Source organism: Paenibacillus sabuli (genome assembly GCF_014705605.1).
Classification (GTDB): Bacteria; Bacillota; Bacilli; order Paenibacillales; family Paenibacillaceae; genus Paenibacillus_D; species Paenibacillus_D sabuli.
Window position 1 is genome coordinate 57,672 of the sequence record NZ_JACXIZ010000020.1, and the last position, 112,144, is coordinate 169,815.

A 112,144-nucleotide genomic window follows, 5' to 3' on the forward strand; every position below is an offset into this window, starting at 1 on the left:
CGGATCATGGCGCTGCTGCCGGTGGCTTCGCATGCCGGCTGAAGCGCCGGCCCCGGGCATTCTCCACGGCGGCCGGCGCGAGCGGACCATCATGCTGATCGACGGACAGTCCTTCTACGCATCGGTGGAAAAAGCCGCCCATCCGGCCTACCGCGACAGGCCGGTGGCGGTCGGAGACCCGGAGCGGCGGGCGGGCATCATTCTCGCCGCGTGCCCCCTGGCCAAGAAGCGCGGGGTGACGACGGCGGAGCGCCTGTTCGAGGCGCTGGCCAAGTGCCCCGAGCTGGTGGTCATTCGGCCCCGGATGCAGACGTACATTACGATTTCCTTGCTCATTACGGAGATTTACGAATCGTTCACCGAGCTGGTGGAGCCGTATTCCATCGACGAGCAATTCCTCGATGTCACAGGCTCGCTCGGGACGAGCGGCGATGCCGACGCTCTGGCGCGGGAGATCCAGGCGAAGGTGCTGCTCTCTACGGGCGTATGGTCGCGGGTCGGCATCGGACCGAGCAAAATATTGGCCAAGATGGCCACGGACAACTTCGCCAAAAAGCGCGCCGGCGGCGTCTTTCGCTTCACCGGGGACAACGTCGAGACCGACCTGTGGCCGCTGCCGGTGGAGCAGATGTTCATGGTCGGCTCCAGGATGACGTACCACTTCTGGCGCATGGGCGTGCGCACGATCGGCGATATCGCGCGGATGGAGCTGGGCGACTTCCAGCGCAAGCTGCGGCGGGCGATGGGGCGCCAATCGGATATTCAGGCGGGCTATTACTGGCAGACGGCGCGGGGCATCGATCCGAGCCCGGTCGTCGCCTCGGTGCGCGAGGCGCTGCAGTCGGTGAGCCACGGCAAGGCGCTGCGCGCCGGCCACTATCGCGAGCTCGCAGATATCGAGGTGGTGCTGCTCGAGCTCGTCATCGAGGTGTGCAGGCGGGCGCGGCGGCTCGGCCGGCAGGGCCGGGTCGTCTCGGTCGGCGCAGTGGAGAGCGACGGGGAGCGGTCGTATTCCTTCAGCCGGCAGACGACTCTGCCGCAGGCGACCTCGCTCACGCACGAGGTGGCCGCGGCGGCCCGGCGCTTGCTTGTCGCCCATTGGCGCGGCAGGCCGGTGAGCCGGCTATTTATTTCGTTGACGCAGCTGTCGGGCGACGACACGTATCAGCTGACGCTGTTCGAGGACCGTACGGCGGCGTACGAGCTGGAGCGGGCCTCGGACACGATCAAGGCGCGCTTCGGCGACGATGCGCTGATGCGGGCGTCTTCCTTGCTGGAGGCGGGCGTGGCGCGGGAGCGGGCAGAGCAGATCGGAGGGCATTATCGGTGACCAAACTCGACGGCAACGTGCGTTGGCAGTCCAAAATGCTGCTGACCGAGCATCAAGAGCAATACGAGTCTCGCCATGATTCAAAGGCGGCGGGGCGGGCAACGCCGGAGGAGCTGACCATGATCCGGGATCATGTGCTGCTGCCCCATCTGCTGACGATCCTGCAGAGCAGCATGAACAAGCTGGAGCATGCTCCGAACGTGCTGAACAAGCTGTTCGCAGCCATGGGACGGCAGCTGATGAATCGCGTCTCCAAGGACATGTACGCCCTGAGGCGCGAGCTGCGGCGACGCAACATCAAGATCTTGAACGACGAGCAAGCTGATCTGGTCGTCTATTATCGGTATGTCTGCCGCGGCTACGAGGACCGCTTCGGCATCGTGCGCGAGGTGATGCGGGCCGAGATCAGCCTGCGGCTGACGCGCTACGTGCGCGAGCTGACGGAGCTGACGAAGGAGTACGGCAAGTGAGCGCCCTGCCGCTAATGCAGGGCCAGTTCCCGCACCATCAGCGCCGCGCCGGTCGCGACGGCGTCCTCCCGCAGCTCGCCCTTGGAAAAGCTCGGCCGATAGTCGGGGTAATGGTACGTGTTGTGAATGGCGGTCTCGATGGAGGAGGTATAGAAGGGCTCCCAGGCGTTGACCAGCGTGCCTCCGAGAATGACCTGCTCCGGATGAAAAATGTTGATCAGGTTGGCAAGTCCGATACCAAAACAGGCGGCGGCCTGCAAAAAAAGCTCGCGGACCGCAGCATCCTCCTGGGCCAGCGCCCGCATCAGCAGATCGAACGTAATCTCGTCGGGTCCGACGAGGTAGGCGGAGGTCAGATGACTGCGGCCCATGCGAGCCTGCAGACGGGCCTGCTTCTCCAGCGCCTGAATGGAGGCGAAGGCCTCGAGCGCGCCGTAATTGCCGCTCTCCTGCAGGCGCGGGCCGCCGAGCTGAATGATCATCTGCCCGATCGCGCCCTCGCGGTCGATCGAGCCGTGCACGAGCTGACCGTGCGACATCATTGCCGAGCGCAGGCCGACGCCTGCATGGACGTACAGCATATGCTGCGGCTGCGCGCGCCGCATCGCCCAGCGCTCGCCGAGCAGCGCCGTGTTGGCGCCGTTGTCGAGATAGGCGGGCAGGCCGCAATGCTCTCCGATCAGCGTGCAGATCGGCAGATCGTGCCAGCCGGGCGCCGGATAATGCAGCGGCTTCAGGATGCGCCCGGCCTCGCGGTCGAGCGGGCCGACCGCCCCGATGCCGATGCCGAGCACCTGGGACGCCTCGAGCTGATGGTCCTTGAGCAGTGTGCGAATCGTCGCCGCGACATGCGCGGCGAAGACAGGGGGTGTCATCGCCTCGTCCATCCGCCAGCGTGTGAAGGACATCGGGTTCATCTGCATGTCGAACAGCCCGAGCGCCGAGTAAAAGCGGGAAATCTCCAGCCCGAACATGTAGCCGTAGGAGGCGTTGAGGCTATACAGAATCGGCTTGCGCCCCCCGCTGGACTGTCCGCGTCCGGAGACCGTCAGCAGCCGCTGCTCCAGCATTTCGTCCAGCAGACGGCTCAGGGTGCTGCTCGTAAGGCCGGAGCTGTCCAACAGCTCGGCCTTGGAGGCGATGCCGCCGATCTCGATCCGGTGATAAATTTGGTTTTTTGGCGTGGTCCGATAGTTCGTCATCATATGCCGATTATACTTCATCGCTTCTCCAAAAAGAAGCACCTTGCACGGAACGAAGATTCTAGAGCGGAGGGGCAATTTGTGCTAAGCTAAGAATAGCGCAGTGACAGGACAAGGAGTTGAAGCAACGTTATGGAAGAGCAAGCGCCCAAAAGCTGTTGTGCCGCTGGCCGCGAGCAGGTGGAGTCGGCGCCGGCTGACGCCAAGCCGCCGGCCGCCGAAATGACATTTGCGAAACGGATGAAACGTCGCGCTCTTGCCCAGGAGGGCGAGGGTCCGGGCAGCATGATCCGTCTTCCGGGAGGCACGTTCGAGATGGGGACGGACACGAAGGATGGCTTCCCGGCCGACGGCGAAGGCCCGATCCGGCGGGTCGAGGTGGACAGCTTTGAAATTTCGGCTCATGCGGTCACAAATGCGGAATTCGCGCGGTTCGTGGAGGCGACCGGCTATGTGACGGAGGCGGAGCGGTTCGGCTGGTCGTTCGTCTTCCACCTCCTCGTCTCCGAGGAGGTCGGCCGCCAGGTCAGCAACGTGCCGCAAGGCGTGCCGTGGTGGCTGGTGGTGCAAGGCGCCTACTGGCGCTGCCCGGAAGGTCCCGATTCGAATGTCGAGGCGCGCGGCGATCATCCGGTCGTGCATATCTCGTGGAACGATGCCGGCGCCTATTGCCGGTGGAGCGGGACGCAGCTGCCGACCGAAGCGCAATGGGAATATGCGGCGCGCGGCGGCCTGCAGCGCAAGACGTATCCGTGGGGCGACCTGCTCAAGGAGGGCGGCCGCCATCGCTGCAACATCTGGCAGGGCAAGTTCCCGGTCAAAAACAACGCCAGCGACGGCTACGTCGGCACCGCGCCGGTGGACGCCTACGAGCCCAACGGCTACGGCTTGTACAACATGTCGGGCAATGTCTGGGAGTGGTGCCGCGATCATTTCACGCCGGAGTATCACCGGATCACCTCGGACCACAATCCGCTGCACGAGGACAAGGGAGACAAGCGCTCCATGCGCGGCGGTTCGTATCTCTGCCATCGTTCGTATTGCAATCGGTATCGGCTGGCGGCGCGCAGCTCCAACACCGCCGACAGCTCGACCGGCAATTGCGGCTTTCGCGTTGTGCGGGAAGCGAATGCGAATGGCCAGTGATGTGCAGTGGGCAGGGAGCAAACGAAAAACAACTCGGCTACGCTCCCTGAGGCGCGCCCGGGTATGCTTCCGGGCAATGCGCCCCAGGACGCGCTCCACGACGCGCCCGGAGAGCATTGCCTAAGGATGCGTCCAGGCTAATAAGACCATTCGCGCTTCCCGAGCCCGTGTGACCTCAAAATATGAGCCTAAATTCGCCTCCGCAGCAAATTCGACTGAGTAACCTCACATTACGAGCTTAAATCGGCCTCCGCAGCAAATTCACCCAGCTTGTTTCGAATTCGCACCCGTTTACCAAGCACAATACGCAATTTTGATTAATATAAATATAAATCCTTGTGGGAGATATAATTTACGTCCGCAGAAATTTGGGGGTTGCGTTATCGCATGAGAACCATTACAGTATAACTGAATCAAGTCATAAGCTCGCTGAACTCAGCGTTCATTGCGCGATCTGCTGTTTTTGCTGTTGCGTCGAGCTTGCTTGTTCATCAGTGTCAACATTGGATTATTAATTATATTAATTCAAAGGGGAGATTTATGTGACCGCGAACATAACACTGAACGCCGATCGGGTCGCCGGTACAATCGATCGCAATCTGTACGGGCATTTTGCCGAGCACCTCGGCCGTTGTATCTACGAAGGGATCTGGGTAGGAGAGGATTCGCCGATATCCAACACGAACGGCATTCGCAACGATGTGCTGGAAGCGCTTCGACGCCTGCAAGTGCCGGTGCTGCGTTGGCCGGGCGGCTGCTTCGCGGACGAGTACCACTGGAAGGACGGCATCGGGCCGCGCGGAGATCGCAAGCGGATGGTCAATACGCACTGGGGCGGGGTGGTGGAGAACAATCACTTCGGCACGCATGAATTTCTGATGCTGTGCGAGCTGCTCGATTGCGCGCCGTACATCAACGGCAACGTCGGCAGCGGCACGGTGCAGGAGATGGCAGAATGGGTGGAATACATGACCTTCGACGGCGTCTCGCCGATGGCCGAGCTGCGTCAGGCCAATGGCCGCAAGGCGCCGTGGAAGGTGCCTTATTTCGGCGTAGGCAACGAGAACTGGGGCTGCGGCGGCAATATGCGTCCGGAGTATTATGCGGATCTGTACCGCCAGTTCCAGACGTATGTGCGTCAGTACGGCGACAATAAGATCACGAAGATTGCCTGCGGCCCCGGCGGCGCGGATTATCGCTGGACCGAGACGGTCATGCGGGAGGCGCACGCCAAAATGGATGCGTTCACGCTGCATCATTACACCGTTCCCGGTCCGTCCTGGCAGGACAAGGGCGAGGCGATCGGCTTCACCGAGCAAGAATGGTTCACGACGATGGAACGAGCGCTGCAGATGGACGAGCTGATCACCCGGCACAGCGCCATTATGGACCAATACGATCCGGAGCGGCGCATCGGCTTGATCGTGGACGAATGGGGCACCTGGTTCAACGTCGAGCCGGGGACGAATCCGGGCTTCCTCTACCAGCAGAATACCGTGCGCGACGCGCTGGTGGCGGCGGCGACGCTCCATATTTTTCAGAAGCATTGCAAGCGTGTGCGGATGGCCAACCTGGCGCAGACGGTCAATGTGCTGCAGGCGGTCATCTTGACGGAAGGCGAGCGGATGCTGCTGACGCCGACCTATCACGTCTTCGAGATGCTCAAGGTCCATCAGGACGCGGAGCTGTTGGATGTCCATCTGCAGAGTGAATCCTACGAGCTGGAAGGGCGCGAATTGCCGCAATTGTCGGTCTCGGCCTCGCGCAGCAGCGATGGTCGCATTCACCTCAGCCTGGCGAATCTGCACCCGACGAGGTCGGCCCCGCTGAAGCTGGCGGTGCGCGGTGCGGCAACGGAAGGGCTGCGTCTGAGCGCCGTAGAGCTGACAGGCGACGCCATGGATGCGCACAATACGTTCGATCAGCCTGAGCGGGTCAAGCCGCGCGCTGCAGATGCGCTCGTCCTGGAGAGCGGAGCCGTGCATGGCAGCGTGGCGCCGATGTCGGTCACGCTGGTGACGCTGCAGTCGTGAGCGGGCCGAAGGGCAGACGCCCCTGCCGAGGCTGCCGGGGCGAGGCGGAGATCACGTCGGAGCAGATCGAGCGCGGCGTAGGCGCGCTGCTCCGCAGCGGCAGGCCGCTCGTACCGGAGCCGCTGTATGCGCAGCGATTGGCGGCCTGTGCCGCCTGTCCGAGCCTGCTGGGCGGACATACCTGCGCGCGCTGCGGCTGCATCGTCCAGATCTCGGCCCGGCTCCGGGAGCGGCGCTGTCCGAATCCGGGCGGAGGCCGCTGGCCGGCGTAGCGACAGGCTCGGTCAGCCATGCGGAGCGCGCCCGGTCTGTATGGCTTGCAGAGCCTCGGCCGGTATAGGCTGAGGACCCGTGATGCCAGCACGAAGCGCGCGCGATCGCTGCCATGCGGGCAGGATGCGCATCCTGACACTGCCTGCGCTGATGCGACAGCAGCGTGTCGATTCCGTGTGGCGGGAGCTGCGCGCTTGTCGATCACGGCCGATAGCCCCGTGGCCGTGATCCGGTCACGCCGTTCCGGGGTTGCGCCTGGCCTCAAGCCGGACGACGAGCGCCTGCAAGCCCCATCCGGCCAGCAAACCGCCGAAGCAAAACAGCATGGGGCACCACACCGGGCCGAGCAGTACATGCCAAATGCGCAGGTCGCTGGAGTAAATAAGCCCGACCGTCGAAACAAATGCAGCTGTGGCAAAAGGCAAGTACGCGTACCTCGCCCTCGCACCGCCGCCATCCTTGAAGGCGTCGTAAATCGCAAACATGTACAAGCACGGGTAAAACATCAGCCACTCGTAATTGGCTTGGCTGACTGCCTGCTGCGTAAGGCCGCGAAAGCTGGAAATGATAATCTGGTTCAAGTTGGCGCGCGCGTTGACGATGACCTCCAGGACAATCAGCACGATGCCTTTCAGATACTTTCCGTTCAGCAGCTGACCGAAGCCCGGCAGAGCGATGCACCACAGCAGCTTTTCCACAGGGCCCATAATTGGCGCTCCTTTCCGGTTGATGCATCAGGTCAAGGTTTCGGTCAGCGCCTTGCGGTCGTCGGCCAGTGGAGGCGCTTCGAACCAGTGATGCTGGACGAGCAGCTTGGCCCCGTCCTTGGCATAATTTGCAATTTGCAGGGTCAGCTTGCCGTAACCGATCGCGAGGTCCGAGCGGGGGCTCACGGCGAGCGCGACGCCGTAATTGGCTGTGCCGGTTGCGACCAGCAAGGTGACGTGATAGAGCATCAGCTTGTCGGAGAACGGCGCTTTTGTGGAAGCGGTCACCTCGTTGTCCCAGGACGAAGGGAACGGGATGTGATCCTCCTGCAGCTTGCTTTCGAAAAACTCGGCATGGGCCTTGGAAATTTCAATTCCCCGCACCATATGGTCCCGCAGCTCTTTTTCTTTGGCGACCTGAGCGAAGCCAAGCAACAGCGCGTTGCCGAGCCAATTGGACTTGGCGTTTTTGTAGAGCTGGCCGATCTCGACCGAGGTCAGCACCCGCTTGTCTCCCCAGCCGAACAAATGTCCCGAAAAGAAGTCTTCGTGCACGGAGGTTTGAATCCGTTCCGGAATGGATATTGAGGGTGGATGCACATGTTGTCCGGTCTCGTCAAGCAGTGTAACAATCTTATCCTGCAGCACCTTGGATTTGTCGAGATTGGCCAAAAAAAATGCGCGAATATCCGGCCGCGAAGCGGAAGCGTAGGCATTGGCGTACGTAATCAGTCCTACATCGCTCATGTTTTTAATATACTGCATGATAAGGCAATCCGTGTATAGTCGCGGCGCTCGCGTGTCGACGTCCGATTCGGAGAAGCCCTGGGGGATCGGGAAGCGCTCGCGCCGGAACAGCTCATTCAGCTCCGCCAGGTTGCCGGTGGAAAAATTCAACGCAAATTCGAGCACGGAGCGAAGCGAATCTTCTTCGACGTGGCCCAAAAAATATTGCAGCATGCACTTCACCATGCTGTCGTTCATAAAGGTCGACCAGAGTCCGCCGATCTCGGTTGCAGTCAAGCGTATATTGGATGGCGTCATTGTGACGTTCCCCCCCTTGAGTTTTAAACATCTTGGTGTATCTTTAGCCTGCGACGGGGCGACGATAATTATACGCCTTCGGGATGGCGGCCTATTGCATCGGCGGATCGAATTCGGTAAGGTGAAGGTAGGACAGGTCAGGGAGGGGTGAACAGCATGCGGATTCGATTGGACGAGACGAATTTGGCGACTTTTTTCGTCGTGCACGATTGCTGCGGCATTCGGCAGTTGGTCAAGGAAGAGCTGCTGCTGGAGCTGCGCGAGATACGGTGTATGGCATGCCGTCGCCCGGCCCTCAGGCGCCAGATCAACGGTGATTGGCACACGACCGACGGGGCGACGCTTTTTTAAAACGGACTGTGAGGGCTGCCACACGTGATGAAGACGATCCATCTCTACGAGAGCAAGCATCAGGAAAGCTACCGCAAGCAGGACCATCATCACCACAACTATCAGATTTTGTATGCCATCGAAGGCGAAGGCACCATTCGTCTTGAAGATGCAGAGCGGCCTTTTGCGCAAAATTGCGCGGCCGTTATTTTTCCCTATTCGAATCACGCCGTCGCCTCGTCCAGCAAGCTGACACTGCTCGTACTGGAATTCGACGCCGCTTGGATGGAAGGCGAGCCTCTGAGCCGGTGGCGCGAAGCGGGAATCGACGGATCGCTCCTGCTGCAATTGCCGGTCGTCAGCGCCAGCGAGATGAAGCAGCTGCTGCGCAAGCTGCTGTTCGAGCAGCAGCAGCAGGACGGCCTCGGCGGCTGGGCAATGAAAATTTACTGGCTGGAGCTGCTGCTGCTGCTCGCCCGCGCCAGGACGAGCGCAGCGGTTACCGGCGCCAACGATTTGCGCGCCGAGCGCATTCGGGATTATATCGACTCGCATTATTACCAGCCGCTGACGGCGAGTACGCTGGCGTACGCGCTTGGCATCAGCAGCCGGCACGCCACGGCTATTTTTAAGGACAAATACCAAATCACCCCGATGCAATACCTGGCCGAAGTCCGGGTTGACACGGCCAAAAAACTGTTGCTCGAGTCGGATAAGGACACGATTTCGATCGGCTTCGAGGTCGGCTACGAATCGCTCCCCACCTTTTACCGCGTCTTCAAAAACAGCGTGCAAATGTCGCCCAGCAAATTCCGGCAGGAATATCGGGAGGACGTCATTCGTCAAGGCGTGAATGCAAACTCCGAAAGGAGCAGATAATGCCGAAATTTTTGTTTCAATTCATTTCCTAATTCGAGAATGTTCTCGAAATATGATAAGACGGCGCAGCCGTCTGCCTTTATGCTAATAGGGAAGCGGTAACAATATGACGCAATCCGAAAAAGCTAAAGGAGCGGGATACAATGGCATTGCAAAAAATCGGCATCATTATGAACGGCGTAACGGGACGGATGGGCACGAACCAGCATCTGATTCGCTCGATCCTGGCGATTCGCGACCAGGGCGGCGTCCAGCTCGCGAACGGCGATGTGGTCATGCCCGATCCGATCCTGATCGGACGCCAGGAGAACAAAGTGAAGGCGCTGGCGGAGAAGCATAACGTCGAGCGCTGGAGCACGGATCTGGACGCAGCCTTGGCCGATCCGTACAATGTCATCTACTTCGACTCGCAGACGACGGTGCGTCGCGCCGAGGCGATCAAGCAGGCGATTGCCGCCGGCAAGCACATCTACTGCGAGAAGCCGACCGCCACGAGCGTGGAGGGGTCGCTGGAGCTGGCCCGTCTGGCGCGGGAAGCCGGCGTGAAAAACGGCGTCGTGCAGGACAAGCTGTTCCTGCCGGGTCTGCTCAAGCTGAAGCGCCTGGTCGATTCGGGCTTTTTCGGCAAAATCCTGTCCGTGCGGATGGAATTCGGCTACTGGGTGTTCGAAGGCGACTGGCAGCCGGGGCAGCGTCCGTCCTGGAACTACCGCAAGGAAGACGGCGGGGGCATCATTGTCGACATGTTCGCGCATTGGCGCTATGTGCTCGACAATCTGTTCGGCGAGGTCAAGTCGCTCTCCTGCCTCGGCGTGACGCACATCCCGGAGCGGATCGACGAGCAGGGCAACAAGTATGCGTGCACGGCTGACGACGCGGCCTATGCGACGTTCATGCTGGAAGGCGACATCGTCGTACAAGCCAACTCCTCGTGGGCGGTGCGCGTCGACCGCGACGATCTGCTGACGATCCAGGTGGACGGCACCGAGGGCAGCGCCGTCGCCGGACTGCGCGACTGCAAGACCCAGCATCGCGTCAATACGCCCAAGCCGGTCTGGAATCCGGATATTGAGAATCCGTTCAACTTCACCGAGCAGTGGGAAGACGTGCCGGATAATCAATTGTTCGACAACGGCTTCAAGGTGCAGTGGGAGCTGTTCCTCAAGCATATCGTCGAGGACGCCGCCTTCCCGTGGGACCTGCTCGAAGGCGCCAAAGGCACGCAGACGTCCGACCTCGGCCTGCAGTCCTGGGAAGAGAAGCGCTGGGTCGACGTGCCGAAGCTGTCGCTGTAAGCGGCGGCCGCGCAATCCGATATTCGAGGAGGAACCAGCATGACTGAATCGATCAAGCTGCCGCGCGCAGGCGGCACGCTGTATACGTATGACCTGCAGGGCGTCGCCCCTGCGCCTCCGGGGGCCGACAAGTTCGGCAGCCGGATCGCTTATTCGGCGGCGCATGTCGTGGCCGACCCGTTCTCCGGCGCCGACCCGCTGCTGGAGGCGGGGATCGACTGGGACGCGACGCTGGCCTATCGCCGTCATCTGTGGTCGCTCGGGCTGGGCGTCGCCGAGGCGATGGACACGGCGCAGCGCGGCATGGGGCTGAACTGGGGGCACGCGCAGGAGCTGATCAAGCGCTCGACGGCGGAAGCGCAGAGCGTCGGCGGCCTGATCGCCAGCGGCGCGGGCACCGACCATCTGGCCCCGGGGCCGCATGTAACCGTAGACGATGTCATCGCCGCCTACGAGGAGCAATGCGCCTATGTCGAGAGCTGCGGCAGCCGCATCATCCTGATGGCGAGCCGGGCGCTGGCGGCCTGCGCGCAGAGCGCGGAGGATTACGAGCGCGTCTACGGCCGCATCCTGAGCCAGGTCAAGCAGCCGGTCATCCTGCACTGGCTGGGCGACATGTTCGACCCGGCGCTCGCGGGGTATTGGGGCTCGGCGGATGTCGAGACGGCGATGGCGACCTGCCTGCGGGTCATTCGCACTCACGCGGACAAGGTCGACGGCATCAAGATCTCGCTGCTCGATGCGGACAAGGAGATCGCCATGCGCCGGCAGCTGCCGGAGGGCGTGAAGATGTATACCGGCGACGACTTCAACTATCCGACGCTGATTCAGGGCGACGAGCAGGGCTACAGCCATGCCTTGCTCGGCATCTTCGACGCGATCGCGCCGGTGGCGGCGGCCGCGCTGCAGGCGCTCGATCAAGGCGATACGGCTCGTTACAATGCGTTGTTCGATCCGACAGTGCCGCTGTCGCGCCATATTTTCCAGCGTCCGACCTATGCCTACAAGACCGGTATCGTCTTCATGGCGTATCTGAACGGCCATCAGTCGCACTTCCGCATGATCGGCGGCGCCGAGGGCGCGCGCTCGCTCGTGCATCTGTCCGACCTGTTCGTGATGGCGGATCAGGCGGGCCTGCTGGCCAAGCCGGAGCTGGCCGTGCAGCGCATGCGCCGCATCCTGGCGCTGGGCGGCGTGGAATAGGCCGCGCGGCGGCGATATACGAAAGGGGAGCGGAAGTGGCCATGAATAGCTTGACGAATATTGATCGGCTCAGTCTCAACCAGATTACGACGAACAACTGGAGCCTGCCCGAAGCGGTGGAAGGCTGCGTCAAGGCCGAGGTGCCATGGATCGCGCTGTGGCGCAACAAGGTCGAAGAAACGGGGCTTGCCCAAAGCGCCAGGCTGGTGCGCGAGGCCGGGCTCAAGGTGTCGAGCCTGTGCCGCGGCGGCATGTTCCCGGCGGCGGACGCCGCCGGTCGCGCCGCGCGCATCGAGGACAACAAGCGGGCGGTCGAAGAAGCGGCCGAGCTCGGCGCCAAGACGCTCGTGCTCGTCTGCGGACCGTCCGCGGACAAGGATATCGCCGAAGCGCGCAAGATGGTCGAGGACGGCATCGAGCAGCTCGTCCCCTTCGCCGAGTCGCACGGCGTGACGCTCGGCATCGAGCCGCTGCATCCGATGTATGCGGCGGAGCGCTCGGTCATCGTGACGCTCGCGCATGCCAATGACATCGCCGCCCGCTTCAAGCCGGAGCAAGTCGGCGTCGTCGTCGACGTGTTCCACGTGTGGTGGGATCCGGATCTGTACCCTCAGATTGCCCGCGCCCAAGGTCGCATCCTCGGCTACCACGTCTCCGACTGGATCGTGCCGACGCCGGATATGCTGCTCGGCCGCGGCATGATGGGCGACGGAGTCATCGAGCTGCGCCGCATCCGCGAGGCGGTGGAGCAGGCCGGCTACGACGGGCCGATCGAGGTCGAGATCTTCAATCAGGCGATCTGGGACCGTCCCGGTTACGAAGTGCTCGCCGAGATGAAGGACCGCTACTTGAAGCACGTATAATTGCAGGATTGCCAGGGGGCGGCGCCTCCTGGCTTTTGCATACAAAAAGAGAGACGCTAAGGGGAGATTGAATATGACGACGCAAGCCAAGCCGAAAGCGGCCGTGCTGCTGTCGCAGCCCAAGCTGCGCCGGCTGTGCAGTCCGGCGTGCAGGCAGTACCTCGAGACGCATTTCGAGGTCCACTGGAACGAGCGGGAGCGCGAGCTGAGCGCCGAGGAGTTAGTGCCGTTCGCCGAGGATGCCGCCTATCTTTTTACAAGCTGGGGCTCGCCGCGCCTGAGCGAATCTTTTTTTAAGCACGCCGCTGAATTGAGAGCGGTTGCACACGCTGCGGGGAGCGTGAAGTTCTTTTTGCCGGCAAGCGTGTTCGAAGCCGGCGTGCGGGTGTTCTCGGCCAATCCGCGCCTGTCGCTGCCGGTGTCGGAATATTGCATGGCCGTGATTTTTGCATGGCTGCGTCACATCCCGACTTATAATGCCGCCCTGCATGCGGGCGGCTACCGGGTGCCGGGGCTGAAGGGGCGCGAATTGACGGGCAGCCGCGTCGGCTTGATCTCGGCAGGCGCTACGGCGCGCGGATTGATCCGGATGCTGCAGCCGTATGAGGTCGAGATCCGCGTGTATGATCCCTTCCTGAGCGAGGCGCAGGCGCGTCAGCTCGGCGTAATCCCGAGCACGCTCGAGGAGGCAATGGGCTGCACGATCGTCTCCAACCACGCCCCCAATCTGCCTGAGACGGCAGGGTTGATCGGAGCCGAGCAGCTGGCGCGCATCCCCGACGAGGGCATCTTCATCAATTCGGGCCGTGCGGCACAGGTCGATACGGCTGCGCTGGTAGCGGAGTTGAAGAGCGGGCGCATCTACGCCGCCTGCGATGTATTCGACGAAGAGCCGCTGCCTGTCGACAGCCCCTTGCGCGGCCTTGCCAACGTGATCCTGACGCCGCATGTCGGAGCGGCCACGCAGCAGGCCGATCTTGCGCTGCTGCCGGCGGTGGCGGAGGACGTCGTCCGCATGATGCGCGGGGAGCCGACCCGCTTCGAGATCGCCGCCGCCGATTTTTCGCGGCTCGCTTAGGACTTGGGCGGTCAGTTGGCTTGTTCGCCGCCGCAGCCCGCGTTATGATAAGAGACAGGTATACTGCGAATTTTTTGAGAGAAAGGAAGAATGCATATGATCCAGAGCGGCATGCTCTCCGTCACTTTTCGCAAGCTGACGCCCGAGGAGATCGTCGATCTCGCCGTCCAGGCGAAGCTGGAAGCCATCGAATGGGGAGGAGACATTCATGTCCCGCACGGCAATATTGCTGCTGCGATTGAGGTGCACGAGCTGACCGAGCAAGCCGGTCTCGTCACGGCCTCCTACGGCTCCTATTATCGTGCGGGCGCAGCGGACAACCCGGCGTTCGAGGATGTGCTGGAGACGGCTGTCTGTCTGGATGCGCCGGCCATTCGCGTCTGGGCGGGCAATCGCGGCAGCGCCGAAGCGGATGACGCGTGGTGGTCGCGCGTCGCCGAGGATACGATCCGGATCGCAGGACTGGCCGAGCAGGCAGGCATCGAGATTCATTATGAGTATCACCGTAATACGCTGACCGACACGGCAGACGCGACAGACAAGCTGCTGGGACTAGTCAATCATCCGAATGTGCGCAGCAATTGGCAGCCGCCGACCGAGCTTGACGCTGCGGGACGGCTGGACAGCCTGCGGCGCGTGCTGCCGCAGCTCGCGAATCTGCATGTCTTCCATTGGGAGCCGGGCGTGCGCCTGCCGCTGGAAGCGGGCGAGGAGCAATGGGATGACTATATAAGGCTGGCCCGGATGAGCGGCGCCCCGCGTTATGCCATGCTGGAATTCGTCAAGGACGATAGCCCGCAGCAATTCCTCAAGGATGCCGCTGTGCTGCGCCGCTTGCTGAGCGGCGGAGGACGATGAGGGGCGCGGCGCCGGACGCAGCGAAGGCGATGACGGGCCGGCCGCACCCGGGCGGCACGGATCGCTGGCGAGCGAGCTGGATCACGGACCCTGCCTTCGCGGGACTGGCGCCGATCGAGCGCCGCATGAAGGAGCTGGAGATGACCAAGGAGCAGCCCGGCGGTCCGGAGGAGCGCTACAGCGCGCGTCACATGCTCGTGCGGCGCGAGTTCGAGCTGGAGACGCTGCCGGGCGAAGCCTGGCTGGATATAACGGCCGACGATTATTACAAGCTCTACGTCAACGGCGCTTACGTCGGCCAGGGACCGGCCCAGAGCGGCTTCGACCGTTATTGGTTCAACAGCTACGAGATCGCGGATCTGCTCGTCGCCGGCGCCAATTGCATCGCCGTGCACGTCTACTATCACGGGCCGGTGAGCCGCTCTTACAACAGCGCCGATCTGCGGCAGGGGCTGATCGCGCAGCTCACGACGGACCGGACGCCCCTGCTGGGAACCGACCGGCGCTGGCGCTGGAAGACGGCGGACGAGTTCACGCGCGGCGAGCGCATCGGCTACAATACGCAGTTCGCAGAGCCGATCGACTTTCGGCGCAAGGCCGTCGGCTGGAAGACGGCCGGCTATGACGATTCGGCCTGGTCGGAGCCGGCCGAGCACCCCGGACCGGACTACAGCCTGCACCCGCAGCCGACGCCGGTCGTGCAGACCTACGAGGTCGCGCCGCGACAGGTGTCCAGGCTGGGCCCAGGGCATTACCTGCTCGATTTCGGCCACGAGCTGACGGGACAGCTCAAGCTGGCGATGCAAGGCAGCCCCGGCAGCCAGGTGGAGCTGCGCTGTGGCGAGGAGCTGGAGCCAGGCGGCAGGGTGCGATGGGAGATGCGCTGCAATTGCGCCTACCGCGAGGTGTGCACGCTGTCGGGCGGACGAGATGAGCTGGAGCAATACGATTACAAGGCGTTCCGGTATGCGGAAATCATCGCCGGACCCGGAGCGAGTGTCGATGAATCGAGTTTCGCGGCGGTCGTCCGGCATTATCCGTACGACCCGGACGCGCATCGCTTCGTCGCTTCGGATGGGCGCCTGCAGGCGATTTGGGACATCTGCGCCAATGCGGTGCGCTATGGCACGCAGGAGCATTACACGGACTGTCCGAGCCGGGAGAAGGGGCAATACCTCGGGGATAATACGGTGATTATGCATACGCATCTCTACTTGACCGGGGATACCCGCATGACGGCCAAGGCGCTGCGCGATACGGCGTCGACGGCGAGCATCTGTCCGGGCTTGATTGCCGTGACGCCGGGACATTTCATGCAGGAGATTGCCGACTATTCGCTGCAATGGCCGATGCAGATCTGGACGCATTACATGCACAGCGGCGATCTTGCGCTGCTGCGCGAGCTGCTGCCCGCGGTGCGGGGCATGCTGGCGCATTTCGAGCGCTATGCCCGAGCAGACGGCCTGCTGGAGCAGGTGGCGGACAAGTGGAATCTTGTCGATTGGCCGGACAACTTGCGCGACGGCTACGATTTTTCGCTCACCAAGCCGGTCGGGCCCGGCTGCCACAATTTGATCAACGCTTTTTATTACGGGGCGCTGCGCCACACCCGTATGATCGAGGCCGAGCTCGGCGCGGACACCAGCGGGCTCGACGCGCAGCTCGCGAAGGTGCGGTCGTCCTTCCGATCGGCGTTTTTGCTGGAGCGCGAGCAGTTGTTCGCCGATGCCGAGGGCTCGTCGCATGCGTCGCTGCACGCCAATATGCTGCCGCTGCTATTCGGCATGGAGGAGGAGGCGGAGCGCCCGGCCATCGTGGCCCTGCTGAGGCGCAAGCGGCTGGCATGCGGCGTCTACATGGCCTACTTGCTGCTGCAGGCACTTGCTGCTGCAGGCGAGCGCGAGGCGGTGCACGAGCTGATCGTCTGCGAGGACGCGCATTCGTGGCAGACCATGCTGCGGGAGGGGGCGACCGCCTGCTTCGAAGCCTGGTCCAAAGACAGCAAGTGGAACACCAGTCTGTGCCACCCGTGGGCAAGTGCGCCGATTCCGCTCATCGTGGAGGCGGTGATCGGGCTTGAGATTGTGGAGCCGGGATGGAAAAAGGCGCATCTGAATCCCAGGCTTCCCGCCGAACTGGAGGCGTTCGAGCTCGAGCTGACCATTGCCACGGGACGGCTGCGCCTGCGTTACGAGAACGGAAGGATGGATGTGACGGCTCCTCCGGGAACGGCAATCGAATCGAGCTCGCCGATTGTGCGCGTCCTGGCGGACGAGTAAGGCGGGGTCAAGAAAAGAAAGCGGCGCCGCTGATCCCCGAGAATACGAGCAGATAGATCGGAGGCACGCGATAGCGCAGCAGCATGACAAATACGGCGGCGACGATGAATAGGCCGCCGATCAGCTGCTGCGTAATCGCGCCGGGCTCGAGTCGAGCCATGACGAGACGAATCGCGGCAAAGGCGATCAAGGCGACCACAACCGGCTGGACACCGTAAAAAATACGGTTAACGAGCTTGGTCTGGCCGAGTTTGAACAACACCACGATCAAAAGCAGCATCGCCAGCACGGAGGGCAAGACCAGTCCGATCAAGGCCAGGGCGGCGCCTTGCCAGCCGAAGCTCTCGTACCCGATAATGAGGCCGGCATTGACGGCGATCGGGCCGGGCGACATGCCGGCGATGGAGACCGCGTCGAGGAACTGGGCCTGCGTCATCCAGCCGCTGCGCAGCGCTTCGTCTTCAATCAGCGGGAGCAGGGCGTATCCGCCGCCGAACGAGATAAAGCCAAGCTTCAGAAAAAAAAAGAATAAATGCAGCAATTCCCCACACTCCCTTCATCTGAGAAAAACACAAGTTAAATAAAATACATATAGCCGTCCGGCGTCTTGGAGGGAGGCTGCTGCGGCGTGGCCTGGGCCTGCGTCCGGCGGCGTTGGGAACGCTCGGCCCCGAGCGTATAGCCGGCCACCGCCCCCAGGACAAGCACCAACGCCGGATGAATTCCGACCAGCAGAAGCAGGAGTCCGATTGCAGCGAGTGCGATGGTAATGCCGTCTCGCAATGCGTTGCGGCTCATCCGAAAGGCAGAGAATAGAATCAGTCCGATCACACCCCATGAAATGCCGTTCAGAATCGCCGCCACTTGCTCGTAGGGGGCAATCAGGCGATAAAGCAGCAACAGGCTGAGAACGATCGCCGCAGCGGGTAGAATCATCCCGAGCAGCGCGGCGATCGATCCGGAGGTCCGTCCCAGGCGATTGCCGATAATAAAGGCGGCATTGACCGCCACGCCTCCAGGCGCGGAGGAGGCAACGGACAACAGCCGCTGAAATTCAGATGGCGTCATCCAATTCCGGCGCGCAATGAATTCGGCCTCCATTGCCGGGAAGATCGCATAACCGCCGCCGAACGATTGGGGAGAGAGCTTCAGAAAAGATAAAAATATGGAACCGAAGGTTGGGCCGGGCAGAATGGTCTTGTTGCGCATCTTTGGCCTCTCCTTTCTCGCTTATCTTAATAACCTTAGTATAGCATCGTTTTAACCATATTGAAATAAATAAAATCAAATGACAGGCATAAGCTGTGCTTATAACCGGGGTATCCGCCCGGATTTTCGTGATTTTACGAAAAATACGAAAAAATAAAAGATGACTTTATTCTGATTTGAAATAAAGGTGAGGCGGTTTGCGCTTTCTTGCTGCATTTGCCATAATGCGAGAAAAGCAACCGGAACGGGAGAGATGAAGATGGCCAATGGCAGCTTATTTCAGCCAGATCTGCTGCAAGGCAGCTATCACCCGAGCTTCGTGGCATACTATTACAAGCAATGGGGCGTATACGCAATGCCGTATCACCGGCACGAAGCGACCGAAATCATGTACATCCTTTCGGGCACATGCCTGGTGGAGGTGCAGGAGACGGAGGGCGTATCCGCCAAGGTCACGATGAAAAAAGGCGATTTTATTTTGCTGGATTCCAACGTGCCTCATCGATTGGTCGTCGACGGAAATCCGCCCTGCCGGATGCTCAATGTCGAATTTCGATTTGAGGAACGGTCGGCAGACGGCTCCTTGCCCGACATACGCGAGCTGGCGGAGGCGGACACAGCGATCAAGTCGCTCGTGGAGACGGCGGTCTCCTATCTGGTGCTGCGCGATCCCGACGAGGTAAGCCACGTGCTGCGAAGTCTGGTGCTCGAGCTGGATGCGGGCGGCGGAGACGATCGTCTGATGGTCCGGCTTCTTTTTGCGCAGCTGCTGCTGCGCATCGCCCGTCTGCGCGAGCTTTCCGGAGCGCAAGCAATCGAAGACGGCGATTATTATGCGGCGCGGGCCATTGCATACATGCATGCCAATTACGACCAAGAGATCAGGGTCAAGGATGTCGCGGCAGCGGTCAATCTTCATCCCGGCTATTTGCAACGCATATTTAAGCGTTACGAGGGGAGCTCGGTCAACGCGTATTTGACGCAGCTGCGCATGGAAAAAGCCGGCATGCTGCTTTCGCGCACAGATGTGCCGGTGGCGGACGTGGCCGATTACGTCGGCGTAAATTCCAGGCAGTATTTTCATACTCTTTTCAAAAAAACATACGGGCAAACGCCGGTTGCCTATCGCAAGTCTTACGGCGCGCAGCGCTGGAATGCATCGAAGTCTTGAAGCGCGGTGAAAAACGAACGCCGCCATGCCCGAAATGCGTTTCCGTATGCTCCCGTAGCGATGTTTCTTCGAAACATTGTACCTCCTCGATTCCTTGAATTTAACCGTCTCAGAGGAAGGAATCGAGGAGCAAAATGGCGGGCGCCAAACGTTCTGCAAGAACGTACTTCGGAAGCATGTGTTTTTCTCCAACGCATTTTCGGCCACTCTGGCACTTTTCCACCACACTTTTAGATGTCTTGTCCCCAACACCCGGACAACCTTGGCTGACCCTGCATATGATGAAGCAAGACGCCAAAGCGAAGCGGCGTCAAAGCAGGGGCTGGCAGGGGGAATGCGGCATGCATTATGCAATTTGCGGGTTGTGGGGGCTGATCGGCATCATTGTGGCTTTTGCGTTCGGGGGATGGACCGAGGCGCTGACGCTGCTGCTGGCGGCTATGGCGGTCGATTACGTGACGGGCGTCATCGCCGCGGTCAAGGAAGGCAAAGGTCTGAACAGTATGATCGGATTTTGGGGCTTGATTCGCAAAGGGGCCACAATGCTCATTATTCTGATTGCCCACCGCGTCGATCTGCTGCTCGGCTCCGGCAATGTGACGATGACCGGGGCGATTTTTTTCTACTTGGCCAACGAATTGATTTCCATTACGGAAAATTGCGGGCGGATCGGCTTGCCTGTTCCGCATAGGCTGCGGCGAATGATCGAGGTGCTCAAGGACAAGGGCGACGACCGTTAAAAAGTCTAGCGAAAGAAGCCGCCGTGCCCGAATGCGTTTCCGACCGCCGTTTCGCTCTTGCGAAGTTGAGCCGTTTTGTCTATAATGAGAACAAATGTTCTTATTGTGGAGGGATGTTCGATGGAAGCTATGCAGAAAAATGCCCAATTGCCCGCGCAGTTTGCAAAGGCTCGTAATCTGGTGCGGCGGTATGCGCTGCTCCGCATTCTTGCGCGAATATTGGAGCATGACATCGCTGTCGTCGCGCGCGCTTCGCGCCCCGCGCCGCACGGCAGGCTGCTGCGGGGCGCCCAGGATCGGATACTGCTCGAGCTGACAGCGATACGCGTCGCTTTTGGAGCGTCCGGCATTCGCTTGATTCATCAGCAGGACGCGCCGCATATGCGAGTGACCTATCGGTGGGGCGGCGGCGAGCATGTCTTCGAGAGCCGCTCAAACTTGCGCCAGGAGGCGCTGGAGTTGCTGCATGGCTGCCTGCATGCGCGCGGCAGCGGTACGGCTGCAGGGTGAGCCGATCATTCAACCGGCGTCGGTACGACGCCTTGCACGCGGAACTGCCGTGAACCAGTCGACAGCTAGTCCGATGAGCGCCCAGCTCACGATCGTCAATCCGTACATCAGCAGGACGCTGACCTCGTGCACATCCCTAAAAAATTCAACGACCCAGGCGGGTACGCTAAGCATAAAGAACACTATATTATGCGGATCATAACCGGTATAATTGAATAAGCAAACAGCCAGTCCGATCAGCCCGGCAATTACCGAGGCGCGATATCGCTTCAAATTGGACGCCTCCCCTTTCCGAAAATTCACGTTTCGGTTATTATGTGACACAGGGGAGCGATTCATGCGCGAATCGGACGAGCCTGGTGTGGAAAGGAGAATGCGGAAAATGATTACTCATATCGTGCTGTTCAAGCTCAAGGACAACAGCCCGGCTGCAGTGGAAGAGGCGGCCGGCGTGCTGCGCGCAATGGAGGGACAGATTGCTGAATTAAAGTCGATCGAAGTCGGCCTGGACGTGCTGCATTCGGAACGGTCGTACGATCTTGCGCTGATCACGAAATTCGACTCGATGGAAGCGATGGAGGCTTACCAGGTGCACCCCGTGCATCAGAAGGTCATCGCCTACATGGGCCAAGTCCGTGAGTCCTCGGTTAGCGTGGATTTCGAAAGCAACTAAGCGGCGCTTGCGTTTACTTTATTAAAAAAGAAGGGTTACGAATGAAAGACGAGTATATGCTGATGACCTACTTGCTGGTGGTCATTATCAGCATGGTGATTATGACGGTGTGGCTCAAACGCAGAGGTAAAAAGAAAAAGTAGAGGCGGAATGCTCGATGTACTATGTCAACCGCAGCCAAATCGACGAGCGACTGGCGGGCGTGCCGGAGCTTGCCGATTGTTTGCGGCAGCTTGCGGCCAGTTGGTCAAAGGACGCGCTTCAAGGGCTTGCACAGGAACGGGCGCTGCATTTGGCGATCGAGACGGTCACCGATGTCGGCAGCTGCCTGATTGACGGATTCATGATGCGCGACGCCAGCAGCTACGAGGATATCATCGAGGTCATTTCGGGCGAACGGGTATTTCCGGAAGAGCTCGAAGCACCGCTGCGCGAGCTCGTGCGCTTGCGCAAGCCGCTCGTGCAGGAGTATTACGTCTGGCAGCGCTCCGAGCTTCACCCGCTAACCCCGCGCCTGCCTGAAGTACTCACGGTATTTTCGCAGTCCGTGCGACAGTATCTGAATGAACAGCAGCTGTAGGACGCTAGCCCTTTCATTTACGAAACGTCCAAAGTAAGGTACAATGGCCGTACCTGCATATTGGCTTGGCTTGTACGACAGGCCAAGCCTGCACAACGGACGGGACGGTGATGGAATGCATCCACATGACGACGGCAGCAGGTCGGCAGTTCGGACTCAGCAGCTTGGCTCGACGCGCCAAACGATTCTCGGCCTGCTCAAAACCTCCGGTCCCCAGACCGCGAACCAGCTTGCCGCGGCACTCGGCATGACCGAGATGGGCGTCCGACGCCATCTCAATGCGCTTGCCAAGGAGCAATGCGTCGAGGTCGAGCTGGTGCGGCAAGGTCCGGGACGACCGATGCACCGTTACCGTCTGACAGAGGCTGCGCAAGCGCTATTTCCGAAAAATTACAGTGTCCTGGCGCTCGACCTGCTCGGCGAGCTGGAGGAGCAGACCGCTTCAACCGAGTTGATCGAGGCGCTGTTCCGCGGACGCAAGCGCAAGCTGCTGGAACGATATGCTCCACATATGGAGGGCAAGAGTTTGCGTCAGCGCGTGGACGCGCTGGCTGCGATTCAGAATGCGGGAGGCTACATGGTCAGCGTCTCCGAGGAGAAGGACGAGCTCGTGCTCGACGAACACAATTGCCCGATTGCTCAGGTGGCCGGCCGCTACCAGCAAGCCTGTGCCTGCGAGCTCGAGCTATTTGAAGCGCTGCTGGATGCGCCGCTTGAACGGACCGAATGTTTGTCCAAGGGCGGAGACAAATGCAGATATCGAATTCGTGTCAAGTCAAGCCCAATTTGACTATACTATGGTATGCTCTGGGCATACGTCCAGATTATCCTCGAGCTGCAGCAGACCGTGCGGTGTGCCAATCAAGTGGTTTCGAGCTTGTAGGGGAGCCAGATCCCACCTTGCGGTTACACTAGCGGTCTTGCTGCATGAACCCGATGGAATCCAGGGAACGCTACGGTTGAAAGGAGAGATTGGCAATGACGAAAAAAGGCAGTAGTTTTCTCATTGGTGTCGTTGCCGGAGCAATTGCCGGCACGGTCAGTGCGCTGCTTCTCGCACCCAAATCCGGCAAGGAGCTTCGAAAAGATGTGGCGACGGGCGCCCGTCAAGTCGGCGAAACGACCGGCAAATTTGCAGAGCGCGCGAAGGATACGACGACGCGCATTGCATCCCGGGTCGGCGAGCAGTCGACGCGTATAGCCGACAAAACGAAGGAAACGACCAAACAGCTTGTCGATGACGTGAAGGGCTGGCGCGAGCGCCGTCAAGGCATGGTCACGTTATCGGGCGACTCGACCGTGTCTGAGGCAGAGGAGACTCCGATTTTGCCTGGGGCTCAGGCAGAGGTGCCGGTCATTCCCGAATCCGGGGATGATGAATCCAAGTAAGGCAAGCCGCAAGGGGCGGTCCGCTTTGTGAAGCCAGACTTCGCGAAGCGGGCCGCCTTTTTGCTTGCCCTTTTTAGGCTTGCTCCCGAAAAGCGGATGGCGAGAGGCCCTTCCATTTTCGAAATTGCTTGGAGAAATAGAGCGCATCGGCATAGCCGACTGACGCCGCTACCTGCGCTACAGTTAGCTTTTGGCGAAGCAGCGTCTCCGCGCGCTCCATTCGAATTTTGAACAGGTACTGCATCGGCGACAAGCCGGTCGCCTGCTTAAACATCTTGGAAAGATGCGTGCGGTGATAGCCGAGTGTCCGGGCAATGCGTGCAATGGATATGGACTGTTCGTATTGCAAGGAAAGCCACAGAATGGCTTGATCGATCTGCCGATCAATGTCAGCGGTCGGCGCTTCGAGCGGCGTCTGCGGGGCTTGATCCGCAGCCAGCGCACTTAACAATAGCCGCAGCCAGCCGCCTGCCTCCAGATCGGTCAATGCGCCTGCCTGGGAGGATTGCAGCGATTGCCGCAGGCTGCGGTATAAGCCCAGGATTCGCCGCGGCTCGGCGGCGTGCAGCACCGGCGCTTCGCCGGAGACACCAAGCCCGCTCAGCAGCGTGCCCGCCGCATGGCCGCGAAAGGCGACCCATTGATAGGTCCATGGCTCATGCGCGTCCGCTTCATAGCTGAACAATTCCCCCGGCACAATCACAAAGCTATCGCCCGCACTACATGTATACCGCTTCCCCCGGCATTCGATGACGCCGCGTCCTGTACTCACGGTGTGAATCAAGTAATAATCATAAACGGCAGGCCCCATTTTGTGAAGTGGATAAGGCTTGCCCTTTCCGCTAAAAAGAACGGTTAACTCGCCTCTTCCGGGCGTGGCGTTCAAAGCAATGGTAAATGAATAGTGAGATTTCATGCTTTTCGCTCCTTTTCTGCAGGCTGTGAAGCCGAATGCATGTCTTGTTAGTATACTACAAATCTCCATATAATGATGGATTCCTTCCATAGTCCGGCGCGGCCAACTTCGCTATAGTTAGAGCAGTACTTTATACATGATAAGGAGAGGATTTCCGATGGAAAAGATCACATTTATTGGCGCTGGCAGCACGGTATTTGCCAAAAACGTACTGGGCGACTGCATGCTTACGCCGGCGCTTCAAGGCTTCGAGCTGGCCTTGTACGATATCAACGGCGAACGTCTGCGCGATTCGGAACGCATGCTCAACAATCTAAAGTCGACCAGCGGCAGCACCAATCGCATCAAAGCTTATACGGATCGCAAGGAAGCGCTGCGCGGCGCCAAATATGTCGTCAATGCGATTCAGGTCGGCGGGTACGATCCATGCACCATTACGGATTTTGAGATTCCGAAAAAGTACGGCCTGCGCCAAACGATTGCCGATACGATCGGCATCGGCGGCATTTTCCGCAATCTGCGTACGATCCCGGTCATGCTCGGCTTCGCGGAAGACATGAAGGAGGTGTGTCCGGACGCGTTGTTCTTTAATTACACCAATCCCATGGCGGTGCTGACCAACGTCATGAATACGTACGGCGGGGTCAAAACGGTCGGACTATGCCACAGCGTGCAGGTCTGCGTGCCGCGTCTGTTCAAGGACCTGGGCATCGACGAGACGGGCGTCAAGGCCAGCATTGCCGGTATCAATCACATGGCCTGGCTGCTCGACGTGTCCAGAGACGGCGAGGATCTGTATCCCGAGATCAAGCGCCGTGCGGCAGAGAAGCAAAAGGAAACGCATGATGATATGGTGCGCTACGAGCTGATGCTGAAATTCGGCTACTATGTCACGGAGTCGTCCGAGCATAACGCCGAATATCATCCCTACTTCATCAAGCGCAGCTACCCGGAGCTCATCGAGCGTTTTAACATTCCATTGGATGAATATCCGCGCCGTTGTGTCAATCAGATTGAAAAATGGACGAAAATGCGCAACGAGCTCGTCGAAGACGCCAATCTGAAGCATGAGCGTTCCCACGAGTATGCCTCGTACATTTTTGAGGCCATCGAGACGAACAAGCCGTTCAAAATCGGCGGGAATGTCATGAATACGGGACTGATTCCGAACCTTCCGAAGGAAGCCTGCGTCGAAGTGCCGTGTCTGGTCGACCGCAACGGCGTCACTCCGACCTATGTCGGCGATCTGCCGCCGCAGCTGGCCGCGCTGAACCGGACCAACATCAACACGCAGCTGCTGACGATCGAGGCGGCCATGACCGGCAAAAAAGAGCATATCTATCACGCCGCTCTGCTGGATCCGCATACGTCGGCCGAGCTGTCGATGGACGATATCGTGGCGATGTGCGACGAATTGATCGAAGCGCATGGCGATTGGCTGCCGGCGTACAAATAAAAGCGGAAAAAGGGCCGAAAGGCCTTTTTTTCATGGCAAGTCTTCTATCCGATTCGCGGTCGGCGTATAATATGGTCAAAGCTTCCAAGCCAAAATGATGCAAAGGGGCGTCGCTGTGGACAAGCCAGCCTGTTTTGTCGGTTCGGCTCGCGAATCGATCGAATATGTCAATGCGATTCATAGTCAGCTGCGCTTCGATGCCGAAGTCACGCCTTGGCATGCGGGCGTTTTTCAAGTCAACGATTATCCGATGGAATCGCTGGAGCGCGTACTGGGCGCAAGCGATTTTGCGGTGTTTGTGTTTTCGCCCGACGATGTCGTGCAGATGCGTGGGAGCGTTTATGTCGCGCCGCGCGACAACAGCTTGTTCGAGATGGGGCTCTTCTGGGGAAGGCTGCGGCGCGATCGCGTGTTTTTTCTGATCCCTTCCGCTGTGCCCGAGGAGCAATCGGGGATGCGGGTGGAGGGCTTTCACCTGGCATCCGATTTGCAGGGCATGAACGTGCTGCATTACGACGTGCGCTCCGACGGCAACGTCGCCGCTGCCGTCAACGTGCCCTGCGCGCAGATCATCGAGCGCATCCGCCGGCTAGGCAGCTACGCCGATCCGCACAAGGGACTCGCGGAAGCGCGCGCAGAGCTGCGCTGCAAGCAGAATCTACTGCATTTTTTTCTTGAATTCAACAAGCGCCTGTTAGCCGGCGAAGCGGATGACGCCAGTCTGTACGAAGCGGTGCGCAACGCGTTCGATCCGGCCGTGCAGGGCTTTCGCGTGACGGGGGTGGCGATCTGGAAGGCCGAGGCGACGGGCATTCGCCAAATGGCGGGCAATGTCGGCCGAGATCGCTTCTATTCGTACGAAGCGAATCGGGAGGGCGCGGACGAGGCCCCGATCCTCGTGCTGGAGGCGTACCAGCATCGGGAGGTTCGGGTCTGTCTGTACAATCGCCACATTGCGAAGGTGTATCTGATATGCTATCCTGTAGGTAAGGAATATGTCATTACGACCCATCTGAGCGGACCGGTGGAGCTGAGCGAGCGTCAACTGCTGCAGATTGACAGCGACAACCGGGAACTGATGAATACGATTCATTACTTACTGGGAGGGGATGCGTCATGAAGCGGCATCATAGTCGTAAGTATGGGCGGGCCGGCAAGCTTTCCTTCATTCGAGAGGCGTTCCCGCCAGATCCCGCGACCGTGGTCGGCGATGGCTTGGCCCGCGTGACGGCGCCCTCTGTGGATGGCGGCGACAAGGAATATGTCGTTGTATTCGCCAAAAAAGCCGTCTACGAAAAACCGTCTTTCCTGTAACGCTATGTAACTGCATGCGATGAGCAGGCCCCGCCGTATGGCGGGGTCTTTTGCGTAACAATCGGGTCACGGGCGGTTCAACAGGACGAGCCAGCCTCGGGGGGACGCCCTGTCTTGAACCTCGTCCCGATATAGGCTAGTATGAAGGTACGTTTTCATTCGCAGCTACATATTCTATTGATGTTCAAGTCATCATGATCAAGAAAGCGGTGTGTATGTGCAACGGCCAATTGCAATATTGGACTCCGGCGTCGGCGGCTTGACCGTAGTCAAGGAAGTGATGCGGCAACTGCCGTTGGAGCGAATCATCTACTTCGGCGACACGGCCCGCACGCCATACGGGCCGCGACCGGCCGCCGAGGTTCAACAATTTACGCGCGAAATTGTCGATTATCTCATTCAATTCAATCCCAAAATGATTGTCATTGCCTGCAATACGGCGACTGCGGTCGCACTCGATCTCATTCGCGATTGCTGCGAGGTGCCGGTCATCGGCGTCATCTATCCCGGCGCTCGGGCGGCGATCGGCTTGACGCAGAGCGGACAGGTCGGGGTCATCGGCACAGAGGGCACGATTCAGAGCGGCGCCTACGAACAAGCGCTCAAGCGGCTGAATCCGCACATTCACGTCCTTAGTCAGGCCTGTCCGGCCTTCGTCCCGCTCGTCGAGCAGGGCAACTTCCGCTCGTCCGAAACGCTGGCAGCGGTCGAGCAATCGCTGCGCACCTTGAAGCAAGGCCAGATTGACAGTCTGATCCTGGGCTGCACCCACTATCCGTTCCTCACGGAAACGATCGCCGAGGTGATGGGGCCCGACGTCAGGCTGATCAGCTCGGCAGACGAGACGGCGCGCGAGATCAGCACGATCCTGCAGACGCAGGGTATGCTGGCCAGCCAAAATATCGTGCCGATCCATCAGTTCTGCTGCAGCGGCGAAGCGCAAATGTTCAAGACCATTGCGCAGCAATGGCTGAACGAAGAAATTGTGCAAACGCCTGTCGTCTGGCATGTGCCCAAAATCGGCACGCTGCCGAAAATCGGATGAACGGCTCCAGGCGCGATTGACATGACCTCTTGCCTCCCGGCATAGGATGTAGCAAGCATCCAGCCGGGAGGTTTTTATCATGTCATCCGAAGATACGCACAATAAGCAAGCGCCCCGGGAACGCATCGCCATCGGACCGGAGGCGCTGGACGACCGTATCCTGACGCTGCAACGCCGCAGCGCCGGCATCGTGACGCGCGAAACGATCGGAACGAGCGTATGCGGGCGCTCGATTGCGGCGCTCTGTATCGGCCGCGGCAGGCGTCAGCTGCACGTGAACGCCGCCTTTCACGCCAATGAATGGATCACCTCGCTGCTGCTGATGCGCTTCCTCGAGACGCTGACATGGGCGCTGCAGGATAAAGAAACGCTGCGCGGGGTCGATGTCGCGAAACTGTGCGAGGCGGTGCGGCTGTGGGCCGTGCCGATGGTCAATCCGGACGGCGTAGCGCTGGTCGTGGACGGATTGCCGCAGCAAGCGGAGCACGCCGCTCACGTGCTGCGCTGCAACGGCGGCAGCCGCCGGTTCGAGGACTGGAAGGCCAACATTCGAGGCGTCGATCTCAACGATCAATTTCCTGCGCATTGGGAGGCGGAATGCGCGCGACGCGAACGGGAGGGACCGGGGCCGCGCGATTATCCGGGACCGCATCCGCTCAGCGAGCCCGAGGCGGCGGCGCTCGCCCGGCTCACCGAGCGCGAGCGCTTCGAGCTCGTCGTGGCGCTGCATACCCAAGGCGAGGAGATCTACTGGAATTACCGGGGTTATGAGCCGCCGGAAGCGGAAGGGCTGGCCAGGCGGCTCGCGGCCGCAAGCGGCTATGAGGCCGTCAGACTGACCGACAGCGACGCCGGATACAAGGATTGGTTCATTCAGCGGTTCGGCAGGCCCGGCTTTACGGTCGAGGCCGGACTGGGCGTCAATCCGCTGCCGCTGGCCGATTTTGACGTCATATACGACAAGGTGGAAGCCTTGCTGCTGGAGGCGATGAGCGCGACTGCCCAGCAGACGTGAACAGCGCGAGCAACATGGTTCGGGCGCTCCCCGGTTATGCTATACTGGAGACAGGAGACAAAGGAGGGGCGCCCTATGCGCAAATTGCTCTCGCTGCGCCATTGGCGCAACGTCTTTATACGAATTTATCGGCTGCTGCGCGCACGCGATGTGGCGCTGATGGATAAGCTGCTGTTCCTCGTGCCGGTCGTGCTGTACTGGGTCTTGCCCGATGCGCTGCCGATGATGCCGCTCGACGATATCGGCGTGACGATGCTGGTCGCGCAGTGGTTCGCCTCCCGCATGGAACGCAAATATGGAGATGTGCGCTGAACTTGTAGGCCGAACATGTGCGCGAACTCGCAAATGTCGTCTCTCGCCCGGATCGGCGCTTGAAGTCGGGGCTCGGATTCATTACAATGGGGACAGCGCACACGCGCATTCCGCAGTGGACAACTCAAGGCAGGACAGGGGAGAGGGATAGTCGATGAAATGCAAAATCTCGCGCAATGCGGCGAAAATATTGCGGGCGGAGCTGGACAAGCCCGAAAACGAAGGCAAGCTGCTGCGTGTCGTCGTCACGCACAAGCATGGCGACCATGCCCATTACGGCATGGAGGTGGACGAGCCCAAGGAAGGCGACGCCATCGTCGAGACGGACAAGGATATTCGCGTGCTGCTGGCGGAGAACGAGCCGCTGCTCGACGGCGTGCGGATCGATTACTTTTACGTGCCGGAGGAAGGCTTTGCGATCAGCAATCCGTCCAAGGGCAATCACGGCGATCATTGATCACAATGGCCAACGACATTCGAATTTGCGACAAGTGTAAGCATATGCGAGTCAAAACGATGCTGCCAAAAATCATTCATTTGGCGCCGGACGCCGAGGTCAAGGTGGGCTGCAAATCGTATTGCGGCCCCTGCGCGCGGCGTGCGTTTATATTTATCAACGGCCGCTACGTCACCGCGCCGACCGAGGACGAGGCGCTCGAAAAGGCGGCCAAGTACATCAAGTGAGCCCGGGCCTAGCATCGGCTGGACCGCGGCAATGCCCAACAAGGACCGTCCCCCTCTTCTGTAGTGAACGGAAGAGGGGACGGTCCTTGTCTATGCCCGGAAGGACGGTCTAGGAAGGTTCGCCTGCCGCAGATTGCTTGGGCGGTCGCGGCGGGAGCGGGCCGAAAAATTGATAGAACTGGCACTCGATCCGTCCGTTGTACAGCTTGCGCCGCTTGTCGGCGGGACGGCCGTAGACGCGCTCGAACGACTTGTCCGGGCTGATCGCAAAGACCGACCAGTCGCCGAGCCGGCCGGCTGACGCGCTCAGCTGACGGATGGCCGCCTCGGCCTCGCGATCGTTGCCCAGGCGCTCGCCGTAAGGCGGATTGGTGACGATGCAGCCAAAGCGGCCTGCGGGCGCGATCTTGGCTGCGGGGAGCACCTCCCAGCGCAGCTCGCGGCCGAGGCCGGCCTTGCGCGCTGCCGCTTCGGCGATCGCGATCGCCTCGCTGTCGATGTCCGAGCCTGCGATGTCGAGCGGCGTGTCGTCCCGGACGGCATCGTAGGCTTCCTCGCGCGCTTGCTCCCACAGCGCCTCGCCAATGATTGGCCAGGCTTCGCTGCTGAAAGTGCGGCGCAGCCCGGGCGCGAGATTCCAGGCGATCATGGCCGCTTCGATCGGAAGCGTGCCGGACCCGCAGAACGGATCGTACAGCGGCCGCTCGGCACGCCAGCGGCTCAACAGCACGAGCGCGGCGGCCATCGTCTCCTTGAGCGGGGCCTCGGTCGATTGCAGGCGGTAGCCGCGCTTGTGCAGGCTCGGACCGGTCGTGTCGAGGGTCAGATGGGCGATGTCGCCCAGCAGCGAGACCTCGGCTGCGTAGCGCGCGCCGTCCTCGGGGAACCACTCGTGCCCGTATTGCGCCTTCATGCGCTCCACGATCGCCTTTTTGACGATGCTCTGACAAGCCGGGACGCTGCTGAGTTGCGACTTGTGCGAGCGCCCGTCGACGGGAAAGACGCCGTCTTCGGGAATCCAGGCCGGCCAGTCCAGCGCCTTGGTGCCCTCGAAGAGCTCCTCGAAGGTATGCGCCGGGAACGAGCCCATATGAATCAGGATGCGGTCTGCGGTGCGGAGCCACAGATTGGTGCGGCAGATGTCGAGCAGGCCGCCGCGGAACGAGACGCGTCCATTGTCGGTGCGGGTGTCGGCATAGCCGAGCGCAGCCAGCTCGCGGGCGACGATCGCTTCGAGCCCCATCGGGCAGGTCGCGATCAGGGTAAGATCAGTTGCCATGAATCGGTTCACTCCGTTACGATAAGGATGCTATCATTATAGGCGATAAGAGAGAGGGGTTCAAACGATGCAGACGAATGAACAGTATGCAGCCGGTCTCTACGCGGCCGATCCGGATCTGGATAGGGTGCGGCGGGGGCTGGAGGAGGCCGGCATGCCGGATATCTCGATCGCGGACGGCTACGGGCGGCTGCTGACGATGCTGGTCCAGCTGGCGGGCGCGCGGGATGCGCTGGAGATCGGCGCGCTCGGCGGCTATAGCGGCATCTGTCTGGCGCGCGGGCTGGCGGAGGGCGGCACCTTGACCTCGCTCGAGCTGGAAGCGAGCTACGCCGAGGTCGCACGGCGCCATCTGGAGGCGGCCGGACTGGGCGCGCGCGTCGCGTACCGGATCGGCGATGCGCGCCGGTCGCTGGCCGAGCTCGCCGGCGAAGGGCGGCGCTTCGACTTCGTGCTGATCGACGCGGACAAGGAGAGCTACCCGGTCTATCTCGACTGGGCGATCAAGCTGGCGCGCCCGGGAGCGATCATCGCCGGCGACAACACGCTGCTCAGAGGCCGCGTCGCCGATCCCGAGCGCCAGGGCCCGTCCGTCCTGGCGATGCGCGAATTCAATCAGCGAATGGCGACCGATCCGCGGCTGCTCAGCACGCTACTTCCCGCCTACGACGGACTGGCGCTTGCGGTCGTAGAGTGAGCGTCTGACCCAAAGCGCATTGAGCAGCAGCAAGAAGGCCGAGAGGTAAAAAACGCCCTCGATGCCGGTCCAGCCCGAGAGCAGCCCGCCGATAATCGGTCCGCTCATGTTGCCGAGCGCCAGCATGCTCGTATTGAAGCTGTAGGCCCGCGCTTCCATCCCGTCCGGCGTATGGAGCCGGATCAGCGCATTGACCGTCGGGATGAGCCCGCCGAGGAAGATGCCGAGCAAAAACCGCGAAATGAGAAGCTGCCAGACCGAGCCGACGAGCGCCTGCGGGATGAACATCAGCCCCGCGCCGACCAGCGCGACGCCCAGAATACGATGCGGCCCGATGCGGTCGCTGAGCCGCCCCAGCAGGGGCGAGGCGATCATATTCGAGAGGCCGGTGACCGAGCCGACGAAGCCGGCCAGGAAGGCCAGATTCTCGGTCGAGCCGTGCAGCTCCTGCACATACAGCGGGATGAGCGGCATCGGCGCCAGCATCGCGAATTGAATCAAGAAGGTGACCGCGAGCAGCGCGTTGATCTGCGGCACATGATTGAGCTCGCGCAGGCCCTGCAGGACGGACACCTGCGGAGCGCGGGCGGCCTCCTTGCGATCGAAAGGCTCCTTGACAGTCAAGAGCGCCAGCAGCGATGCCGAGAAGAGCAAGGCGCCGGTGATGTAAAAAATCGGCCGAAAGCCGAACGCATCGGCCATCAGTCCGCCGATGAACGGTCCGAGGATCGTGCCGGCGATGCTGCCCGATTGCAACGTCCCCATGGCGAAGCCGACGCGATCCTTCGGCGTGGTCGCCGAGATGAGCGAGATCGAGGCCGGACTGAAGCCCGAGATCGTGCCGTTGAGCATGCGCAGCAGCAGCAAGTGCAAGGGCGAGGTCGCGAAGCCCATGAGCGTAATGACGATGGCCATGCCAAAGCCGGATCGAAGCAGCATGACCTTGCGCCCGTAACGGTCGGCCAGCTTGCCCCAGAGCGGCTGAAACAAAAAGGAAGTCACAAAATTGCCGGCGAAGATGACGCCGGCCCACGTCGCAATCTCATGCTCGTCCGTCAGGCCGAGATCCTGCTGCAAATAGAGCGACAAAAAAGGGATGATCATCGTCATCCCGGCCAAAACGAGAAATTGTCCGCACCATAACACCGCCAGATTCACTTTCCACTGTTCCATCGATGCTGCGCCTGCCTTCCCGTGTGCGCGCCGCGCTGTCCGCTGCGCGCTCTTCTCTGACTAGCATACTTCAATTCCATCGATTGTCAAACTATTGTCATACTCGCGAAAGGCCCGGCAGTTGTTAGCGATTCTCAAAAAGGGCATAATGGTAGCATAGGGAAAACGAGAGAAATGAGGGACCAGCATGACCTACAACGACCGTTTTATCCGGGCATGCCGGCGCGAGCAGGTTGATCGCGTGCCGGTATGGTACATGCGCCAGGCCGGCCGCTACGATCCCGAGTATCGCAAGATCAAAGAACGCTATTCCTTGCTTGAGATCTGCAAGCAGCCGGAGCTGGCGGCGGAGGTGACGCTCATGCCGGTCCGCAAGCTGGGCGTCGACGCGGCGATTTTGTACTCCGACATTATGAACCCGGTCGCCTCGATCGGCATCAATTTTGATATTGTGCCGAACGTCGGTCCGGTCATTGACAATCCGATCCGCAGCCGCGCCGATATCGAGCGGCTCCGTCCGATCGACGTCGAGGGCGACCTGGGCCACGTGCTGGAGACGATCCGCATCCTGGACAAGGCGCTGGAGGTGCCGCTGATCACCTTTGCCGGGGCGCCGTTTACGATTGCGAGCTATCTGATCGAGGGGCGTCCTTCGCGCAATTACCGGCTCACCAAGCAAATGATGTACAGCGAGCCGGCCTTGTGGCATGCCCTCATGGACAAGCTGGGCGACATGATTATCGTTTATTTGCGCAAGCATATGGAAGCCGGGGGCAAGGCGTTCCAATTGTTCGACAGCTGGGTCGGCGCGCTGGCGCCGCACGACTTCCGGACGTACGTGCTGCCGACGATCGAGCGGATCTTCGACGAGCTGGCGGATCTGCCGCAGCCCAAGATCTATTTTCCGGGCGTCAGCTCCGGCGAGCTGCTGCCGACGCTGGAGCGCGTCCGGGCCGATGTCATCGGGCTCGATTGGCGGGTATCGATTGCGGAGGGACGCCGCAGGCTCGGCGGCCGGACGGCGGTCCAGGGCAACCTCGATCCGCTCGTGCTGACCGCGCCGCAGGCGACCCTGGAGGAGCACGCGCGCCGCATCCTGGACGAAGGGATGCAGGAGCCGGGCTTCATCTTCAATCTCGGGCACGGCCTGTTCCCCGAGGCGTCGCTCGACAAGCTGCGCGAGCTCACGGGCTACGTGCATCGCTACTCGTCCGATGCCCTGGCTCGGCGCAGCGAGGAGGTGGGACAGCGTGGCTGACAACCGGATCGGCGTGCTCGTGATGTCCTACGGCACGCCCGAGAGCATGGACGACATCGAGACGTATTATACGCACATCCGGCGCGGCCACCCGCCGACGCCGGAGCAACTGCAGGACCTCAGCAGTCGGTACGAGGCGATCGTCGGGGGCGTCTTCCCGCTGCGCGCCAATACCGATCGTCAGGTGGCCGGTCTGCAAGCGGCGCTTGACGAAGTGGACCCGGGACGCTATGTCTGCTATCAGGGACTCAAGCATGCGCGGCCCTATATCGAGGACGGCGTACAGCGGATGGCGGACGATGGCATCCGGGAGGCGGTCGGTATCGTGCTCGCACCGCATTATTCGGTCATGAGCGTCGGCAGCTACATCAAGCGAGCGGAGGAGCAGGCGCAGGCGCTCGGGCTGCAGATACGCTTCGTCGAGTCGTATCATCTGCACCCCAAGCTGCTGCTGGCCTTGTCCGATCGCGTGAAGCGCGGGCTCGCCCGCTTCGGAGCGGACACCGCGCCGGCGGAGGTGCACGTGCTCTTCAGCGCGCACAGTCTGCCGGCCCGCATCACCGAGATGAACGACCCGTATCCGCGCCAGCTGCTCGAGACCGCTGCGGCTGTTGCCGATCGCGCCGGGGTGACGAACTGGTCGTTCACATGGCAGAGTGCCGGACGGACCCGCGAGCCTTGGCTCGGCCCGGATATTCTCGATTCGCTGCGGGAGCTCCAGGGCAAAGGCGCGGCGCGAGTGCTGTCGGCGCCGATCGGCTTCGTCTCCGATCATCTCGAGGTGCTGTACGATATCGATCTCGAGGCCAGGCAGGTCGCCGAGCGCCTCGGCCTGCAGCTCGAGCGGATCGAGATGCTCAATACCGACCCGCTCTATCTCGAGACGCTGGCCGAATCGGTAGCCGCCGAGGCCCGCACAGCGGCGGAAGCGCAGGGGCAGGGATGACCGGCGCGGCAAGACGCCCGTGGCGTCTGGCGGTCGTCGGCGGCGGTCTGACCGGCCTGAGCGCGGCCTATTACGCTCAGCGGATGGCGCAGGAGCAGGGGCGCGGCGTGGAGATTACGCTCATAGAGGCATCGGAGCGGCTGGGCGGCAGGATCGAGACGCTGCGGCGGGACGGCTTTGTGATCGAGAAGGGCCCGGATTCGTTCCTGGCGCGCAAGCAGCCGATGCTCGACCTGGCGGAGGAGCTGGGCCTCACGAGCGAGCTCGTACGCACCAATCCCGAAGCGCGCAAGACGTACATCTACAATCGCGGCCGCCTCCATGCGATGCCGGCCGGGCTCGTATTGGGCGTGCCGACCGACCTGGAGGCCTTCGGACGCTCGGAGCTGCTGACCGAGGCAGGCAAGGCGCGCGTCCTGCAGGACCTGGAGCTGCCGCCGCAGCCCGGAGATACGGACGAGTCGGTGGGCGATTTTCTCGAGCGCCGTATCGGGGCGGAAGCGATGGAGCGGATTGCCGAGCCGCTGCTGGCCGGCATCTATGCCGGCGATCTGCGCGGTCTTGGACTGCGTGCGACCTTCCCGCAATTCCGCGACGCCGAGCTGCGGCACGGCAGCCTGATTCGCGGCATGCAGGCGAGCCGCAAGGTCTCGCCGCCGCAGCCCACCCTGCCGGATGCGTTGAAGGGGAGCCTGTTCCTGACCTACCGGCGCGGCTTGAGCTCGCTGGTCGAAGCGCTGGAGGCGGCCATGCCTCGGCTCAGCCGCAGGCTGGCGTGCCGGGTCGAAGCGATTCGGCGCAGCACCGCGTCCGCATACGAGCTGGAGCTGCAGGGCGGCGAACGCCTGGAAGCGGATGCCGTCGTGCTGACGGCCCCGGCGCCGGCCGCAGCAGCGCTGCTGCGGCCGCTGACGGACACCGCTGCATTGGACGCGGTGCGCTACGTCTCGGTCGCCAATGTCGTGCTCGCCTTCGACCGGACGCGCGCCTTGCGCGACGCCTTCGACGGCTCGGGCTTCCTCGTGCCGCGCACCGAGGGGCGTACGATTACAGCGTGCACGTGGACCTCGGCCAAGTGGCTGCATTCGAGCCCGCCGGACAAGGCGCTGCTGCGCTGCTATGTCGGACGGGCAGGAGACGAGGCGCCGGTGGAGCTGGACGACGACGAGCTGGTGGCCAGGGTGCGGAGCGATATGCGCGAGATCATGGGCATTGACGCCGATCCGCTTTTTGCCGAGATCACGCGGCTGCGCCGCTCGATGCCGCAGTATCCCGTCGGTCACGTCGAGCAGACGGCGGCTATGCGTGCCCGGCTGGCGCAGGAGCTGCCCGGGCTGTGGGTGACCGGCGCCGCGTTTGACGGCGTCGGTCTCGCCGACTGTATACGCCAGGGCAAGGAAGCGGCCGCCGCTTTGCTTGCCCGGCTGAATGGCTTGTAGCTTTGCACTCGCCCCTAGCTTGCGCGAGCGCGGCCGCCTCGCATTTTAATCCCGAATCAGGCAGGCTCTCATGTTGAGAACCTGCCTGATTCGTGTCCCTTTGGATCGACACGGCCCGGCACCGGTGTTCCAGGTGCGTGGCAGCAGCGGTTGCAACCTTTTGCCGGCTGTCACGTCCTATAAGGTGGAGTAATCATCGGAATGCAAAAGGAGTCACGCCTTCATGACGTTATCCAGATCGGATCAGCACCAGCAGCAAAAAGCGCGACGCAAACGGCGCTTGAAGCGGCGGGTGACGCTTAATTTGCTCTTGCTCTTGCTGATTGTTGCCATTGGCGGTATGCTGTGGGCAAGTGAATCATTCGTATGGCCCTGGGAGAAAGCACCGCCGATTGCGTACGCGCCGGATCAAAACGAACTGCAAAATACGGAGTCGGGGTCATCTGCGCCGGAGAACGAAGGTGAAGAGAGCCAGGGCCCCGATTCGCAGGAGAGCGGCGAGCAGCCGCCGTCTTCGCGTCCGGACGAGGCAGCGCGCGACGTTCACTTGGCCTTCGTGGGCGATCTGCTGCTGGCGGGTTCGGTGGACAAGACGATGCGGAGCAAGGGCTATGCTTATCCGTACGAGGGCGCGCTCGCTTTTTTGCAAGGAGCGGACCTGACCGCCGGCAATCTCGAGAATCCGATCACGCTGCGCGGCGTAGCCGCGGAGAACAAGTCGTTTGTGTTCAAGGGCTCGCCGGAGTCGCTTCCGGCGCTGCGAGAGGCCGGCTTCGACGTCGTCAGTCTGGCCAACAATCATACGCTGGATCAGGGCGTAGAAGGTCTGCTGGATACGATGAAGCACCTGGACGACGCGGATATACCGCATGTCGGAGCGGGCCGCGACGATACGGAGGCGTTCACTCCCGTGCTGCTCGACGCGCACGGACTGCGGGTGGCGTATCTCGGACTGAGCCGCGTCGTCCCGGAGGTCAGCTGGAAGGCCGGACCGGACACAATCGGCGTAGCCGAGACGTATGATACGACGCGGGCTCTGGCGGCGATTGAGCGGGTGCGCCAAGAGGCCGACTTGGTCGTGGTCATGGTCCATTGGGGCAAGGAAAAAGCGGATTGGCCCGAAACGTATCAGCGCGACTTCGCCCGCCAGTACATCGATGCGGGCGCCGATCTCGTGATTGGTTCTCATCCGCACGTGCTGCAAGGCTTCGAACGCTACAAGGGCAAATGGATCGCCTATAGCCTCGGCAACTTTATCTTCAATATGACCCGGTACGAACGGTCGGCGGAGACCGGCGTGCTGGATGCCCATTGTACGGCTGCGGGCGACTGCGAGCTGCGCTTCCATCCGATGCTCGCCGAGCAGTCCCGGCCCGCGCCCATGGACAATGAAGAGGGCGAGCTGCTCCTGAAGCGGCTCGAGCAAATCTCGTTCGGCGTCGCAGTCGAGGCGGACGGCACGCTGCGCGATACCGGCGGAGCGCCGCTGGCCGCGAGCGGGGCGACGGGATAGTTTAGGAGGGATTCGGATGATGCAATGCTGCGCGCATCGCGGCGCTTCGGGAGAAGCGCCGGAAAACACGATGGCCGCGATTCAGCGCGCGCTGGCGCATCCGTTCGTCCAATGGATCGAGCTGGATGTCCAGCTCACTGCGGACGGCGAGGTGGTCGTCATGCACGACGAGACGGTCAATCGTACGACGAACGGACGCGGCAAGGTGCGGGAGATGACGCTGGAACGTCTGCGCCGGCTCGATGCCGGCAGCTGGTACGGCCGGGTGTTCAAAGGCGAGCGCATCCCGACCTTGGAGGAGGTGCTGCAAGCGACGGTGGGGCGTTGCCGGCTCAACATCGAGTTGAAAACGTACGCCGATTCCACCGCGGCGCTGGCGGCCAAGGTCGTGCCGATGCTGGCGAAGCATGGGCTGGAGCACGATACCATCGTGACATCGTTTGACGCACGGGCCTTGCGTCTGGTTCGCGAGCATAGCGAATCTGTGCGGACCGGTTGGATCGTCAGCGAGCCGCCCCCGGATTTGACGGCACGTCTGCGCGACCTGGACTCGACCTTTCTCTCGCTCAGCTACAAGCACGTGGCTTCGGCGCGTCTAGACGAGCTGCGTGCGGCGGGCGTGGAGGTCATGATCTGGACGGTGAACAGTGCCGCGCATTTGCAGCGTTTGGCGCAGCTGGAGCGCGACTTGATGCTCTGCACCAATTACCCGGCGCGTTATGGCCTGGCGGTGTTGCATGGAGCGGATTCGACGGCGCGGCGGTCCGCCATCTGGCGGCCCTTTTTTACGCGCAGACGGCAATAGCGTCATTTAGCGGCAATAAGGGAAGCAATAGACGCAATCGGAGATGGAAGGGGGGCGGCATAACGCGTGAATCTGACAGACTCCTGGGTGCTTCGCCTTGTGCTTGGCTTGGCAGCCGGTGCGGCGGTAGCCGGACTGGCTTATCGCCGACAATCGCTTTCGGGCTCCGGCGCTCTGGCCGCTGCGGCGATGGGCGCCGCTTACTTTACACTGGGCGGACCGGTGTGGTTCGGCGTGCTGCTGGCCTTCTTCGGTTCGTCGACAGCATGGTCGCGCTACAAGCGCAAGCATCGCGCCAAGCGAACCGCCGAGAAGAATTATGCCAAAAGCGGGCGGCGCGATGCCCTGCAGGTACTGGCTAACGGCGGGCTCGGCTTGCTTTTGTGCGGCGCGCACGCGCTTTGGCCGCATGGCGGCTGGCTGGCGGCGTTCGCGGGCGTCATGGCGGCGGTCAATGCCGACACCTGGGCGACTGAGCTCGGCGCGCTCAGCCGCATGACGCCTCGCGCATTGATTGGCGGCAAGCGCGTGCCGGCCGGCACGAGCGGCGGCGTCACGCTGCTCGGCAGCGCGGCTGCCTTGGCCGGCGCGTTGTTCATCGGCATCGTTGCCGCTATATTGGCCGGCTGCTGGCCGGTTTCGGCGTCGTTCGGGCAGGACAGCGGCACTGGAGCGCTTGGCGCTCAGGCAGTCTGGCTCGTGCCGATTGCGGCGGCGGCCGGTTTTTTCGGGTGCTTTGCAGACTCGCTGCTCGGCGCTACCGTGCAAGCGATGTATCGCTGCCGCGTCTGCGAGGCGCAGACCGAGCGAGTCGTGCACTGCGCGCGGCCGACTGCCAAGACGCGAGGTTGGCGCTGGGTCACCAACGATGCCGTCAATTTTATAGCGGCGGCTGCGGCTGGGCTATTGGCGTTGGGCTTGGGTTACGGACTACGCTAAAGGGAACCTTCGGTATAAGGACGCGCTGTGCGCGCGTCCTTGACTGTGCACGGCAAACTCGCTATACTCCAAAATGACTTACTGGTCAGTCATTTTTTAATTTATTCGACGAGAGGGCGAACGCGCATGCAATTCTTGACGAAGTTCAGCTTGAAGAACGTAGCTGCAGTGATGATCATCGCCGTCCTGTTAATGGGAGGAGGCGTCTACAGCTTCCTGGCGCTCAAGTCCGATCTGCTGCCGGATATTGAATTCCCGCAGCTTTCCGTCACCGCGGTCTATCCCGGCGCGTCCGCCGAGGATGTCGACCGCCGCGTCACCTCGCCGCTGGAAGAGCAGCTCAAGGGCGTCGAGGGGTTGAGCAGCATGACCAGTCAATCGCTCTCCAGCGTCTCGCGCATTCAGTTGTCTTTCCCGATCGGTACGGATATGGATAAGACGACGCGCGACGTCGAAGGGCTGCTGCAAAATGCGGGCTTGCCGGAGGAGGTCGAAACCCCCACCGCCAGCCGCTTTTCCTTCAGCTCGGTGCCGGTGCTGAACCTCGCCTTGTTCACGAATGGGGAACAAGCGGATGCCTTGGCCGAACAATGGGTGCAGGAGGTGCTCAAGCCGGAGCTGGAGCGCATCGAGGGCATCAATTCGGTCGCGCTCTCCGCCGTGCCGCAGCAATATCTGGAGATCGTCGTCGATCAATCCGGGGCGGCGCGTGCGGGCATTACGTTGCAGACGATCAAGGACAATATCGACAACGCCTTTTTCTCTTATCCCGCCGGCGCGCTGCAAAGCGACGAAGTTGTCGTGCCCGTCCATGTGGAGCAAGAGCTGCAGACGCTGGAGGCGCTGGAGGCGCTCGTCATTCCGTCCAATACCGGCGGCGCCGGCGTGCGGCTTTCCGAGCTGGCGACGGTTCGCCCGCTAGAGGAAAAAAGCGAGCTGGCGCGTTACAATACGAAGGACAGCATGGCGCTGCTGATCAACAAAAAGCAAAATGCCAACACGGTCGATGTGGCGGACCGCGTCATCGAGACGCTGGACAGCTACGAGGACCACATCCAGTACGTGATGATTTTCGACCAGGCCGAAGCGATCGAAAGCTCGATCAACGAGCTCGTGTCCAAAGGGTTGTTCGGCGCGCTGTTCGCGGCGCTCACTGTCCTGATCTTCTTGCGGAGCTTCCGGGCGACCTTCATTGCCGTGCTCTCGATTCCGTTGTCCCTCTTGATCGCTGCAATCTTCATCAAGTGGTGGGGCTTCACGCTGAACGTGATGAGCCTGGCGGGCATGACGGTGGCGGTTGGACGGGTCGTGGACGACAGCATTATCGTCATCGAGAATATTTATCGCAAGCGCAAGCTTGAGCCGCAAGCCGACCGCACGGAAATGACCAGAGAAGGTACGCGCGAGATGATGAGCGCCATTCTCTCGTCAACGCTGACGACGGTCGTCGTCTTTCTGCCGCTGGGTCTGGTAGGCGGCATTACCGGCGCGTTTTTCCTGCCGTTCGCGCTGACGGTGGTCGTGGCGCTGCTGGCGTCGCTGCTCGTCTCGATCACCGTTGTGCCGGTGCTTGCTCGCAGTTCCTTCGTCAAGCTGCACGAGCAATCGCGCGAGCCGTTCTATATACGCGTGTACGAGCGAATTATTCGTTTTGCATTGCGGCGCAAAGCGCTGGTGCTGCTGACGGCGCTGGTCTTGCTGATCGGATCGGGCGTGCTGTACCAGTTCAGCAACGTCGGGTTTGTCTTCTTGCCCAATGAGAAGCAAAAAATCATCTCGGCGACGGTGGAGCTGCCGCCTTCCGCGACCTTGGAACGCACGGGCGAAGTGTCGCAGGCGATCGAGCAGCAGCTGGAGCAAGAGAAAGAAACGTACCCCAAACGTTTCGCTTCGATCGGCAGCTTCGATATCGCCACCGGCTCCGCGCAGCCGAATCGCGCGGTCTATTACATCGAGCTGGCCGAGGATGCGGACATGGAGGTCCAGCTGGCAGCGGTGGATCGCGATATCGCAGCCATCTTGGAGGAGCAGGCACCCGGTTCGACCTGGAGGGTCGAAGAGCAGGCGAGCGGCGGACCGCCGACCAACAACAACGTCGATATTGATTTGTTCTCCGACGATCCGGCCCAACTGGAGGCAGCTTCCGCGCAGGTGGAGGAGCTGATGCTCGGACGCGACGATCTCAAGAGCGTCACGAACAACATGCAGGCGAAGCAGCAGCAGTGGTCCGTCAAGCTAAGTGATGATAAAATGAAAGCAGCCGGTCTGAGCTCGTTCATGGTACTCGGCACGATCACGGATCGGACGCAGCCGGTCGAGGGCGGCGAGCTGCTATTCGATGGAGACAATCGCGAAGTCCGCTTGACCTACGACGAGGCGCTCGCCGGCAAGTCGGCGCTTGAGCAATTGACGCTCTTCGGTCCGCAGGGGCCGGTGCAGCTCAGCGAAGTGGCCGACATCGAGCAAGTCGACGTATACACCTCGGTCCAAAAGCTGAACGAGCGCGTCTATGCCCGCGTGTCCGGACAGGTCCAAGGCAATGACGTTCGCGCTGTTACTGCGGAGGTCACCGAAGCGGTGCAGCAGCTCGATCTACCGGATGGCGTGAGCCTTGAATCGGGCGGCGGCAGCGACGAGACGGTGCAGACCTTTGTAGATATCGGCATTGCCATGATTGTGGCAATCGGACTTGTTTATCTGACCATGCTGATTTTCTTTGGCCAGGCCCGCGTGCCGTTCATCATTATGTCGTCGCTGCTTTTTGTCCCGATCGGCGCTTTGGTCGGTCTGGTACTGGCGCGCGAACCGCTGTCGATGAGCGCAATGATCGGCTTGCTCATGCTGATTGGCATCGTTGTCACCAACGCCATCGTGCTGGTGGATCGGATCAATCAGAATCGTCGCCTCGGACTGACCATTCACGAAGCATTGATCGAATCCGGCAAAACGCGCCTGCGGCCGATTCTGATGACGGCGCTGGCGACGATCGCAGCCTTGCTTCCGCTCGTGTTTTCGACGCCGGAGGGCGGGCTGATCTCCCGCGGCCTTGCCGTGGTGGTCGTAGGCGGCCTGACGACTTCGACCCTGCTGACGGTCATTTTCCTGCCGGTCGTCTATGAGCTGGCGTTCAGGAAACAGCACCGTCAGGAGCAACAGCGCGAGCATTCGGCCTAATGGACGATGGCAGGGCCGTCGATCCTGGATTCTAGATACACACCGGCTCTATGAATGGCTGGAAAGGAGGTCTCGCTGATGGCGGCGACGCATGGAGACAAGCTGGAATTAATTCTTGATGCGGCGTATCGGGTCTTCGGCACGGCAGGCTTCTATGAGACCAAAATGTCCGAGATTGCAGATGCAGCCGGCATTGCCAAAGGCACCCTTTATCTTTATTTTTCCAGTAAAGAAGCCTTGTTCATGGCGGTCACCAAACGGGATTTCGAACATTTCTTGGAACGCCTGCACGAGGTGCTGCATCAAGAAGGCGCGCTGGAGGAGAAATTGCACGGCGCTGCTTCGCATCATCTCTGGTACTATTATCAGGTCAAGCATTATCCGCGGCTCTTTTTCCACGCGCCCAACAGCGACGCGGGGTTGATGGAGATGATGCATGGCTTTATACGAAAGTACAACGCGATGCTTGCGCAGATGCTGGAAGCGCATGAAGTGAAGCAGGCCGAGCTTCATGCGCGATCCTTTATCGGCATTTTGGACGTGTTCAAAATGGATATTTTGATGGACCCTACGTTCAGTGAGGACGATTTGCGCGAGCGTGCCCGATTTGCCGTCCAATTGTTCTCCCGGGGCTGCGAGGCCGGCAGCGCTTAGCATCGGTCCGGGTCAAAACGATCAAGGACGAAACAGCGCAAGCGGTCCTCTGGCGATGCTTTAAACCCCCGCCCTCCTCGTGAAGAGGAGAGCGGGGGTTTTTGGTACAGCCTAAACCGATTGCTCAAAACGCGTTTAGTTTGCGCCGGTTAATTGTTCCATTTGCTCAAGCAGACCCTCGAAGACGCTCATCGCCTGGCTAATCGGCTCCGGCGAGGACATGTCGACGCCCGCTTTTTTCAGAATGTCGATGGAATAGTCGCTGCCGCCGCTTTTCAAGAAGCCCAGGTAACGGTCTACCGCCGGCTGTCCTTCGTCAATAATCTGCTTGGCAAAGCTCGTCGCGGCCGAAAAGCCGGTGGCATACTTGTAGACGTAAAAGCTGGTATAGAAGTGGGGAATCCGGGCCCATTCCATCTCGATATCTCGGTCCACGACCATATCCTCGCCGTAGTACAGCTTGTTGAGGTCGTAGTAAATTTTGCTCAGCTCCTGCGGCGTGAGCGAGTCGCCTTGCTCCACCTTTTCGTGAATGATTTTCTCGAACTCGGCGAACATCGTCTGACGGAATACCGTCGTCCGGAACTGATCCGCGTAATAGGTGAGCAAATACATCTTCTCGCGCGCTTCGGTCGAGTTGCCGAGCATATCGTGCATGAGCAAGGCCTCGTTGAGCGTCGAGGCGACCTCCGCGAGAAAAATCGTGTACTGGGCATCGCGATAAGGAAGCGCCTCATCGGAGAAGTACGAATGGAGCGCGTGGCCCATTTCGTGCGTTAAGGTAAACATGCTGTTCAAGTTGTCGTTATGGTTCAGCAATACATACGGGTGCGTGCCGTATGCGCCCCAGCTATAGGCGCCGCTGCGCTTGCCCTCGTTCTCGTAGACGTCGATCCAGCCATCGCCGAACCCCTTTTGCAGCACGTCCAGGTACGTATCGCCTAGCGGCTTCAGGCTTTGGGCAACGCGGGTTTTGGCATCCTCGTACGAAATATCCATCTTGTATTCGTCGACAAGCGGCGCGAACAGGTCGTACATATGGAGCTCATCGACGCCAAGCAGCTTTTTACGCAGCTTCATGTAGCGGTGCATGAGCGGGAGATGCTTGTGAATGGTATCGATCAGGTTGGTGTACACGGTAGTCGGAATGTTGTCGCCGAACAACGACATTTCAAGCGCCGACGGGTAGTTGCGGGCGCGGGCATAAAAAATATTTTTGGTGACGTTCGCATTCAGGGTCGAGGCGAGCGTATTTTTCAATTTACCGTAAGAGGCATACATGGCCTGGAACGCCTCGCGCCGGACCTCGCGATTTTTGCTTTCGAGGAACTGGATATAGCGTCCGTGCGTCAGCTCGACTTCTTCACCTTGCTCGTTTTTTACTTTAGGGAATTTTAGGTCGGCATTGTTGAGCATGCCGAAAATCGTGCCGGGCGCCTGGCTGATATTGCCGACCTGGGCGAGCAGCATTTCCTCTCGCTGCGACAGGACATGCGGCTTCTCGCGGCGCATTTCCTCCAGCGTGCGACGGAATGGCGCCAGCTGCGGATTTTCAATCAAGGCGTTCAACGTCTCGTCCGGCAGGCTGAGCACTTCCGGAGTGATGAACGATTGCGCTTCGCCCGCCTCGACGCTCAGTTTTTTTGCTTTGTCCGAGAGCGCCTGATAGACGGGCTCGGCCATATCCTCGTGGTGACGCATATTGGCGTACACATACAGGCGCTCCACGTGCTGGGACAGCTCGTCCTCGAGCTCAAAGCAGGCCTTGAGCTGTGACGGATCGGACAGTTTGCCCTGGAACGCCGCGATTTTGCCGATTTGCTTTTTGGCTTCGGCAAATTCCCGCTCCCAGGCAGACTGATCGGCAAACATGTCTTCGAGCTTCCAGCGGTGCTCCGGCTTCGTTTCCGAGCGTTTGACAACTGCGTTCATCGTATTCCTCCTCCAATTATGTACAGCATCGTTTTTGTTCGGATTCATTTGCACAGCGACGACCGAGACCGGTTGTTGCAGCAGCAAGAGAGTCAATGCCACGGGCAGCCATTTCACGTTTGGCGGGGCCTCCTTCAGACAGTTTGCCCCTAGTATGGACCGCATCGCGCCATTTCATGACAGGCCGCCCGGGCGGCGTCGCTTTTTTAGGTCTTGCCGAGATTAAGAAAGCTGAAAACGAGCGCAAAAAAGGCAAAGGCAATCAGCACGATTGCAACCAAAGCCATGCCGCGCCGCATGGTCTGGGGAATCTGCTCGCGCCGCATCAAAATAACGGCACCGAGCGAAAAAGCGGCAATGATAAAAATAAGCGTCGATGTTGTGTCCATCGGTTCCTCCCGTTAAGCGGCGCTTCGCGTCATACAGCTTTGAACGCGTCGATGATGGCCTGGCGCTCTTCCTCGCGTCCTGCGTAATCTTGTTCCCGGAAGCGGTTTTCCGCCCAGTGCATCATTTGCGGACGGCTGACGAAGGTGTGGCAATCCTCGCCCCACTGATCCGAGATTTCGCGGACGATCAATTTTTTTCCTTGCACCTCGACCGTCAGCATGTTGTATTTATCGGTTTTGTAGATTTGATGCTTCTTGAACATGACGGCATACGACCTCGCTTCCTTTTTTTATCATCATAGCGAATATCACCGGTAGAACGCAACCGCTAACGATGGTACAATGACAACAATGCCGCGCACGGATACAACATCCGAACAAACGACGTGCGAAAAGAGCTTGCAGACCCAAAAAGCAGAGCAGTCAAGCAGAGCGGTCAAGCAGAGAGTTCAAGGTAATCCAGTCAACAGCAGCAGTCGAGGCATTCCTGTCAAGCAGAGCAGAAATGAGCGGAGCAGAGTAGAGCCGAGTAGAGCGGAGGAGAGATGAGACGATGCTTGAAGCATATGACCAACAAGGCGTAGCCATGACTTGCAGAGGATGGGACGAATACGCACGAATGTTTGATTTGAGGCGCGCGGATGTTTCAGGGCTTGAAGTTTTGGACGTAGCCGCCGGCGCCTCGTCCTTTGTGGCGGACGCCGCTGCGATGGGCGCCCAATCCGTTGCCGTTGATCCGCGATATCGAATGGAGCAGGACCGGATTTATACCGAAGCGAAGCAAGAAATTGAGACCAGCACGGCGAAGCTAGCCCGTTTAACGGACCGCTTCAATTGGAGCTTTTATGGCAACTTGGCACGACACCGCCAAATGCGTCTAGCCAACCTCAAACGTTTTGATGCGCATCGGCGCTGTGCGCCCGAACATTATGTGGACGGACAATTGCCCGAGCTGCCGTTTCCGGACCAGGCGTTTTCGCTGGTGCTTTGCAGTCATTTTTTATTTTTATATGGCGAACAGTTGGACTTCCAGTTTCACGAGCGTGCGATAGGCGAGTTGATGCGCGTGTGCCGTACTGGCGGACGTGTGTTGATTTACCCGTTGGTGACGCTGCATTTCAGACAATATGACCGATTGCAGGCATTGTGCACACGCTTGCAGTCGCACAGAGCGTACGTCTGTTTAAAGCCCGCTCGACTTCCTTTTATACCTGGATCCACGCACTATTTGTCGATTCAACTCGAATAAACGGAGAAAAAGAAATTTTTCTCATTTTTGGGGCAATGAAATTGCATTTCCGCAATGAAGCCGCTATAATAAGGCTACACGTCGTTTGAAACGGCGGTCATTTTAGGAGGTTGTTCATTTGAAAGGAACAGTAAAATGGTTCAACGCAGAGAAAGGCTACGGCTTCATTCAAGTTGAGGACGGCGAGGACGTATTCGTTCATTACTCCGCAATTACAGGCGAAGGCTTCAAATCGCTGGATGAAGGCCAGGCAGTCGAATTTGATATTACGGAAGGCAACCGCGGACCGCAAGCGGCCAACGTCGTCAAATTGTAGGATTGCCGTTTCGCGTATGCGAAGCGACTTATATAAGTGTGATACTTATAAGCGAGATCTCGCCGATGGTGGCGAGGTCTTTTTTTGTAATTCGCTATGGTCTGGCAACAGCCTGGTTATAGAACTGCGGGAGAAACCGGCCGAAACGTTCTGCAAAAACATTTGTGCTAAAAATGCTTCGCATGAATGCGTATTTCGAAGGCATATGCTCCAATGCGATTTCGGTCAATCCGGCACTTTTTCAATGGTTTTTCGCGCTATTGGAGCGGGCGGGATCACGATGCGACCGCATGCCGGTTTGCCGGCTGTAACGGACAAGAGAGGCGCTTAGCGTCTCTCTTGTCCGTTAGAACTGCCACACCCGGGACCGCGCTGCTTCGCTCTTTGCGCTGCTCGCGCTCTTCGCACTGCCGACGCCTGCCTGGCGTATTATCTCGCCTTGCCTGCCAGGACGGTATCCATCGGTCTGATGCGCCGCAGTGCCAAAGCCACAAATCCAAGCTCCGCCGCCATGCCGATCGATTGCGCCCAAGCGCCGATGCTTCCATTGAGATGGGGAAACAGCCAAAGCAGCGTCAGCAGGGTCAATACAGTGAATGTGAGATTGACAGCTTGCGAGCTGAAAATGAGCCGCGTCTGGCCGCGTACCATGATCAGGCCGTTGAGCGCATCGAGCCAAGGCATCACCAATGTCAGCAGCACAAAGGCGCGAAGCGTCTGCAGGCTCTGACTGCGCAACTCGCCTTCCACGCCAATCACGCTGCCGAGTAAAAAATCACCGATCGGCGTGTAGGCGATCGTCATGAGCAGCAGGCAAGGCAAAAAGCCGATCATCAAGGTAAACCGGCGCACGGCTTGGGGGTCGATCCGGTAGAAATTCAGCACAATCTGGTGAAAATAACTAAAAAAACTCGTCAGCAACCCGACTACGCTAGCCGCTACTGCAAAGGAAGCAATGGCCAGCTCCGCATTCCACGTCTTGCCGAGCATGGCGTTGATGACGGGTATAATCCATACGGTAATGAGCGTCGACATCAGCAACGGACGATAAAAGCCGAAGATGTGACGCTTGCCCTTCACTTCGTGCTCGTCCGACCTCTCCGGCATGCGCTTCACGAGCTGACGACCCTCGGCGTAGCTCACCGCGGCTTCGATCATCATGCCCAGCAGAAAGATCATCGCGCCCACCGTGCCGCTCGTGACGCCGGTATGAATAAAATATTGCGATAGCGCGTACATCCCCAGAAGGCGGAGCCCCATGCCGATCGTCAGCCATTTGGTGCGCAAATGATAGATGATGACGCCATGATACACGCAGCGCAGTCCGGAAAACAAACTGACAAACATCAACACTTGATACACGCGGATAACGGCATCAAGCGCATCGCCTTGCACGCCGAAGACGCCGCCGAAAATCCATGCCCCGAGCGGCGTGTAGCAGATGAGCATGCCCAGCGCCAAAATGCTGGCGAAAACGAGCAACGCGACGGCGAGCATCGACTGAAAGGAGCGCCTGTCCCGTACCAGCGCCGAACAAGTCTGACGCAACAGCACGGCGGGCCGCTCTGTAATGGTAAGTAAACTCATCGCGATGGCGTAGCTGGCGATGACGCGCTCCGGGTCGACGGCTCGCGTGAGCGTACTGTTTATGATAACATGCGAGATTGTAACGAGACTGGCCGATAATCCTAGTGGAAGAAAAAACGACCATATCCGTCTCATCGGCACTGCTTGCTGGGCTGCTTCCATTGCTGCTGAACTCCTTTGGATGAGAGATTACGCAGGGTCAAACGCCGGCCTTGACGCATGCTTACCAGTATAGCACGGTTTGGAAGAATACGGGCGTGACAGTGCCCGAAAGTTTACTCCGACTGGATTTATCGGCGATGAAATGGTACATTAATGGTTGGAGGTTTAGCATGCCAAAACACGAATTCAAATGGAATGCAAGACTGCAAATCGAACTGCCGGCTTTGCGGCTGGACTGGGAAGCCTACGATGCCTACGAACGCGCGGGCATTCTGGCCTATTGGGAGGACGTACGCGGCCGGATTCCGGACCTAGTCGCGGAACTGGAGCGGCGAATTGACGCCAAGCAGACGGCGCTGTCGGAAGAAGACAGCTTTGAGGCAGCTTGCAGGCTGAATGCCGAAATCGCCGAGCTGGCCAGCCGCATCAACGATTTGCATATCTGGTACCGCATCAATCAAGAGATTGAACCGCGTCGCCATTCCGGATGAATTGTACGGGGAGGACGCATCGTTGCACGAATATACGCATGCGGAGCGCCGCATGCCGGCGGGACCGATTCGGCTGATGTACCGCGTGTACAAGTACATATTGCCCGGCGTCGACGATGAACTGGCGCGCTGGCGGGTCAAGGCCGAGAATATTCCGGACACGGAGCTGCGCACGCAAGCCCTAGCCAGCATCGAGACCAAGCGTTTCCATTGTCAGGGAGGGGGCGTCTACGCGGCCGCCAATCCGCCGGCCAGGCATGTGCTGATCCCGCTAATTGTTGCCTTGCAGACGATTAGCGATTATTTGGACAACCTGTGCGACCGCAGCACGTCGATGGATGGCCGAGACTTTCGCTTGTTGCATCAGTCGATGCTGGATGCGGTCGATCCTGCAGCCGAGCTGCAAGACTATTATGCGCGCCGCGAAGAGAGCGACGACGACGGATATCTGCATGCGCTGGTGCGCGAGTGTCAGACCCGCGTCTCCGAGCTCCCCTCTTATGCGCAGGTTCAGGACGAGGTGCGGGATCTGGTCGGGCTTTATTGTGATCTCCAAGTGCACAAGCACATTCGTCATGAACAGCGCGAGCCGGCTTTGTTGGGCTGGTGGGAGGAGAACCGTCCACGCTATCGGCATTTGCTTTGGAATGAATTCGCCGCCGCCACGGGTTCTACATTGGGGATGTTTATGCTTTTTTTGGCTGCCTCGCATCCCGGTGTGAACCGGACCGAGGCGACGCGTATTCGCGATGCTTATTTTCCCCATGTATGCGGCCTTCATATCATGCTGGACTATTTGATAGATCAGCAGGAGGATCGCGAGGGCGGCGACCTGAACTTTTGCAATTATTATACGAGCGAGACCGAACTGGTCGATCGGATCAGTCTGATCGTCACAAGCGCGCGCAACGATATCCGCAGGCTTCCCGGGGACAAGTTCCATCGTATGATTATCGAGGGTTTACTTGCGCTTTATTTATCCGATCCCAAAGCGCGCAGCCAGCGCGACGTCGTCGCAATCACGAGACGACTGATGAAACGCAGTCCGATGACCCGACTTTTCTTTTGGGCGAATAGCATGTATATTCGTTCCAGACAATCGAAGTAGCCCGTCCATTTTTTCACGATATAGATGATCTTGGGGAGGAAGAAACATGTCGAATGTAAAATCGATTGCTGTCCTGACGAGCGGGGGGGACTCGCAGGGAATGAATGCGGCGGTTCGCGCCGTTGTGCGGAGCGCGTTATTTAACGGCTTGGACGTCTATGGCGTGCAGCGGGGCTACCAAGGCCTGATCAATGACGACTTGCGGCCGATGGATCTGCGCAGCGTGGGCGACATTATTCAGCGTGGCGGTACAATTTTGCAGACCGCGCGCTGCAAGGAATTTTTGACGCCGGAGGGCCAGCAGCGCGGGGCGGAGGTTCTGCGCTCGCGGGGCATCGACGGTCTGGTCGTCATCGGGGGAGACGGCTCCTACCAGGGCGCCAACAAGCTGAGCAAGCTGGGGATCAAGACAATGGGACTGCCCGGCACGATTGACAACGACATTCCGTTCACCGATCTGACGATCGGCTTTGACACAGCGGTCAGCATCGTCGTCGACGCGATCAACAAGCTGCGCGATACGATGACCTCGCACGAGCGCTCCTCGATTGTCGAAGTGATGGGACGGCACTGCGGGGATATCGCGTTGTTTGCCGGATTGGCCAGCGGTGCGGAGACAATTCTGGTGCCGGAGGTGCCTTACGATCTGGAGCAGGTAGCGAATCGGATGCGCGAGAACTTCCAGCATGGCAAGCGGCACAGCATCATCATCGTTGCTGAGGGAGCCGGCAATGGGGAGGATGTCGCGCGTGAAATTACGGCGCTTAATGGGATTGAGCCGCGCGTGACCGTACTCGGGCACATTCAGCGCGGCGGTGCGCCGACGCATAATGATCGCATTCTGGCCAGCCGATTGGGCGATTTTGCCGTCCGCAAGCTGATGGATGGCGATTCGGGCAAGGGCTGCGGAATCGTCAAGGGGGAATTTGTGGCGACCGACATCGAGAAGGTCGTGACGACCAAAAAAGCCTTTAACATGGAGTTGTACGAGCTGGCGTCGCGCTTGTCGCAATAATTGCCAACAGACAGGAGTCGGAGCGGCATGTATTTGTACAAAATAGAACTTGAACAAACAAACGGCCTAAGCTGGCTGATCGTACTGGCGGAAACGGACGAGCAGGCCTTTGAAGCGGTAGACGCCAATCTGGAGAAGCATTACATCAAAAAGCCCGCTGTTCGGTCTGCGGCCATTATCGAGAAGAAACGCGTTGTGAGCGGCAACGGATACATTCTTGATCCGCAGCAAGAACAATGAGGACTGAGCAAGGAGCGTAGCCATGAAGATTGCCATTGTAGCCGGCGGCAACCGCCGTCAATCGACGAGCACACTGCTGGCCCGCTATATTCAAACTTGTATTGAGCAAGCTGGGCACGAGGTCTCATTCATCGATCTTTACACCGTTCCGCTGCCATTTTTTTCGCCGGATCAAGGGGCATCGGACAATGCCGAAGTGCTGGAGCTACAGCAAAAGGTCGGCGTCGCGCAGGCGATCGTACTGGCTACTCCCGACTATCATGGGGGGCCTTCGGGCGTGCTGAAGAATGCTTTGGATCATCTCGGATTCGATCATTTTGACGGCAAAGCGGTGCTTTCCGCGAGCTCGTCGGGAGGCGCGGTGGGGGTCAGTCCGCTCCAGCAATTGCAGACAATTGTGCGCAATGTGCATGGCATCAATTGTCCGGAGTGGATTTCGATCGGTGGTCAATTCAGGCAGTTCGACGAGCTAGGGCAACCCGAGGAAGAGACGGTTCGGACGCGGGTACAGCGAACTGTCGGTTATTTTTTGCAGATGGCGGAGAAGCTTCGGCCACTGTCGTCCTGAGGTCACGCGATGTTACGCAAAAACACCGGCTGCTGATGCAGCCGGTGTTTTTGCGTGCAAGCCCGCGTTGGAGCTTCAAAATTAAAATTCAGCGTCCTCGGTGTACTTGTTGCTCGCGTTCCACAGCAGGTATTCGTCAATACCCGTGTCTTCAAGCGCTTGAATTTGAGCTTCAACCTCGGCCTTGCCATATTTCGTGTAATTGCCGCTGCCGAGCCAGCTGGCGGTGAAATCTTGAATCCATGGCCGAATGATCGGCTTGAAAATTCCGAGCTCCTCCAGCTTGTCGTGCGTGTCCTCCATTGCGCCCTTGATCGTTTCATACGGAGCTTTATCAGGTGCTTTCTGGTCGAACCAGCCGGTGCTGTAATGGCTCGGGTAGACCATGGGGCTTATGACGTCCACGTATTTGGAGATTTTGACGAAATCCTGGCCGATGCCTTCGGCGGCCGGCACGGAAGCGGCATACCCGAAAATATCTACCGAGACGCGCACATCCAAGCCTTCCAGCTGTTCGCGCGCATATTTGACAAAATCACCGATAATTTCAATGCGGCTCTCGTCGTTCGATTCGTACGTAAGCGTATCGGCGCGATTTTCGAAGCCTTCCGGAAAGCGAACATAGTCGAATTGAATTTCTTTGAAGCCGTGCTTGACCGCTTCTTTTGCGACGGCGATATTGTAGTCCCATACTTCCTTCAAATAAGGATTAACAAAGCTTTCGCCGCGTCCATTCTTCCAGACGCTGCCGTCTTGATTGCGGAACGACATGTCCGGATGGTTCTTGGCCAGCACGCTGTCCTTGAACACGACAATGCGGGCAATCGGATATACGTCATGCTCTTCCAACTTGGTCATCAATGCGTCGATGTCGGAGATATTTTTCTGGGTAGTGCCAAGCTCCAACAGTTCTTCATTTTCAGTCGGGTAGGTTATGTATCCGTGATCGTCCTTGATATCGATGACCATGCTGTTCAGCGCGGTGTTGTCCAGCAGCGTGAGCAAATGATTCATTCGCTCGACACCGGTCGTGTGCGACGTCACATAGATGCCCTTGACCTTGGGCGCATCGGGCTGAGGATCTTGCTTTTGAAAAAGATTGGGTTCGTTCTGCGTGCCGTCTTCGCCCGATGTCTGCCCATCGCCCTGCGGCTGTTGGGTCTGCCCGGCCCCGATCCCTGCTGTCATCCATTGGCTCAGCGATGCCTGGCTATCGCCCGAACCGCCGGACATGAGTCCTGCGAACACAAGTAAAATTGAAAAAATAACTTCCATACTGTCCTCTCCCCGCTGTTAGTCTACATCCATTCTTAAACCGCAAGTCCGCACCGAAAACAAAAAAAATTAGCGTCTTTTATCATACTTAAATAGACGAAAATTCGACAAAAAAGATGCAAATTTCCGAAAAAAATCGGGAACGCGTACATCCGTTCCCGATTTCGGTTAAGCTTTAATGAAGCATGACTTGCTTTTGAAGCTCGTAAATACTTTGGTGAACAATTTCAACCGCATCCTCCGGATGCAGCTCCGCTAACCCGTCCCGCAACACGATGCTCAGCTGCAGCTCTTGCTCGGTCAAAAACGGCACCATCTCCGGTACAAGCTCCTCGACGATCCGCGATAACGATACAGTTTGCATATCCATCATGTATCACCCTTTCCTCATCTGAAATCAGAAAGCAGGGTAAACGCATGGTCATGAAAGCTGAAAATATCGGGGATACCTATAGTATAACAGGGAAAACAAAAAAAACCTAGATCGAAGCGGCCCAATTTATGGGTCAAAGATGGGTCTGTCTGAAGCCTCCCACAACGCCGACAGTCTCCACAATATTGATAAACGCGTGCGGGTCCAGGGTGAGTACGGACTTGCGCAGCTCGGCCAACTCATAGCGTGTCGTCACGGTCATCAGCATATCCTGCTCCGCTGAGCTATAGGCGCCTTTTGTGCGAATGACGGTAACGCCGCGCGGTCGCTCCAGCAGCTTTTGACGCATGCTCTCGGGGTGACAGGTTACGATGAAGACCGTGACCTTGATATGACGGACATGGATGACATCGACGACCTTGCCCGCCGCGTAGATGGCCAGCATGGAATACAGGGCCGCGTCCCAGTCTTGAATGAGCAGACCCAGTGCGAGGATAATCGTACCATTCAAAACAAACACTAGCATGCCTACAGGCAAATCGCGCTTGCGCGTCACAATCGACGCAATGATGTCGAAGCCGCCCGACGAGCCGCCCTGGCGCAGCGCCAGGCCGCTGCCGAAGCCGACAATGACGCCGCCGAATACCGCGCCGAGCAGCGGGTCGTGCGCAATCGCCCTGACGGGAAGCAGCTGCAGCCAGAGCGTCGCAGCTGCAACCGACAGCATGCTCCACATGACAAAGCGTCTGCCGACAGAAAAATAGCCCCACAATAAAATCGGGAAATTCGCGGCGAAATAGAGCCATCCGATATCTCCGCCGGTCAGATAGCCGACGATCATCGAGACGCTGGAGACGCCCCCACTCAGCAATCCGTGCGGAATAAGCAGCATATTGAATCCGAAGGCAACAAACATTGCGCCGATAATCATCGTCAGTGCGGTTGCACAATTTCGCAGGATGGGCAAAAAACAACCCTCCTTTTTTCGTTATTATCTTTCCAGTATGGGTAAAACCGGTCTGCTGGTATTCACCATGGATGATGTGTTATAATGAATAGGATATTTTTGAGGCTTTAGAAAAGAAGGAGTTTGAATACGTTTGAAAACATTCACAGAATTCGGCTTGGAGCCGAAGGTTTTGCAAGCAATCACGGAATTGGGCTTTGAAGAGTCGACGCCCATTCAAGACAAATCGATTCCAATCGCGCTCACGGGCAGCGATCTCATTGGGCAAGCGCAGACCGGCACCGGTAAAACTGCTGCATTCGGCATCCCGCTGATCTCCAAAATTCCGCTTAGCGAGGATCGAATTGTCGCCCTCATTATGACCCCGACCCGCGAGCTGGCGATCCAGGTCGCAGAGGAAATCGGCAAATTGTCGCGCTACAAAGGCACCCGCTCGTTGCCGATCTACGGCGGCCAGGATATCGGGCGCCAGATTCGGGCGCTGAAGAAGCGGCCGCAAATCATTATCGGCACGCCCGGACGTCTGCTTGACCACATTAACCGCAAGACCATTCGCTTGGACGACGTGCAGACGGTCGTCTTGGACGAAGCGGATGAGATGCTCGACATGGGCTTCATGGAGGACATTACGAGCATCCTGAGTCTCGTTCCGGAGGAACGCCAGACTATGCTGTTCTCGGCGACCATGCCTCCTAACATCCAACGTCTGGCACAGCGTTTCTTGAAGGAGCCGCAGCACGTCTCCGTCATTCCCAAAAATATCACCGCACCGCTGATCGAGCAGGCCTATATTGAAGTGCACGAGCGTCAAAAGTTCGAGGCGCTCAGCCGGCTGCTCGATATGGAATCCCCGGATCTGGCCATAGTCTTCGGACGTACGAAGCGCCGGGTCGACGAACTCAGTGAAGCCTTGCAAAAACGCGGATATTCGGCGGACGGCCTGCATGGCGACCTTTCGCAGAATCAGCGCGATAACGTCATGCGCAAGTTCCGCGACGGCAGCATAGACGTGCTGGTGGCAACCGACGTCGCCGCGCGCGGCTTGGACGTGTCGGGCGTCTCCCACGTCATCAACTTCGACCTGCCGCAGGACCCGGAGAGCTATGTCCACCGGATCGGCCGTACCGGTCGCGCCGGCAAGGAAGGGGCCGCATGGTCCTTTGTTACGCCGAGGGAGACCGACCACCTGCATTTCATCGAGAAGGTCACCCGTCAACGCATCGCCAAAAAACCGCTGCCTAGCATGGCGGAGGCGATCGAGGGCAAGCAACGCATGACGGCGGAGCGTCTGCTGGAGATTGTGCAATCCGAGGATTTCAACGAATACAAGGCCAGCTCCATTCAATTGCTGGAGCGCTACGATTCGGTGCATCTGCTGGCAGCGGCAATGAAGCTCTTGACCGGCGAGAAGAAGGACGTCAGTATTGAACTGACCCCCGAAGATCCGATTCGTGCAAAAAAGCGCAGACCGGATATCCGGTCCAGCGGGCGCCGTTTTTCCGGCGGTCCTTTCGGCGGCGGCAATCGCAGCGGCAGCGGCAAGCCGCGCGGACGCGATTCCTATCGCGGCGGCGGTAGCGGCAGCAGTCGTGGCGGACGCGATTCCTATCGCGGCGGACGGGATTCGTACCGAGGCGGAGACAATCGCAGCAGCGACAATCGCGGCGATTCCCGTCGGCGCAATGACGACTATGTAAATTGATTTCGTAACCGGGGGAGCCCAGGGCCGAGCACCGTGTGCCGGTGCCCGGATGCCTGTGGCTCCGTTTTTCAAATAATCGTGCCGCAACATCAGCGAGCGTCCTCGCCGTTTCGCCTTGTTACACGCAGAGCGAGCAGCTGATAATGACCAACAAAATAAACAGAACCAGAATTGCACCAGTAGACGTGAAGCCGCCGTATCCTGCATTGCTCATGCAAAACCCTCCTCGTTTGGCTTGGTTGTGTGTGAACAGTACATCGTATGCCGCTGGGTGCAAGCCGCTTAGACCGTTGCCCAGGCTGCGAAAAATAGGCGGTTAAGACAATAATCCGAACGGTTTTGATAACGTTTCCGCACGGGGGGATCGAGAATGGAAATGAGAGGCCTCATGGGGGGCTTTTACAAAATCTCGGAGTGGATCATGCGCTTGTCCGTAACAAATTTGCTATGGATCATTTGCTCCATTCCGTTTGTTTTCGTGTTGGGAGTGGCCTTGCTGGCCTCGACCGACGAGAACCAGTTGCTATCGAGTCTGATTCTGGCGGCAATTCTTGCACCTTTCACTTTTTTTCCTGCAACCGCCGCGCTTTATACGGTCGTGCGCAAGTGGGTGATGGGCGAGGTAGACGCGCCGCTGCTGCGCACGTTTTTTCGCGGCTACAAGGAAAACTACCTGCAAAGCATGCTCGGCGGATTGCTTTACACGGCTCTGATCGTCATTATGTTTGTCGATTACCGGGTTTACCTGGACGAGCTCAATTCCTTCCAAATCCTCTCGTACGTGTTTATCGGGTTAATCATCTTGCTTTTTGTCTCAATGTTCAACTACTTCTCCATGATGGTGCATTATCACATGAAGACACTTCAATTGTTGAAAAATGCGATTCTCATTACGATCGGCAAGCCGTTTCGGTCACTGTCGACGGTCATTGTGAGCGGGGCCATCGTTTATTTCAGCTTCCAGTTTACGTTCTTGATTCCGTTTTTTATGGGCAGCATGATTGCGCTGTTTTCGTTTTACAACTTTCACCTGATCTACCTCAAGCTCAAAGAGCAGCAGGAGCGGCTGGCCGCCGAACAGGATGAAGAAGAGCAAGACGACGAGGACAAGCGCTTGAACGAGTTGGAGGAACGCTCGGACGAGCCACGCAAGCTGCCGGGCGAGGAGCCAAGGCGCGAGGATGAACGGCCGAACGAGCGCGGCTGAGTACGGGGCGAGTTTACTTTTTGCGGTAAACCGACTATAATATCAAGTGTATCCTGCGATGTTTGTTACGGCTTTCCGTTGTTTTGAACCAATGGCTGTTTCACGGGAGTTCTAGATTGAGACGCTGCTGTCATGCCCCCGAAAAGGGACTTCAAATATGCGTTTTTGCGGACACCCACCTGCGAGAGCGGGTTCAGAAACAATCAGGTCGGACGGCATTCGCGGGTTCCCATACTCCTTGTGACGGTTTTTCCGCTGCGTTGGGAAGACCGTTCATTTTATGCGACGGATTGAAAATTTTTGAAGAACGCTTTCATAAAAATGCAAGGCGAAGGCGGGCAATTGTTTTTACATAGATATTGGAGGGGGAGATGGTCGTTGCTAAAGCGGACGCTGATCGGACTGCTGCGCAGCTTCGAGCAGACAGGTGACAAGGCGAAGGATCCGATGTTGAAATCGCATTTTTACAAAATGTCGAAGGAAAAAGCATGGGTGGAAGTGGTCTCCACGCTAAAAAAAATGCAAGGCTACAAGGTGCTCCATGAGGTGGAATCGGTCGGAGAAATCGTAGTGGAAAAACGGACGGTCACGGGACGGACCATGGACATTACAGTCTCGCTGATCGGTGTCAACCCGCTCACAACGGCTGTCGATATTTATTCCGCTTCGCGCGGCTCTCTTGGCGACCTGGGGTCCAATTATCGCGTTATTCTTGACATCTACCGCACGCTTGACAAGCGATTGTCCGCTTACAAGGTGAGCAGCGCATAGCACGCAAAAAAGCGAGGAAGGAAGTCCTTCACTCGCTTTATTTGCGCAAAAATTAGCGCCAAGGCGAAACGGCGAGGCCGTCCTTTAAGCCCGAGTCCGTTTCGTTCCGAGAAAATTAGATAAGTGTAGGCGAAATCATATACTTTCTATATTTTTAAGGCGTTAAGCAAGCGCCCGAACAGCCGTCAACGCTTTTTCATAGTCCGGATGCTCGGTCATCTCACCCAATACTTCAACATATTGAATCGTATCATTCGCATCAATGACGAAAATCGCGCGCATGTCCAGCTTCAATTCTTGAATCAGAACGCCGTATGCTTTGCCGAAGTGATTGTCCTTGTAATCCGACAACATCACGATCTTATCCACGCCAGCCGCACCGCACCAGCGGGATTGAGCGAAGGGCAGGTCGGCGCTCACGGTTAGGACCACCACGCCATCACCCAGAGAAGCGGCCTCTTCGTTGAAGCGACGCGTCTGAGCGTCACATACGCCCGTATCGATTGAGGGGACGACGCTGACCAGCTTGACCTTGCCGGCATAATCCTTGAGCGAAGCGACGTCCACCAACGATTTATTCAATTGAAAATCAGGGGCCTTGTCCCCTTTTTTCAATTCCGGTCCTACCAATGTGATCGGGTTGCCTTTCAGCGTTGCCACGCCAGTACGTTCTTGCGTCATAATATGCTTCCTCCTCGTATAGATGTAATTGCTGCCAGCACCATTATAAGCCTATTAAAACCTGAATGTCCAATTCATATGAACATGAAGAGAGCAAACTACACGGACGGAGGAAGACGCATGATTTTTATTCGCTATGAGAGCTTCCAAGCTTATCTCAAGCTTTACCCGATTACATCTGCGATTCTCGGATTGAACCTGCTGCTGTTTATTCTGTCGCAAATCGTAGGCCTTCCTTTGCTGGAGTTTGGCGCATTTATCCAGATGCCTGCCGATCCCTATGGTTTGATTGAGCCTTGGCGATATGTGACGTCGCAATTTTTGCATTTGAGCTGGCAGCATATTCTGTTCAATTGCTTTTCCATCCTTGTGTTTGCTCCGCCCTTGGAGCGGCTGCTCGGATCGCTTCGGTACCTGGTGTTCTATCTGCTATGCGGAATCGTAGGCAATCTGTTCAGCGCGTTGTGGGGACCGGCGTGGCTCGTGTCTGCCGGGGCATCGGGCGCCATCTATGGGGTATTCGGCGCCTATCTCAATCTGGCTTTGATCCGCAAGGATATGCTGGATGCGGCATCTCGAAAAACCGTCTACACGATTTTGATTCTGGGCATCGTCTTTTCGTTTATGACGGTCACGCGCGTGAACATCCTTGCGCATGTAGGCGGTCTTGCGGCCGGCTTTGCGCTGTACGCGCCGTTTGCAGCGCGTGTGCGGCGATAGAGGCGGCTCTAAGGGGACCCCGGGCAGGGAGGTTTAGACAGGATGGAACTTCGTCAGCTGCACTACTTTCTCAAGGTAGCCAAAAAAGAGCATGTCACAAAAGCGGCAGCAGAACTTCATGTCGCGCAATCGGCCATCAGCCGGCAGATCCATCAGTTGGAGCAGGAGCTCGGAGTGGAGCTGTTCGGTCAAAAAGGCCGCAATCTTCAGCTCACGCCAGTAGGCCGGCTGTTTGCAAAGCGCATTGAATCGGTGCTCACCGATTTGGAGCGGGCCGTCGTCGAGCTTCACGAATTTATCGATCCGGAGATGGGGGAGATTCGGCTTGGATTTCCCCATAGTCTGGGCGTTCAGATGGTACCGCAGATGATTTCGGATTTTCGGAAGCTTCACCCGAATGTGAAATTTAAATTCAAGCAGGGCACCTACCATTCCCTGATTGCCGATGTGGTCACAGGCGAGGTGGATCTGGCGTTGATCTCTCCCTGTCCCGAACGTCACGAGCTGATAAACGGTGATTTGCTGCTGACGGAGGAGCTTTATGCCGTACTGCCGCCCAATCACGAGCTGGCCGAGAGGCGCGCCATTGCATTGGCGGAGCTGAGCGAAGAGGCGTTTGTGCTGTTTGGCGAAGGCTATTCGCTGCGGCCGATCGTGTGGGAAGCATGCCGCAATGCCGGCTTTACCCCCAAGGTCAGCTTTGAAAGCGAAGAGACGGAGACCATCCGCGGCCTGGTGGCCGCAGGTATGGGCGTCAGTGTGCTGCCGGATATGGCGCTTCAGCACCTGAGCGGGCCGTTGCAGCCGGCCAAAGTACGAATCAGCAGTCCCGAGGTTACACGGACGATCGGACTGATTCAAAAAAAATCGCAAGCCTTATCGCTTGTGTCCAAAGTGTTCCATCATTTCTTGGTAGATTATTTTCCGGCCGACAGATGACAGGAGTGCTTGCCTCGTTCAGGGGCGGCATGCATAATGTACTCCGGAAAATGCGGCCGTAAAAAACCACGAGGCCTTCGATGGCCTCGTGGTTTTTTTGAGCTTATTCTCGGCTGGAGGTGAAAATCATGATGTACTTCAGCAGCTCCAGCAGCGAGATCAGAGCGGCGGCGACATAGGTAAGCGCGGCGGCGTTGAGCACCTTGGCGACCCCGCGTTCCTCCTCGCCGGTGATGAAGCCCTCGGAAACCATCAGATCGCGCGCGCGGCTGCTGGCATTGAACTCGACCGGCAGGGTAACGAGCTGAAAGGCGACCACTGCGGAGAAGAAGATAATGCCGAGTCCAATCAGGTTCATCGATTGAAACAGGAAGCCTGCGATAAGCAAAAACGGCGCTATGCCGGAGGTCAGGTTCACGACCGGGAACATCCGGTGCCGCAGCACAAGCATCGGATAGTGCGCGCTATGCTGGATGGCATGGCCGACCTCATGACAGGCGACCGAGACGGCCGAGATCGAATTCTCGTAGTAGACAGGCTCCGACAGGCGTACAACCCGGTTCATCGGATCGTAATGGTCGGAGAGTCGGCCTGGGACCGGTTCGATTGGCACGTCCTGCAGGCCGTTGCGATCCAGCATGCGACGAGCTGCCTCGTAGCCGGTCAGCCCGCTCATCGTCCGCACTTCCGCCCATTTATTGAAGGTGCCTTTGACTCGGAACTGAGCCCATACGGAGATGATGAACGCGATGATGATCAAAAAATCCATCGGGTGAAAGAAAAGCATCGTTTGTTCGCCTCCACTTGGAATAATTCAAAAGTTGGATTACAGAAATGGACCTTTGCCGAGCAGCAGCATCAGCGCTTCAATGCAAGCCGCGGTCTGCGGCATCAGCTTGTTGACGACGCGTTTGGCTTGCTGCGGCTTGAGTTGCTCGATCACCGGCTCAAGCTCTTGCACCTCGCGCTGCAATTGCTCCAGGTGGAGCTGCAAGTCGGTCAGCTTTTTCGACACCTGCTCTTCTGACGTTACTTTGCTCCAGACGTCCAAGGTCGCTTTAATTTCGTCCAGCGAATATTTCTCTCGCTTCAATTGTTCAATACGCTTCAGTCGCGTCAAGGTTTCGTCATTATAGAGGCGATAATTTTTCGCCGAGCGCCGGCACGGCTCGAGCAGTCCGATCGAGGTGTAAAAATCGATCGTTCGAGGGCTGACATCAGCCAGCTTGGCTAGCTGACCGATTCGATACGTAGCCTGCATATCCCCATCTTCATCACCTTCCTCGCCTGTACAATTCATTCTAATCTTATGATACCCAAACTAGAACCATACAGTCAAACGTTACAGTTTTATAGAGGAAACAGTTGTGAAAATTGTATGACATCAGAAATGGTAATGCGCTTTCATCGGTATTCGGGGGTCGAGCGGCCAATAGTGCATTCTTCCTGGTCGGGTGTAATTTACGAAAGATTCGAACAATTTTAACCACTTTTATCGTCCAAACCGTAAAAAAACTTAACATTTGATCCTCGGGATGAGGCGAACGTTAGAGTTTCGAGCAACTTTTTTTGTAAAAATTCAAAAAGGTTATTGTCAAACCGAGTAGTTCTGACTATAATGGCATTAAGTCTTTCCTCATATGTTAGAAAACATCACAATCAAGGGAGTGGTCGTAGTGGTCAAAAAAGTCAGTTTAACTCTAGGTGCGTTGTTGTTGCTTTTCCCAACAATGGCGTTAGCGGCACCGTCTACTGAAATGCTTGATATTGGTCTTAACTCACTTTGGGTTATGCTGGCGGCAGTTCTCGTCATTCTAATGCAAGGCGGCTTTATTCTTCTCGAAGCGGGTTCGACCCGGATGAAAAATGCTGGTCACGTAGCGGGCAAAACAATCTTTACCTTCGGCCTTGGTTCGCTGATTTATTGGGCGATTGGTTACGGATTCGCATTTGGCGGTGATGGCAATCTGTTCATCGGCCTCGGCGACTTCTTCTACAATCCGCCTGTTCTGTACGAAGGCGAAGCTGGTGGACTGTCCAGCCCGATCTTCTTCGTCTTCCAACTGGCGTTCGCAACGATCTCGCTCACGATCGCATTTGGCGGATTCGCGGAGCGCGCCAAGCTGTCGTCGTACATGATCTTCACGGTCGTCTACATCGGCATCATCTACCCGATCGTCGCGCACTGGATCTGGGGCGGCGGCTGGCTGGCTGAGGACGGCGCACAAGACTTCGCAGGCTCGACTGTTGTTCACTTGTCCGGTGCGATCGCTGCAATGGCGGCGACGATCCTGCTGAAACCACGGATCGGCAAGTTTAACAAGGACGGCTCTGCCAATGACATCGCCGGTCACAACCAAGTTTATACGGCGCTTGCTGTACTGTTGCTGTGGGTTGGTTGGTTCGGTTTTAATGCAGGCAGCACCGTCGCTGTTGGGGATGGATTCTTCGGTTATGTTGCTTTCAATACCCAACTGGCAGCCGGTGCCGGTGCGGTTGCGGCGCTGCTGATTACTTGGATGGTGCTTGGCAAAGCAGACATCGTCACGATGCTCAACGGCGCACTCGCCGGTCTGGTCGCAATTACTGCGTCCTGTGCTTTCGTAGAACCTTGGGCGGCTGTCGTTATCGGTTTGATCGCCGGCGTACTGGTATTCGGAAGCCAGAAGTTTTTCGAAAAAATGAAGGTCGACGATCCGATCTTCGCCTTGTCGGTGCACGGTGCGGCTGGCATCTGGGGTACACTCGCCAATGGTTTCTTTGCAACTCCTGAGCTGGCTGAGACGGCCGGTGTAGGCAAAGCAGGTCTGTTCTACGGCGGTGGCGCTGGTCAGCTGTGGGTGCAATTCGAAAGTGTCGTCGTCTGCGGCGCATTCGTGTTCGTCGCATCGTTCATCGTACTGGCAATTATCAAAGCCGTCATTGGCTTCCGCGTGACGGAAGAGCAAGAAATCATCGGTCTTGACCTGAGTGAGCATGGCACGTACGGCTACCCGGAGCAAATGAAAAAAGCTGCTCAGCAAAACCTGAATTCCTGATTAAGCTTGACATGAGGGGAGAGAGCGCGGAATGAATGATCCGCATTACGTGCGCCTCTTGATGGATATCGGCTCCGCCGAGCATACGAGCGTACTGCGCACCCTGCGTGATCAGATTCACGAGCGGATGGAAGCGATGCTTCCCTCCCTCCCTGTCGAACAGTTCTACAAACAATTGAACGAGGCGCATGACGCGCTGGTAAGGCGCGTCATTCGTCTGGCGGAAGCAGAGACGGCACGGTTGGGGATGGGTTCTCCCCCCGTGCCGTATGCTTATTTGCTGTTCGGTAGCGGTGGGCGGAAGGAGCAGACCCTGTCAAGCGATCAGGATAGCGGAATCGTCTATGAGGATCCGGTGCCGGGGGCAGATCGGGCAGCGATCGAACAGTATTACCAATTCCTGTCGGGGATGGTGGTTGAAAAGCTGCAGGAGGTCGGCTACCCGCCTTGTGAAGGGAACGTGCTGAGCTCGAATCCGCAATGGTGCATGGCGATCGGTAATTGGCAAAACCAGATGGACGGCTGGCTGGAAGACCCCGAATTCGAGGTGGTGCGCTATCTGCTCATTATCGCGGACGGGCGGGTCGTCGCGGGGGACGAGCGCTTGCTCGAGAGGATCAAGACACGATTCATGTCCGATCTGCTCAACAAGCCGCTGATCGCGAGACGCATGCTGGAAAATACAATGCGGCACAAGGTGCTGCTCGGCGTTTTCGGTCAATTGCTCAAGGAGCAATACGGCGAAGAGAGCGGGAGCGTGGATATCAAGTACGGGGCCTATATTCCGATGGTCAACGCCATTCGGCTGCTGGCCTTGCAAAATGCCATCTCGGAAACCTCGACGCTGGAACGCATTGAAGCTTTGTATGAGCGCAAGGCAATCGGGGGCAGCGAAAGGGCCGTATATCGGGATACATTCCGACTCTTTCTCCAGTTTCGTCTGATGACGATGGAACTGATGGAGGACGGCATGTACACGAGCAACGGCAAGCTGGCTGGACGGAAGCTGACCAAAGAGACAAAGGAGCAATTGAAAGGCGGACTAAGAATAGGGCGCAAGCTGCAAAAGCATGTAGAGAAGCAGACGTTGCGCAAGTTCAGGTAATGCAAGTCGGAGGCGAATCGAGAATGAAACAGCAAAAAGGCGTTGGCCGAATGTGGAACTTGTACAAGATGGGCGGCATTACGCCGGCGATTGCATCGATGATGGGGGCTCAGAATGCGCAGCAAATGGCCTTTATCCGCTCGATGAACAAAGAGCTCCGCAAATCGTCGGTTTTGGACCAGCCGTTGCGCGAGCTGGAGATGGTCGTATTTGATTTGGAGACGACGGGGTTCTATCCGTATAATGGAGACGAAATTTTGTCGGTTGGCGGCATCGTCGTCCGCGGCGAGGAGCCGATCGACGAGAAGCGCACCTTCTATAGCTTGGTCAATCCCCGAAGGAAGGTTCCCAAACATATTACGACGCTGACCGGCATTACCAACGAAATGGCCGAAAATGCGCCTGACTTGATGCAGGTGCTGCATGATTTTTTGGGATTTGTGGAAAAGCGCATCCTGATTGCGCACGGCAGCGGGCACGACAAGCAATTCCTCAATGCCGCGCTCTGGCGAACCTCCAAAGTCAATCTGTCGCACCGCGTGCTCGACACGATGATGGTGTGCAAATGGCTGGAGCCCAAGCGCCCGGGCTACGGTCTGGACGAGTTGCTGGAGAGCTGCGCCATCCCCGTCACCGAACGCCATCATGCCCTGCACGACGCCATCATGACCGCCAAGCTGTGGCAAAACTACCTTCGCCGAATTCTTGCCCGCAACATTACGACCTTGAGCGATCTCTACGCTTATCTCAGCAAGCACTAAAAGGCAGTCGGGCGGCGGTGTCTCTTCACCGTGCAACCGCGAACGGGATCGGCTCGAATGCGTTCGGACCGCGACGATAGACACGGGCCTCAGGCGCCTCGTCTGCCGAGGGACCGATGATCCAGCAGGTTAAGCTGCCGGCTTCCGGCCAGCCGAGCCAGTCGGCCGTGGAGGGGCGCGGCGCTGCGAGCGGATGCGAATGGTACAGGCCGACCAACTGCCAGCCTTGGCTCCGGATCGCATACGTCTGTCGGATCCAGTCTTCAGGCGCAAATCGAAAGGCCGTCTGCGGCGTACGGCTGCAATTGCGGACAGGCAGCGCCCGGTCGATCAGACCGGGCGCTTCGCCATGACTGCCGCTTGCCGCCAGTAGGCCGCAGGCTTCGTAAGGAAGCGCGGCGCGGCACTGCTCCAGCATGTCTGCATAAGCCGTTGCTGCAATGCGAACGGGTTCAAGTGCGGCGTTCCATTCGTTGGCGTGACGCATCGTTCTCCTCGTTTCCAGTATGGGATGTCATCCATTATAGCGTACCCGCTATTTTGTGCCTACCCTACTGCGGACGCTGCGCGGCGGGCTCGCCTTGCCCGGCCTGCCCGCCCTGAGCGGAAGGACGCACCAGCCAGAATGTAAAGCCAAGCGTGAGGAGCGCGAGGACGGCGACAGAGGCGAACAACAAACGTTCGGAGCGGCCGGACAACCAGCCGAAAATCGGCGGACCGAAGGCGACGCCGAAAAAACGCAGGCTGCTATACAATGATGTAATCATGCCCCGGTGTTGACGATCGACCGAGCCGGTAATGATGGTGTTCAGGCAGGGGAGCAGCAGTCCTGTCCCGATACTGGACAACGTCAGCAGCACGATCAGCCATGCCATCTGGTTGACGAGCAAGATCGCAGCAGCAAGCGTGATTACGATCATTAGCAGCCCGATATTCATGAAGGCCCGCGAAAGCGAGGCCTTCTTTTTGAGAATGCGGCCGGTTGTCAGTGAGCTGACGACCAGACCGAGCAGCGGAATAGCCAGCATGCCGCCTTTGGCGACTCCCTCTATGCCATAGGGCGGTTTTTCAAGCAAGTCGGACAAATAAAACAAAACGCCGAACAAGATGAACAGCGCAAGCGCGCCGGAAAAAAAGGCCGGCACGAGCCAGCGCCCCTTCTCCCGGAAAATATGGCCGATTTGGCTCACATATGCGCCTGCGGCAGGCGGCTTTTGCTTTGCCTTGGGCTCGTCAATCATCCAGAGCACCGCAATAAATGAAAGCGCGCAAAATGCGGGAAAGGCAAAAAACGGCGCATACCAGACGATGAGCGCAAACAGGGAGCCCAGAATCGGGCTCACCACCTTGCCAAAGCCGTTCGAGGCTTCGATGAGTCCCAGAGCTTCGCTTTCATTACCGTCGCGGTAGAGGTCGCCGACCAGGGCCATGGCAATCGGCGCCGTGCCGGCTGCGCCCAAGCCTTGAACGGCTCTGGCGGCGATGATCAGCCCGTACGAGCCCCAAAGCGCCCCGAACCCCGCCACGATCCCGGCCAGCCCATACACAGCCAGCGAGGGCAGAATGATCGCCTTTCGTGTGAAGCGGTCCGACAAATAGCCCGCAAACGGTATGAAAAGTCCGGCCATAACCGAAAATAACGTAATGATCAAACTGGATTGAAAGCGGCTGATCGCCAGCCGGCCTTCCATGTCGGGCAATATCGGCACCAGCATGGAATTGCCCAGCACGAGAACCATTGGCACGGTAGCGAGGGCAATGTAGGTTTTCCATTTCGCTGCTCCGTTCCCTTGATTGCTTGGTTTGGGGGCAGGCTGCGAGGAGGCATTCATTCGGTGATCGACCAATTTCCAGGGCATTCTGCTTTTGGTTTGCTGCATGCTCACATTCACCGTCCGTTCCATTAGGAGTACTATGCATCGGTTAATGTACCCGCTAAGGGAGGCTTCCATTCCGGAGGCGAATGCGGCAGAGCAGGCCGAGTCGGAGCCTGGATCTCATCAAGGAAGGGGAACTGCGAATGATTACGCCAAAAATCGCCAGGGCGCTCGTGCTGTCACTGCTCGCGGCGCTTGCACTGAGCGGGACGGCGGCGCAAGCCGCACCGGCGGTCAAGCCCAAGCCGGGCTACGCCGCGCCTGCCTTGCACTTGCAAGGCATGAACGAATTGGATTATGAGACGGGCGGGCAATCGGACAAGCTGGTGCTGCTTAATTTTTGGGCCTCGTGGTGCGGTCCTTGCGGGATGGAGGCGCCGATGCTGCAGGCGCTGCATCGCGAGCTGCCCGACACGGTCGCCATGTACGGCATCAATGCGACCGCCTACGACAGCGAACGCCACGCCCGGGAATTCGTGGAGCATTACGGCCTGACCTTTCCGATCCTGATGGATCGCAACGGAAAGGCAACCGAGCTGTACAAGGTATCGCAATTTCCAACAACGCTCTTGATCGATCGGAAGGGCGTGGTACGGGAGCGCGTCATAGGGGTGATCGATAAAGAAGATTGGATGGCGCGCATCCAAAAATGGAATCAGGCGGGTAAAGCGGAACGAGCGGAGAATTCATAAAAAAGAACCGGACCGCACGGTGCGGTCCGGTTCTTTTTGACGTTCGGCGGTCATGCTTCTGCACGGCCGACAAACGTCAATGGTTGATCAGTCCGAGCTGACGGCGCTGGCCTTCCGCAGTCTGCTCCACCTTGGCGATATGGAGCAGTGCGTAGCGGATGCTGTCCACCAGCGCTTCCCAGCTGGCTTCGATAATGTTGCTGGAGACGCCGACAGTGCTCCACGTGTTGTCAAAATCGGTCGATTCAATCAGCACGCGCACTTTGGCTGCGGTCGCATCGTTCTCGTCAATCACCCGCACCTTGTAGTCGGACAGGTGGATGTCCATGATGCCGGGGTAAAACTGCACGAGCGCCTTGCGCAGCGCATTGTCGAGGGCGTTGACCGGACCGTTGCCCTCGGCGGCCGTGTATACGGTCTGCCCGTCGACGTTGATTTTGACGATCGCTTCCGATACAAGCTGATCGGCATTGCGTTCGACCAGCATTTTGAACGATTCCAGCTTGAAAATGGACTTGGTCTCGCCGAATGCCTCGCGCAGCAGCAGCTCCAGCGAAGCATCCGCGCCTTCGAACTGATAGCCTTGATGCTCCAGCTCCTTGATCTTGTTCATGATGCTTCTGGTCTTGTCGTTGTTGGCGTTGATGTCCAGGCCGAGCTGCTGCGCCTTGGAGATAATGTTGCTCTGACCGGCAAGCTCGGATACAAGGATGCGCTGCTTGTTGCCGACAAGCTCCGGTACGATGTGCTCGTAGGTTTTGGCATCCTTCATGATCGCCGAGACGTGAATGCCGCCCTTATGGGCAAAGGCCGCATTGCCGACGAACGGCTGGCCGGTCGGCATATGGACATTGGCAATCTCGCTGACATAGCGCGCCGTATTCGTAAGCTGGGCAAGCTGATCATCCGTTACGCACGGGTAATTCATCTTGATCTGAAGGTTGGGCAGGATGGAACAAAGATTTGCATTGCCGCAGCGTTCGCCGTAGCCGTTGATCGTGCCCTGGACTTGCGTTGCGCCGGCGCCGACGGCCGCCAGCGTATTGGCGACAGCCAGCTCGCAGTCGTTGTGCGTATGAATGCCGATCGGCGCGCTGAGCTCGCGCCTCACCGCGCCCACGATGTCATGGATCTCGCCGGGCAGGGTGCCGCCGTTCGTATCGCACAGTACGATCCAGTCTGCGCCTGCGTCCTGCGCGCTGCGCAGCGCGGCCAGCGCATACTCGGGGTTATGCTTGTAGCCGTCGAAAAAATGCTCGGCATCGTAAATGGCTTCCATGTCGTGCCGCTTCAGGAACGCAATCGACTCGCCAATCATCGCAAGGTTCTCCTCCAGCGTGGTCTGGAGCGCGGTGTGTACGTGAAAATCCCAGGCTTTGCCTACAAGGGTAGCGGCAGGCACGCCGGATTCGACGATGCGCAGCAAGCTGGTGTCTTGTTCGACGGAGCTGTTCTTGCGGCGCGTACTGCCAAAGGCGGTAATTTTCGCGTTCAGCTGCAGCGTCTTGACACGATTAAAAAATTCGATGTCCTTGCTGTTGCTGCCGGGATTGCCTCCTTCAATATAATGAACGCCCAATGCGTCGAGCTTGCGGGCAATTTTGATTTTGTCCTCAGCGGACAGGCTGATGCCTTCGCTTTGCGTGCCGTCGCGAAGCGTAGTGTCAAAAATGGAAATTTGCTGCTTCATGTAAAACACGTCCTCCTTCAAATTCAGCCGATGCAAAGTCATACCTTACCATTATAGCACCGATTGGACGGAATGTAGAGAGACCTTGAAGGAATTGGCGAAAACCGGGCTTGTATGGGGACTATTCATGCGGCAATGCGGTTGACCGAACGGAGCGAAGCTTGTATGCTGGAAAAAAGCTGTTGAAAGGGCTGAAGCGCGATGTCGAATCCTCACTCCCGGTCGCCGGCAAAAGGACGAATTGTGCTGCATTTGGATATGAACGCCTTTTATTGCTCGGTACACGAGGCGGAGGAGCCGCAGCTGTATCGCGACCAGCCTACCGCAGTAGCCGGCAGCGTCGAACAGCGCAGAGGCATCATCGTGACGAGCTCGTATGCCGCACGCAAATTCGGGGTCCGGACCGGAATGACGGTACGCGAAGGCATGCAGAAGTGTCCGCGGCTGGTTTTGATCAAGCCCGATTTTGAGCTGTACCGTGCCTATTCGCGGCAATTCATGGAGATCGCCAGGCAGTATACGCCGCTTGTTGAACCGGTGTCGATCGACGAATGCTACCTGGACATCACCGGCTCCGGCGCCTTCGGCGAGCCGATGGAGATCGCTGAGCAGCTGCAACGGCGCATCCGGGAGGAGTGCGGACTGCCATGCTCGATCGGGGTCGCTCCGAACAAGCTGCTGGCCAAGATGGCTTCGGACATGCACAAGCCAAGCGGTCTGACGGTGCTGCGCAGGCGAGACGTGCCCCGGCTGTTGTGGCACAGGCCGTGTCAGGAGCTTTTTGGGATTGGCGGCAAAACCGCGGCGAAGCTGGAACGAATGAACATTCGTACCATCGGCGCGCTCGCGGTCGCCGAGGAGCGCACCTTGACCAGAGCCTTCGGCGTCAATGGCGCATGGCTTCGTCAGGCTGCCAACGGCATCGACCATTCTCCGGTGAGCGCAGCTCGCGAGCGCAGCAAATCAGTCGGTCATACGACGACGCTGCCGCGCGATCTGACTGCGCCCGAAGATATTGCGCGGGTGCTGCTCAATCTGGCTGACCAGACATGTCGCAGATTGCGTAGACAAGGGCTCGTGGCGGCCACAGTCGTGCTGACGATCCGCACGCCGGATATGAAGACGATCACGCGCTCGCATACGCTGAGCGCGCCGACCGACTCCAGTGCAGACGTCTATCACGAGGCGCAGCGCCTCTATGCGCGTCACTGGCCGGATCATCGTCCGGTGCGGCTGCTGGGCATCACATTGCAGAATGTCAGCGAGGCGGCCAAGGCGCCTATTCAGCTGGACCTGTTCGAATACGAGGAGGCGCCGCGCAAGCAAGCGCTGACCGAAGTCATGGACAGGCTGCGCGACAAGTATGGAGAGAGCGCCGTATTGACGGCGGGCATGCTCGGCGACGATCCGTCCACACTGATTCGGAATCGACGAATTCGCGGGACATCCTTGCAATTGGACGAGCATTTGTTATATATTGAAGAATGAAGAGAATTTATAACGAGATATAGTATCACATTATTGGAGGGAATGACAACCATGGCTAAGTATACTTGGGTAGAGAAGGATACATGCATCGCATGCGGCGCATGCGGCGCGACGGCTCCCGACATTTACGATTACGATGACGAGGGTCTGGCGGAAGTCATCTACGAAGAGGACGGCAACAAGGGCAACACCGAGATTTCCGAGGACCTGTACGACGACCTGCAGGACGCGAGCGACGGCTGCCCGACCGACTCGATCAAAATCGCCGACAGCCCTTTTAATATGGAAGGATAAATGAGACGCTGGTAGCGAGCCCCTTGGCATGAACATACGGCCAAGGGGCTTTTTGCGCTGGTTGCAATCTTTTCGTTGCCAGATCTTGAGAATGTGAACTAAAATAGTGGAAGACGAAGCGCAAGGGGGCAGATCAGCGGCAATGGCGAAACGAAAATGGGGCCGGAGAGCTATTTTAGCGCTTGCAATTATCGGATTTTGGTCGTTCCTCTCCAGCCTGGGCACGGGCGGTACCTTGAATGTTGTGGAGCTTGAGCTCAAAGACCTGGTTCGGGCCAAATCGGACGAGGAGCGCCGCCCCTTTCAGGAAATACAAATCATTCGGATCGACGACACGTCGCTCGAGCAGCTCGGCCAATTCCCATGGGACCGCAGCTTGCATGCGCAATTGCTGGAGATGCTGGCCGAGGCCGGCGCCAAGGCGATTTTTTTGGATCTCGTCTTTGCCGAGCCAAGCGATCCGGCGGCGGACGAGGCGTTGCGGGAGGTCATCGCGCGATACGACAATATTATTTTGCCGGCGGTCTTTAACTTCAAGCCGGTGCAACAGGCAGCCGGGGAGCTGGAGACCGAGTCTGTGAGCTATCCGACAGAGGCGATCGGCGTGCCGGACGAGCAGACCGCGCACATCAATGTCATGCCCGACAGCGACGGCACTGTGCGCATGCTGACTTTAGGAGTCTCAGACACAGACGGGACAATGGTGCCCGCCGCCAGTGTGAGACTAGCCAATTACATACTCGGCGATGAGCTGCAGATTCACTACAATGCTGACGCCGGCAGTTGGTACCGCGGCGAAGAAGTCATTCCTACGAACGGCCGCAGTCAAGTGAAGATCGATTTTTTTTCCGAGCCGCGTGAGGTAATGACGGCCGACACGGGGTATGAGTCGCAGGCATACTTCGATGTGCTGACCGGCAACATTCCGGCCGAGTACTATCAGGACGCTGTTGTGCTGATCGGGCCGTGGGCAGCGGGCATGCAGGACGAATATGTGACGCCGGCCAATCCCAATCTCAAAATGTACGGCGTGGAAATTCATTCCAATATGGTTCAATCGCTGGCGACCGGCGCGTTCTTTATTGATGCGCCGGAGGCGCTCAATTATGGACTGATTGCGCTGCTGACGCTCCTGCCGCTCATGCTGTTCGTTTCGGGCAGGGTCTCGGTCATCCTTTATTTCAGCCTGACAGCGGGCTATCTCTTGGCCTGGATCGCGGTGTATATGTGGTATTCCACTTTTTTGACCGTGAGCTACCCGCTATTGGCGCTGACCAGCGCATTCATTGCCTCGATCGTGGTGCAGGTGATCGACGAGCGCAAGGAACGCGGACGCGTCACGACGATATTCGGACGCTTCGTCCCGCGCAGCGTCGTCGACGAGCTGCTGGCCAGCGGCGAGGAAGTGAAGCTGGGCGGTCAGCGCAAGGATATTACCGTCATGTTCGTCGACATTCGAGGGTTCACGCCGATGTCCGAGCGCTTGCAGCCGGAAGAGGTCATCCAGGTACTGAATGCGTATCTGGATCTGTGCACGAAGGCGGTCTTTCGCTGGAACGGCACGCTGGACAAGTTCATCGGCGACGGCGTGATGGCCTTCTTCGGAGCGCCTGTCGACCTGCCGCAGCATCCCGAGATGGCCGTGCGCGCCGCTCTTGAGATGAAGCAACAGGCCGACGTGCTGGAACAGCAATGCGTCGAACAATTCGGCATCGGCGTCAAATTCGGCGTCGGCTTGCACTGCGGCCCCGCCGTCGTCGGCAACATCGGGTCGGAAGGCCTGCGACTCGACTATACCGCGATCGGCGATACCGTCAATCTGGCGGCGCGGCTGGAGTCCAACGCCATGCCGGGTCAGATTCTGATCAGCGCGCCCTTGCAAGCGCGGCTCGGCGATGCATTCGCGACCGAGGATATCGGAGAAATCAAAGTCAAGGGCAAGGAAATGCCGGTCCGCGTGTACGCAGTGACCGGTGCTGCACAATAAACGATCAGGAGAGGAGCAAGCGGGAGATGCGTATGCAAGGGAAGCGGATATGGAGTATATGCCTGATTGTCGCGCTGCTGGGCGGCGTATTGCCCTTCATCTCGGAAAAGCAAGCCGCAGCGGCGGTCAGCCGCGTGGCCGTCGTCAAGGAGCTGAAGGGGACGGTCCAGGTTAAAAAGTCGGGCGGCAGCAAGGCGTTCAAAGCCTTCGTCAATATGAGTCTGGGCGAGGGGGATGTCATTACGACCGCCAAAGGCGCAAGCGTCCGCCTGGAGCTGGCGAGCGCCAAGGCCGATCAAGACGAGGTGACCATCGGCGAGAACGCGCAAGTCGATTTCACCAAGTTGTCCGACGACAAGGGCACAAAGTCCAAAATGAAGGTGTGGGCCGGCTCGCTATGGGTCAAGGTGAAATCGATCTCCAATGCGAGCGATACGTTCGAGGTGGAAACGCCGACCTCGATCATGGGCGTGCGCGGCACGCAATTCATGATCAGCTACGATCCCGCCACAGGATATTCCAGTCTGTTTGCCGGGAGCGGGATTCTGACGACTGCCCCCAAGAGCGGCAAGGAAAGGGAGCAGCACAACGATCCCGTGATGGTCTATCCGGCGCAACAAATTTTGTTGCCGCCAAGCGAGGAAACGGACGAGGAGCCGCTTGTCTCCATCGTCGATCTGGAGGAGCTGATTCGCAGAGCTTCTCCGGGAATCATCGAGCAAATGCTGCGCAATGCTAACGAAATTGAAGCGGAAAACGAGGCGCTATTGAAGGAGCTGCTGCAAGGCGGCTCGAGCCTGGAGCAGATCACGTCCAAAATTCCGAATCTGGACGATTATAAAGGCAATCTCGATCAACTGCTCGCCAATATTGCCAAGGCGGCGCTCCAAGGCGACAAGCTCTCGAAAGCGCAGCTGGATCAACTGCTTGAGGAAATCAACGCTTCTCGTCCGCAAGCCAAAAAAATCGATCCCGAGCAGGCCGAGGCGTTCAAGCTGACCAAGGAGCAGCAGGCCGAGCGGGAGCGCGTGAAGAAAAAGCAGGAAGCTGCGGAGAAAAGCAAGCGCAGCAAGGAAGAGCAGCTCGCCGAGCAGATGAAATCGATCATCGACAAAATCAAGCAAAACAAAGAGCAGCAAAAAAAGCAGAATGAAGCGAAGCTGGAAGAGCGACAGAAACAAGCCGAGCAGCGCATGCTGGAGCAAATGACGCCGGCCGAGCGCGCTAAATTCGAGGCGGACAAGGAGCGTCTGGCGCGTGAAGCGAATGCCGCGCAACCGATGACGCCCGGAGGCAATACCGGCGGCGGCTCGAATCCCGACCCGGATCCGGAGCCGACGGCGTCCCCGACGGCGACGCTGACCACGACCGATCCGGTATGGGACATATCGGAGGAGGAGCAGTCTGTCCGGATTGCACTCGCGCTCACGGGAATGGACGATGCCTCGATCGCGGGCTTTCAGGCTAAGCTAAGCTTCGATCGCCAGTACGTAGCCTTTGACGAGACGGCATTTGTCTCCGATGCGCCGACCTATCGGAGCGGCTTCCCCGGATTTGTCGTCGAGCCCCAGGGAACAACCGTTGCGGGGGCCAACAGTACGGATCATTATCGCGTCGACGGCAAGGCGGGCACGATTTTTTACGCGGCGGTCAAGTACCAAGGCGGGTCCGTCGAGATCGCGGACGGTAAGGTAATCGCAGCGTTCCCGTTTGCGGCGCAGACGACCGGCATGACGGCCGGGGAGACGTACGAAGCTGCGTTTGTCCTGGAGGAGCTGATCGCGGTCGACGAGGCGGGCGAGCCGGTGGCGGAGGTCGAGCTGGCCGGACCGCTGGTCGTGACGCTGCGCTACATGCCGTCCACGTCTTGATCCTACCTTAATCTAAGGAGCATACCATGAAAAAAAGATGGCACATGTTAACGGCGGCCGCACTGACAGCGGCCTTGCTCATTCCGGCGGCGAGCGGAGCGGCTCAGGCGCCTTGGGAGCAAGACGCCCCCGACCTGGCGCTGTACGAAGTTCGCACGTACACCGGCAGCGGTGAAGCGGGATATGCAGAGGGAGACAGAGAAGACGCGGCCTTTCGGATGCCCGGCAGCCTGGCGCTCATGCCGGAGGGCGGACTGCTCGTGTCGGATACGGGCAATCAGCGTCTGCGCGTCGTCCGCGAGGCGCAGACGCGGCTGCTGGCGGGCGCGCACTATGCAATCGGAGATTCGGGACAATTGGCCGGCGCATTCGCCGACGGGACTGGTGCGGAAGCGTTTTTCAGCACGCCGACCGGTATCGCGCTGCGCGATGACGGCACAGTACTGGTGGCCGACGCCGACAATCATGCGATACGGGCCGTCGCGCCGGACGGCACTGTCCGTACTGTGGCGGGCGACGGGCTGATCGGCAATGAAGACGGCAAGACAGCAGAGGCGCGGTTCTATTATCCGACCGATGTCGCGATTGCGCCGGACGGCGCCATTTATGTCGCCGATACGCTGAATCACACGATTCGCCGAATATCCGACGGTCGTGTGACGACCATCGGACAGCACTCCGACAGGGTGACGCAGCTGGTACCGGGATACGCCGAGCCGATCGGCGATTATGCCGACGGCCCGCTGGAGCAGGCGCTGTTCAACGAGCCGAGCGGGCTCGCGCTGGATAGCAAGGGCAATCTCTATGTGAGCGACACCGGCAACCAGCGCATTCGCTATATCGATTTTGCGGCGGGCACGGTCTCGACGGTAGCGGGGACAGCGGGCGCGTACGAGGCCCTTTCACCCTACGCAGAGGGCGGATACGCCGACGGCCCGGCGGCGCAGGCGCGCTTCCAGGCGCCGCGCGGCATCGTTGCGCTCGAGGATGGCGCTCTCCTGATCGCAGACTCGGGCAATCACGCGATTCGCCTGCTGAGCGAGGGCGAGGTGCGTACGATTGCCGGGACGCCGGGCGATGCGGGCTCGGCGGACGGGGTCGCTTCGGCGGCTGGATTCGACCGTCCGGTCGACGTCGCGCTCGGACCGGACGGCGTCATCTATGTCGCCGATCTGGGGAACAATCGGATTCGCACGATCGCACCGTATGCTTATCCTGCCGCTCTGCAGCGCGAGGACGAGGTCCAGTTGCTCTATGGGGCCGACCGACTGGAGACCGATACCGCACCGGTCATTGCGAAGGGGACGACGTTCGTGCCGGTCCGCGTCATTGCCGAGCGCCTGGGATACACGGTCGAGTATCGCGATGGCGAGGCCGTCGTGACCAAGGGCGGTCGGACGTATACGCTGCGGCAAGGCTCGACGCGCGTCGCCATCGTCGATGCCTCGGGGATTGCTGCGCAAGCCGAATTGCTGGCCGCGCCGGTCATGCGCAACAATCGCATGCTGTTGCCGGTGCGCTTTTTCGCCGAAGAGGCCGGGCTTGACGTCCAGTGGCTGCCGGATGTGCGCGCCGTCCTGCTGCGCGATTCACTATTTTAAGCGAATCTAGGTCCACCAGGCACGACCAATGGCCCAAAACAGCCGTCCGATGCGAAATCGGACGGCTGTTTTGCCGATATACACCATATCCGATTGTTTTGCGAAAGGAGCCAAAGCGAAAAGGGATGAAGCCGCGCGAGGAAATCGTCCATTTGAAGCAATTCGTCAAAAATCATCCCGATAATAAAATGGCTTGGTATTTGCTCGGGAAGGAATACATGCTGCAGGGCAAGCATTCGAAGGCGAACTATTGCTTCCTGGAGGCCGGCGAGGTCTACGAAGCCTTCGAAAGCAAGCAGCATCCGATTCTGACGCAGCAGCGTCAAGCCATCGAGCAATGGGCCAGGCGTCGCAAGCGCGCGCTGCTGGCCAAGCGTGCGCTCCTGGCCCTGCTGATCCTGTTCGGCCTCACAGTCATCGCGCCGCGCGCAGAGAGCCCCGAGGAGCCGGTGGCGCAAGCGCCGTCCTCGGAAGCAGCCGAGGAACCGCCCGATGACGAGGGCGAAGGAGCGGCGACGGGGGACAAGGAGCCGGAGCAAGCCTTGGATGCTGCGCCTATTGTGGCGGAGGGCGAGCTGACGGTTTCCTTTGGCACAGGTCAGCCGGAGCAGGCCTTGGCCGCGAATCTGTCCGCTTTGCTCCGCGAGCCGTCGTGGGGCCGGGGGATGGCGGTGCTGCTGGCGGTCCGTCAGCCTTACCGGATCTGGAGCGACGAGATGCGGCCGTTGCTGGAGGCGAGCCGCGATGCCGCAGGCAGCGACGTCCAATTGACCATGCTCGATGCCGAGGCGTGCGTGTGCGCGCCAGAGGATAGCGCAGCCGCCTCGGAGCGACTCGCGGCCTGGGGAGCGGAGCAGGAGCAGCGCTGGGCGCTGGCCAGCGCCATACACCACTATGCCCGCCTGACGGACAGCTGGCCCGCCGGGGTCGAGGAGCTGGCCGGGCCATATCCGGACAATTATATGGCGGGCGATAGCGCTGCGATGCGCGAGATGTATGATGTCGTGCTGGAGACGATGCAGCGTCAGCATGCCGGCAGCGCGCCTGCAGGCGCGCTGCGTCCGCTCACAGCGTCGGAGACGGGGCCGCGCTATGGCAGCCTCGGCTTGCCGCAGCAGCCGCTGGAGATCGTCGTGGATACGGAGCAGTATGCGCTGCTCGTGCTGAGCGGCGATGTCGTCGTCCGCTCGTATCCGGTCGGTCTGGGCGGCGAACGGACGCCCGAGGGACAATTTCAGATCAGTGAGAAGGTCAAAAATCCGAACGGACGTTCAGACGGCGAGTTTGGCAGTCGGGGCATGACGCTGTCCGACACCGATTATGCGATCCATGGCACGAACGACCCGGCGAGCATCGGCAGGGACGACTCGCTTGGCTGCGTGCGGATGGCCCGGGCGGACATTGAAGAACTGTATGATCTGGTGCCCATCGGGACGAGCGTAACGATCCAGGCGGGCGGCGCGCCCGAAGGAAAAGGCGCAGCGCCGCCGTCAGGCGAATTTCGCCTGACGCCGCAGCAGGACGAGACGAATCCGGACAAGGTGTACCGGTGGCTGGATTAACCGAAAATCAAAAGCAAGGATACCGCGAGGACGACAACGATGAATGCGGACACGATCCAAAGCAAGGCTTTTCGATTGACTTCTTCCTTCGGCTTCTGTTTCAGAGCCGGAGGTCTTTTTCGGTTTGCGCTCATTTTTGCGAGACTCCTTTCAAGATCGGCATGGCCTTAGTCCAAGCTAATTGTAACCGTTCTCCATGGGCCTCGCAAGCGATTCTCGAAACAGGCGGAGGCGCTTTTCTTTTGACGCTAAAAAAGTTAAACTAATGGGTAGGGCATATGAGCCAGAACGGAGTGAATGGAATTGTTATATACTAAAATAGCCAAGCCGATCCTGTTCGGCATGGATCCCGAAAAAGCCCATCATCTGACCATTGACGGCATGCACAGGGCCGGACGTGCACCGGGAGGGGCTGCGTTGCTGCGTGCCTTGTGGGGCGTAGAGCAGCGGCCGGAGCTAACGATGGAGCTGATGGGGCTGCGGTTTCCCCAGCCGGTAGGACTGGCTGCCGGGCTGGACAAAAACGCCAAGGCCGTGGACGGCTTCTCCTCCATCGGCCTCGGATTCATGGAGGTCGGCACGGTCACGCCCAAAGGGCAGCCCGGCAATCCGCAGCCGCGCTTGTTCAGGCTGCCGGAGGATCGCGGGCTCATCAACCGCATGGGCTTCAACAACGACGGCACCGCAGCGATGAAGCAGCGTCTGGCCAAACGGCGCGTACGCACGATTCCGCTCGCCGTCAATATCGGCAAAAACAAAACGACGCCGAATGCGCAGGCGCACGAGGATTACCGTGCCTGCATTCGTGATTTGTACGCGGAGGGCGACTTCTTCGTCGTCAATATCAGCTCGCCCAATACGCCGGATCTGCGCGAGCTGCAGCACGGCGACGATCTGAGGCAGCTGCTTGCAGCCGTGCTCGAGGAGATGCGGGCGCAATCTCGTCAGCAGGGAGCCGATTCCGCGGTCAAGCCGATGCTGGTCAAGATTGCGCCGGATATGACCGAGGAGCAGCTCGCCTATACGGTCGATACGATTGTAGCGAGCGGCGCGTCCGGCATCATCGCGACTAATACGACGATTCGTCGCGAAGGGCTGCGTCACCGGCACGCGGCCGAGACTGGCGGGCTCAGCGGCGCCCCGCTGCGCGACCGGACGACCGAGATCGTCGGGCGTATTTATCGTCAGGTGGAGGGACAAGTGCCGATTATCGGTTCGGGCGGGATCTTCGATGCGGACGACGCCTATGCGAAGATTACCGCGGGCGCGAGCCTGGTCGAGATTTATACGGCATTGATTTACCGCGGTCCCGAGGTGCTGCGCGAGCTGCAGCAGGGACTGCTCGAGCGGCTGCGGCGGGATGGCTTCGGCCACCTGTCCGAAGCTGTCGGCGCCGATCATCGGCGCTAGCGCCGCCGCTCAGCGCGAACGAGGATGGAGGCGATCAGATGGACGGAAGAGACTGGAGTGTATTTTTGCTTCCATACGAACAGGCCGTCGAAGAGCTCAAGGTCAAATTCAAGACGATGCGCAGCGAACTGAAGGTAAGAGAATCGTACGCGCCGATCGAATTTGTAACCGGTCGCGTCAAGCGGATCTCCAGTATATTGGAAAAAGCCAAAAATTTAAATGTGCCGATGGACCGGATCGAAGTCGGCATCGAGGATATTGCCGGCATTCGCATCATGTGTCAGTTCGTCGACGATATCAGGCGGGTCGCGGAATCGATTCGCGCGCGCAAGGACCTGCTGCTCGTATACGAAAAAGACTACATTACGAATTATAAGCCGAGCGGGTACCGCAGCTATCATATGATCGTGGAGTATCCGGTGCAGACGGCAATCGGCTTCAAAAAAGTGCTGGCCGAAATTCAAATTCGCACCTTGGCGATGAATTTTTGGGCGACGATCGAGCATTCGCTCAATTACAAGTACAAGGAAAGCCTGCCCGACGATGTCCGCGCGCGCTTGCGCAAGGCGGCGGAGGCGGCCTCTCAGCTAGACGACGAGATGTCGAGCATTCGCCAGGAAATTCTGGATGCGCAGCGCGGCTTCGAAGTACGCTCGAACGTGGTGTCGAGCGTGCTCTCGGACATCCAAAAGCTGTACTTCTATCATCGGGTGCGGGAGGCCGCACAGTTTCAGCTGCGCTTCAACGAGCTCTGGGAGCGCGAAGATACGTGGGGAATCAAGCAATTGGGCAACGACTTGCAGGAAGCGATCCGGCGAGCCAAGACCGGCGGCGGCCTAGGCGGCGGCTAGCCTACTTTCTATGATTTCAAAAAAGCCCCGGCCGGGCGGAATGCGCGTGAAGCGCAATTCCAGCCCGACCGGGGCTCTTGAGTAAGGAGCTGGCCTTATCTCGGATCAGCTGGGGGTATACTTGTTGAAAAATGCGGTAAAATCGTCTTCCGAGTATCCCGATGCGGTCGAGCTGACGCCGCCGACCATGCGGTCGACCTCTTGTCCATTTTCGAAATAGGCGAGCGTCGGCGTGTATTCAATGCCGTACTTGTCGAAGTAGCTGGTGAATTCGCGGAGGTTGAACTGCTCCACCTCGACGCCCAGGGTATCGGCGAGCGGCATCAATACCGGGGTGGTCGCCTTGCAGTGCGGACAGTCCGACGCGAAGAAGTAGACGAACATGCTCTCGCCGTCCGCGACCTGTTGATCCAGCTCGTCCGGCAGAATGATGTTCTGATAATTCGGATCGTCCAGAATATCCCGCGTCGCCGGATTCAGTTCCGAGACCGGCTTGTCGTATAGCTCGTTCACATTGGAACGATTGAGAAAAAAGATCGCTCCGAATAAAATCACGATAACGCCCAAAAAGATGCCCATTTTTTTCATTGCGGTCGTCTACCCCCATTGGTTATGATGGTACGAGTAACTTACTTTTAGTAATTATACAACAAACTCGCTTGTTTGGAACCACCAGTTTTGGACGTTCCATGACATTTGCGCTACAGGAGGACGAGAGAAGGTGACAATCAGGCTGCCCGAGGCATACGTGGATCGCATGCGGCGGCTGCTCGGCCAGGAATGCGACGCCTTGCTGGACGCAATGCAAGCGCCGCGCTGGTATGGGCTGCGGGTGAATGCGCTGAAGACAACGCCGGAGCAATATGCCGAGCTGGCGCGCGAAGAATGGTCCCTGGAGCCGATCCCATGGGCAGAGGGCGGCTATTATTATGCGGCCGATGAAAGACCCGCAAAGCATCCGCATTATTATACCGGTCTCTTCTATATCCAAGAGCCGAGCGCGATGGCGCCCGGCGAGCTGCTCGATGTCGAGCCGGGGCAGCGCGTGCTGGATCTGTGCGCCGCTCCGGGCGGCAAGTCGACCCAGCTGGCCGCGAAGCTGCGGGGCGAGGGCGTGCTCGTCGTCAATGACAATGCGCGCGAGCGCACCAAGGCGCTGCGCAAAAATATCGAAAGAGCCGGCGTGCGCAATGCCATCGTGCTGAATGAGGAGCCGGCCGCGCTGGCGCCGGTATTTGCGGACTATTTCGATCGCATCCTCGTCGATGCGCCATGCTCGGGAGAGGGCATGTTCCGCAAGGACGAGGCGGCAGCGTCGCAGTGGGAAAAGCACAGTGTCATACGGTGTGCCGGGCTGCAGCGGACGATCCTGCGCGACGCCGCTGCGATGCTGGCCCCCGGCGGCCGGCTCGTCTACTCGACCTGCACCTTCGCGCCGGAGGAGAATGAAGCGCAGATCGCGGCCTTGCTTGCGGAGCGGCCCGATCTGTCAATCCTGCCGATTCCGCTGGCGCACGGCTGGCGGGCGGGCCGTCCGGATTGGGCGAGCATGGCGCGGGCGGCTGCGGGCGGCGAGGCTGTGGATGCAGAGCTGCCGCGGGCTGAGCAGGCGACGGCCGGTACGGCGCGCTTGTGGCCGCATCGCGTGCGCGGCGAGGGCCATTATGTCGCCGTGCTGGTGCGCGCTGCCGATGCGTCGGGGCTGACGCTCCATACGGAACCATCCAGCCGCACGGATGCGCCCGACCCAGCTATCCGTGCGGCTGTAGCGCCGCGAGAAGAGCGTCGCGCGGACCGCGCCAGGTCTCGTCGCGGAGACGGCAAGGCGCGCGGCGCAGCAGAGGCCGATCCGATCGCTTCCTGGCAGACCTTCGCGCGGCAAGCGCTGCGCGGCGCAGAGCACTGGCCGGGCAGACTGATCAGTCAGCACGGCCACGTGTACTTGCAGCCTGCCGGCGTGCCTTCGCTGGATGGCTTGCGCGTCGTGCGTCCGGGATGGTACCTGGGCGAGGCGGGCGCTCGACGATTCGACCCGTCGCAGCCACTGGCGATGGGTCTGCGGCGAGAGGACGCGAGAGCGGTACTGAAGCTGCAGGCGGACGAGGAGGCGACCGCACGGTATCTGAGAGGCGAGACGCTATGGCTCGGGCCGGAGCGCCTTGCCCTGGATCGAGATGGCGGGGACGGGCGCGCGCAGCGCCAAGTGCTCGTGTGCATTGACGGCTTCCCGGCGGGCTGGGGCAAATGGACGGACGGCATGCTCAAAAACGGCCTGGCGTCCGGATGGAGGTGGAGCTGATGGACAACGCGAAGCGGATGCGTCTGGACAAGCTGCTGGCGAATATGGGCTGCGGCACGCGCAGCGAGGTGAAAAAAGCGATCAAAGAAGGCAGGGTGGAGATCGACGGGGAGACCGTACGCGATGCGGGACGTCTGCTGTACCCGGACCGGGACGAAGTACGGCTCGACGGGGAGACCGTGACGTACCAGGAGACGATCTATCTGCTGATGAACAAGCCGCCGGGCGTCGTCTCTGCGACCGAGGACAAGCGCGACCGGACGGTCATTGATCTGCTCGCTCCGCCGGACCGGCTGCTCCGTCCGTTCCCGGTCGGACGTCTGGATAAAGACACCGAAGGGCTGCTGCTGCTGACCAACGACGGCAAGCTCGCGCATGAGCTGCTCTCGCCGCGCAAGCATGTCGACAAGACCTACGAGGCGCTCGTGCTGGGCGAGGTGACCGAAGAGGACGTGCGCAGCTTTGCGGCGGGCGTGGAGCTCGACGACGGTTATGTAACGCTGCCCGCAGAGCTGCGCATCGGCGAAGTCGGGGAATTGGCGCCTGCATGGGCGGGTCGAACCTGCAGCCGCATCACGCTCACGATTCGCGAAGGCAAGTTCCACCAGGTCAAGCGCATGTTCGAAGCGGTCGGGGGGCGCGTGTTGCATCTGCGGCGCGTCGCGATGGGACCGCTCGTGCTCGACCGGACAATGGCGCCCGGAACATATCGGCAGCTGCGAACGAAAGAGCTGGAGCGGCTGCTCGCCCATCGCGGCGCGGCGATGGGCGAGAAATAACGAAGGCCGGACCAGTGATGGTCCGGCCTTTGCTGCTTCAATGCGAAGCCGGCCGCCTCCGGGACGGCGCGGCCGAATGGTCGAAAGAGCGTCCAGTAGCGCGATGTGTAATGGAGCTGAAGCGCGAGCGTATGGGGAGCGGGTACGGCAAGCGGATCGCATCACCCGCCGCCGAACCGCCGCGGTTCGACTAGTACAGGAAACCGCGGGAAATGATGACGAGCAGGATGAACAGAACCAGGATCGCACCAGTCGACGTGAAGCCGCCGAATCCGCCAGCTACTCCAGACATGTGTATTCCTCCCTGAAAGATAATTCCGACTGCGGGTACGTCCCGTCAATCGGTATACAGTATAGTATGATGCCGCGGGCGCTTGGATTGGACCGGCGCCCGGGTCGCGCAAGAATGGGCTCCGGCAAAAAAAGCGAAACGTTCAAAAAAGGAGAAATAGGCGAAAATCCCGCTTCCCGTGCGGCTTTGCGGCGTCAAAAATGTCCGATTGTGCGGAAATTGCGCGTTCGCTAAGCTGGGAGTGCAAGGAAAGGGGGGAAGCGGACATGCGTGCGATCAAAAAAAACCGGTATTTGTATTTGCTTGCGTTGCCGGGCATTCTTTATTTTGTCATCTTCAAGTATTTCCCGATGTGGGGCATCGTGCTCTCCTTCCAGAACTACTCGCCGTACACGGGGCTGTGGGGGAGCGAGTGGGTCGGGCTCGATCATTTCCGGCGCTTCTTTTCGAATCCGGATTTCTGGCTGTTGTTTCGCAACACGATGGCGATTAATTTGTTGAATCTGACGTTCTTTTTCCCGTTGCCGATCGTGCTGTCGCTCATGCTCAACGAGCTGCGCAGCGAAATGTACAAGCGCGTGCTGCAGTCGATCCTGTATTTGCCGCATTTCTTGTCATGGGTCATCATCTTCAGCCTGACCTTCCTGATGTTCTCGCAATCCGAGGGCATCGTCAACAAGCTGCTGATCGCATGGGGGATGGAACCTTATCCCTTCCTGACCGATGCCGGCATTTTCTGGGGCATGCTGACGGGTCAGTCGATCTGGAAGGAGGCCGGCTGGGGCACGATCCTGTTCCTTGCCGCGATTGCCGGGGTCGACCTGCAGCAATATGAGGCCGCCAAAATCGACGGCGCGGGCCGATTCCAGCAGATGTGGCATATTACGCTTCCCGCCATACGCTCGGTCATCGTGATCCTGTTCATTCTGCGGCTCGGCGACATCATGGAGGTCGGCTTCGAGCAGGTGTTCCTGATGTACAACGGCGCCGTCTCCAACGTGGCGGAGGTGTTCGACACGTACGTGTATCGGGTCGGCATCCAGCAGGGGCAGTTCAGCTACAGCACCGCAGCCGGCTTGTTCAAGTCGCTCGTCGGTCTTGTGATGGTCGTCGCGGCCAATCGGCTGGCCAAACGCTTCGGCGAGGAAGGCATCTATTGATGGGCGCGCGGCAGCTTGACAGAAGGAGGGATTCGCGATGAAAGGAAGTGTTGGAGACCGCACCTTTCAGGCCGTTAACGGGCTGCTTCTGGCTCTGATCGCCCTGGTCACCATTTTCCCCATTTATTATGTCGTCGTCGTTTCGTTTACCGCGCCGAGCGAATACTTGCGTAAGGACCTTGTGCTATTTCCGGAGCAGTGGTCGCTGGAGTCGTACCGGTATCTGCTGTCCTCGGCGGCATTTCCGAGAGCGCTCGGCGTCAGTGCATTTCTGGCGGTCGTCGGCACGGCCTGCTCGCTCGTCATTACCTCATCGCTGGCCTATGCGCTGTCGCGCAAGCGGATGGAAGGGCGACGGTTCATTTTGCTGATGATTTTATTCACGATTCTGTTCAGTCCCGGCATCATTCCGAATTATATTCTGATCCGGGAGCTGCATCTGCTGAACAGCCTGTGGGCCGTCATCCTCGTTTCGCTGACGACCGGTTGGTTCGTGATTCTGATGAAGGGCTTTTTCGACAGCATTCCCGAGAGCCTGGACGAGGCGGCCGCAATTGACGGCTGCAACGACATCTCTACCTTTTTTCGGATCGTGCTGCCGTTATCGATGCCGGCGATTGCCGCCTTCGGCTTGTTCTTCGCCGTCTCGTACTGGAATCAATATTTCAATGCCATGCTCTATCTGAACGCGCCGGACAAATGGCCAATTCAGGTGCTGCTGCAAAACATGCTGGTCGACGCGTCCGGGAGTGCGCTTGCCTCCGAGACGATGCGTCAGCCGCCGCCGTCGGAAACGCTCAAAATGGCTGCTGTCGTCATTGCCATTGTGCCGATTATGCTGGTCTATCCGTTTTTGCAAAAGCATTTTGCAAAGGGCGCGATGGTAGGTTCCGTCAAGGGTTGATACCGCAACAATGCGCGCTCATCAAACATCATGCGTCTATTCCGTTCAAAGGGGGAAATCGAAATGAAAAAGCAACAACAACGTACAATGTGGGCCGTCTCCGCCACGCTCGTCGGCACGCTGGTGCTGAGCGCCTGCGGGGGGAACGAGGGCAATGCAGGCTCCAACGGCGAAGCCGGAGCGAATGAGGCCGATGGACCGACCGCGATTAGCGTCATGTCCCATTTTTTCACGCCGACGCCGCCGGCCAAGGATAATCCGGTCGAGCAGCGAATCGAGGAGCTGACGAATAGCGAGCTGGACATTCAGTGGGTGTCGGCCAACAACTATACCGAGAAGCTGAACGTCGCCCTCGCCTCGGGCGAGCTGCCGGATCTGGTGTTCATCAACGATCCGTTCACACCGACCTTCCGCACTGCGGTCAGCCAAGGCGCATTCTGGGATCTGAAGCCGTTCATCGACGATTATCCGAATCTGAAGGCGACGCTCACCGACACCGCATGGGAGCTGACGACGATGAACGACGGCAACTATGGCATTCCGCGCCCGCGCCCGTCCGAGGCAGACAGCTTCTTCATCGTCCGCCAGGACTGGCTGGACCAGCTCGGTCTAGAGCAGCCCAGGACGGCCGACGAACTGTACGAGGTCATGAAAGCGTTCAAGACGCAGGATCCGGACGGCAACGGCAAGGCCGACACGATCGGGTACGCCGGCTACCTGAATCCGACCGATATGGGCAGCATGGGATTGTTCGAGGCGATCTTCACCGGGGCGACCGGCACGGCCGGCGGCTCCGTCCTGTGGAAGGACGTCGACGGCGAGCTCGTATTCACAGCGCTGCTGCCCGAGATGCGCGAGGCGCTCGCCTACATGGCGAAGGGCTATCAGGAGGGCTTGTTCCCGGCCGATCTGGCATCCATGAAGGTCAGTCAGGTCAGGGAGCTGTTCCAAGCCGGAGGAGCCGGTCTGATCGCGGAAAAGTCCGGCGCCTTCGAGACGTATACGAAGCCGATGCAGGAGCTGTTCCCGGAGCTGGTCATGACCGATCTCGTGCCGCTCGTAGAGGTCAACGGCTACAATCCGAAAGGGGCCGGCTTCTCGGGCATGAACGCGATCCCCAAGACCGTGTCCGAGGAGAAGGTGCGCGAGATCCTGGACGTGTATGACACCTGGGTCACCGACGAGGTATTCAAGCTGCATAGCGAAGGCATCGAGGGCGTGCATCACACCGTCGAGAACGGAGAGGTCGTCCTGGACGCGGACAAAATCCAGGCGGACGGCATCTCCAGCTACAATCAGATCGTCTACGTCGCCGATCCGTACGATAGCAGCTCCAAGGAATGGTTCCCCGAGGACGCGCAAGCGCTGTATCGCGACATACAGGATCAGAAGGAAGCGACCAGCGTAGCGGATGTCAGCATCGGACTCTATTCGGAAACGGCGCAGACGTACCAGCCGGAGCTGCTGAAGGAGCTGCAGGATATCAAGACCAAAATCATTCTCGGCACTGAGCCGATCGACGCGTGGGACGCGTATATCGAAAAGCTGCAAAGCAATGCCAACTTCGTCAAGCTGGCGGAGGAAATGAACGCGGCGTATCAAGCGCGTTAGTTCCTGCGATGCGTCGAGAGCGTGCCGCCCGGCGCGCCTTCGACTGGCCGTGAAACAGACGGCGTTGCCCGGGAGCGCCGCTGTTGCGCAGCAGGTGAATTGTGATACGATGAAGGCATTCAGGCCAAGGCCGGCAAGGGGGAAGCAATCGCATGCGTGGCAAATGGAAATCGATATGGAACGGCATCGGCGCCACGATGCAGAGCCATTACCGCAAGAGCCTGATCACGGTACTGTTGCTGTCGAGTCTTCCCGGCATGGCGATCGGCCTGTTCGTCTACTGGGTAATCGAATCGCAAATCGAGCAGGAGCTGCAGCTGATTCATCGCAATCAGCTTGAACAGGCGGCCGAAAACATCGACAATCAATTTTCCAACATCGAAATGTTTTTGTCCCACTGGGCGTATGACGCCAATTTCAATGAGAGCCTGACGCAGCTCGATCTGGCATATGGCTATGAGCAGGTGCACGAAATCTACCGCACGCTGCTGTCGATGGAAGGCTCCAACCCGCTCTTCGAGCGGGTGGAGCTATTCGTCAATACGCCGCAGCCGCTCGTGCTGACAGAGAGCGGCTACAAGCAGCTCGTCTCCGAGCAGGAGATCAATATGTATGAAGGGCTGCTGACCAATTTGCGGCCGCTCCAGTGGTCCGACTCGTTCGCAGGTGTAAGCGGATACGGCGCATCGCGGCCGCATACGCTGAGCATCGTGCACAAGCTCTCCGGCACGCGCAATGTCGGGCGCGCGCCCTACGGCGCGCTGATCGTCTATCTGGACCGGGAGCGGGTGCTCGATCAGGTCAAGACGTTGACGCCGTACAATCAAGGCACGACGTTCCTGTTCGCCGACACCGGCGAATTTTTGCTCACCGCCACCCCGGACAACCGGCCGTCGGAGCTGGACCGGCTCATTTATGCCGAGATGGCCGAGCACGACGAGCAGGCTTCGACTTTTCTGTACGAGCGCGAAGGGAGCGGCGCCTCGACGTATTCCGTCACCTACGGCCAGTTCAGGCGGTTGGGCTCGCTCTGGTATTATGTGTCGGCGGCGCCGATCTCCTCGATCACGGCGCCGGTCGTCTTCGTCTCGCGGCTGATCATCGCCATGAATCTCGGCGTGCTGCTGGTGGCGGGCCTGCTCGCCTGGCTGGCCTCGCGACGGCTCTATTCGCCGATCGCCCGGCTCGTGCAGCGCGTGCAGCCGCCGCGCCGGGAGAGCGAACGCGCGTCGCGCAACGAATTCGAGCTGATCGAGTCCCGGTGGAACGACCTCTCGCGCGAGAGCACCATTTTGCAGCGACGGCTCGATCAGCATTTGCCGCAGCTGCGCGAGGGCTTTTTGATGCAGCTGCTGCAGGGATACTTGTATTCCTTCACCGAGCAGGAGCTGGCCGAGCGAATGGTGCAGTTCGGATGGGAGGTGCAGGGGAGCCGCTATCGCATTATGATGGTGCGTCTGACCGGCTTCCAGCAGCTTGAGGGCCGCTTCTCCGAAGGCGACGAAGGGCTCGTCTCGTTCGCGGCGGCGAATATTGTGCGGGAGCTGACGGATGAGAGCGAGCTGGAAGCCGATGTCATCAATTTTCACGATCTGACGTTCGGCGTGCTGCTCGTACTGCCCGGACAGTGGAGTGCGCAGCGGGAGGAAGAGGAGCTCGGCCGGCTCAGCGCGGAGACGATGGCCTGCATCGGCAAGCTGCTCCGTCTGCATACGACGATCGCGCTCAGCCGCAGCGGCCAAGCGCTCAAGGCGATCGCGGCGCTCTACGAAGAGACGCGGCTCGCCCTGGGGCTGCGCGATCTGCAGGAGGAAGGGCAGATCATCGACCTGGCGCGCGGCGCCAGTCCGGCGGACCGGAGCGGCGGCGGGGGGTATCCGTTCGATCTGGAGAAGGAAATGGTGTATGCGCTGCGGCTCGGCAGCGAGGACGAGGCGGTCCGCTTGATCGACGCCTTCGTGGCGCAGCTGCGCCAGACGGAATCAAGCGAGGCCGACGTCAAGCAGAGCATGCTGACGCTGCTCGGTGCCATCCTGCACGTCGTGCTCCAGTCGGGGATCCGCGTGCAGCAGCTCTACGAGGGCGCCAATCTGTACGAGCAGCTCTCCGGACTGAGCGAGCCTGAGCAGATGGCGGAGTGGATGCGGCAGCGCGTCGTGCAGCCCTTCGTGCGGCAGTGGTCCGCGCAGAAGGATCGGCAGTTGAAGGAGGCGGTCGAGCAAGCGGTCATTGTGCTCGGCGAGCGCTACCAGGAGGATATCTCGCTCGAATATTGCGCTGATCGGGTCGGGATGCATCCGTCGGCGTTCAGCAAGGCATTCAAGCGCATGACCGGCTTGAATTTCATCGATTATGTCACGCAGCTGCGTCTGGAGCAGGCCCGCCTGATGCTGCGCGACACCGACGCCAAGATCAGCGAGGTCGCCGAGGAGGTCGGCTATCAGCACAGCTACTTCAATCGCTTGTTCAAAAAGCACGAGGGCGTCACCCCGAGCCAGTACCGGCAGCGCAGCCGGGAAGCGCGCGGCGGCGCCGAGCAAGGAGAGGGAGAGGATGACGATGGGAACGCATGACGACTGGAAGCAGGGCATGAAGGAACCCGAGGCCGGCTGGCGCATTCAGCCGTTCTGGTTCTGGAACGGGGAGCTGGACGACGAGGAGATTGTGCGCCAGATCGGGGAGATGGCCGCGCAGGGCGTCGGCGGATTTTTCGTCTGCGCGCGACAGGGCATGGACGTGCCCTATCTGTCCCAAGCCTGGTTCGCCAAGGTCAAGGTGGCCGTGGAAGCGGCCAAGGAGCTGGGCCTGGAGGTGTGGCTCTACGACGAATATCCGTATCCGAGCGGCATCGCAGGCGGCGAGGTCACGCTGGCGCACCCGGAGGCGAAGCATTACAGCCTCGAGCATGAAGGCTTTGCGGCGGAGGGCGGGCGACCGTGCACGCGCGTGTTGCCCTGGGCCCGCGTGCTGTCTGCGCGGGCAATTCCGGCGCCGCGGCCCGGCGAGACGCGGGACTGGTCGGCGGCGATCGACCTGCGCGCCTTTATCGGCAACGACCAGGTGCAGCCGGTCTATCAGAAGACGGGCCTGACGGCGTATAATCAGAAGCGCTTCTTCACCTATGAGACGAAGAAAAAGCTGCAGTGGACGCCGCCGGCGGGCGACTGGGAAATTCACATCTTTTTGGAGCAGGAAATCGACGACTTCAAATATTACGGCACCTTCGTCGATCCGTGCAACAAGCAGGCGATGCAGACGTTCATCGCGCTGACGCACGAGCGCTATGCGGCGGAGCTGGGCGAATTTTTCGGCGACCCGATCAAGGGCATGTTCACCGACGAGATCGGCCTGCTCGGACGCATCCCGTGGTCGCCGCAGCTGCCGGCCGCCTTCGAGGCCCGCAACGGATACCGTCTGACCGAATGTCTGCATGCGCTTCAGGAGGACAGCGATCCGATGACCGCGCGCGTGCGGTACGATTATTTCCAGACGCTGCACGAGCTGCTGCGCGCCTCGTATCACGAGCCGGTCGCGCGCTGGTGCGAGGCGCACGGCCTGGCGTATGTGAGCGAGGTGCCGGCGCTGCGCATGACGACGCAGCGCTTCAGCCATGTCCCCGCCGGCGACAGCGCGCACGAGAAGATCGGTCGCTCGCTGGATTGGATTCTGAATCGCTATACGACGAATTTCAGGGCCAATCCCAAAATGGTCAGCTCGCTGGCCAGGCAGCACAGCCGCAGCCGCGCCCTGATTGAGTGCTTCCATAGCGTGGGCTGGTCGATGACGCTCCAGGACGCCAAGTGGATGATTGACCGCATGGCGGCGATGGGCATCAATTTCTTTAATTTCCACGCCTTTTTCTATACGCTCGACGGCATCACCAAGCACGATGCGCCGCCGTCGCAATTCGACCAGAATCCGTATTGGCGCCACTTCCGGCTGCTCGGCGATTATACGGGCCGCATCGCCAAGCTGATGGGCAGCGGACAGCCGCTGCGGCGCACGGCGCTGCTCGACCCGACGACCTCGTATTGGACGCTGCTCGGCAATCCGCTGCACGCCTTCCAGTACTTCGGCCGCGACCCGCAGGAGCAGGAGCGTCTGGAGACGCTCAAGGCACACTGGCTGGAGCTGAGCAAGGCGCTGCTGCTGCAGGGCACGGATTACGATCATCTCGATCCGGAGGTGCTGGCCCTCGCGGAAACGGAGCATGGCGTCCTGCACATCGGCGATGCGCGCTACGACACCGTCGTGCTGCCGCCGCTGCTCAATCTGGAGGGGGCGGCATGGGCGGCGCTTCGCCGCTTCATCGCCGGCGGCGGCCAAGTGATCGCCAGCGGCCTGCTGCCAAGCCGGCATATCGAGGCCGGAAGCGACGTTCCCGTGGAAGTCGCCGCCGCCTTCGGGCTCGACACGGACGAAGCGGCCATCCTGGCGAGAGAACGCGCCTTCTGGTCGGGCGAGGACGCCGCGCAGGTCGCTCATCCGGCAACGGGAAGCGCTCCGCTGTGGCTGCCGGCAGCGGCGGGCGACGCTGCGAGCGCGGCGCAGCGGGCCGCCGCGCTGCTGCTGCGGATTGCCGCGCCGCCTGTGCGCGTAGCTTGCACGGACGGCGGAGACGACACGCTGCTGCAGCAGCAGCGGCAGCTCGAGGACGGCACGCTGGCGGTATTCGTGACGCATCAGGAGGACGGCCGCCGCGAGGCCGAGCTGATCCTGAAGCCGGGAGCGCTGCTCGGCGGCGAGCCGCCGCAGACGAACCGGTTGTCTGATTCGTTGCCAGAGGCAGGCGGGGTACAGGCGGCATGCGACGACGCGAATGCGGCACCGCTAAGCGTGATCGTCAGCGAGCTGGATCTGACGAGCGGCGACGTGCGGGAGCTGGTTCGCCTGGCGCCCGCCGCGTTGACCGGGGCTGCGCGCCTTCCGCTGACGCTGGCGCCGTACGAGGCGCGGCTGTTGCTGATTCGCGCCGTCGCAGGCGATGCGGCGGCGGGCGGCGAGCCGATGCAGGAGGGAGGGGCGCATTCGGGCGTTGACGAGGCAGACGGGCCAGCGGCCTCCGGAGCGGCAAGCAATGGCTCGCAGAGCACGGAGCCGTATGCCTTGCAAGTGGATGCCGCGGCCGAGTGGGAGCTGGAGCTCGGTCGCGACAATGCGCTCCGGCTGGACCGCTTTGCGCTCATGCTGGAGCCGGGGCGTACGGAAGCCGAGGCGGTGACGGTCGATGTCAAGACCTTTGTCGATCAGTGCGCCGACCTGGCGCAGTCGCAGCGGCTGCCGGTCGCATTCACGCAGACGTTCGGCACGCCGATGCGCGCTGCGCTTGATCTTCCCCTGTCTGTGCTGTACGAGACGGTCTTTACGGTCGAGACGCTGCCCGAATCGTGCAGGCTGCTTCTGGACCGCGGCGCGATCGCCGGGGCGCATACGCTGCTGATCAACGGACACGAGCTGGCCGCGGCCGACTTTGCCCCTTGGCGCTACTACGACAATAGCAATATCGCCTGCGACATCGTGCCGCTGCTGCGGCTCGGGGACAATCGGATTGCCGTCCATGTGGAGATTGCGCAGGACTGGCATGGCGTGACCGATGCGCTCTATCTGGTCGGTCCATTCGGCGTCGCGTGGGACAAGGGGGGCGTGCCCGTGCTGACGGAGCAGCCGCGCACGGCCCAATTGAGCGCCGCGCCCTATGCCGGCTTGCCCCACTATGCCGGCGAGCTGACGCTGCGCCGCGAGCTCGAGTTGAACGATCTTCCCGGACAATCGCATTTTCAGGTGGCCTTCGACGGCTGGGACGCTACGTTCCATGACTGTCTGGAGTTGCTCGTCAACGGCCAGTCGTTGGGCGTGCGGGCGTGGTCGCCGTATGTATGGCAGGGCAGCACGGCACTGCTGCGGCAAGGGACCAACCGCATCGAAGCCAAGGTGACGACCACGTTGATCGGGCTGCTGGAGGGACGCTATTTTGACAAGCGGGAGCATGCGTTGAAGTCCGCTGCGCAAGCGCGACGATGAAATCTTCTGACGGCGGCCGGACGACCACATAAAATGACGAACGAAATGGGCCAGGTCGCAATTGCGACCTGGCCGTTTGGCGTCAAATGCAACATAACCTGATGGCGATTGGAACCGTTCCTAGCCTCCATCCATTCGCCAACGAACCTAACGGTTGCCACAGCGGTTAATGAGCCAAAAAAAGTGCCGATTGAATTGTAACGGTTGCCACAGGTCTTATTTTCGTGAAATCAATCAAAAAAACGCGATCGAGGCCAAATAAGCGCTGTGGCAACCGCTAGACTAGAAATCACCTGAAAGCGACCGAAATAAGCACGATGGCAACCGTTACGTTAGTAGAGTCCGTTTGCCTACGGGATGGCGAAGGTTCAGACGAACAAAGGGGCGTGTTTCGTTGGTGCCTGACGATGGTGAGCGCAGCTACCGATACCGCCGTATACTCTGTCTTTGGTTATTTCGTGAAGGATTCTTGGCTTTGAATCCCCGTTATTTTCCTGTAAGATGTTGAACAAACGATACGACATTGGGAGGGATGCCAGTATGCGCAGGCGAGGCAGCACGCTGCTGGGAAGTTTAATGCTTGTGTTGGTGGCCGGATGCGCGGAAGAAACACGCACCGACACCATATTTCAGGCGGCGGGGGAGAGCTGGGAGGCGACGGTGTACGGGGCGGTCGTAGCCGAAGACAAGCTGGACTATTTTTCAATCGAATACACGTATTTGGGCGAGCCGGATGACCTGGAACGCTTCGATCGCATCGTGTTCGCCCAGGGCACGAGCCTCGGCACGCAGGTCGTGAATCTGTACGATCCAACCTACAAAAAGCGCCGCATCGAGGAAGGCAGATACGACGTCGCCAATGAAGATGAAAACGGAATCCTCGTGGAGGATATTCGCAACAAGGAGCTGCCGACCTTCGTGATCGACTACCGCCTGCAGGAGTCGGGCGAGATGAACACGCTCGATTATATCGAAATGGGCGATGTGTCGCTTCAGCTCGTCTGGGAGGCGGAGGGCGAGCGCTATGAGGATACGATCCGCGGGCAATGAGTAGTGAGATGATAACCGGGAAATAAGCGGGGCTTGAGCTTGCGCTTATTTCCCGGGGAACCGCATATTCCGAGGGTTGCGCTCCTGATTCGACGATCGGTGTCGAATCGTCTTTCAACTGCTGGGCGCTGCTAGCTCCTTTCGCGCCAATATCGAATGGCCAACTGGGTGCGGTCGCGCAGTTCCAGCTTGTCCAGAATGACCGTGAGCGCGTTGCGCACGGTGCCTTCGCCGATGTATAGCGCAGCCGCAATTTCACGATTCGAGCAGCCCTCGGCGATGAGCCGCATGATCTCCAGCTCGCGCGGCGTCAGCATGTCCGGAGGCGGAGGCGGCGCACGACGCGGCAGCAGCTGCTCCAGCACCTGCCGATCGAGCACGCTCGCGCCGGCGAGCATGGCGCGCAGCTGTCGCGCGAGATGCGGCGTTTGGGCAGACTTGAGCATATAGCCGTCGGCTCCGGCCTGCAACGCCTCATCGATGCTCGGCCGATCGCGGAATGTCGTCAGCATCATGATCTTGATATGGGGCCAGTCACGCTTGATCCGGCTTGCCGCGCGGATGCCGTCCATGCCCGGCATGCGGATGTCCATCAGTACGGCGTCCGGCTGCTCGCTGCGGCAGACCTCTACCGCAGCGGCGCCGTCCGCCGCAGTCGCGATGATCGCGATGTCCGGCTCGCGCCCGAGCAGCACCTGGAGGCTGCGGCAGACGAGCGGATCGTCATCGACGATCAGTATGCGCATGCTCATCGTCTGTCTCCTTTTCTTGGCTGACCTGCTCCGGCAGAGGAAGCACGCAGACGAGCAGGAAGCCGGCTTCGTTCGCGCGTACTGACACATGGCCGCCTACAGCGCGTGCGCGCTGCCGCAAATTGCGCAGTCCGATGCCGGGGGCATGTGCGGCTCCCGATGACACGCGGTGCGGTGACTGCACGTCATTATGGACCTGCAGCCGTACGATCTGCGGTCCGACCTCGAGAGCAGCCTCCACACGCCTCGCATCGGCATGGCGCAGCACATTGGTCAGCGCTTCCTTGACCGCCGGCTCCAGGACGCTCCAGAAGTGCGGAGGCAGACGGCCGGTGTCGCCGTCGACTCGGAGTACGATCGGACAAGCCTCAAAGGTGTCGCAGATCTCATGCAGGCGCTCCAGGCCGTAAGCGGCGATCGGGCGCATCGCATGCACCGTGCTGCGCAAGGCGCCCATGCCATCCTCCAGTCGGCGCAGCGCTTCGTCGAACCATACCGCAGCATCCGCGTCCCCGGACTTGCGCAGCTCGGCATAGGCTCGGAAGGCCAGCGCCGCAGCGGTCAGGTCGTGACCGGCATGGTCGTGCAGCTCGGACGCGATGCGGCTGCGCTCCGCCAGCTCGGCTGTGCGGGCGCTATGCGCTCCGGCCAATAGCAGCTCGCCGCGCAGCTCCTCGAGACTCAGGCGTTCGTAGCGTTCGCTATCGGCTTCCGAGCGATAGCGACGCGCATCGCGCCCCCAGCCGCGCAACAGGGCTCCCGCATATGCGCATGCCGCACAGAGCGCGCCGACTGCGAGGAGCAGCTCTACGGCGGGATCGCCTATCATCGGGCGCAGCGGGGGCAGGAACGGAAGTGCCAGCGGCATCAACAGCAGCGGTCTGCCGGCACGCAGCGCTTCGAAGGCCGGCAGCGTCAGGCCAATCAGCGCTCCGGGCCATACAGATGCGCAGAGGAAGCATGCGGCATAATCAATGACCGCGAGCCACGGAGGGCAGGCCAATCGTTGCCGGGCCGCCGCCGCGACGGCGAGCACGAGCAGCAGCGCCGCCCAGATCGGCGGCGCCTCCAAGGCCGGCCCGCATGCCGCGAGCAGCAGCAGCGAGCCGCCGCGGCCAACGGCGGTGGCTCGCTGCGGTGACCAGCGCATAGGATGTGGCGTCATCTCTCGTTAATTCAACCTCCTTCGGCTGCCCAGCAGCAGCCCCGCCGCCGCGAACAGCAGCAGCATGCCGATGGCGGCGAGCAGGGCGCTGTGGTCTCCGGCGGCGACGGTACGATACCCCTCGCCGAGCCAGTAAGTCGGGATCAGCCAAGCTGTACGCTGAAGGGCGGCAGGCAGTGCCTGCACGGGCCAGAGCAGTCCGCCCAGCATCATAGCCAGCATGCAGAGACTGAACAGAATCAGCGCCGACGTCTCCCGGTTGCGGAATAAGGAACACCATGCCAGCACCAGCGCGAGCGCGGCGAGTGCAAACGCGGCATAAACCGCCAGCAGCGGCCATGGCTGCACCGGGTCCCTATATCGTAGCATACCCGCGCCGACAAATGCGCCGATCTGAAGCCCAAGCAATGCGCCGTACGCCAGCATATGCTCGGCAAGATAGCGAAGATGGCTGATCGGCGATGATGCGACGCGCAGCAGCACGCCGCTGGTACGCTCCACCAGCAGCAGCGCAGGCAACCGGGCGGCCAGCAGCAAAAGGAGCAAACCGTAATAATGCCAAGCCGGCAAGAGCGGCTCCCAGCCGCGCTGCGCGGGAAGCAGCAGCAAGCCGAACGGCAGCGCGAGCAGGAGAAGCGTCGCCCTGCTGCGCAGCATTCGCTTGAGCGCGTATCGAAACACGGTCATCCGAGCTTCCTCCTTCCGGCAGCGGCCGCTAACGGAAGCAGCAGAGCGCTAGCGGTGAACAACAGCCCGACGCTCAGCAGCGGCAGCAACCGGTCGTTGCCGTATAGCATGCCAAACACGGCGTTCTGGCCCAGCGAGAGCGGATTGCCATAGCGCCCGAAAAATTCGAACAGGGGCGTGTCCGGCATCGGCAGCGCGAACCCTGCGAGGAGCATCGAGCCAATGCCGTACACTTCCGATAGGCGTTCGGCCAGCTTGGCGCTGCGCAAGCTGAGGATCAGGACCAGTCCGACCAACTGCGACAAGAATGAGACGGCAGCTAGGACGACGACCAGCCAAGCATAGTTGCCCCAATTTACACCGAACATCAATTGGGTGAAAATCGCCATCGCCAAGCCTTGCAGCATTGTGAAAACCGTACTGCCGAGCAGCAGCGCCATCCCGTACCGATCAATTCGCAGCGGCAGAGCGTGCAGTCTCCATTTGCGCGCATCGAGCAGGTCCGACTTGAAGAATTCCATCGTATACGCGCCGCCGAAGAGCTGGAATCCAAGCACCATGCTGACGGCGAGATAATCCATGCCGGGCAGGCTCGTGTCGCCGTATCGCTCGATCTGCAAGTAGTCCGAGACCGTGCCGATGACGGCGATGAGCACAAGCGGCACACCGACCAGCAGGAGCAGCGCCAGGTAGCTGCGTGCCATTCGCAACAGAGCATAGCGCATCATCCCCGCAACACTCATTCCGCTTCACCTCCGTCGCCGTCGCGCAGCTGTTTGCCGGTCAGCGTGAGGAAGATGTCCTCCAGCGTCGGCTTGTCGGCATTCACATAGCGGACTCCGCCGCCGTATGTGCGAGCAGCGGCCAGCAATGGCTCAAGGACGTCTGCGCCCGGACGAATCGAGACGAGCAGACGACGGCCTTCTTGCTTCACCTGCTTGACGCCCCCGATCGCTTGCAGTTGCTCGATCAATTGCTCCGTTGGTTCGGATACTTCCATTTGCAGCTTTTCCTCCAGCTGAATGCGTGCAATCAGTTCGTCGACCGTCCCATTCGCGATCGCGTGGCCGTCGTCCATAATCACGATGCGCGAGGCGAGCGCTTGCACTTCTTCCATATAATGCGTCGTGTACAAGACGGTCGTGCCCTGTCGGTTCAGCTCGCGTACCGTATCCAGGATGTAGCTCCTGGACTGGGGATCGATACCGACCGTCGGCTCGTCCATGATCAGCAGACGCGGCTCATGGACGAGTGCGGCCGCGATATTGAGACGACGCTGCATCCCGCCGGAAAATTTGCCGGGAAACTGGTCCGCGCGCTCCTCCAGCCCGACCAGTTGCAGCGTGCGCTCGACGCGCTTTTGCAGCGCCTTCCCTTTGAGCCCGTAGATTCCGCCGAAAAAGGCAAGGTTCTCGCGCGCGGTCAAGTCGTAAAATAACGTGAGCTCTTGCGTGACAAGTCCGAAATGCCGCTTTGGCTCCAGCTTGCCCGGCCGCATCGCATGTCCGAAAAGCTCGATCGTTCCGGAATCGACCGCGATCAATCCGGTCAAGGCGTGAATCAGCGTCGTTTTGCCGGCGCCGTTCGGTCCGAGCAGCCCGAGAATTTCGCCGGCTCGGATATCCAGCTCCATGTGGTCGAGTGCCATTAAATCGCCGTAGCGCTTCACCAGGCGTTCCAAGCGTACCAGATTCATTGTCCAATCCTCCGATTCAGAATATAGTTCTCATTATCGGCGAATCCGAGCTGCTGCGACAGTTACATTTGTCATGAAATGCGAGGGCAGGTTTCCTAAAGGATTGCGGTATGCTACGCTACAGGTAGGGTTCACGCTGAAACGGAGGAGGCAGACAATTGTCGGAAGAAAATCTGAGGGATACAGCTGCGAAGGAGTGGCCGGAGCGAATTCGCGCATTTGCTTTGTCACTGCCTGGCGTCAGCGAGCGCATCAGCCACGGCATGCCGACTTATTTTGTGCACGGCAAAAAATCGATTGCGCAATATCGCAATAATCATCACGGGGACGGCATTGTCGGGCTGTGCTGCGCGGCGCCGCCGGGGGTGCAGCAATTGCTCCTGGAGACCGGCGAGGACACTTATTACCTTCCGGCGTATGTCGGCCATCTGGGGTGGATCGGGGTCCGGCTTGATCGCAGCGTGACGTGGGAGGAAGTGGCCGGGCTCATCCGGGAGGCGTATATGACGCGCGCTTCGATCAAGCTTAAGGCGGAGCTGGAAGGACAGGAGCGCACGAAGACCTGAATCTCCGATCCTGACCAATGCCGGCACGCCGGACGTTGGTCAGGATCGGGCGAAGCAAGGCCTGTATGCCGTCTAGCAAGGACCGACGCTACTGAGACTGAGCCGATCTGCGACTGCTCGCGATGTACAGCAGCGAGCAGACCAGCGTGACAAGGCCGACGGCCGCAGTACCCCAGAAAAGATTGGCATGCGCTACCTGCAGCGGCAGCTCGCGCTGGAGGGCAAGGGCGCTGCCGCAGAGCGCGACGCTGAAGGCCCCGCTGAAAAACTGCAGCAGCTGAAAGAGTCCCATCCCCGCTCCGATCTGCCGCGCGGACAGAATGCGCGACATCTCGTTGGATACGCTGGCATTGAGCGCGGTGAAGCCGAGAATCATCAGCATGAACACGACGAGTACGGCATAATAGGAAACGCCGCCCAGCAACGCGAACAATACGCCGGCTGCGAGCAGCGGCCAGGGGGCCCAGCGCAGCAGCGGCCGATTGCCGTGCCGGTCGATGGTGCGGCCGATCCGGCCCGAGGCCAACATCGACAGTAGTGCCCCCGGGAACAGGATCAAGCCGGCCTGCAACGGCTCCAGCCCGTACTGGTGCGTCAGCACCTGCGGAAGCAGGTACATCGTGGCAAAATTGATCACATACGCAAAAATACCGAGCCCGATGAGGAGCATGTAGGCGCGATTGCGCAGCAAGTCCGGCTGCACGAACGGCTCGGCAGTGCGGGTAATGCGCAGCCAGAACAAGGCCAGCCCGAGCAAGCCGGCCCCTAAAGCCGGAACGAGCTGATTGCTCAAAAAAAGCAGCAGTCCGGTCGTGCCGATTGCCAGCAGCAATCCGCCCTGCCAATCGAAGGAACCGGGCGCCGCAGGCTCGGCCGGCAGCTGCCGATACAGAATCGGGAGGATGAGCAGGGCAACGCCGGTGACGAGAAACAAGGCATTCCAGCCGAACACCTGCGTAATGAAGCCGCCGGCAACCGGACCCAGTCCGAGCCCGAGCGAGGCGGCAGCCATAATCAAGGACATTGACTTGCCGCGCTGCTCCTGAGGGACGTGGCGCGCAATCAGGACGAGCGAGAGGCTGACCGCCGAACCTGCGCCGCTAGCCTGGACGAGGCGAGAGACAAGCAGCAGCGCGTAGTTGTGACTGAGCCATCCGGCGATCGAAGCGCCGCCCAGGCAGAGCAGTCCGATCAGCAGCAACCTGCGAATGGGCAAAAAGTCGGAGAGCCGGCTGTACGTAATCGACGAAATCGCAAACACAGTCGAGTAGCCGGTCACAATCCAGGAGGCAGCTGCGGCGCCGAGCTGGAATTGCTCGGATACGCGCGGCAGCGCAAGGTTGAACATCATCGTATTCATGACGACCAGCACGACTACCGTTCCGAGCAACGGGATGACGATTCGCGGGTTGAATACCGGGGCAATCGAGGCGCTTTGCGCCGATAATGCGGCCGATTGGCTGTTAGCTTGCATCGTATACGCCAACTTTCATAGTTCTATAATTATCGAACAAATAAAAATATAGCACGCCTTGTGGTATAATGCAATCGATAGCAAGTGGGGGAGGAACAGCATGTGAGAACCCTTGTTCATCCGGAGCGCGATCAGCTGCAATTGACCACGATCCTCGCCGCCCTGAGCGACCCGATCCGGCTGAGGCTTATCCGCGAGCTTGCGCTTGCGGGCGAGATGCCCTGCGGAGAATTTGCGAGTCCGGTCGCCAAATCAACAATGAGTCACCATGTGCGGACCTTGCGCGAAGCCGGCGTGCTGCGCGTGCGCCTGCAAGGGACGCAGCGCCGGTTATCGCTGCGCTCGGAGGATTTGGACGCCCGTTTTCCAGGCTTGTTGAGCGCGGTGCTGCAGGCGGACGCTTCCGTCGAAGACAGTGCGCGCTCCATCGAGCCGGAGCCCCGCGAGGGCGAAGAAGGAGGGATGGCATGAAGCGTCGAACACCGCGCGACCTGGTTGTTCCGATCTGGGTCAGTCTTGTGCTGTGCGGCTTGCTCCTGCTGGCCGGCTGCGCCAACGACAGACCGGCTGGCCTTACCGAGCGCGACAAGGAGCAAATCAGCGAAGTGGCCGCGGCCTACTACAATGCGCTTGTCGACGAGCAGTACATGACGGCATTTGGCACGCTCTCGGAGAGCCAGGATTTTATTGACGTCGATGCGCGGGTCACGGTGCTGCACGAGTTGCGCGATGCGCTTGGCTACCGGATCTCCTGGAGCGGACCGATTAAGGCCGGCGACGTTTCGTATCACGAAGAAATGGGCATGCCGTTTATGTATACCGTACTGTCGCTGCAATACGGCGCCGTTTCGGGAGACATCAATGAAGTGCTTTTTTTCAAGCGCGACGAGCTCGACGGCGGCGCTTGGAAGATCGCGCATATCGAGAGTCTGGACCGCTATATCCCATACCGCGCGGCTGATTACACCCTTAATCGCATTCCCGATTTTCTCATGCCGCAGCAGGGCGAGTCGGATAGCAATTCGTAATAGATAGTGGATGATGTGAGGACCCAAACCTCTACAAAGCATAGGGCCGCGCCGGCATATGACGGCGCGGTCTTTCAGCCGTTTCGCCTTGAAATTATAGAAAGCATACGATCTCGCATAGCATGCTTGAACAAGCTTGGATGAACCGCTACAATGAAGGGATATTCTGTAATGCAAGGAGCGAATCAGCCATGCATGCAAGCGAATTTGGAAGATTGGCGGTCCGCCTGCTGGCCATTTACTTTGTGGTTGAAGGCTTGGCCACCGTCGGCAACACAATCGGCAATATTTACGCAAGCCAACAACTCATGCCCGGCGCAGATGGCATCGTTCGTGTGATTTTACCTTTGGCCGCCGGCGCTTTGATTCAATTGCTGGCCGGCATAACGCTCTGGCTCGGCGCCGATCGGCTGGCCCGTCGGTTCGGCAGCGTCGGCGCGTCGGCGGCAGCCTCCGGCGAGAGATGGCGTATTGAAAGCTTCGTCATTGCCGCGGCCGGTCTTGTGATCCTTATTTTGGCAGGTACATCGCTGGTGCAAGCCTTGCTTTCGCTGGTCTGGCGCATGGAGGACGTTAATGTGTCGGCGAGCGCGCACGGGCCTCATCTGATCGCCGAGGCGCTCCGCATGCTGCTCGGCGCATGGTTGATTCGCATGGCGCCGCGTCTCGCCGCACGGCTTGGAAATTGATCCTGAAACGGCGGCGCAACTGTGTTATAATGAGGACAATTTGGATTACAGCGCTTGACCGAAGGAGAATGCCTTTGAAATTCAGACCGTGCATCGATATTCATCAGGGTAAAGTAAAGCAAATCGTCGGTGAAACGCTAGGTGCCGCAAACGGCGCAGTCGTCGAAAATTTCGTATCGAAGCAATCGCCCGCCTACTATGCCGAGCTGTTCCGCAGGGACGGCCTGAGCGGCGGACATGTCATCATGCTCGGTCCGGGCAACGAGGCCGCCGCACTCGAAGCGCTGTGCGCCTATCCGGGCGGCCTGCAGCTCGGCGGCGGGATACGCGCAGACAACGCGGCGCGTTATCTCGAGGCCGGCGCCTCCCATGTGATTGTCACCTCGTATCTGTTCGAGGGCGGCGATCTGAACATGGCCAATTTGCTGCGTCTAGTCGAGGCCGTCGGCCGGGAGCGGCTGGTTATCGATTTGAGCTGTCGCGAGCAGGAAGGCGCGTGGCATGTCATGACGGACGGATGGAAGACGTTTACGCCGTTTCGGGTTGACGCCGCATCCGTTCGCGAGCTGGAGCAGTATTGCAGCGAATTTCTCGTCCATGCCGTCGATGTGGAGGGCAAGCGCTCGGGCATGCAGGAGCGGCTCGTCGCCAATCTGGCCGAGTGGACGTCCATTCCATGCACCTATGCCGGAGGGGCGCGCTCGCTCGACGATCTGGAGCGCTTCCGCACCCTCGGCGGCGGCCGCCTGGACATTACGATCGGCAGCGCGCTGGATCTGTTCGGCGGCGACTTGCCGTATCACGAGGTAGTGGAGCGCTGCGCAGGTTCATAATTTCGACACATTTTCCGGTCAATTGTCGCTTCGCACTGGAGTGCGGGCGCATTTATCTTTATAATGGAAGAGGTAAGCGTTGGTACGGATGCTTATCGGGTATGCCCGCCGATGGGCGAAGGGGTTACATTTCTAAGCGAGGTGGAGAAAAACCGCAATGATTACCATCAATAGCGGCAGCCAGCGGCAAGATCCCTGGCAAGCCTACTACGGTCCCAACCTGGGGTACGTGCAAGAGCAATACGAGCGTTTTTTAAAGGATCCTTCCTCGGTTGAACCGGGCTTTCGCGAGCTGTTCGGCCGTCACGGCGCGCCGCCCGCGCGCAGCCGCGATGTCTCGGCGCCCCAAGAAGCCGGGGCCGTTCAAGCGCAGCAAGGAACTGACTATAACTGGATGCAGAAGGTGGTCGCCGCGCACAAGCTGCTCGAAAACGTGAGGGTCTACGGCCATCTGGCCGCCACGATCGATCCGCTCGGACTCGGACTAACCTCGGACACGCGTCTGCTGGAGCCGCAGACGTTCCAATTGACCGAGGAAGACTTGTCGTCGATTCCGGCGCACCTGATCTGGCCTGACGCGCACGAGGACGTCGCCAACGGCTTGCAGGCCTACCGCCGTCTGCGTCAGATCTACACCGAATCGGCCGCATACGAATTTGCGCACGTGCACGAGCAGGAAGAGCGCGAGTGGCTCAACGCACGCCTTGAAAAAAGCAAGCCGGAGCAGCTCGACACCGACGAAAAAACGACGCTGCTCAATCGCCTGATTCAAACCGAGCAGTTCGAGCACTTTTTGCATCGCACATTTACAGGACAAAAGCGCTTCTCCGTCGAAGGTCTGGAAGTGCTTATTCCCATGCTCGACGAGCTGGTGATGCGCTTCTCCGAGGACGGAGCGGAGCGGATCCTGATGGGGATGGCGCATCGCGGCCGTCTCAACGTGCTCGCGCATATTCTCGGCAAGCCGTACAGCAAGATTTTCTCGGAGTTCCATCATGCGCCGAATAAAGACTTGATGCCGTCGGAAGGCTCGATGGGCATCAATTTCGGATGGACCGGCGACGTCAAGTACCATCTGGGCGGACACCGTTCGTTCAAGGCTGGTGAGACAGTCACGACGCGCCTTACGCTCGCCAACAATCCGAGCCACCTGGAGTTCGTCAATCCGATCGTCGAGGGCTTCACGCGCGCCGCTCAGGAGGACCGGACCAAGGCCGGCTATCCCGAGCAGAACGTCGCCGAGGCTGCGACCGTGCTGGTGCACGGCGATGCCGCCTTCCCCGGCGAAGGCATCGTCGCGGAGACGCTGAACTTCAACCAGTTGCCGGGCTATCGCAACGGCGGAACGGTGCACATTATCGCGAACAATCGGCTCGGCTTCACGACGGAGAGCCATGACTCGCGCTCCACGCACTACGCGAGCGATCTGGCGAAAGGCTACGAGATCCCGATCGTCCATGTCAACGCCGACGATCCGGAGACGTGTCTGGCCGTGGTGCGGCTGGCCTGCGAATACCGGACCAAGTTCAAAAAAGACTTCCTGATCGACTTGATCGGGTACCGCCGCTACGGACACAACGAAATGGACGATCCGGAGGCGACGCAGCCGCTCATGTACGGCAAGGTGCACAGCCATCCGTCCGTCACCGTGCTCTACGGCCGCAGACTGACCGAGACCCGCGTCGTGGACGAAGCCAAGATCGGCAGCTTCAAGGACCACATCATCCGGACGATGGAGTCGGCATACGAGCAAGTCAAGCAAAACGGTCACGGCGAAGTCGATTCCGTGCAGGATGCGCGCGACGAGAAGCCCGGTTCCACAGAAGGGACTGCGGTCCGGCTGGAGACGCTCAAGGAAATCAACGGCAACCTGCTGAAGTGGCCGGACGGCTTCAAGGTATATCCGAAACTGCGCCGCATCCTGGAGCGCCGCAAAAACGCGCTGGAGGACGGACAGAAGGTCGACTGGGCGCTCGCCGAGACGCTGGCGTTCGCCACGATCCTGGACGACGGCACGCCGATCCGGCTGAGCGGTCAGGACTCCGAGCGCGGCACCTTCGCGCATCGTCACATCGTGCTGCATGATTACGAGAACGGCTCGACCTATTCGCCGCTTCACCAGCTGCCGTCCGCGAAGGCGTCGTTCGCCGTGCACAACAGTCCGCTCTCTGAGGCGTCGGTGCTCGGCTTCGAATACGGCTACAACGTGTTCGCGCCGGAGACGCTCGTGCTGTGGGAGGCGCAATACGGCGACTTCACCAATGCGGCGCAGGTCATCATCGACCAGTTCATCTCCGCGGGACGCGAGAAATGGTCGCAGCACAGCGGTCTGGTCATGCTGCTGCCGCATGGTTACGAGGGCCAGGGGCCCGAGCATTCGAGCGCGCGCCTGGAGCGTTATCTGACCGGCGCCGCGGAGAATAACTGGACGGTCGCCAACCTGACGAGCGCGGCCCAGTACTTCCATCTGCTGCGCCGCCAGGCGGCGATGCTGCAGACCAAGGACGTCCGCCCGCTCATCCTGATGGCGCCCAAGAGCCTGATTCGCAATCCGCGCGTCGCATCGCCGGCCTCGGCCTTTGCCGAAGGCGGGTTCCAGGAGGTGCTTGAGGAGCAGTCGCCGCGCGGCGACGCCAAGGGCGTGACGCGTCTGCTGCTGTGCACCGGCAAGGTCGCCGTCGATCTGCAGGAAGCGATCGACAATGCCGAGTCCGGCGACCTTTCGTGGGTGCGGGTCGTCCGCGTCGAGCAGCTCTATCCGTTCCCCAAGGAACGTCTGAGCGAGATCTGCAAAGCGCATCCCGGCGTCAAGGAGCTGGTATGGGTCCAAGAGGAACCCGAGAACATGGGCGCCTGGCGGTACGCCGAGCCGCGTCTGCGGGCGATCGCGCCGAAGCGCGCGTCCGTCTCGTATATCGGACGTCCCGAGCGCTCCAGCACGGCCAGCGGCTATCAGTATGTGCATGCTTATGAGCAGCAGCGCATTCTCTCGCAAGCATTAAAGCAGTCCTAATCAACCCGATCTAACCGAAGGAGGCAGCGCTGTGAGCGACATTACAATTCCCGATCTGGGCGAATCAATTACAGAAGGCACGATATCGAAATGGGTGAAGGCGGCCGGAGATACCGTGAAACGCGGCGATCTGCTCTTGGAGCTGGAGACCGATAAAGTCAATCTCGAGGTCAGCGCCGAGGACGACGGCGTACTGGGCGAAATCCTGAAGCAAGAGGGCGATACCGTCGCACCCGGCGAGGTCGTCGGCACGATCGGAGCCGGGGGCGGCTCCGCTCCGGCCAAGGCCGAGGAGCCGGCTCAAGAACCTTCGCAGCCGGCATCGCAATCCCAAGAAGAGCAGCCTGCCAAATCTGAGCAGTCCGCCAAGACCGAGCAACCGGGTCAAGCCGACAAAGCCGCCGAGTCCGGCAGCGTAACGGCCACCCCGGCAGCGCGCCGGTTGGCACGCGAGCAAGGCATCGACCTGAGCAGCGTCGGCGCGCGCGATCCGCTCGGTCGCATCCGCTCGGACGATGTGCGCCAATCGAAGCAAGCGCCGGCTGCAGCCGGACAAGCTCCTGCCCCGTCTCAACCGGCCGCCGCTGCGTCCGCACCGGAAGGCAAGGAGGTCGAGCGCCGCAAAATGTCGCGCCGTCGCCAGACGATCGCCAAACGGCTCGTCGAGGCCCAGCACACGGCGGCCATGCTGACGACGTTCAACGAAGTGGATATGACGGCGATCATGGAGCTGCGCAAGCGCCGCAAGGACGCCTTCAAGGAAAAGCACGAAGTCAATCTCGGCTTCATGTCCTTCTTTACCAAGGCGGTCGTCGGCGCGCTCAAGGCGTTCCCGCTGCTCAATGCCGAAATTGACGGCGACGAGCTGCTCGTCAAAAAATACTACGATATCGGCATCGCGGTTTCGGCGAAGGAAGGGCTCGTGGTCCCGGTCGTGCGTGATGCGGATCGACTCAGCTTCGCCGGCATCGAGAAGCAGATTCTCGATCTGGCAGGCAAGGCTCGCAACAACACGCTGGCGCTTTCGGATCTGCAAGGCGGTACGTTCACGATTACCAATGGCGGCGTGTTCGGCTCGCTGCTCTCGACCCCGATCCTGAACAGCCCGCAGGTCGGCATCCTCGGCATGCACTCGATTCAGCGCCGCCCGGTCGCAACGAGCGAGGACGGCATGGAGAATCGCCCGATGATGTATATCGCGCTGTCCTACGATCACCGGATTGTCGACGGCAGCGAAGCGGTGCGCTTCCTCGTAACGATCAAAAATCTGCTCGAAGATCCGGAGTCGTTGCTACTGGAAGGCTAAAACCTTATTGCATCGAATAGGAAAAACGGACCGATTCCAGTCGGTCCGTTTTTCTTAAATATATAAAATTTATAAGATAGTCTCGGAACGAAACGAGTTGCGCCATAAAAGACGGCTTGCTCGTTTCGCCTTGTCCGTCCATATACGCGAGAATCCTGTGTCGTTAAGGCAAGCGATTGCGTAACTCCTCCACTTCTTCGGGCGTGAAGCCGGTGGCTGCTGCGATTAGGGTGCTGTCAATTTCCAGATCAATCATACGTTTGGCGATTTCCCGCTTGCCCTCAAGCTTGCCCTCCCGCTTAATATCATCCAGTACTTTTTCGAAGCCCATGATCGCTGCATCTCCTTTCGCATTCTGAATAAACGCTTGCACTTGAAATTGAGCAAAATATACGTTTTACATGTATACGAAGCTGCTCAATTTCGCGGAACGAAACTGGCCGCGCTGCCGAAGAACGGCGCGAACCGTTTCGCCTTGGGACTCATGTTCAGGTAATTTCTGAAGAAGGATGTTGGCCATCCATGCTATAAATTGTTGCAGGTGATCGTGATGGCTTTCACCCATCCTTTGTGAACAAAGGAGCGGAGCAGCTTGCTCCACAAAGATCTTTTTGCTTGAAAGCAGGAAGCGGTACGATGTGTCGTGACGCTGGTGGATCGATTCCCGGTGTTCGTCGGATGGCAAATCGATTTCTCTCCCTTCGAAAACTCCTTTCCATTATATCGCGTATGCCTAATGAGGACAATGAAAGGCAGGACGAGAATACAAAAGCCATGCATAGTTTGGCCGGGATTGCGGATAATGTAGGAAAACAAAAGGTGGTTTCCTACAATGTGCCAGCGTTATTCTTTAATAGCCGAGTCCAGCGAACTGCAGCGTCGCTTTCGCATGCTTAATTTGCCCGATGCGCCCAAAGCGCGCTACAATATTTCTCCGACCCAGGATGTTCCGATTGTGATTGGCGGGCCGGAGGAGCGGCGCATCGTGGAGGCTCGTTGGGGGCTGTTCCCGTTCTGGGCCAAGGACTCCGTCAACGCGGACTACGATTCGGTGAGCGGCAAGCCCGTTTTTGAACGGCTTGTCAAGCGCCAGCGCTGTCTGGTGCCTTGCAGCGGGTTTTACGGCTGGAAAACGGAGGGAAAATCGAGCCGGGCGGTACGCTTCGTGCTTCCGAACCAAGGGGTTTTTGCCCTTGCGGGCTTGTACGAGGAGCGCTACGATCAGCACCGCCGCCTGCACCGGACCTGTACGATCATGACGACGATGGCCAATCGGCTCGTCGCCGGCTACGATACCCGGATGCCGGTCATCATGGACGAGACCGAGCGCGAGAGCTGGCTCGATCCGCGCATGACGGACAAGCGCATGCTGGCCAATCACATGTACGCTTATCCCGCATCCTTGATGCATGCATATGCAATTACCCCGCTGGCTCGCGACGAAGCGTTGGAGACGCCCGAGGTCATTCGGGAGCTCGCTCCGGACCTGGTGTTGATCAAAAAATAACGCCGTTCGGGCTTCGAGCGGTTCTATCGAAACGGTGCGTTCCCTGAAAAGGGAGACGCGCCGTTTCTTTTTTTGACAAGCAGGGCCGCTTGCTTGATAATCGAAGAGACAAGCGACAATTGGGAGAGGTGAAGGATGAAAGCGCTGGTACTGGCGGAAAAACCGAGCGTGGCGAAGGAACTCGCCCGCGTGCTCGGATGCGGACAAAAGCAGAAGCATCATTACGAAGGCAAGCAATATGTCGTGACCTGGGCGCTCGGTCACCTGGTGACGCTGGCCGAGCCCGAGGATTACGATCCCAAATACAAGACGTGGAATCTCGACGATCTGCCGATCGCGCCGGAGCGGATGCGCTTGAAGGTCATGAAGGAGACGTCGCATCAATTCCGCGGCATTGCACAGCTGTGCAAACGTGACGATCTCGGCGAATTGATCGTCGCCACCGACGCCGGTCGCGAGGGCGAGCTGGTGGCGCGCTGGATCATGGAGCTGGTCAAATGGCGCAAGCCGTTCCGCCGGCTCTGGATCTCCTCGCAGACCGATCAGGCGATCCGGGAAGGCTTCCAAAGACTGAAGCCCGGCAAGGACTACGACGGCTTGTACGCCTCTGCGGTCTGTCGGGCGGAGGCCGACTGGCTGATCGGGCTCAACATGACGCGCGCCCTGACGAGCAAGTACAACGCGCAGCTCGCGGCCGGCCGCGTGCAGACGCCGACGCTGGGCATGATGATGGCGCGCGAGGCCGCAATCGCCGAATTCCAGTCGGAGCCGTATTGGACGGTACACGCCGATTTCGGCGAATTCCAGGCGCTCTGGCGCGCGCGCGACGAGCACGACGGGCGGCTGCGCGACCGCGAGGAGGCGCGGCGGCTGGAAGCCCGCATCGCGGGTCGAGCGGCTCGGGTCGTCCGGCTGAAGACGACCGAAAAGTCCGAGCCACAGCCGCAAGCTTATGATTTGACGGAGCTGCAGCGCGACGCCAACAAGCGGCTCGGCTACTCCGCCAAGCAGACCTCGAGCGTGCTGCAGCGGCTCTACGAGCAGCACAAGCTGGTGACTTATCCGCGTACGGATTCGCGCTACTTGACCTCGGACATGGTGCCGACGCTAAAGGGAAGGCTGGAGAGCGTCGCCGTCGGGCCGTACGCTCAGCTCGCCGCCCGTCTGCTCCGGCGTCCGCTGCAGACCGGGCGCCGGATCGTCGACGACAGCAAGGTGACCGATCATCATGCGATCATCCCGACCGAGCAGTACGTCAATCTGTCGGCGCTGACGCCCGAGGAGCGGCGCCTCTACGACCTCATCGTCAGGCGCTTCATCGCGCTCTTCTACCCGGTGTGCCGCTACGACGAGACGAGCGTCGTGCTGGAGGCGGGGAGCGATCGCTTCTATGCGCGCGGTACGGTGCTGCGGGATGCAGGCTGGAAGGAGGTGTACGGCAGCTCGGCGCCGGCGGACGACGAAGGCGACGAGGAGGACGCGTCGCCGCAGCGGGAGGACCAGCGGCAGCAG

Annotated in this window: 111 protein-coding genes, 1 other RNA gene and 2 pseudogenes (2 of these 114 only partly in view); 80 read left to right on the forward strand and 34 right to left on the reverse strand. The window is 59.6% G+C overall.

Annotated features, from left to right (window positions below; genetic code table 11):
• The 3 genes in view from IDH44_RS12320 to IDH44_RS12330 are tightly spaced (each overlapping or abutting the next) and all read left to right on the forward strand, a layout consistent with a single transcriptional unit that may run on beyond the window.
• Positions 1-42 carry the end of a hypothetical protein gene (locus tag IDH44_RS12320; RefSeq protein ID WP_190918063.1) on the forward strand. The gene continues 165 nt to the left of window position 1, outside the view, so only the last 42 of its 207 coding nucleotides appear in the window; its start codon lies beyond the left edge, outside the window; it ends in the stop codon at positions 40-42.
• Positions 32-1,330, forward strand: coding sequence for a DNA polymerase IV (locus tag IDH44_RS12325; protein ID WP_190918065.1), 1,299 nt, complete (start codon positions 32-34; stop codon positions 1,328-1,330). Before IDH44_RS12320 ends, IDH44_RS12325 begins: the two co-directional genes overlap by 11 nt.
• Positions 1,327-1,800: a hypothetical protein gene (locus tag IDH44_RS12330; protein ID WP_190918066.1), complete on the forward strand. Its 474-nt coding sequence runs from the start codon at positions 1,327-1,329 to the stop codon at positions 1,798-1,800. The genes IDH44_RS12325 and IDH44_RS12330 overlap by 4 nt, the downstream gene beginning before the upstream one ends.
• Before the next feature lie 11 nt (positions 1,801-1,811).
• On the opposite strand, the gene IDH44_RS12335 is transcribed toward IDH44_RS12330, so the two are convergent.
• Complete coding sequence (locus IDH44_RS12335) at positions 1,812-3,023, reverse strand: ROK family protein (RefSeq protein WP_223869619.1); 1,212 nt, start codon at positions 3,021-3,023, stop codon at positions 1,812-1,814.
• A gap of 219 nt (positions 3,024-3,242) precedes the next feature.
• Between IDH44_RS12335 and IDH44_RS12340 the strand changes: the two genes are divergently transcribed.
• From IDH44_RS12340 to IDH44_RS27180, 3 genes are all read left to right on the forward strand, one after another.
• The gene (locus IDH44_RS12340) at positions 3,243-4,148 is read left to right on the forward strand and encodes a formylglycine-generating enzyme family protein (RefSeq protein WP_223869630.1); all 906 of its coding nucleotides are present in this window, start codon (positions 3,243-3,245) and stop codon (positions 4,146-4,148) included.
• A gap of 542 nt (positions 4,149-4,690) precedes the next feature.
• Positions 4,691-6,181 (forward strand): alpha-N-arabinofuranosidase, encoded by a 1,491-nt coding sequence (locus IDH44_RS12345; RefSeq protein WP_190918068.1) that lies wholly within the window; start codon positions 4,691-4,693, stop codon positions 6,179-6,181.
• Positions 6,178-6,453 (forward strand): DUF6171 family protein, encoded by a 276-nt coding sequence (locus IDH44_RS27180; protein ID WP_190918070.1) that lies wholly within the window; start codon positions 6,178-6,180, stop codon positions 6,451-6,453. The genes IDH44_RS12345 and IDH44_RS27180 overlap by 4 nt, the downstream gene beginning before the upstream one ends.
• Before the next feature lie 234 nt (positions 6,454-6,687).
• Here IDH44_RS27180 and IDH44_RS12355 read toward each other — a convergent pair whose 3' ends face one another.
• A complete protein-coding gene (locus tag IDH44_RS12355; protein ID WP_190918071.1) occupies positions 6,688-7,161 on the reverse strand; it encodes a hypothetical protein in 474 nt (157 codons plus the stop codon).
• A 27-nt stretch (positions 7,162-7,188) separates the two neighbouring features.
• Positions 7,189-8,205 (reverse strand): DUF3231 family protein, encoded by a 1,017-nt coding sequence (locus IDH44_RS12360; RefSeq protein WP_190918072.1) that lies wholly within the window; start codon positions 8,203-8,205, stop codon positions 7,189-7,191.
• Positions 8,206-8,361: 156 nt separating this feature from the next.
• Between IDH44_RS12360 and IDH44_RS12365 the strand changes: the two genes are divergently transcribed.
• The 8 genes from IDH44_RS12365 (at position 8,362) to IDH44_RS12400 (ending at position 16,990) form a co-directional block, all read left to right on the forward strand.
• Positions 8,362-8,556, forward strand: coding sequence for a hypothetical protein (locus IDH44_RS12365; protein ID WP_190918073.1), 195 nt, complete (start codon positions 8,362-8,364; stop codon positions 8,554-8,556).
• Positions 8,557-8,583: 27 nt separating this feature from the next.
• The gene (locus tag IDH44_RS12370) at positions 8,584-9,414 is read left to right on the forward strand and encodes an AraC family transcriptional regulator (protein ID WP_190918244.1); all 831 of its coding nucleotides are present in this window, start codon (positions 8,584-8,586) and stop codon (positions 9,412-9,414) included.
• 143 nt (positions 9,415-9,557) lie between these two features.
• Positions 9,558-10,709, forward strand: a complete 1,152-nt coding sequence (locus tag IDH44_RS12375; RefSeq protein ID WP_190918074.1) for a Gfo/Idh/MocA family protein — start codon at positions 9,558-9,560, stop codon at positions 10,707-10,709.
• A 39-nt stretch (positions 10,710-10,748) separates the two neighbouring features.
• Positions 10,749-11,912, forward strand: coding sequence for a dihydrodipicolinate synthase family protein (locus IDH44_RS12380; protein ID WP_190918075.1), 1,164 nt, complete (start codon positions 10,749-10,751; stop codon positions 11,910-11,912).
• Between the two features lie 41 nt (positions 11,913-11,953).
• Complete coding sequence (locus IDH44_RS12385; RefSeq protein WP_190918076.1) at positions 11,954-12,775, forward strand: sugar phosphate isomerase/epimerase family protein; 822 nt, start codon at positions 11,954-11,956, stop codon at positions 12,773-12,775.
• A 73-nt stretch (positions 12,776-12,848) separates the two neighbouring features.
• Positions 12,849-13,853, forward strand: coding sequence for a hydroxyacid dehydrogenase (locus IDH44_RS12390; RefSeq protein ID WP_190918077.1), 1,005 nt, complete (start codon positions 12,849-12,851; stop codon positions 13,851-13,853).
• A 96-nt stretch (positions 13,854-13,949) separates the two neighbouring features.
• A complete protein-coding gene (locus IDH44_RS12395; RefSeq protein WP_190918078.1) occupies positions 13,950-14,711 on the forward strand; it encodes a sugar phosphate isomerase/epimerase family protein in 762 nt (253 codons plus the stop codon).
• Complete coding sequence (locus tag IDH44_RS12400; RefSeq protein ID WP_223869620.1) at positions 14,708-16,990, forward strand: family 78 glycoside hydrolase catalytic domain; 2,283 nt, start codon at positions 14,708-14,710, stop codon at positions 16,988-16,990. The genes IDH44_RS12395 and IDH44_RS12400 overlap by 4 nt, the downstream gene beginning before the upstream one ends.
• Positions 16,991-16,997: 7 nt before the next feature.
• On the opposite strand, the gene IDH44_RS12405 is transcribed toward IDH44_RS12400, so the two are convergent.
• Entirely contained in the window at positions 16,998-17,531 is a 534-nt protein-coding gene (locus IDH44_RS12405) for a chromate transporter (RefSeq protein ID WP_190918079.1), read from the reverse strand.
• A gap of 35 nt (positions 17,532-17,566) precedes the next feature.
• The gene (locus IDH44_RS12410; protein ID WP_190918081.1) at positions 17,567-18,199 is read right to left on the reverse strand and encodes a chromate transporter; all 633 of its coding nucleotides are present in this window, start codon (positions 18,197-18,199) and stop codon (positions 17,567-17,569) included.
• Between the two features lie 259 nt (positions 18,200-18,458).
• On the opposite strand from IDH44_RS12410, the gene IDH44_RS12415 reads away from it, so the two are divergent.
• From IDH44_RS12415 to IDH44_RS12425, 3 genes are all read left to right on the forward strand, one after another.
• On the forward strand, positions 18,459-19,370 hold the full coding sequence (locus IDH44_RS12415) for an AraC family transcriptional regulator (RefSeq protein ID WP_190918082.1): 912 nt from the start codon (positions 18,459-18,461) through the stop codon (positions 19,368-19,370).
• Positions 19,371-19,711: 341 nt separating this feature from the next.
• Positions 19,712-20,110 (forward strand): phage holin family protein, encoded by a 399-nt coding sequence (locus IDH44_RS12420; RefSeq protein WP_190918084.1) that lies wholly within the window; start codon positions 19,712-19,714, stop codon positions 20,108-20,110.
• A 120-nt stretch (positions 20,111-20,230) separates the two neighbouring features.
• Entirely contained in the window at positions 20,231-20,620 is a 390-nt protein-coding gene (locus tag IDH44_RS12425) for a hypothetical protein (protein WP_190918085.1), read from the forward strand.
• 9 nt (positions 20,621-20,629) lie between these two features.
• Here IDH44_RS12425 and IDH44_RS12430 read toward each other — a convergent pair whose 3' ends face one another.
• Positions 20,630-20,893 carry a hypothetical protein gene (locus IDH44_RS12430; protein WP_190918087.1) on the reverse strand — a complete coding sequence of 88 codons (264 nt, stop codon included), beginning with the start codon at positions 20,891-20,893 and terminating at the stop codon, positions 20,630-20,632.
• 109 nt (positions 20,894-21,002) lie between these two features.
• Between IDH44_RS12430 and IDH44_RS12435 the strand changes: the two genes are divergently transcribed.
• From IDH44_RS12435 to IDH44_RS12450, 4 genes are all read left to right on the forward strand, one after another.
• Complete coding sequence (locus IDH44_RS12435; protein ID WP_190918089.1) at positions 21,003-21,293, forward strand: Dabb family protein; 291 nt, start codon at positions 21,003-21,005, stop codon at positions 21,291-21,293.
• Positions 21,294-21,450: 157 nt separating this feature from the next.
• A complete protein-coding gene (locus tag IDH44_RS12440) occupies positions 21,451-21,873 on the forward strand; it encodes a DUF86 domain-containing protein (protein ID WP_190918090.1) in 423 nt (140 codons plus the stop codon).
• A gap of 115 nt (positions 21,874-21,988) precedes the next feature.
• The gene (locus IDH44_RS12445) at positions 21,989-22,663 is read left to right on the forward strand and encodes a helix-turn-helix transcriptional regulator (RefSeq protein WP_190918092.1); all 675 of its coding nucleotides are present in this window, start codon (positions 21,989-21,991) and stop codon (positions 22,661-22,663) included.
• 188 nt (positions 22,664-22,851) lie between these two features.
• Entirely contained in the window at positions 22,852-23,262 is a 411-nt protein-coding gene (locus IDH44_RS12450) for a YtxH domain-containing protein (RefSeq protein WP_190918094.1), read from the forward strand.
• Between the two features lie 73 nt (positions 23,263-23,335).
• Here IDH44_RS12450 and IDH44_RS12455 read toward each other — a convergent pair whose 3' ends face one another.
• Positions 23,336-24,268, reverse strand: a complete 933-nt coding sequence (locus tag IDH44_RS12455) for an AraC family transcriptional regulator (RefSeq protein ID WP_317890169.1) — start codon at positions 24,266-24,268, stop codon at positions 23,336-23,338.
• A 67-nt stretch (positions 24,269-24,335) separates the two neighbouring features.
• On the opposite strand from IDH44_RS12455, the gene melA reads away from it, so the two are divergent.
• The 8 genes from melA to IDH44_RS12495 all read left to right on the forward strand — a co-directional run bounded on the left by melA (position 24,336) and on the right by IDH44_RS12495 (position 30,004).
• The gene (gene melA / locus IDH44_RS12460) at positions 24,336-25,634 is read left to right on the forward strand and encodes an alpha-glucosidase/alpha-galactosidase (protein WP_190918097.1); all 1,299 of its coding nucleotides are present in this window, start codon (positions 24,336-24,338) and stop codon (positions 25,632-25,634) included.
• A 115-nt stretch (positions 25,635-25,749) separates the two neighbouring features.
• Entirely contained in the window at positions 25,750-26,754 is a 1,005-nt protein-coding gene (locus tag IDH44_RS12465; protein ID WP_190918099.1) for a nucleotide-binding protein, read from the forward strand.
• Positions 26,751-26,948, forward strand: a complete 198-nt coding sequence (locus IDH44_RS12470) for a hypothetical protein (protein ID WP_190918101.1) — start codon at positions 26,751-26,753, stop codon at positions 26,946-26,948. Before IDH44_RS12465 ends, IDH44_RS12470 begins: the two co-directional genes overlap by 4 nt.
• Before the next feature lie 217 nt (positions 26,949-27,165).
• Complete coding sequence (gene racE, locus IDH44_RS12475) at positions 27,166-27,993, forward strand: glutamate racemase (RefSeq protein ID WP_317890170.1); 828 nt, start codon at positions 27,166-27,168, stop codon at positions 27,991-27,993.
• A 79-nt stretch (positions 27,994-28,072) separates the two neighbouring features.
• Positions 28,073-29,008 (forward strand): M14 family metallopeptidase, encoded by a 936-nt coding sequence (locus tag IDH44_RS12480; RefSeq protein ID WP_190918104.1) that lies wholly within the window; start codon positions 28,073-28,075, stop codon positions 29,006-29,008.
• 75 nt (positions 29,009-29,083) lie between these two features.
• Positions 29,084-29,320: a hypothetical protein gene (locus tag IDH44_RS12485; RefSeq protein ID WP_190918106.1), complete on the forward strand. Its 237-nt coding sequence runs from the start codon at positions 29,084-29,086 to the stop codon at positions 29,318-29,320.
• A gap of 154 nt (positions 29,321-29,474) precedes the next feature.
• Positions 29,475-29,777: a HesB/IscA family protein gene (locus tag IDH44_RS12490; protein WP_190918107.1), complete on the forward strand. Its 303-nt coding sequence runs from the start codon at positions 29,475-29,477 to the stop codon at positions 29,775-29,777.
• 5 nt (positions 29,778-29,782) lie between these two features.
• Entirely contained in the window at positions 29,783-30,004 is a 222-nt protein-coding gene (locus tag IDH44_RS12495) for a DUF1450 domain-containing protein (RefSeq protein ID WP_190918108.1), read from the forward strand.
• Positions 30,005-30,113: 109 nt separating this feature from the next.
• Here IDH44_RS12495 and IDH44_RS12500 read toward each other — a convergent pair whose 3' ends face one another.
• The gene (locus IDH44_RS12500; RefSeq protein ID WP_190918109.1) at positions 30,114-31,283 is read right to left on the reverse strand and encodes a THUMP domain-containing class I SAM-dependent RNA methyltransferase; all 1,170 of its coding nucleotides are present in this window, start codon (positions 31,281-31,283) and stop codon (positions 30,114-30,116) included.
• 67 nt (positions 31,284-31,350) lie between these two features.
• Between IDH44_RS12500 and IDH44_RS12505 the strand changes: the two genes are divergently transcribed.
• Positions 31,351-31,980 (forward strand): O-methyltransferase, encoded by a 630-nt coding sequence (locus IDH44_RS12505; protein WP_190918110.1) that lies wholly within the window; start codon positions 31,351-31,353, stop codon positions 31,978-31,980.
• On the opposite strand, the gene IDH44_RS12510 is transcribed toward IDH44_RS12505, so the two are convergent.
• Complete coding sequence (locus IDH44_RS12510; protein ID WP_190918111.1) at positions 31,936-33,153, reverse strand: MFS transporter; 1,218 nt, start codon at positions 33,151-33,153, stop codon at positions 31,936-31,938. The genes IDH44_RS12505 and IDH44_RS12510 overlap by 45 nt on opposite strands.
• A 187-nt stretch (positions 33,154-33,340) precedes the next feature.
• Between IDH44_RS12510 and hemE the strand changes: the two genes are divergently transcribed.
• The 8 genes from hemE (at position 33,341) to IDH44_RS12550 (ending at position 43,881) form a co-directional block, all read left to right on the forward strand.
• Positions 33,341-34,411 carry a uroporphyrinogen decarboxylase gene (hemE, locus tag IDH44_RS12515; RefSeq protein ID WP_190918112.1) on the forward strand — a complete coding sequence of 357 codons (1,071 nt, stop codon included), beginning with the start codon at positions 33,341-33,343 and terminating at the stop codon, positions 34,409-34,411.
• Complete coding sequence (gene hemH / locus IDH44_RS12520) at positions 34,404-35,357, forward strand: ferrochelatase (protein ID WP_317890171.1); 954 nt, start codon at positions 34,404-34,406, stop codon at positions 35,355-35,357. Before hemE ends, hemH begins: the two co-directional genes overlap by 8 nt.
• Positions 35,354-36,796: a protoporphyrinogen oxidase gene (gene hemG / locus IDH44_RS12525; protein WP_190918114.1), complete on the forward strand. Its 1,443-nt coding sequence runs from the start codon at positions 35,354-35,356 to the stop codon at positions 36,794-36,796. Before hemH ends, hemG begins: the two co-directional genes overlap by 4 nt.
• 223 nt (positions 36,797-37,019) lie before the next feature.
• Positions 37,020-38,309 carry a CapA family protein gene (locus tag IDH44_RS12530; RefSeq protein ID WP_190918115.1) on the forward strand — a complete coding sequence of 430 codons (1,290 nt, stop codon included), beginning with the start codon at positions 37,020-37,022 and terminating at the stop codon, positions 38,307-38,309.
• A gap of 16 nt (positions 38,310-38,325) precedes the next feature.
• Positions 38,326-39,114 carry a glycerophosphodiester phosphodiesterase gene (locus IDH44_RS12535; RefSeq protein WP_190918117.1) on the forward strand — a complete coding sequence of 263 codons (789 nt, stop codon included), beginning with the start codon at positions 38,326-38,328 and terminating at the stop codon, positions 39,112-39,114.
• 66 nt (positions 39,115-39,180) lie between these two features.
• Complete coding sequence (locus tag IDH44_RS12540) at positions 39,181-40,053, forward strand: DUF92 domain-containing protein (protein ID WP_190918119.1); 873 nt, start codon at positions 39,181-39,183, stop codon at positions 40,051-40,053.
• 126 nt (positions 40,054-40,179) lie between these two features.
• On the forward strand, positions 40,180-43,227 hold the full coding sequence (locus tag IDH44_RS12545; RefSeq protein ID WP_190918121.1) for an efflux RND transporter permease subunit: 3,048 nt from the start codon (positions 40,180-40,182) through the stop codon (positions 43,225-43,227).
• 78 nt (positions 43,228-43,305) lie between these two features.
• A complete protein-coding gene (locus IDH44_RS12550; protein WP_190918122.1) occupies positions 43,306-43,881 on the forward strand; it encodes a TetR/AcrR family transcriptional regulator in 576 nt (191 codons plus the stop codon).
• Positions 43,882-44,016: 135 nt separating this feature from the next.
• Here IDH44_RS12550 and pepF read toward each other — a convergent pair whose 3' ends face one another.
• The 3 genes from pepF to IDH44_RS12565 form a co-directional block, all read right to left on the reverse strand.
• Positions 44,017-45,813, reverse strand: coding sequence for an oligoendopeptidase F (pepF, locus tag IDH44_RS12555; RefSeq protein ID WP_190918248.1), 1,797 nt, complete (start codon positions 45,811-45,813; stop codon positions 44,017-44,019).
• 206 nt (positions 45,814-46,019) lie between these two features.
• Positions 46,020-46,202 carry a hypothetical protein gene (locus IDH44_RS12560; protein WP_190918124.1) on the reverse strand — a complete coding sequence of 61 codons (183 nt, stop codon included), beginning with the start codon at positions 46,200-46,202 and terminating at the stop codon, positions 46,020-46,022.
• Positions 46,203-46,231: 29 nt separating this feature from the next.
• On the reverse strand, positions 46,232-46,465 hold the full coding sequence (locus IDH44_RS12565; protein ID WP_190918126.1) for a hypothetical protein: 234 nt from the start codon (positions 46,463-46,465) through the stop codon (positions 46,232-46,234).
• A 290-nt stretch (positions 46,466-46,755) separates the two neighbouring features.
• Between IDH44_RS12565 and IDH44_RS12570 the strand changes: the two genes are divergently transcribed.
• Together IDH44_RS12570 and IDH44_RS12575 are read left to right on the forward strand one after the other, a co-directional pair.
• The gene (locus IDH44_RS12570) at positions 46,756-47,451 is read left to right on the forward strand and encodes a class I SAM-dependent methyltransferase (RefSeq protein ID WP_190918127.1); all 696 of its coding nucleotides are present in this window, start codon (positions 46,756-46,758) and stop codon (positions 47,449-47,451) included.
• A gap of 118 nt (positions 47,452-47,569) precedes the next feature.
• Complete coding sequence (locus IDH44_RS12575; RefSeq protein WP_190918129.1) at positions 47,570-47,767, forward strand: cold shock domain-containing protein; 198 nt, start codon at positions 47,570-47,572, stop codon at positions 47,765-47,767.
• A gap of 429 nt (positions 47,768-48,196) precedes the next feature.
• On the opposite strand, the gene IDH44_RS12580 is transcribed toward IDH44_RS12575, so the two are convergent.
• Positions 48,197-49,516, reverse strand: coding sequence for a multi antimicrobial extrusion protein MatE (locus IDH44_RS12580; protein WP_190918131.1), 1,320 nt, complete (start codon positions 49,514-49,516; stop codon positions 48,197-48,199).
• A gap of 170 nt (positions 49,517-49,686) precedes the next feature.
• On the opposite strand from IDH44_RS12580, the gene IDH44_RS12585 reads away from it, so the two are divergent.
• Genes IDH44_RS12585 through IDH44_RS12605 form a run of 5 tightly spaced genes read left to right on the forward strand, consistent with a single transcriptional unit; the run spans position 49,687 to position 52,938 of the window.
• Positions 49,687-50,007 carry a hypothetical protein gene (locus tag IDH44_RS12585; protein WP_190918133.1) on the forward strand — a complete coding sequence of 107 codons (321 nt, stop codon included), beginning with the start codon at positions 49,687-49,689 and terminating at the stop codon, positions 50,005-50,007.
• A gap of 52 nt (positions 50,008-50,059) precedes the next feature.
• The gene (locus IDH44_RS12590; protein ID WP_190918249.1) at positions 50,060-51,115 is read left to right on the forward strand and encodes a tetraprenyl-beta-curcumene synthase family protein; all 1,056 of its coding nucleotides are present in this window, start codon (positions 50,060-50,062) and stop codon (positions 51,113-51,115) included.
• Positions 51,116-51,161: 46 nt separating this feature from the next.
• A complete protein-coding gene (pfkA, locus tag IDH44_RS12595) occupies positions 51,162-52,130 on the forward strand; it encodes a 6-phosphofructokinase (RefSeq protein ID WP_190918135.1) in 969 nt (322 codons plus the stop codon).
• A 27-nt stretch (positions 52,131-52,157) separates the two neighbouring features.
• On the forward strand, positions 52,158-52,370 hold the full coding sequence (locus IDH44_RS12600; protein WP_190918137.1) for a DUF3906 family protein: 213 nt from the start codon (positions 52,158-52,160) through the stop codon (positions 52,368-52,370).
• Between the two features lie 22 nt (positions 52,371-52,392).
• Positions 52,393-52,938 carry an NADPH-dependent FMN reductase gene (locus IDH44_RS12605; RefSeq protein ID WP_190918139.1) on the forward strand — a complete coding sequence of 182 codons (546 nt, stop codon included), beginning with the start codon at positions 52,393-52,395 and terminating at the stop codon, positions 52,936-52,938.
• Between the two features lie 81 nt (positions 52,939-53,019).
• On the opposite strand, the gene IDH44_RS12610 is transcribed toward IDH44_RS12605, so the two are convergent.
• From IDH44_RS12610 to IDH44_RS12620, 3 genes are all read right to left on the reverse strand, one after another.
• On the reverse strand, positions 53,020-54,213 hold the full coding sequence (locus IDH44_RS12610; RefSeq protein WP_190918141.1) for a putative glycoside hydrolase: 1,194 nt from the start codon (positions 54,211-54,213) through the stop codon (positions 53,020-53,022).
• Between the two features lie 175 nt (positions 54,214-54,388).
• Complete coding sequence (locus IDH44_RS12615; protein ID WP_317890172.1) at positions 54,389-54,586, reverse strand: hypothetical protein; 198 nt, start codon at positions 54,584-54,586, stop codon at positions 54,389-54,391.
• Between the two features lie 133 nt (positions 54,587-54,719).
• The gene (locus IDH44_RS12620; protein ID WP_397326769.1) at positions 54,720-55,547 is read right to left on the reverse strand and encodes a YitT family protein; all 828 of its coding nucleotides are present in this window, start codon (positions 55,545-55,547) and stop codon (positions 54,720-54,722) included.
• Between the two features lie 139 nt (positions 55,548-55,686).
• Between IDH44_RS12620 and IDH44_RS12625 the strand changes: the two genes are divergently transcribed.
• Positions 55,687-57,255 carry a DEAD/DEAH box helicase gene (locus IDH44_RS12625; protein ID WP_190918143.1) on the forward strand — a complete coding sequence of 523 codons (1,569 nt, stop codon included), beginning with the start codon at positions 55,687-55,689 and terminating at the stop codon, positions 57,253-57,255.
• Between the two features lie 118 nt (positions 57,256-57,373).
• Here IDH44_RS12625 and IDH44_RS12630 read toward each other — a convergent pair whose 3' ends face one another.
• Positions 57,374-57,469, reverse strand: coding sequence for a dihydroorotate dehydrogenase (locus IDH44_RS12630; protein WP_190918144.1), 96 nt, complete (start codon positions 57,467-57,469; stop codon positions 57,374-57,376).
• 156 nt (positions 57,470-57,625) lie between these two features.
• Here IDH44_RS12630 and IDH44_RS12635 point away from each other — a divergent pair, with 156 nt between their 5' ends.
• The 3 genes and pseudogenes from IDH44_RS12635 to IDH44_RS27385 all read left to right on the forward strand — a co-directional run.
• The gene (locus IDH44_RS12635) at positions 57,626-58,462 is read left to right on the forward strand and encodes a YesL family protein (protein WP_190918146.1); all 837 of its coding nucleotides are present in this window, start codon (positions 57,626-57,628) and stop codon (positions 58,460-58,462) included.
• A 47-nt stretch (positions 58,463-58,509) separates the two neighbouring features.
• Positions 58,510-58,694: non-coding RNA, 6S RNA (gene ssrS, locus IDH44_RS12640), on the forward strand.
• Between the two features lie 239 nt (positions 58,695-58,933).
• Positions 58,934-59,131 (forward strand): annotated as a pseudogene (locus tag IDH44_RS27385) (DUF1499 domain-containing protein); the annotation flags it as partial.
• A 29-nt stretch (positions 59,132-59,160) separates the two neighbouring features.
• Here the strand turns inward: IDH44_RS27385 and IDH44_RS27390 are convergent.
• A pseudogene (locus IDH44_RS27390) lies at positions 59,161-59,199 on the reverse strand (hypothetical protein).
• 196 nt (positions 59,200-59,395) lie between these two features.
• Entirely contained in the window at positions 59,396-59,914 is a 519-nt protein-coding gene (gene tpx / locus IDH44_RS12650) for a thiol peroxidase (RefSeq protein WP_190918149.1), read from the reverse strand.
• Between the two features lie 120 nt (positions 59,915-60,034).
• Here tpx and IDH44_RS12655 point away from each other — a divergent pair, with 120 nt between their 5' ends.
• Together IDH44_RS12655 and IDH44_RS12660 are read left to right on the forward strand one after the other, a co-directional pair.
• Entirely contained in the window at positions 60,035-60,634 is a 600-nt protein-coding gene (locus tag IDH44_RS12655; RefSeq protein ID WP_190918151.1) for a rhomboid family intramembrane serine protease, read from the forward strand.
• Positions 60,635-60,676: 42 nt separating this feature from the next.
• On the forward strand, positions 60,677-61,573 hold the full coding sequence (locus tag IDH44_RS12660) for a LysR family transcriptional regulator (protein ID WP_190918152.1): 897 nt from the start codon (positions 60,677-60,679) through the stop codon (positions 61,571-61,573).
• A 103-nt stretch (positions 61,574-61,676) separates the two neighbouring features.
• On the opposite strand, the gene IDH44_RS12665 is transcribed toward IDH44_RS12660, so the two are convergent.
• Together IDH44_RS12665 and IDH44_RS12670 are read right to left on the reverse strand one after the other, a co-directional pair.
• The gene (locus IDH44_RS12665) at positions 61,677-62,360 is read right to left on the reverse strand and encodes a zinc metallopeptidase (RefSeq protein ID WP_190918154.1); all 684 of its coding nucleotides are present in this window, start codon (positions 62,358-62,360) and stop codon (positions 61,677-61,679) included.
• 39 nt (positions 62,361-62,399) lie between these two features.
• Positions 62,400-62,834, reverse strand: coding sequence for a MerR family transcriptional regulator (locus IDH44_RS12670; RefSeq protein ID WP_223869622.1), 435 nt, complete (start codon positions 62,832-62,834; stop codon positions 62,400-62,402).
• A 415-nt stretch (positions 62,835-63,249) separates the two neighbouring features.
• Between IDH44_RS12670 and IDH44_RS12675 the strand changes: the two genes are divergently transcribed.
• Genes IDH44_RS12675 through IDH44_RS12685 form a run of 3 tightly spaced genes read left to right on the forward strand, consistent with a single transcriptional unit; the run spans position 63,250 to position 66,477 of the window.
• Positions 63,250-64,611, forward strand: coding sequence for an ammonium transporter (locus IDH44_RS12675; RefSeq protein WP_317890173.1), 1,362 nt, complete (start codon positions 63,250-63,252; stop codon positions 64,609-64,611).
• A 31-nt stretch (positions 64,612-64,642) separates the two neighbouring features.
• A complete protein-coding gene (locus tag IDH44_RS12680; RefSeq protein ID WP_190918159.1) occupies positions 64,643-65,716 on the forward strand; it encodes a DUF294 nucleotidyltransferase-like domain-containing protein in 1,074 nt (357 codons plus the stop codon).
• Between the two features lie 23 nt (positions 65,717-65,739).
• Entirely contained in the window at positions 65,740-66,477 is a 738-nt protein-coding gene (locus tag IDH44_RS12685) for an exonuclease domain-containing protein (RefSeq protein ID WP_190918161.1), read from the forward strand.
• Between the two features lie 25 nt (positions 66,478-66,502).
• Here the strand turns inward: IDH44_RS12685 and IDH44_RS12690 are convergent, their stop codons facing one another.
• Together IDH44_RS12690 and IDH44_RS12695 are read right to left on the reverse strand one after the other, a co-directional pair.
• Positions 66,503-66,964 (reverse strand): Mov34/MPN/PAD-1 family protein, encoded by a 462-nt coding sequence (locus IDH44_RS12690; protein WP_190918163.1) that lies wholly within the window; start codon positions 66,962-66,964, stop codon positions 66,503-66,505.
• A gap of 64 nt (positions 66,965-67,028) precedes the next feature.
• The gene (locus IDH44_RS12695) at positions 67,029-68,336 is read right to left on the reverse strand and encodes an MFS transporter (protein WP_397326771.1); all 1,308 of its coding nucleotides are present in this window, start codon (positions 68,334-68,336) and stop codon (positions 67,029-67,031) included.
• A gap of 161 nt (positions 68,337-68,497) precedes the next feature.
• On the opposite strand from IDH44_RS12695, the gene IDH44_RS12700 reads away from it, so the two are divergent.
• Positions 68,498-69,046 (forward strand): TlpA family protein disulfide reductase, encoded by a 549-nt coding sequence (locus tag IDH44_RS12700; protein WP_190918166.1) that lies wholly within the window; start codon positions 68,498-68,500, stop codon positions 69,044-69,046.
• A gap of 76 nt (positions 69,047-69,122) precedes the next feature.
• Here IDH44_RS12700 and cimA read toward each other — a convergent pair whose 3' ends face one another.
• Positions 69,123-70,736 (reverse strand): citramalate synthase, encoded by a 1,614-nt coding sequence (gene cimA, locus IDH44_RS12705; protein WP_190918168.1) that lies wholly within the window; start codon positions 70,734-70,736, stop codon positions 69,123-69,125.
• A gap of 201 nt (positions 70,737-70,937) precedes the next feature.
• On the opposite strand from cimA, the gene IDH44_RS12710 reads away from it, so the two are divergent.
• The 8 genes from IDH44_RS12710 (at position 70,938) to IDH44_RS12745 (ending at position 81,800) form a co-directional block, all read left to right on the forward strand.
• Positions 70,938-72,224: a DNA polymerase IV gene (locus IDH44_RS12710; protein ID WP_190918170.1), complete on the forward strand. Its 1,287-nt coding sequence runs from the start codon at positions 70,938-70,940 to the stop codon at positions 72,222-72,224.
• Positions 72,225-72,275: 51 nt separating this feature from the next.
• On the forward strand, positions 72,276-72,518 hold the full coding sequence (locus IDH44_RS12715) for a ferredoxin (protein ID WP_190918172.1): 243 nt from the start codon (positions 72,276-72,278) through the stop codon (positions 72,516-72,518).
• A gap of 142 nt (positions 72,519-72,660) precedes the next feature.
• On the forward strand, positions 72,661-74,505 hold the full coding sequence (locus IDH44_RS12720) for an adenylate/guanylate cyclase domain-containing protein (protein WP_190918173.1): 1,845 nt from the start codon (positions 72,661-72,663) through the stop codon (positions 74,503-74,505).
• Between the two features lie 26 nt (positions 74,506-74,531).
• Positions 74,532-76,376 (forward strand): FecR family protein, encoded by a 1,845-nt coding sequence (locus IDH44_RS12725; protein ID WP_190918175.1) that lies wholly within the window; start codon positions 74,532-74,534, stop codon positions 76,374-76,376.
• A 26-nt stretch (positions 76,377-76,402) separates the two neighbouring features.
• Positions 76,403-77,977: a stalk domain-containing protein gene (locus IDH44_RS12730; RefSeq protein WP_190918177.1), complete on the forward strand. Its 1,575-nt coding sequence runs from the start codon at positions 76,403-76,405 to the stop codon at positions 77,975-77,977.
• Positions 77,978-78,102: 125 nt separating this feature from the next.
• A complete protein-coding gene (locus tag IDH44_RS12735; RefSeq protein WP_190918178.1) occupies positions 78,103-79,539 on the forward strand; it encodes a L,D-transpeptidase in 1,437 nt (478 codons plus the stop codon).
• Between the two features lie 303 nt (positions 79,540-79,842).
• The gene (locus tag IDH44_RS12740) at positions 79,843-80,949 is read left to right on the forward strand and encodes a quinone-dependent dihydroorotate dehydrogenase (protein ID WP_190918179.1); all 1,107 of its coding nucleotides are present in this window, start codon (positions 79,843-79,845) and stop codon (positions 80,947-80,949) included.
• Positions 80,950-80,987: 38 nt separating this feature from the next.
• Positions 80,988-81,800 (forward strand): GTP pyrophosphokinase, encoded by an 813-nt coding sequence (locus IDH44_RS12745; RefSeq protein ID WP_190918180.1) that lies wholly within the window; start codon positions 80,988-80,990, stop codon positions 81,798-81,800.
• Between the two features lie 105 nt (positions 81,801-81,905).
• On the opposite strand, the gene IDH44_RS12750 is transcribed toward IDH44_RS12745, so the two are convergent.
• On the reverse strand, positions 81,906-82,388 hold the full coding sequence (locus IDH44_RS12750; protein ID WP_190918181.1) for a thioredoxin family protein: 483 nt from the start codon (positions 82,386-82,388) through the stop codon (positions 81,906-81,908).
• A 133-nt stretch (positions 82,389-82,521) separates the two neighbouring features.
• Between IDH44_RS12750 and IDH44_RS12755 the strand changes: the two genes are divergently transcribed.
• Together IDH44_RS12755 and IDH44_RS12760 are read left to right on the forward strand one after the other, a co-directional pair.
• The gene (locus IDH44_RS12755) at positions 82,522-84,099 is read left to right on the forward strand and encodes an RsmB/NOP family class I SAM-dependent RNA methyltransferase (protein WP_190918182.1); all 1,578 of its coding nucleotides are present in this window, start codon (positions 82,522-82,524) and stop codon (positions 84,097-84,099) included.
• Positions 84,099-84,878: a pseudouridine synthase gene (locus tag IDH44_RS12760; RefSeq protein ID WP_190918183.1), complete on the forward strand. Its 780-nt coding sequence runs from the start codon at positions 84,099-84,101 to the stop codon at positions 84,876-84,878. The genes IDH44_RS12755 and IDH44_RS12760 overlap by 1 nt, the downstream gene beginning before the upstream one ends.
• 190 nt (positions 84,879-85,068) lie before the next feature.
• Here IDH44_RS12760 and IDH44_RS26555 read toward each other — a convergent pair whose 3' ends face one another.
• Positions 85,069-85,170 carry a YjcZ family sporulation protein gene (locus IDH44_RS26555; protein ID WP_223869623.1) on the reverse strand — a complete coding sequence of 34 codons (102 nt, stop codon included), beginning with the start codon at positions 85,168-85,170 and terminating at the stop codon, positions 85,069-85,071.
• A 266-nt stretch (positions 85,171-85,436) separates the two neighbouring features.
• Here IDH44_RS26555 and IDH44_RS12765 point away from each other — a divergent pair, with 266 nt between their 5' ends.
• The 6 genes from IDH44_RS12765 to IDH44_RS12790 all read left to right on the forward strand — a co-directional run bounded on the left by IDH44_RS12765 (position 85,437) and on the right by IDH44_RS12790 (position 95,916).
• Positions 85,437-86,330, forward strand: a complete 894-nt coding sequence (locus tag IDH44_RS12765; RefSeq protein ID WP_317890174.1) for an ABC transporter permease — start codon at positions 85,437-85,439, stop codon at positions 86,328-86,330.
• A gap of 37 nt (positions 86,331-86,367) precedes the next feature.
• Positions 86,368-87,234 (forward strand): carbohydrate ABC transporter permease, encoded by an 867-nt coding sequence (locus tag IDH44_RS12770; RefSeq protein ID WP_190918186.1) that lies wholly within the window; start codon positions 86,368-86,370, stop codon positions 87,232-87,234.
• Between the two features lie 63 nt (positions 87,235-87,297).
• The gene (locus IDH44_RS12775) at positions 87,298-88,845 is read left to right on the forward strand and encodes an extracellular solute-binding protein (protein WP_190918188.1); all 1,548 of its coding nucleotides are present in this window, start codon (positions 87,298-87,300) and stop codon (positions 88,843-88,845) included.
• Between the two features lie 152 nt (positions 88,846-88,997).
• Positions 88,998-91,418: an AraC family transcriptional regulator gene (locus IDH44_RS12780; protein ID WP_190918190.1), complete on the forward strand. Its 2,421-nt coding sequence runs from the start codon at positions 88,998-89,000 to the stop codon at positions 91,416-91,418.
• The gene (locus IDH44_RS12785) at positions 91,399-94,866 is read left to right on the forward strand and encodes a glycosyl hydrolase (RefSeq protein WP_190918192.1); all 3,468 of its coding nucleotides are present in this window, start codon (positions 91,399-91,401) and stop codon (positions 94,864-94,866) included. The genes IDH44_RS12780 and IDH44_RS12785 overlap by 20 nt, the downstream gene beginning before the upstream one ends.
• Before the next feature lie 540 nt (positions 94,867-95,406).
• Entirely contained in the window at positions 95,407-95,916 is a 510-nt protein-coding gene (locus IDH44_RS12790; RefSeq protein ID WP_190918194.1) for a hypothetical protein, read from the forward strand.
• 131 nt (positions 95,917-96,047) lie between these two features.
• On the opposite strand, the gene IDH44_RS12795 is transcribed toward IDH44_RS12790, so the two are convergent.
• Genes IDH44_RS12795 through IDH44_RS12815 form a run of 5 tightly spaced genes read right to left on the reverse strand, consistent with a single transcriptional unit; the run spans position 96,048 to position 100,216 of the window.
• Positions 96,048-96,668 (reverse strand): response regulator transcription factor, encoded by a 621-nt coding sequence (locus tag IDH44_RS12795; RefSeq protein WP_317890175.1) that lies wholly within the window; start codon positions 96,666-96,668, stop codon positions 96,048-96,050.
• Positions 96,640-97,818 (reverse strand): sensor histidine kinase, encoded by a 1,179-nt coding sequence (locus IDH44_RS12800; RefSeq protein WP_190918196.1) that lies wholly within the window; start codon positions 97,816-97,818, stop codon positions 96,640-96,642. Before IDH44_RS12800 ends, IDH44_RS12795 begins: the two co-directional genes overlap by 29 nt.
• 21 nt (positions 97,819-97,839) lie before the next feature.
• Positions 97,840-98,520: an ABC transporter permease gene (locus IDH44_RS12805; protein ID WP_190918198.1), complete on the reverse strand. Its 681-nt coding sequence runs from the start codon at positions 98,518-98,520 to the stop codon at positions 97,840-97,842.
• Complete coding sequence (locus IDH44_RS12810) at positions 98,517-99,248, reverse strand: ABC transporter permease (protein ID WP_190918200.1); 732 nt, start codon at positions 99,246-99,248, stop codon at positions 98,517-98,519. The genes IDH44_RS12805 and IDH44_RS12810 overlap by 4 nt, the downstream gene beginning before the upstream one ends.
• A gap of 11 nt (positions 99,249-99,259) precedes the next feature.
• Entirely contained in the window at positions 99,260-100,216 is a 957-nt protein-coding gene (locus IDH44_RS12815; RefSeq protein ID WP_190918202.1) for an ABC transporter ATP-binding protein, read from the reverse strand.
• Between the two features lie 158 nt (positions 100,217-100,374).
• Between IDH44_RS12815 and IDH44_RS12820 the strand changes: the two genes are divergently transcribed.
• Positions 100,375-100,782, forward strand: a complete 408-nt coding sequence (locus IDH44_RS12820; RefSeq protein WP_223869624.1) for an MmcQ/YjbR family DNA-binding protein — start codon at positions 100,375-100,377, stop codon at positions 100,780-100,782.
• Between the two features lie 88 nt (positions 100,783-100,870).
• Here the strand turns inward: IDH44_RS12820 and IDH44_RS12825 are convergent, their stop codons facing one another.
• Positions 100,871-102,256: an MFS transporter gene (locus tag IDH44_RS12825; RefSeq protein ID WP_190918204.1), complete on the reverse strand. Its 1,386-nt coding sequence runs from the start codon at positions 102,254-102,256 to the stop codon at positions 100,871-100,873.
• A 102-nt stretch (positions 102,257-102,358) separates the two neighbouring features.
• Between IDH44_RS12825 and IDH44_RS12830 the strand changes: the two genes are divergently transcribed.
• From IDH44_RS12830 to odhB, 6 genes are all read left to right on the forward strand, one after another.
• Positions 102,359-102,727 (forward strand): ArsR/SmtB family transcription factor, encoded by a 369-nt coding sequence (locus tag IDH44_RS12830; RefSeq protein ID WP_190918207.1) that lies wholly within the window; start codon positions 102,359-102,361, stop codon positions 102,725-102,727.
• Positions 102,724-103,284 carry a hypothetical protein gene (locus IDH44_RS12835; protein WP_190918209.1) on the forward strand — a complete coding sequence of 187 codons (561 nt, stop codon included), beginning with the start codon at positions 102,724-102,726 and terminating at the stop codon, positions 103,282-103,284. Before IDH44_RS12830 ends, IDH44_RS12835 begins: the two co-directional genes overlap by 4 nt.
• Before the next feature lie 191 nt (positions 103,285-103,475).
• A complete protein-coding gene (locus tag IDH44_RS12840; protein ID WP_190918211.1) occupies positions 103,476-103,973 on the forward strand; it encodes a hypothetical protein in 498 nt (165 codons plus the stop codon).
• A 74-nt stretch (positions 103,974-104,047) separates the two neighbouring features.
• Positions 104,048-104,806 carry a phosphoribosylformimino-5-aminoimidazole carboxamide ribotide isomerase gene (gene hisA / locus IDH44_RS12845; protein WP_190918213.1) on the forward strand — a complete coding sequence of 253 codons (759 nt, stop codon included), beginning with the start codon at positions 104,048-104,050 and terminating at the stop codon, positions 104,804-104,806.
• A gap of 157 nt (positions 104,807-104,963) precedes the next feature.
• Positions 104,964-107,819, forward strand: coding sequence for a 2-oxoglutarate dehydrogenase E1 component (locus tag IDH44_RS12850; protein WP_190918215.1), 2,856 nt, complete (start codon positions 104,964-104,966; stop codon positions 107,817-107,819).
• 31 nt (positions 107,820-107,850) lie between these two features.
• Positions 107,851-109,125, forward strand: a complete 1,275-nt coding sequence (odhB, locus tag IDH44_RS12855) for a 2-oxoglutarate dehydrogenase complex dihydrolipoyllysine-residue succinyltransferase (RefSeq protein WP_190918217.1) — start codon at positions 107,851-107,853, stop codon at positions 109,123-109,125.
• Positions 109,126-109,288: 163 nt separating this feature from the next.
• Here the strand turns inward: odhB and IDH44_RS12860 are convergent, their stop codons facing one another.
• Positions 109,289-109,456, reverse strand: coding sequence for a hypothetical protein (locus tag IDH44_RS12860; RefSeq protein WP_190918219.1), 168 nt, complete (start codon positions 109,454-109,456; stop codon positions 109,289-109,291).
• A 66-nt stretch (positions 109,457-109,522) separates the two neighbouring features.
• Positions 109,523-109,810, reverse strand: a complete 288-nt coding sequence (locus IDH44_RS12865) for a hypothetical protein (RefSeq protein WP_190918259.1) — start codon at positions 109,808-109,810, stop codon at positions 109,523-109,525.
• Between the two features lie 147 nt (positions 109,811-109,957).
• Here IDH44_RS12865 and IDH44_RS12870 point away from each other — a divergent pair, with 147 nt between their 5' ends.
• Together IDH44_RS12870 and IDH44_RS12875 are read left to right on the forward strand one after the other, a co-directional pair.
• A complete protein-coding gene (locus IDH44_RS12870; RefSeq protein ID WP_190918221.1) occupies positions 109,958-110,632 on the forward strand; it encodes an SOS response-associated peptidase in 675 nt (224 codons plus the stop codon).
• A 135-nt stretch (positions 110,633-110,767) separates the two neighbouring features.
• Positions 110,768-112,144 carry the 5' portion of a DNA topoisomerase III gene (locus tag IDH44_RS12875; RefSeq protein WP_190918222.1) on the forward strand. It continues 774 nt past the right edge of the window, so the window shows 1,377 of its 2,151 coding nt (coding positions 1-1,377); it begins with the start codon at positions 110,768-110,770; the stop codon falls past the right edge of the window.

Bases quoted from the DNA above. Each gene is read 5' to 3' on its own strand.
- IDH44_RS12325 (WP_190918065.1), top strand. From the start codon at position 32: ATGCCGGCTGAAGCGCCGGCCCCGGGCATTCTCCACGGCGGCCGGCGC.
- IDH44_RS12335 (WP_223869619.1), bottom strand. From the start codon at position 3,023: ATGAAGTATAATCGGCATATGATGACGAACTATCGGACCACGCCAAAA.
- IDH44_RS12340 (WP_223869630.1), top strand. From the start codon at position 3,243: ATGAAACGTCGCGCTCTTGCCCAGGAGGGCGAGGGTCCGGGCAGCATG.
- IDH44_RS12355 (WP_190918071.1), bottom strand. From the start codon at position 7,161: ATGGGCCCTGTGGAAAAGCTGCTGTGGTGCATCGCTCTGCCGGGCTTC.
- IDH44_RS12360 (WP_190918072.1), bottom strand. From the start codon at position 8,205: ATGACGCCATCCAATATACGCTTGACTGCAACCGAGATCGGCGGACTC.
- IDH44_RS12365 (WP_190918073.1), top strand. From the start codon at position 8,362: ATGCGGATTCGATTGGACGAGACGAATTTGGCGACTTTTTTCGTCGTG.
- IDH44_RS12370 (WP_190918244.1), top strand. From the start codon at position 8,584: ATGAAGACGATCCATCTCTACGAGAGCAAGCATCAGGAAAGCTACCGC.
- IDH44_RS12375 (WP_190918074.1), top strand. From the start codon at position 9,558: ATGGCATTGCAAAAAATCGGCATCATTATGAACGGCGTAACGGGACGG.
- IDH44_RS12380 (WP_190918075.1), top strand. From the start codon at position 10,749: ATGACTGAATCGATCAAGCTGCCGCGCGCAGGCGGCACGCTGTATACG.
- IDH44_RS12385 (WP_190918076.1), top strand. From the start codon at position 11,954: ATGAATAGCTTGACGAATATTGATCGGCTCAGTCTCAACCAGATTACG.
- IDH44_RS12390 (WP_190918077.1), top strand. From the start codon at position 12,849: ATGACGACGCAAGCCAAGCCGAAAGCGGCCGTGCTGCTGTCGCAGCCC.
- IDH44_RS12395 (WP_190918078.1), top strand. From the start codon at position 13,950: ATGATCCAGAGCGGCATGCTCTCCGTCACTTTTCGCAAGCTGACGCCC.
- IDH44_RS12400 (WP_223869620.1), top strand. From the start codon at position 14,708: ATGAGGGGCGCGGCGCCGGACGCAGCGAAGGCGATGACGGGCCGGCCG.
- IDH44_RS12410 (WP_190918081.1), bottom strand. From the start codon at position 18,199: ATGCGCAACAAGACCATTCTGCCCGGCCCAACCTTCGGTTCCATATTT.
- IDH44_RS12415 (WP_190918082.1), top strand. From the start codon at position 18,459: ATGGCCAATGGCAGCTTATTTCAGCCAGATCTGCTGCAAGGCAGCTAT.
- IDH44_RS12420 (WP_190918084.1), top strand. From the start codon at position 19,712: ATGCATTATGCAATTTGCGGGTTGTGGGGGCTGATCGGCATCATTGTG.
- IDH44_RS12425 (WP_190918085.1), top strand. From the start codon at position 20,231: ATGGAAGCTATGCAGAAAAATGCCCAATTGCCCGCGCAGTTTGCAAAG.
- IDH44_RS12435 (WP_190918089.1), top strand. From the start codon at position 21,003: ATGATTACTCATATCGTGCTGTTCAAGCTCAAGGACAACAGCCCGGCT.
- IDH44_RS12440 (WP_190918090.1), top strand. From the start codon at position 21,451: ATGTACTATGTCAACCGCAGCCAAATCGACGAGCGACTGGCGGGCGTG.
- IDH44_RS12445 (WP_190918092.1), top strand. From the start codon at position 21,989: ATGCATCCACATGACGACGGCAGCAGGTCGGCAGTTCGGACTCAGCAG.
- IDH44_RS12450 (WP_190918094.1), top strand. From the start codon at position 22,852: ATGACGAAAAAAGGCAGTAGTTTTCTCATTGGTGTCGTTGCCGGAGCA.
- IDH44_RS12455 (WP_317890169.1), bottom strand. From the start codon at position 24,268: ATGGAAGGAATCCATCATTATATGGAGATTTGTAGTATACTAACAAGA.
- melA (WP_190918097.1), top strand. From the start codon at position 24,336: ATGGAAAAGATCACATTTATTGGCGCTGGCAGCACGGTATTTGCCAAA.
- IDH44_RS12470 (WP_190918101.1), top strand. From the start codon at position 26,751: ATGAAGCGGCATCATAGTCGTAAGTATGGGCGGGCCGGCAAGCTTTCC.
- IDH44_RS12480 (WP_190918104.1), top strand. From the start codon at position 28,073: ATGTCATCCGAAGATACGCACAATAAGCAAGCGCCCCGGGAACGCATC.
- IDH44_RS12485 (WP_190918106.1), top strand. From the start codon at position 29,084: ATGCGCAAATTGCTCTCGCTGCGCCATTGGCGCAACGTCTTTATACGA.
- IDH44_RS12490 (WP_190918107.1), top strand. From the start codon at position 29,475: ATGAAATGCAAAATCTCGCGCAATGCGGCGAAAATATTGCGGGCGGAG.
- IDH44_RS12495 (WP_190918108.1), top strand. From the start codon at position 29,783: ATGGCCAACGACATTCGAATTTGCGACAAGTGTAAGCATATGCGAGTC.
- IDH44_RS12500 (WP_190918109.1), bottom strand. From the start codon at position 31,283: ATGGCAACTGATCTTACCCTGATCGCGACCTGCCCGATGGGGCTCGAA.
- IDH44_RS12505 (WP_190918110.1), top strand. From the start codon at position 31,351: ATGCAGACGAATGAACAGTATGCAGCCGGTCTCTACGCGGCCGATCCG.
- IDH44_RS12510 (WP_190918111.1), bottom strand. From the start codon at position 33,153: ATGGAACAGTGGAAAGTGAATCTGGCGGTGTTATGGTGCGGACAATTT.
- hemE (WP_190918112.1), top strand. From the start codon at position 33,341: ATGACCTACAACGACCGTTTTATCCGGGCATGCCGGCGCGAGCAGGTT.
- hemG (WP_190918114.1), top strand. From the start codon at position 35,354: ATGACCGGCGCGGCAAGACGCCCGTGGCGTCTGGCGGTCGTCGGCGGC.
- IDH44_RS12530 (WP_190918115.1), top strand. From the start codon at position 37,020: ATGACGTTATCCAGATCGGATCAGCACCAGCAGCAAAAAGCGCGACGC.
- IDH44_RS12535 (WP_190918117.1), top strand. From the start codon at position 38,326: ATGATGCAATGCTGCGCGCATCGCGGCGCTTCGGGAGAAGCGCCGGAA.
- IDH44_RS12545 (WP_190918121.1), top strand. From the start codon at position 40,180: ATGCAATTCTTGACGAAGTTCAGCTTGAAGAACGTAGCTGCAGTGATG.
- IDH44_RS12550 (WP_190918122.1), top strand. From the start codon at position 43,306: ATGGCGGCGACGCATGGAGACAAGCTGGAATTAATTCTTGATGCGGCG.
- pepF (WP_190918248.1), bottom strand. From the start codon at position 45,813: ATGAACGCAGTTGTCAAACGCTCGGAAACGAAGCCGGAGCACCGCTGG.
- IDH44_RS12560 (WP_190918124.1), bottom strand. From the start codon at position 46,202: ATGGACACAACATCGACGCTTATTTTTATCATTGCCGCTTTTTCGCTC.
- IDH44_RS12565 (WP_190918126.1), bottom strand. From the start codon at position 46,465: ATGTTCAAGAAGCATCAAATCTACAAAACCGATAAATACAACATGCTG.
- IDH44_RS12570 (WP_190918127.1), top strand. From the start codon at position 46,756: ATGCTTGAAGCATATGACCAACAAGGCGTAGCCATGACTTGCAGAGGA.
- IDH44_RS12580 (WP_190918131.1), bottom strand. From the start codon at position 49,516: ATGGAAGCAGCCCAGCAAGCAGTGCCGATGAGACGGATATGGTCGTTT.
- IDH44_RS12585 (WP_190918133.1), top strand. From the start codon at position 49,687: ATGCCAAAACACGAATTCAAATGGAATGCAAGACTGCAAATCGAACTG.
- IDH44_RS12590 (WP_190918249.1), top strand. From the start codon at position 50,060: ATGCCGGCGGGACCGATTCGGCTGATGTACCGCGTGTACAAGTACATA.
- pfkA (WP_190918135.1), top strand. From the start codon at position 51,162: ATGTCGAATGTAAAATCGATTGCTGTCCTGACGAGCGGGGGGGACTCG.
- IDH44_RS12600 (WP_190918137.1), top strand. From the start codon at position 52,158: ATGTATTTGTACAAAATAGAACTTGAACAAACAAACGGCCTAAGCTGG.
- IDH44_RS12605 (WP_190918139.1), top strand. From the start codon at position 52,393: ATGAAGATTGCCATTGTAGCCGGCGGCAACCGCCGTCAATCGACGAGC.
- IDH44_RS12610 (WP_190918141.1), bottom strand. From the start codon at position 54,213: ATGGAAGTTATTTTTTCAATTTTACTTGTGTTCGCAGGACTCATGTCC.
- IDH44_RS12615 (WP_317890172.1), bottom strand. From the start codon at position 54,586: ATGATGGATATGCAAACTGTATCGTTATCGCGGATCGTCGAGGAGCTT.
- IDH44_RS12630 (WP_190918144.1), bottom strand. From the start codon at position 57,469: ATGAGCAATGCAGGATACGGCGGCTTCACGTCTACTGGTGCAATTCTG.
- IDH44_RS12635 (WP_190918146.1), top strand. From the start codon at position 57,626: ATGGAAATGAGAGGCCTCATGGGGGGCTTTTACAAAATCTCGGAGTGG.
- tpx (WP_190918149.1), bottom strand. From the start codon at position 59,914: ATGACGCAAGAACGTACTGGCGTGGCAACGCTGAAAGGCAACCCGATC.
- IDH44_RS12655 (WP_190918151.1), top strand. From the start codon at position 60,035: ATGATTTTTATTCGCTATGAGAGCTTCCAAGCTTATCTCAAGCTTTAC.
- IDH44_RS12660 (WP_190918152.1), top strand. From the start codon at position 60,677: ATGGAACTTCGTCAGCTGCACTACTTTCTCAAGGTAGCCAAAAAAGAG.
- IDH44_RS12665 (WP_190918154.1), bottom strand. From the start codon at position 62,360: ATGCTTTTCTTTCACCCGATGGATTTTTTGATCATCATCGCGTTCATC.
- IDH44_RS12670 (WP_223869622.1), bottom strand. From the start codon at position 62,834: ATGCAGGCTACGTATCGAATCGGTCAGCTAGCCAAGCTGGCTGATGTC.
- IDH44_RS12680 (WP_190918159.1), top strand. From the start codon at position 64,643: ATGAATGATCCGCATTACGTGCGCCTCTTGATGGATATCGGCTCCGCC.
- IDH44_RS12685 (WP_190918161.1), top strand. From the start codon at position 65,740: ATGAAACAGCAAAAAGGCGTTGGCCGAATGTGGAACTTGTACAAGATG.
- IDH44_RS12690 (WP_190918163.1), bottom strand. From the start codon at position 66,964: ATGCGTCACGCCAACGAATGGAACGCCGCACTTGAACCCGTTCGCATT.
- IDH44_RS12695 (WP_397326771.1), bottom strand. From the start codon at position 68,336: ATGCCCTGGAAATTGGTCGATCACCGAATGAATGCCTCCTCGCAGCCT.
- IDH44_RS12700 (WP_190918166.1), top strand. From the start codon at position 68,498: ATGATTACGCCAAAAATCGCCAGGGCGCTCGTGCTGTCACTGCTCGCG.
- cimA (WP_190918168.1), bottom strand. From the start codon at position 70,736: ATGAAGCAGCAAATTTCCATTTTTGACACTACGCTTCGCGACGGCACG.
- IDH44_RS12710 (WP_190918170.1), top strand. From the start codon at position 70,938: ATGTCGAATCCTCACTCCCGGTCGCCGGCAAAAGGACGAATTGTGCTG.
- IDH44_RS12715 (WP_190918172.1), top strand. From the start codon at position 72,276: ATGGCTAAGTATACTTGGGTAGAGAAGGATACATGCATCGCATGCGGC.
- IDH44_RS12720 (WP_190918173.1), top strand. From the start codon at position 72,661: ATGGCGAAACGAAAATGGGGCCGGAGAGCTATTTTAGCGCTTGCAATT.
- IDH44_RS12725 (WP_190918175.1), top strand. From the start codon at position 74,532: ATGCGTATGCAAGGGAAGCGGATATGGAGTATATGCCTGATTGTCGCG.
- IDH44_RS12730 (WP_190918177.1), top strand. From the start codon at position 76,403: ATGAAAAAAAGATGGCACATGTTAACGGCGGCCGCACTGACAGCGGCC.
- IDH44_RS12735 (WP_190918178.1), top strand. From the start codon at position 78,103: ATGAAGCCGCGCGAGGAAATCGTCCATTTGAAGCAATTCGTCAAAAAT.
- IDH44_RS12745 (WP_190918180.1), top strand. From the start codon at position 80,988: ATGGACGGAAGAGACTGGAGTGTATTTTTGCTTCCATACGAACAGGCC.
- IDH44_RS12750 (WP_190918181.1), bottom strand. From the start codon at position 82,388: ATGAAAAAAATGGGCATCTTTTTGGGCGTTATCGTGATTTTATTCGGA.
- IDH44_RS12760 (WP_190918183.1), top strand. From the start codon at position 84,099: ATGGACAACGCGAAGCGGATGCGTCTGGACAAGCTGCTGGCGAATATG.
- IDH44_RS26555 (WP_223869623.1), bottom strand. From the start codon at position 85,170: ATGTCTGGAGTAGCTGGCGGATTCGGCGGCTTCACGTCGACTGGTGCG.
- IDH44_RS12765 (WP_317890174.1), top strand. From the start codon at position 85,437: ATGCGTGCGATCAAAAAAAACCGGTATTTGTATTTGCTTGCGTTGCCG.
- IDH44_RS12770 (WP_190918186.1), top strand. From the start codon at position 86,368: ATGAAAGGAAGTGTTGGAGACCGCACCTTTCAGGCCGTTAACGGGCTG.
- IDH44_RS12775 (WP_190918188.1), top strand. From the start codon at position 87,298: ATGAAAAAGCAACAACAACGTACAATGTGGGCCGTCTCCGCCACGCTC.
- IDH44_RS12780 (WP_190918190.1), top strand. From the start codon at position 88,998: ATGCGTGGCAAATGGAAATCGATATGGAACGGCATCGGCGCCACGATG.
- IDH44_RS12785 (WP_190918192.1), top strand. From the start codon at position 91,399: ATGACGATGGGAACGCATGACGACTGGAAGCAGGGCATGAAGGAACCC.
- IDH44_RS12790 (WP_190918194.1), top strand. From the start codon at position 95,407: ATGCGCAGGCGAGGCAGCACGCTGCTGGGAAGTTTAATGCTTGTGTTG.
- IDH44_RS12795 (WP_317890175.1), bottom strand. From the start codon at position 96,668: ATGAGCATGCGCATACTGATCGTCGATGACGATCCGCTCGTCTGCCGC.
- IDH44_RS12800 (WP_190918196.1), bottom strand. From the start codon at position 97,818: ATGCGCTGGTCACCGCAGCGAGCCACCGCCGTTGGCCGCGGCGGCTCG.
- IDH44_RS12805 (WP_190918198.1), bottom strand. From the start codon at position 98,520: ATGACCGTGTTTCGATACGCGCTCAAGCGAATGCTGCGCAGCAGGGCG.
- IDH44_RS12810 (WP_190918200.1), bottom strand. From the start codon at position 99,248: ATGATGCGCTATGCTCTGTTGCGAATGGCACGCAGCTACCTGGCGCTG.
- IDH44_RS12815 (WP_190918202.1), bottom strand. From the start codon at position 100,216: ATGAATCTGGTACGCTTGGAACGCCTGGTGAAGCGCTACGGCGATTTA.
- IDH44_RS12825 (WP_190918204.1), bottom strand. From the start codon at position 102,256: ATGCAAGCTAACAGCCAATCGGCCGCATTATCGGCGCAAAGCGCCTCG.
- IDH44_RS12835 (WP_190918209.1), top strand. From the start codon at position 102,724: ATGAAGCGTCGAACACCGCGCGACCTGGTTGTTCCGATCTGGGTCAGT.
- IDH44_RS12840 (WP_190918211.1), top strand. From the start codon at position 103,476: ATGCATGCAAGCGAATTTGGAAGATTGGCGGTCCGCCTGCTGGCCATT.
- IDH44_RS12850 (WP_190918215.1), top strand. From the start codon at position 104,964: ATGATTACCATCAATAGCGGCAGCCAGCGGCAAGATCCCTGGCAAGCC.
- IDH44_RS12860 (WP_190918219.1), bottom strand. From the start codon at position 109,456: ATGGGCTTCGAAAAAGTACTGGATGATATTAAGCGGGAGGGCAAGCTT.
- IDH44_RS12870 (WP_190918221.1), top strand. From the start codon at position 109,958: ATGTGCCAGCGTTATTCTTTAATAGCCGAGTCCAGCGAACTGCAGCGT.